The organism is Tersicoccus phoenicis, from assembly GCF_001968835.1.
Lineage (GTDB): Bacteria > Actinomycetota > Actinomycetes > Actinomycetales > Micrococcaceae > Tersicoccus > Tersicoccus phoenicis.
Window position 1 is genome coordinate 1 of the sequence record NZ_MRDE01000006.1, and the last position, 112,966, is coordinate 112,966.

Annotated in this window: 110 protein-coding genes, 3 tRNA genes and 1 pseudogene (1 of these 114 cut by a window edge); 44 read left to right on the forward strand and 70 right to left on the reverse strand. The window is 71.5% G+C overall.

All coding sequences use genetic code 11. The features are described 5' to 3' along the window. The 7 genes and pseudogenes from BKD30_RS16975 to BKD30_RS00705 form a co-directional block, all read left to right on the forward strand. On the forward strand, positions 1-449 hold a 449-nt coding region (locus BKD30_RS16975; protein WP_218189231.1), incomplete at its 5' end, for an integrase core domain-containing protein. Positions 450-483: 34 nt separating this feature from the next. Next, positions 484-811: pseudogene (locus tag BKD30_RS00680) on the forward strand (transposase); the annotation flags it as partial. A gap of 88 nt (positions 812-899) precedes the next feature. Next, positions 900-1,718, forward strand: coding sequence for a thymidylate synthase (locus BKD30_RS00685; protein WP_076700645.1), 819 nt, complete (start codon positions 900-902; stop codon positions 1,716-1,718). Positions 1,719-1,777: 59 nt separating this feature from the next. Beyond that, the gene (locus BKD30_RS00690) at positions 1,778-2,101 is read left to right on the forward strand and encodes a GNAT family N-acetyltransferase (RefSeq protein ID WP_076700647.1); all 324 of its coding nucleotides are present in this window, start codon (positions 1,778-1,780) and stop codon (positions 2,099-2,101) included. Between the two features lie 41 nt (positions 2,102-2,142). Further along, complete coding sequence (locus BKD30_RS00695; protein WP_076700879.1) at positions 2,143-2,706, forward strand: dihydrofolate reductase; 564 nt, start codon at positions 2,143-2,145, stop codon at positions 2,704-2,706. A gap of 58 nt (positions 2,707-2,764) precedes the next feature. Continuing rightward, positions 2,765-3,955 (forward strand): aspartate-semialdehyde dehydrogenase, encoded by a 1,191-nt coding sequence (asd, locus tag BKD30_RS00700; protein ID WP_076700650.1) that lies wholly within the window; start codon positions 2,765-2,767, stop codon positions 3,953-3,955. 79 nt (positions 3,956-4,034) lie between these two features. Beyond that, positions 4,035-4,457, forward strand: coding sequence for a hypothetical protein (locus tag BKD30_RS00705; RefSeq protein WP_076700652.1), 423 nt, complete (start codon positions 4,035-4,037; stop codon positions 4,455-4,457). 103 nt (positions 4,458-4,560) lie between these two features. Here the strand turns inward: BKD30_RS00705 and BKD30_RS00710 are convergent, their stop codons facing one another. The 6 genes from BKD30_RS00710 to BKD30_RS00735 all read right to left on the reverse strand — a co-directional run bounded on the left by BKD30_RS00710 (position 4,561) and on the right by BKD30_RS00735 (position 8,833). Further along, a complete protein-coding gene (locus BKD30_RS00710; RefSeq protein WP_076700655.1) occupies positions 4,561-5,634 on the reverse strand; it encodes a UDP-N-acetylmuramate dehydrogenase in 1,074 nt (357 codons plus the stop codon). Then, positions 5,631-6,062 (reverse strand): MaoC/PaaZ C-terminal domain-containing protein, encoded by a 432-nt coding sequence (locus tag BKD30_RS00715; protein ID WP_076700660.1) that lies wholly within the window; start codon positions 6,060-6,062, stop codon positions 5,631-5,633. The genes BKD30_RS00710 and BKD30_RS00715 overlap by 4 nt, the downstream gene beginning before the upstream one ends. Then, the gene (locus BKD30_RS00720; protein WP_076700663.1) at positions 6,059-6,508 is read right to left on the reverse strand and encodes an FAS1-like dehydratase domain-containing protein; all 450 of its coding nucleotides are present in this window, start codon (positions 6,506-6,508) and stop codon (positions 6,059-6,061) included. Before BKD30_RS00720 ends, BKD30_RS00715 begins: the two co-directional genes overlap by 4 nt. A gap of 132 nt (positions 6,509-6,640) precedes the next feature. Beyond that, positions 6,641-6,714 (reverse strand) — tRNA-Met (locus BKD30_RS00725). 59 nt (positions 6,715-6,773) lie between these two features. Further along, positions 6,774-6,845, reverse strand: a tRNA-Thr gene (locus tag BKD30_RS00730). A gap of 101 nt (positions 6,846-6,946) precedes the next feature. Further along, positions 6,947-8,833 (reverse strand): DEAD/DEAH box helicase, encoded by a 1,887-nt coding sequence (locus BKD30_RS00735; protein WP_076700666.1) that lies wholly within the window; start codon positions 8,831-8,833, stop codon positions 6,947-6,949. Positions 8,834-9,290: 457 nt separating this feature from the next. On the opposite strand from BKD30_RS00735, the gene BKD30_RS00740 reads away from it, so the two are divergent. Both BKD30_RS00740 and BKD30_RS00745 read left to right on the forward strand, forming a co-directional pair. Beyond that, positions 9,291-10,454, forward strand: coding sequence for an SLC13 family permease (locus BKD30_RS00740; RefSeq protein ID WP_173892984.1), 1,164 nt, complete (start codon positions 9,291-9,293; stop codon positions 10,452-10,454). Between the two features lie 50 nt (positions 10,455-10,504). Continuing rightward, a complete protein-coding gene (locus tag BKD30_RS00745) occupies positions 10,505-11,575 on the forward strand; it encodes a DNA-3-methyladenine glycosylase family protein (RefSeq protein WP_235861221.1) in 1,071 nt (356 codons plus the stop codon). Positions 11,576-11,714: 139 nt separating this feature from the next. Here the strand turns inward: BKD30_RS00745 and trxA are convergent, their stop codons facing one another. The 5 genes from trxA to BKD30_RS00770 all read right to left on the reverse strand — a co-directional run bounded on the left by trxA (position 11,715) and on the right by BKD30_RS00770 (position 14,541). Beyond that, positions 11,715-12,176 carry a thioredoxin gene (trxA, locus tag BKD30_RS00750; protein ID WP_076700668.1) on the reverse strand — a complete coding sequence of 154 codons (462 nt, stop codon included), beginning with the start codon at positions 12,174-12,176 and terminating at the stop codon, positions 11,715-11,717. A gap of 61 nt (positions 12,177-12,237) precedes the next feature. Beyond that, positions 12,238-13,461, reverse strand: coding sequence for an MFS transporter (locus BKD30_RS00755; RefSeq protein WP_076700886.1), 1,224 nt, complete (start codon positions 13,459-13,461; stop codon positions 12,238-12,240). Positions 13,462-13,577: 116 nt separating this feature from the next. Next, a complete protein-coding gene (locus BKD30_RS00760) occupies positions 13,578-14,072 on the reverse strand; it encodes a MarR family winged helix-turn-helix transcriptional regulator (RefSeq protein WP_083955876.1) in 495 nt (164 codons plus the stop codon). Positions 14,073-14,171: 99 nt separating this feature from the next. Then, a tRNA-Tyr gene (locus tag BKD30_RS00765) sits at positions 14,172-14,256 on the reverse strand. 93 nt (positions 14,257-14,349) lie between these two features. Further along, positions 14,350-14,541 carry a hypothetical protein gene (locus BKD30_RS00770; RefSeq protein ID WP_076700671.1) on the reverse strand — a complete coding sequence of 64 codons (192 nt, stop codon included), beginning with the start codon at positions 14,539-14,541 and terminating at the stop codon, positions 14,350-14,352. 133 nt (positions 14,542-14,674) lie between these two features. Here BKD30_RS00770 and BKD30_RS00775 point away from each other — a divergent pair, with 133 nt between their 5' ends. Next, a complete protein-coding gene (locus tag BKD30_RS00775) occupies positions 14,675-15,166 on the forward strand; it encodes a YajQ family cyclic di-GMP-binding protein (protein ID WP_076700674.1) in 492 nt (163 codons plus the stop codon). Here BKD30_RS00775 and BKD30_RS00780 read toward each other — a convergent pair. From BKD30_RS00780 to BKD30_RS00790, 3 genes are all read right to left on the reverse strand, one after another. Then, the gene (locus tag BKD30_RS00780; RefSeq protein ID WP_076700678.1) at positions 15,153-16,265 is read right to left on the reverse strand and encodes an ABC transporter ATP-binding protein; all 1,113 of its coding nucleotides are present in this window, start codon (positions 16,263-16,265) and stop codon (positions 15,153-15,155) included. The genes BKD30_RS00775 and BKD30_RS00780 overlap by 14 nt on opposite strands. Then, positions 16,262-17,890, reverse strand: a complete 1,629-nt coding sequence (locus BKD30_RS00785) for an ABC transporter permease (protein ID WP_408033343.1) — start codon at positions 17,888-17,890, stop codon at positions 16,262-16,264. Before BKD30_RS00785 ends, BKD30_RS00780 begins: the two co-directional genes overlap by 4 nt. Before the next feature lie 83 nt (positions 17,891-17,973). Further along, positions 17,974-19,020, reverse strand: coding sequence for an iron ABC transporter substrate-binding protein (locus BKD30_RS00790; protein WP_076700680.1), 1,047 nt, complete (start codon positions 19,018-19,020; stop codon positions 17,974-17,976). A gap of 221 nt (positions 19,021-19,241) precedes the next feature. Here BKD30_RS00790 and BKD30_RS00795 point away from each other — a divergent pair, with 221 nt between their 5' ends. Beyond that, positions 19,242-20,744, forward strand: a complete 1,503-nt coding sequence (locus BKD30_RS00795; protein WP_076700683.1) for an APC family permease — start codon at positions 19,242-19,244, stop codon at positions 20,742-20,744. Between the two features lie 4 nt (positions 20,745-20,748). Here BKD30_RS00795 and htpX read toward each other — a convergent pair whose 3' ends face one another. After that, entirely contained in the window at positions 20,749-21,618 is an 870-nt protein-coding gene (gene htpX, locus BKD30_RS00800; RefSeq protein ID WP_076700687.1) for a zinc metalloprotease HtpX, read from the reverse strand. A gap of 139 nt (positions 21,619-21,757) precedes the next feature. Next, entirely contained in the window at positions 21,758-23,029 is a 1,272-nt protein-coding gene (locus BKD30_RS00805; protein WP_076700691.1) for an MFS transporter, read from the reverse strand. A gap of 99 nt (positions 23,030-23,128) precedes the next feature. On the opposite strand from BKD30_RS00805, the gene BKD30_RS00810 reads away from it, so the two are divergent. Together BKD30_RS00810 and BKD30_RS00815 are read left to right on the forward strand one after the other, a co-directional pair. Next, entirely contained in the window at positions 23,129-23,617 is a 489-nt protein-coding gene (locus tag BKD30_RS00810; protein ID WP_076700695.1) for a Fur family transcriptional regulator, read from the forward strand. 2 nt (positions 23,618-23,619) lie between these two features. Beyond that, positions 23,620-25,125, forward strand: coding sequence for a catalase (locus BKD30_RS00815; protein ID WP_076700699.1), 1,506 nt, complete (start codon positions 23,620-23,622; stop codon positions 25,123-25,125). Between the two features lie 307 nt (positions 25,126-25,432). On the opposite strand, the gene BKD30_RS00820 is transcribed toward BKD30_RS00815, so the two are convergent. Together BKD30_RS00820 and BKD30_RS16980 are read right to left on the reverse strand one after the other, a co-directional pair. Next, positions 25,433-27,403 (reverse strand): sigma-70 family RNA polymerase sigma factor, encoded by a 1,971-nt coding sequence (locus BKD30_RS00820; RefSeq protein WP_076700702.1) that lies wholly within the window; start codon positions 27,401-27,403, stop codon positions 25,433-25,435. Continuing rightward, complete coding sequence (locus BKD30_RS16980) at positions 27,373-27,723, reverse strand: RNA polymerase sigma factor (RefSeq protein WP_076700704.1); 351 nt, start codon at positions 27,721-27,723, stop codon at positions 27,373-27,375. Before BKD30_RS16980 ends, BKD30_RS00820 begins: the two co-directional genes overlap by 31 nt. A 363-nt stretch (positions 27,724-28,086) precedes the next feature. Here BKD30_RS16980 and BKD30_RS00830 point away from each other — a divergent pair, with 363 nt between their 5' ends. Both BKD30_RS00830 and rarD read left to right on the forward strand, forming a co-directional pair. Continuing rightward, positions 28,087-29,208, forward strand: coding sequence for a DUF6882 domain-containing protein (locus tag BKD30_RS00830; RefSeq protein ID WP_076700707.1), 1,122 nt, complete (start codon positions 28,087-28,089; stop codon positions 29,206-29,208). Positions 29,209-29,267: 59 nt separating this feature from the next. Beyond that, complete coding sequence (rarD, locus tag BKD30_RS00835) at positions 29,268-30,275, forward strand: EamA family transporter RarD (protein ID WP_173892987.1); 1,008 nt, start codon at positions 29,268-29,270, stop codon at positions 30,273-30,275. Between the two features lie 48 nt (positions 30,276-30,323). Here rarD and BKD30_RS00840 read toward each other — a convergent pair whose 3' ends face one another. Next, positions 30,324-31,676: a PTS transporter subunit EIIC gene (locus BKD30_RS00840; protein WP_083955879.1), complete on the reverse strand. Its 1,353-nt coding sequence runs from the start codon at positions 31,674-31,676 to the stop codon at positions 30,324-30,326. Positions 31,677-31,839: 163 nt separating this feature from the next. Between BKD30_RS00840 and BKD30_RS00845 the strand changes: the two genes are divergently transcribed. Then, a complete protein-coding gene (locus BKD30_RS00845) occupies positions 31,840-32,070 on the forward strand; it encodes a glucose PTS transporter subunit EIIB (protein ID WP_076700709.1) in 231 nt (76 codons plus the stop codon). Beyond that, complete coding sequence (locus BKD30_RS00850; protein ID WP_076700712.1) at positions 32,067-32,522, forward strand: PTS sugar transporter subunit IIA; 456 nt, start codon at positions 32,067-32,069, stop codon at positions 32,520-32,522. The genes BKD30_RS00845 and BKD30_RS00850 overlap by 4 nt, the downstream gene beginning before the upstream one ends. Here the strand turns inward: BKD30_RS00850 and BKD30_RS00855 are convergent. Further along, complete coding sequence (locus BKD30_RS00855; protein ID WP_076700714.1) at positions 32,507-33,424, reverse strand: universal stress protein; 918 nt, start codon at positions 33,422-33,424, stop codon at positions 32,507-32,509. The two genes, BKD30_RS00850 and BKD30_RS00855, sit on opposite strands and share 16 nt — an antisense overlap. A gap of 199 nt (positions 33,425-33,623) precedes the next feature. Next, complete coding sequence (gene gabT / locus BKD30_RS00860) at positions 33,624-34,985, reverse strand: 4-aminobutyrate--2-oxoglutarate transaminase (protein ID WP_076700717.1); 1,362 nt, start codon at positions 34,983-34,985, stop codon at positions 33,624-33,626. 164 nt (positions 34,986-35,149) lie between these two features. Here gabT and BKD30_RS00865 point away from each other — a divergent pair, with 164 nt between their 5' ends. Continuing rightward, on the forward strand, positions 35,150-36,595 hold the full coding sequence (locus BKD30_RS00865) for a PucR family transcriptional regulator (RefSeq protein WP_076700719.1): 1,446 nt from the start codon (positions 35,150-35,152) through the stop codon (positions 36,593-36,595). 184 nt (positions 36,596-36,779) lie between these two features. On the opposite strand, the gene BKD30_RS00870 is transcribed toward BKD30_RS00865, so the two are convergent. Together BKD30_RS00870 and BKD30_RS00875 are read right to left on the reverse strand one after the other, a co-directional pair. Then, positions 36,780-38,288 carry an FAD-dependent oxidoreductase gene (locus tag BKD30_RS00870; RefSeq protein ID WP_076700722.1) on the reverse strand — a complete coding sequence of 503 codons (1,509 nt, stop codon included), beginning with the start codon at positions 38,286-38,288 and terminating at the stop codon, positions 36,780-36,782. 39 nt (positions 38,289-38,327) lie between these two features. Next, complete coding sequence (locus tag BKD30_RS00875; RefSeq protein ID WP_218189228.1) at positions 38,328-38,849, reverse strand: VOC family protein; 522 nt, start codon at positions 38,847-38,849, stop codon at positions 38,328-38,330. Between BKD30_RS00875 and BKD30_RS16195 the strand changes: the two genes are divergently transcribed. Beyond that, entirely contained in the window at positions 38,832-39,020 is a 189-nt protein-coding gene (locus BKD30_RS16195) for a hypothetical protein (protein ID WP_162493835.1), read from the forward strand. The two genes, BKD30_RS00875 and BKD30_RS16195, sit on opposite strands and share 18 nt — an antisense overlap. A gap of 89 nt (positions 39,021-39,109) precedes the next feature. On the opposite strand, the gene BKD30_RS00880 is transcribed toward BKD30_RS16195, so the two are convergent. Further along, complete coding sequence (locus tag BKD30_RS00880; protein ID WP_076700725.1) at positions 39,110-39,304, reverse strand: DUF2795 domain-containing protein; 195 nt, start codon at positions 39,302-39,304, stop codon at positions 39,110-39,112. A 159-nt stretch (positions 39,305-39,463) separates the two neighbouring features. On the opposite strand from BKD30_RS00880, the gene BKD30_RS00885 reads away from it, so the two are divergent. Next, complete coding sequence (locus BKD30_RS00885; RefSeq protein ID WP_408033344.1) at positions 39,464-40,099, forward strand: trimeric intracellular cation channel family protein; 636 nt, start codon at positions 39,464-39,466, stop codon at positions 40,097-40,099. 44 nt (positions 40,100-40,143) lie between these two features. Here BKD30_RS00885 and BKD30_RS00890 read toward each other — a convergent pair whose 3' ends face one another. The 3 genes from BKD30_RS00890 to BKD30_RS00900 all read right to left on the reverse strand — a co-directional run bounded on the left by BKD30_RS00890 (position 40,144) and on the right by BKD30_RS00900 (position 43,342). Further along, entirely contained in the window at positions 40,144-41,151 is a 1,008-nt protein-coding gene (locus BKD30_RS00890) for a polyprenyl synthetase family protein (RefSeq protein WP_235861237.1), read from the reverse strand. 101 nt (positions 41,152-41,252) lie between these two features. Beyond that, positions 41,253-42,584 carry a geranylgeranyl reductase family protein gene (locus BKD30_RS00895; RefSeq protein WP_076700728.1) on the reverse strand — a complete coding sequence of 444 codons (1,332 nt, stop codon included), beginning with the start codon at positions 42,582-42,584 and terminating at the stop codon, positions 41,253-41,255. Continuing rightward, entirely contained in the window at positions 42,581-43,342 is a 762-nt protein-coding gene (locus BKD30_RS00900; RefSeq protein ID WP_076700731.1) for a demethylmenaquinone methyltransferase, read from the reverse strand. The genes BKD30_RS00895 and BKD30_RS00900 overlap by 4 nt, the downstream gene beginning before the upstream one ends. Positions 43,343-43,461: 119 nt before the next feature. Between BKD30_RS00900 and BKD30_RS00905 the strand changes: the two genes are divergently transcribed. Next, positions 43,462-44,892: an isochorismate synthase gene (locus tag BKD30_RS00905; protein ID WP_083955881.1), complete on the forward strand. Its 1,431-nt coding sequence runs from the start codon at positions 43,462-43,464 to the stop codon at positions 44,890-44,892. A 9-nt stretch (positions 44,893-44,901) separates the two neighbouring features. On the opposite strand, the gene BKD30_RS00910 is transcribed toward BKD30_RS00905, so the two are convergent. Both BKD30_RS00910 and BKD30_RS16805 read right to left on the reverse strand, forming a co-directional pair. Continuing rightward, on the reverse strand, positions 44,902-45,783 hold the full coding sequence (locus tag BKD30_RS00910; protein WP_076700734.1) for a manganese catalase family protein: 882 nt from the start codon (positions 45,781-45,783) through the stop codon (positions 44,902-44,904). A 104-nt stretch (positions 45,784-45,887) separates the two neighbouring features. Beyond that, positions 45,888-46,166 (reverse strand): chorismate-binding protein, encoded by a 279-nt coding sequence (locus BKD30_RS16805; RefSeq protein ID WP_083955882.1) that lies wholly within the window; start codon positions 46,164-46,166, stop codon positions 45,888-45,890. A 342-nt stretch (positions 46,167-46,508) separates the two neighbouring features. Between BKD30_RS16805 and BKD30_RS00920 the strand changes: the two genes are divergently transcribed. Beyond that, complete coding sequence (locus BKD30_RS00920) at positions 46,509-48,197, forward strand: HNH endonuclease signature motif containing protein (protein WP_076700736.1); 1,689 nt, start codon at positions 46,509-46,511, stop codon at positions 48,195-48,197. A 21-nt stretch (positions 48,198-48,218) separates the two neighbouring features. On the opposite strand, the gene BKD30_RS00925 is transcribed toward BKD30_RS00920, so the two are convergent. Next, positions 48,219-50,609: a DEAD/DEAH box helicase gene (locus tag BKD30_RS00925; protein WP_076700740.1), complete on the reverse strand. Its 2,391-nt coding sequence runs from the start codon at positions 50,607-50,609 to the stop codon at positions 48,219-48,221. Between the two features lie 43 nt (positions 50,610-50,652). Further along, positions 50,653-52,317 (reverse strand): site-specific DNA-methyltransferase, encoded by a 1,665-nt coding sequence (locus BKD30_RS00930; protein WP_218189229.1) that lies wholly within the window; start codon positions 52,315-52,317, stop codon positions 50,653-50,655. Between the two features lie 140 nt (positions 52,318-52,457). Here BKD30_RS00930 and BKD30_RS00935 point away from each other — a divergent pair, with 140 nt between their 5' ends. Genes BKD30_RS00935 through BKD30_RS00945 form a run of 3 tightly spaced genes read left to right on the forward strand, consistent with a single transcriptional unit; the run spans position 52,458 to position 55,206 of the window. Continuing rightward, positions 52,458-53,381: an ABC transporter substrate-binding protein gene (locus BKD30_RS00935; protein WP_083955884.1), complete on the forward strand. Its 924-nt coding sequence runs from the start codon at positions 52,458-52,460 to the stop codon at positions 53,379-53,381. After that, the gene (locus BKD30_RS00940; RefSeq protein ID WP_083955885.1) at positions 53,378-54,400 is read left to right on the forward strand and encodes an amino acid ABC transporter permease; all 1,023 of its coding nucleotides are present in this window, start codon (positions 53,378-53,380) and stop codon (positions 54,398-54,400) included. Before BKD30_RS00935 ends, BKD30_RS00940 begins: the two co-directional genes overlap by 4 nt. Further along, a complete protein-coding gene (locus tag BKD30_RS00945; protein WP_076700746.1) occupies positions 54,397-55,206 on the forward strand; it encodes an amino acid ABC transporter ATP-binding protein in 810 nt (269 codons plus the stop codon). Before BKD30_RS00940 ends, BKD30_RS00945 begins: the two co-directional genes overlap by 4 nt. A gap of 27 nt (positions 55,207-55,233) precedes the next feature. Here BKD30_RS00945 and menD read toward each other — a convergent pair whose 3' ends face one another. The 3 genes from menD to BKD30_RS00965 form a co-directional block, all read right to left on the reverse strand. Then, positions 55,234-57,039 carry a 2-succinyl-5-enolpyruvyl-6-hydroxy-3-cyclohexene-1-carboxylic-acid synthase gene (gene menD, locus BKD30_RS00950; RefSeq protein ID WP_076700749.1) on the reverse strand — a complete coding sequence of 602 codons (1,806 nt, stop codon included), beginning with the start codon at positions 57,037-57,039 and terminating at the stop codon, positions 55,234-55,236. 214 nt (positions 57,040-57,253) lie between these two features. Continuing rightward, positions 57,254-57,787, reverse strand: coding sequence for a type IV toxin-antitoxin system AbiEi family antitoxin domain-containing protein (locus tag BKD30_RS00960; RefSeq protein ID WP_076700754.1), 534 nt, complete (start codon positions 57,785-57,787; stop codon positions 57,254-57,256). Between the two features lie 144 nt (positions 57,788-57,931). Next, a complete protein-coding gene (locus BKD30_RS00965) occupies positions 57,932-58,867 on the reverse strand; it encodes an o-succinylbenzoate synthase (RefSeq protein ID WP_235861241.1) in 936 nt (311 codons plus the stop codon). 198 nt (positions 58,868-59,065) lie between these two features. On the opposite strand from BKD30_RS00965, the gene BKD30_RS00970 reads away from it, so the two are divergent. Further along, positions 59,066-59,995 (forward strand): phosphatase PAP2 family protein, encoded by a 930-nt coding sequence (locus BKD30_RS00970; RefSeq protein WP_159440525.1) that lies wholly within the window; start codon positions 59,066-59,068, stop codon positions 59,993-59,995. 65 nt (positions 59,996-60,060) lie between these two features. Next, positions 60,061-60,780 carry an amidohydrolase family protein gene (locus tag BKD30_RS00975; protein ID WP_235861222.1) on the forward strand — a complete coding sequence of 240 codons (720 nt, stop codon included), beginning with the start codon at positions 60,061-60,063 and terminating at the stop codon, positions 60,778-60,780. On the opposite strand, the gene BKD30_RS00980 is transcribed toward BKD30_RS00975, so the two are convergent. From BKD30_RS00980 to BKD30_RS00990, 3 genes are all read right to left on the reverse strand, one after another. Continuing rightward, positions 60,761-61,990, reverse strand: coding sequence for an MFS transporter (locus BKD30_RS00980; protein ID WP_076700759.1), 1,230 nt, complete (start codon positions 61,988-61,990; stop codon positions 60,761-60,763). The genes BKD30_RS00975 and BKD30_RS00980 overlap by 20 nt on opposite strands. A gap of 184 nt (positions 61,991-62,174) precedes the next feature. Further along, positions 62,175-62,864 carry an SDR family oxidoreductase gene (locus BKD30_RS00985; protein ID WP_076700761.1) on the reverse strand — a complete coding sequence of 230 codons (690 nt, stop codon included), beginning with the start codon at positions 62,862-62,864 and terminating at the stop codon, positions 62,175-62,177. A gap of 137 nt (positions 62,865-63,001) precedes the next feature. Further along, a complete protein-coding gene (locus BKD30_RS00990) occupies positions 63,002-63,535 on the reverse strand; it encodes an AMIN-like domain-containing (lipo)protein (RefSeq protein WP_076700764.1) in 534 nt (177 codons plus the stop codon). A 168-nt stretch (positions 63,536-63,703) separates the two neighbouring features. Between BKD30_RS00990 and gluQRS the strand changes: the two genes are divergently transcribed. Continuing rightward, complete coding sequence (gluQRS, locus tag BKD30_RS00995; protein ID WP_076700766.1) at positions 63,704-64,636, forward strand: tRNA glutamyl-Q(34) synthetase GluQRS; 933 nt, start codon at positions 63,704-63,706, stop codon at positions 64,634-64,636. Here the strand turns inward: gluQRS and BKD30_RS01000 are convergent. The 6 genes from BKD30_RS01000 to BKD30_RS01025 form a co-directional block, all read right to left on the reverse strand. After that, positions 64,612-65,214 (reverse strand): TetR/AcrR family transcriptional regulator, encoded by a 603-nt coding sequence (locus tag BKD30_RS01000; protein ID WP_076700769.1) that lies wholly within the window; start codon positions 65,212-65,214, stop codon positions 64,612-64,614. The genes gluQRS and BKD30_RS01000 overlap by 25 nt on opposite strands. Continuing rightward, the gene (locus BKD30_RS01005; protein ID WP_076700771.1) at positions 65,211-66,521 is read right to left on the reverse strand and encodes an FAD-dependent oxidoreductase; all 1,311 of its coding nucleotides are present in this window, start codon (positions 66,519-66,521) and stop codon (positions 65,211-65,213) included. Before BKD30_RS01005 ends, BKD30_RS01000 begins: the two co-directional genes overlap by 4 nt. Before the next feature lie 207 nt (positions 66,522-66,728). Further along, complete coding sequence (locus BKD30_RS01010; RefSeq protein WP_076700774.1) at positions 66,729-67,400, reverse strand: DUF3618 domain-containing protein; 672 nt, start codon at positions 67,398-67,400, stop codon at positions 66,729-66,731. Beyond that, positions 67,397-67,843: a phage holin family protein gene (locus BKD30_RS01015; protein WP_076700776.1), complete on the reverse strand. Its 447-nt coding sequence runs from the start codon at positions 67,841-67,843 to the stop codon at positions 67,397-67,399. The genes BKD30_RS01010 and BKD30_RS01015 overlap by 4 nt, the downstream gene beginning before the upstream one ends. Before the next feature lie 35 nt (positions 67,844-67,878). Then, positions 67,879-68,547: a hypothetical protein gene (locus tag BKD30_RS01020; RefSeq protein ID WP_076700779.1), complete on the reverse strand. Its 669-nt coding sequence runs from the start codon at positions 68,545-68,547 to the stop codon at positions 67,879-67,881. 104 nt (positions 68,548-68,651) lie between these two features. Continuing rightward, positions 68,652-69,104, reverse strand: coding sequence for an OsmC family protein (locus tag BKD30_RS01025; RefSeq protein ID WP_076700782.1), 453 nt, complete (start codon positions 69,102-69,104; stop codon positions 68,652-68,654). 51 nt (positions 69,105-69,155) lie between these two features. Here BKD30_RS01025 and BKD30_RS01030 point away from each other — a divergent pair, with 51 nt between their 5' ends. Then, positions 69,156-70,532, forward strand: a complete 1,377-nt coding sequence (locus BKD30_RS01030) for an APC family permease (RefSeq protein WP_076700784.1) — start codon at positions 69,156-69,158, stop codon at positions 70,530-70,532. Positions 70,533-70,680: 148 nt separating this feature from the next. Here the strand turns inward: BKD30_RS01030 and BKD30_RS01035 are convergent, their stop codons facing one another. From BKD30_RS01035 to pdhA, 3 genes are read right to left on the reverse strand one after another with little or no spacing between them, the layout of a single operon-like run. Next, complete coding sequence (locus BKD30_RS01035) at positions 70,681-72,318, reverse strand: dihydrolipoamide acetyltransferase family protein (RefSeq protein ID WP_076700787.1); 1,638 nt, start codon at positions 72,316-72,318, stop codon at positions 70,681-70,683. Continuing rightward, positions 72,315-73,463, reverse strand: coding sequence for an alpha-ketoacid dehydrogenase subunit beta (locus tag BKD30_RS01040; RefSeq protein ID WP_076700789.1), 1,149 nt, complete (start codon positions 73,461-73,463; stop codon positions 72,315-72,317). The genes BKD30_RS01035 and BKD30_RS01040 overlap by 4 nt, the downstream gene beginning before the upstream one ends. After that, the gene (pdhA, locus tag BKD30_RS01045; RefSeq protein WP_076700792.1) at positions 73,460-74,671 is read right to left on the reverse strand and encodes a pyruvate dehydrogenase (acetyl-transferring) E1 component subunit alpha; all 1,212 of its coding nucleotides are present in this window, start codon (positions 74,669-74,671) and stop codon (positions 73,460-73,462) included. Before pdhA ends, BKD30_RS01040 begins: the two co-directional genes overlap by 4 nt. Before the next feature lie 334 nt (positions 74,672-75,005). Between pdhA and BKD30_RS01050 the strand changes: the two genes are divergently transcribed. From BKD30_RS01050 to BKD30_RS01085, 8 genes are all read left to right on the forward strand, one after another. Beyond that, complete coding sequence (locus BKD30_RS01050; protein WP_076700794.1) at positions 75,006-75,446, forward strand: Lrp/AsnC family transcriptional regulator; 441 nt, start codon at positions 75,006-75,008, stop codon at positions 75,444-75,446. Positions 75,447-75,670: 224 nt separating this feature from the next. Continuing rightward, the gene (locus BKD30_RS01055; protein ID WP_076700797.1) at positions 75,671-75,982 is read left to right on the forward strand and encodes a hypothetical protein; all 312 of its coding nucleotides are present in this window, start codon (positions 75,671-75,673) and stop codon (positions 75,980-75,982) included. A gap of 140 nt (positions 75,983-76,122) precedes the next feature. After that, entirely contained in the window at positions 76,123-76,413 is a 291-nt protein-coding gene (locus BKD30_RS01060) for a hypothetical protein (RefSeq protein ID WP_076700799.1), read from the forward strand. Further along, a complete protein-coding gene (locus tag BKD30_RS01065; protein WP_076700802.1) occupies positions 76,410-77,105 on the forward strand; it encodes a GAF domain-containing protein in 696 nt (231 codons plus the stop codon). Before BKD30_RS01060 ends, BKD30_RS01065 begins: the two co-directional genes overlap by 4 nt. After that, positions 77,051-78,805, forward strand: a complete 1,755-nt coding sequence (locus BKD30_RS01070; protein ID WP_083955888.1) for a RecQ family ATP-dependent DNA helicase — start codon at positions 77,051-77,053, stop codon at positions 78,803-78,805. Before BKD30_RS01065 ends, BKD30_RS01070 begins: the two co-directional genes overlap by 55 nt. Positions 78,806-79,045: 240 nt before the next feature. After that, positions 79,046-80,362, forward strand: a complete 1,317-nt coding sequence (locus BKD30_RS01075) for a cytochrome P450 (protein ID WP_076700805.1) — start codon at positions 79,046-79,048, stop codon at positions 80,360-80,362. After that, positions 80,359-81,273 (forward strand): glycosyltransferase family 2 protein, encoded by a 915-nt coding sequence (locus BKD30_RS01080; protein ID WP_076700807.1) that lies wholly within the window; start codon positions 80,359-80,361, stop codon positions 81,271-81,273. The genes BKD30_RS01075 and BKD30_RS01080 overlap by 4 nt, the downstream gene beginning before the upstream one ends. Then, positions 81,270-82,190 carry a glycosyltransferase family 2 protein gene (locus BKD30_RS01085; RefSeq protein WP_076700810.1) on the forward strand — a complete coding sequence of 307 codons (921 nt, stop codon included), beginning with the start codon at positions 81,270-81,272 and terminating at the stop codon, positions 82,188-82,190. The genes BKD30_RS01080 and BKD30_RS01085 overlap by 4 nt, the downstream gene beginning before the upstream one ends. 26 nt (positions 82,191-82,216) lie before the next feature. Here the strand turns inward: BKD30_RS01085 and BKD30_RS01090 are convergent, their stop codons facing one another. Further along, positions 82,217-82,858 carry an RES family NAD+ phosphorylase gene (locus BKD30_RS01090; RefSeq protein WP_159440526.1) on the reverse strand — a complete coding sequence of 214 codons (642 nt, stop codon included), beginning with the start codon at positions 82,856-82,858 and terminating at the stop codon, positions 82,217-82,219. After that, positions 82,846-83,400 (reverse strand): hypothetical protein, encoded by a 555-nt coding sequence (locus BKD30_RS16035; RefSeq protein ID WP_159440527.1) that lies wholly within the window; start codon positions 83,398-83,400, stop codon positions 82,846-82,848. The genes BKD30_RS01090 and BKD30_RS16035 overlap by 13 nt, the downstream gene beginning before the upstream one ends. A 105-nt stretch (positions 83,401-83,505) precedes the next feature. Here BKD30_RS16035 and BKD30_RS16810 point away from each other — a divergent pair, with 105 nt between their 5' ends. The 4 genes from BKD30_RS16810 to BKD30_RS16815 all read left to right on the forward strand — a co-directional run bounded on the left by BKD30_RS16810 (position 83,506) and on the right by BKD30_RS16815 (position 84,574). Next, entirely contained in the window at positions 83,506-83,628 is a 123-nt protein-coding gene (locus BKD30_RS16810) for a hypothetical protein (RefSeq protein ID WP_268874360.1), read from the forward strand. A gap of 42 nt (positions 83,629-83,670) precedes the next feature. Next, positions 83,671-83,937, forward strand: coding sequence for a nucleotidyltransferase domain-containing protein (locus BKD30_RS15485; RefSeq protein WP_159440528.1), 267 nt, complete (start codon positions 83,671-83,673; stop codon positions 83,935-83,937). A gap of 170 nt (positions 83,938-84,107) precedes the next feature. Beyond that, positions 84,108-84,308, forward strand: coding sequence for a hypothetical protein (locus BKD30_RS01105; RefSeq protein WP_076700815.1), 201 nt, complete (start codon positions 84,108-84,110; stop codon positions 84,306-84,308). Positions 84,309-84,442: 134 nt separating this feature from the next. Then, a complete protein-coding gene (locus BKD30_RS16815; protein WP_268874361.1) occupies positions 84,443-84,574 on the forward strand; it encodes a hypothetical protein in 132 nt (43 codons plus the stop codon). A 168-nt stretch (positions 84,575-84,742) separates the two neighbouring features. Here BKD30_RS16815 and BKD30_RS01110 read toward each other — a convergent pair whose 3' ends face one another. From BKD30_RS01110 to paaA, 18 genes are all read right to left on the reverse strand, one after another. After that, on the reverse strand, positions 84,743-85,669 hold the full coding sequence (locus BKD30_RS01110) for an aminoglycoside phosphotransferase family protein (protein WP_076700818.1): 927 nt from the start codon (positions 85,667-85,669) through the stop codon (positions 84,743-84,745). A gap of 348 nt (positions 85,670-86,017) precedes the next feature. Further along, the gene (locus tag BKD30_RS01115) at positions 86,018-86,641 is read right to left on the reverse strand and encodes an RES family NAD+ phosphorylase (RefSeq protein WP_076700820.1); all 624 of its coding nucleotides are present in this window, start codon (positions 86,639-86,641) and stop codon (positions 86,018-86,020) included. Beyond that, the gene (locus BKD30_RS01120) at positions 86,629-87,276 is read right to left on the reverse strand and encodes a hypothetical protein (protein ID WP_076700823.1); all 648 of its coding nucleotides are present in this window, start codon (positions 87,274-87,276) and stop codon (positions 86,629-86,631) included. The genes BKD30_RS01115 and BKD30_RS01120 overlap by 13 nt, the downstream gene beginning before the upstream one ends. A gap of 65 nt (positions 87,277-87,341) precedes the next feature. After that, the gene (locus BKD30_RS01125; RefSeq protein WP_083955891.1) at positions 87,342-88,376 is read right to left on the reverse strand and encodes an NAD-dependent epimerase/dehydratase family protein; all 1,035 of its coding nucleotides are present in this window, start codon (positions 88,374-88,376) and stop codon (positions 87,342-87,344) included. Further along, on the reverse strand, positions 88,373-89,554 hold the full coding sequence (locus BKD30_RS01130; protein WP_083955899.1) for a glycosyltransferase family 9 protein: 1,182 nt from the start codon (positions 89,552-89,554) through the stop codon (positions 88,373-88,375). The genes BKD30_RS01125 and BKD30_RS01130 overlap by 4 nt, the downstream gene beginning before the upstream one ends. Positions 89,555-89,556: 2 nt before the next feature. Beyond that, the gene (locus tag BKD30_RS01135; protein WP_076700829.1) at positions 89,557-91,077 is read right to left on the reverse strand and encodes a PfkB family carbohydrate kinase; all 1,521 of its coding nucleotides are present in this window, start codon (positions 91,075-91,077) and stop codon (positions 89,557-89,559) included. Continuing rightward, the gene (locus tag BKD30_RS16895) at positions 91,074-93,020 is read right to left on the reverse strand and encodes a glycosyltransferase (protein WP_076700831.1); all 1,947 of its coding nucleotides are present in this window, start codon (positions 93,018-93,020) and stop codon (positions 91,074-91,076) included. Before BKD30_RS16895 ends, BKD30_RS01135 begins: the two co-directional genes overlap by 4 nt. Next, the gene (locus BKD30_RS01145) at positions 93,017-93,976 is read right to left on the reverse strand and encodes a glycosyltransferase (protein ID WP_076700834.1); all 960 of its coding nucleotides are present in this window, start codon (positions 93,974-93,976) and stop codon (positions 93,017-93,019) included. Before BKD30_RS01145 ends, BKD30_RS16895 begins: the two co-directional genes overlap by 4 nt. Continuing rightward, positions 93,964-95,247 (reverse strand): glycosyltransferase family 9 protein, encoded by a 1,284-nt coding sequence (locus tag BKD30_RS01150; RefSeq protein ID WP_076700837.1) that lies wholly within the window; start codon positions 95,245-95,247, stop codon positions 93,964-93,966. The genes BKD30_RS01145 and BKD30_RS01150 overlap by 13 nt, the downstream gene beginning before the upstream one ends. 2 nt (positions 95,248-95,249) lie before the next feature. Next, positions 95,250-97,052 (reverse strand): HAD-IIIA family hydrolase, encoded by a 1,803-nt coding sequence (locus BKD30_RS01155; RefSeq protein ID WP_083955892.1) that lies wholly within the window; start codon positions 97,050-97,052, stop codon positions 95,250-95,252. Beyond that, the gene (locus BKD30_RS01160) at positions 97,049-98,686 is read right to left on the reverse strand and encodes a carbamoyltransferase family protein (RefSeq protein WP_076700839.1); all 1,638 of its coding nucleotides are present in this window, start codon (positions 98,684-98,686) and stop codon (positions 97,049-97,051) included. The genes BKD30_RS01155 and BKD30_RS01160 overlap by 4 nt, the downstream gene beginning before the upstream one ends. Before the next feature lie 216 nt (positions 98,687-98,902). Then, the gene (locus tag BKD30_RS01165; RefSeq protein WP_076700842.1) at positions 98,903-99,799 is read right to left on the reverse strand and encodes a polysaccharide pyruvyl transferase family protein; all 897 of its coding nucleotides are present in this window, start codon (positions 99,797-99,799) and stop codon (positions 98,903-98,905) included. 86 nt (positions 99,800-99,885) lie between these two features. Beyond that, positions 99,886-100,653 carry an enoyl-CoA hydratase/isomerase family protein gene (locus tag BKD30_RS01170; protein WP_076700844.1) on the reverse strand — a complete coding sequence of 256 codons (768 nt, stop codon included), beginning with the start codon at positions 100,651-100,653 and terminating at the stop codon, positions 99,886-99,888. 54 nt (positions 100,654-100,707) lie between these two features. Further along, complete coding sequence (gene paaE / locus BKD30_RS01175) at positions 100,708-101,901, reverse strand: 1,2-phenylacetyl-CoA epoxidase subunit PaaE (protein WP_076700847.1); 1,194 nt, start codon at positions 101,899-101,901, stop codon at positions 100,708-100,710. Continuing rightward, the gene (gene paaD / locus BKD30_RS01180) at positions 101,902-102,447 is read right to left on the reverse strand and encodes a 1,2-phenylacetyl-CoA epoxidase subunit PaaD (protein ID WP_083955893.1); all 546 of its coding nucleotides are present in this window, start codon (positions 102,445-102,447) and stop codon (positions 101,902-101,904) included. It lies immediately after the preceding gene. Further along, positions 102,444-103,262: a 1,2-phenylacetyl-CoA epoxidase subunit PaaC gene (gene paaC / locus BKD30_RS01185; RefSeq protein WP_076700849.1), complete on the reverse strand. Its 819-nt coding sequence runs from the start codon at positions 103,260-103,262 to the stop codon at positions 102,444-102,446. Before paaC ends, paaD begins: the two co-directional genes overlap by 4 nt. 65 nt (positions 103,263-103,327) lie before the next feature. Continuing rightward, positions 103,328-103,660 carry a 1,2-phenylacetyl-CoA epoxidase subunit PaaB gene (paaB, locus tag BKD30_RS01190; RefSeq protein ID WP_076700852.1) on the reverse strand — a complete coding sequence of 111 codons (333 nt, stop codon included), beginning with the start codon at positions 103,658-103,660 and terminating at the stop codon, positions 103,328-103,330. Between the two features lie 2 nt (positions 103,661-103,662). Next, positions 103,663-104,664: a 1,2-phenylacetyl-CoA epoxidase subunit PaaA gene (gene paaA / locus BKD30_RS01195; protein ID WP_076700922.1), complete on the reverse strand. Its 1,002-nt coding sequence runs from the start codon at positions 104,662-104,664 to the stop codon at positions 103,663-103,665. A 226-nt stretch (positions 104,665-104,890) separates the two neighbouring features. Between paaA and ptsP the strand changes: the two genes are divergently transcribed. Continuing rightward, the gene (gene ptsP / locus BKD30_RS01200; protein ID WP_076700854.1) at positions 104,891-106,630 is read left to right on the forward strand and encodes a phosphoenolpyruvate--protein phosphotransferase; all 1,740 of its coding nucleotides are present in this window, start codon (positions 104,891-104,893) and stop codon (positions 106,628-106,630) included. Positions 106,631-106,833: 203 nt separating this feature from the next. Here the strand turns inward: ptsP and BKD30_RS01205 are convergent, their stop codons facing one another. From BKD30_RS01205 to BKD30_RS01220, 4 genes are all read right to left on the reverse strand, one after another. Next, the gene (locus tag BKD30_RS01205; protein ID WP_076700857.1) at positions 106,834-107,103 is read right to left on the reverse strand and encodes an HPr family phosphocarrier protein; all 270 of its coding nucleotides are present in this window, start codon (positions 107,101-107,103) and stop codon (positions 106,834-106,836) included. Between the two features lie 34 nt (positions 107,104-107,137). After that, positions 107,138-108,277 carry a mannitol-1-phosphate 5-dehydrogenase gene (locus BKD30_RS01210; RefSeq protein ID WP_076700859.1) on the reverse strand — a complete coding sequence of 380 codons (1,140 nt, stop codon included), beginning with the start codon at positions 108,275-108,277 and terminating at the stop codon, positions 107,138-107,140. Beyond that, positions 108,274-110,343 (reverse strand): PTS mannitol transporter subunit IICBA, encoded by a 2,070-nt coding sequence (locus BKD30_RS01215; RefSeq protein WP_076700862.1) that lies wholly within the window; start codon positions 110,341-110,343, stop codon positions 108,274-108,276. The genes BKD30_RS01210 and BKD30_RS01215 overlap by 4 nt, the downstream gene beginning before the upstream one ends. A 112-nt stretch (positions 110,344-110,455) precedes the next feature. Then, entirely contained in the window at positions 110,456-111,190 is a 735-nt protein-coding gene (locus BKD30_RS01220) for a TetR/AcrR family transcriptional regulator (protein ID WP_076700864.1), read from the reverse strand. 154 nt (positions 111,191-111,344) lie between these two features. Here BKD30_RS01220 and BKD30_RS01225 point away from each other — a divergent pair, with 154 nt between their 5' ends. Together BKD30_RS01225 and paaK are read left to right on the forward strand one after the other, a co-directional pair. After that, complete coding sequence (locus BKD30_RS01225; protein WP_076700867.1) at positions 111,345-111,824, forward strand: hotdog fold thioesterase; 480 nt, start codon at positions 111,345-111,347, stop codon at positions 111,822-111,824. Positions 111,825-111,876: 52 nt separating this feature from the next. After that, a protein-coding gene (paaK, locus tag BKD30_RS01230) for a phenylacetate--CoA ligase PaaK (RefSeq protein WP_076700869.1) crosses the window boundary here: on the forward strand, positions 111,877-112,966 show its 5' portion. The gene runs 239 nt beyond the window's last position; 1,090 of the gene's 1,329 nt are visible here — the first part of the coding sequence; its start codon is at positions 111,877-111,879; its stop codon lies off the right edge, out of view.

A 112,966-nucleotide genomic window follows, 5' to 3' on the forward strand; every position in this document is an offset into this window, starting at 1 on the left:
ATCGCGCGGCCATCATTCACAACCAAATCTACCGCGTTGGCCTTGTACTCGTCAGTGAAGCTACGTCTCGTCGATCCCATAGCCGGTTCCCTTCATTTCTCGGGAACCCGCCCATCAAACCCTGTGTCCACCAGAGTGGGAACGGTCCAAAGTACGCCCCGGTCTTCCCCGTCAACTTCGGCTCCCTGGCCGACGCCCGCGCGTTCGGCGAGACGTTCTTCGGCTACTACAACCACGAGCACCGCCACTCCGGGATCGGACTGCACACCCCGGCCAGCGTCCACTTCGGCACCGCGGGACAAGTCCGCGCCCAGCGGCAGGTCACCCTCGACGCTGCCTACACCGCCCATCCGGAACGCTTCGGCCACCGCCGACCCGCAGCACCCACACTGCCCGCCACAGCCTGGATCAACCAACCCTCACAGGAGGCCCTCATACAGACCGCCTGACGGAAACTGTCTCACCAGACTTGACACCTTCCGGCGTTCCGAGGCCGCGTTCGCGCACCTGTGCGGCGTGGCCCCCATCCCGGCCTCCTCCGGACGCCGGGACCGACACCGTCTCAACCGCGGCGGCGACCGCGCCGCCAACCACGCCCTGCACACCATCGCGCTGTCCCGCATGCGCTGGGACGCGCGCACCCGCGCCTACGTCGGAACGCCGCACCGAGCAAGGCCTCTCGAAGAAGGACATCATGCGCTGCCTCAAACGCCACATCGCCCGCGAGATCTACCGGGCCCTCATCAACGACCTCAGGACCCGAGACACCCACGTCCCGACTTCAACCGCCGACCTCGCGAAAGCGGCTTGACATCCATAGGAGCATCGACGGGCTCGTGACGGCCCCCGCGACGAGCCGGTACGGAGCGCGGCGACACCGCGCGCCTAGACTGGTCGTCGTGAGCATCCCGACGCCGTACGAAGACCTGCTGCGCGATGTGCTCGCGCAGGGCAGCCCGAAGCCGGACCGGACGGGTACCGGCACCCGCAGTGTGTTCGGCCGGCAACTGCGCTTCGACCTGGCCGACTCCTTCCCGCTGGTCACCACCAAGCGGGTGCACTTCAAGTCCGTGGCCCTGGAGCTGTTGTGGTTCCTGCGCGGTGAATCGAACGTCCGTTGGCTGCAGGAGCGCGGCGTGCGGATCTGGAACGAGTGGGCCGACCAGGACGGCGAACTCGGCCCCGTCTACGGGGTGCAGTGGCGCTCCTGGCCGACCCCCGACGGCCGGCACATCGACCAGATCAGCCAGGTCGTCGAGTCCCTGCGCACGAAGCCGGACTCGCGACGGCACATCGTGTCCGCCTGGAACGTGGCCGAGATCGAGAACATGGCGCTGCCCCCGTGTCACGCGTTCTTCCAGTTCTACGTCCAGCCGCAGCCGGACGGCCCGGGCCGGCTCTCCTGCCAGCTCTACCAGCGCAGCGCTGACCTGTTCCTCGGCGTGCCGTTCAACATCGCGTCCTACGCCCTGCTGACCCGGATGGTCGCGCAGCAGACCGACCTGCTGCCGGGTGAGTTCATCTGGACCGGCGGGGACTGCCACATCTACGAGGACCACCTGGAGCAGGTGGCCGAGCAGTTGACCCGGGACCCGTACCCCTACCCCCGGTTGCAGCTGACCCGCCGGCCCGAGAGCATCCTCGACTACGCGTACGAGGATTTCTCGGTCCTCGACTACCAGCACCACCCGACCATCAAGGCGCCGATCGCCGTCTGACGCCGGACCTGGTCCGCCGACCCACCCCGCAACGGACCCACCCCACGGAAGGTACGACCATGACGACGACGCCGGCACCGCCCCTGCACGCCGACTGGGCGGACCTGACCCTGGACGAGGACCCGGACCGCGGCCGGTTCAACCTGCTGATGGGTCCCACGTACCTCGGTTTCCTCGGCTTCACCGAGCGGGAGGACGGGGCGATGGTGCTCCAGCACACCATCATTGCCGAGCAGTACGGGCGGCAGGGGTACGCGCGAGCGCTGGTGACGCTCGTCCTCGACCGGCTGCGGGAGCGCGGTAAGCAGGTTGTGCCCGAGTGCAGCTACGTGCAGGACTATCTGCGCCGCTTCCCGCAGTACGGCGACCTGGTCCGCTCGTGACGGGCCACGGCGCCGACGACGCCGGGCCGGACGCCGTTGCGGTGTCCGCCGCCGCGTCCTCGTCCTCCACCGCACCGAACCGCCCGTCGGTGGGCCTGATCTGGGCGCAGGCGCGCGGTGGTGTGATCGGCAAGGACGGCACGATGCCGTGGCACGTGCCGGAGGACCTCCGGCACTTCACCGCCCGCACCACGGGCCACCCGGTGATCATGGGCCGGACCACCTGGGAGTCCTTCCCGGACCGCTACCGGCCCCTGCCGGACCGCACCAACATCGTCCTGACCCGCAACCCCGACGTGGCCCCGGAGGGCGCCGTCGTCGCCGGCGACCTGACCGCGGCACTCGCGGACGCCGCTCGGGCCCCGGGCGCGGACCTGGTGTGGGTGCTCGGCGGGAACGCCGTGTTCACGGAGGCCGTGCCGCTGGCCGACGTCGCCGTCGTCACCGACCTGGATCTGACCGTCGACGGGGACACCTTCGCCCCGCGACTCGACCCCGCCTGGTCGGTCGACCGGCGCGAACCGGCGGACGGCTCGTGGCTGACATCGGCCGGGGGGACCCGCTACCGCTTCACCTGGTACCGGAGGGACGCAGCGTCCAGCTGAGCGCTCCCGTGACGCAGCGCGCAGACGCCGTCGGACGCGTTTCCCTACACTGGAGGACATGACCTTCCCCGCCGTCACCGCCGCACGCCCCGCTCCCGACACCGCGACCACGACCGTCGGTTTTGTCGGTTGGCGCGGCATGGTCGGTTCGGTCCTGATGCAGCGGATGCGCGAGGAGGGCGACTTCGCCGGCATCGACCCGGTCTTCTTCTCCACCTCCGACGCCGGCGGTCCCGCCCCGGCGTTCGCCGAGGGCGCTCCAGTCCTGCAGGACGCGCGCGACCTGCAGGCGTTGGCGAAGCTGCCGATCATCGTGACCGCCCAGGGCGGGGACTACACCGCCGACGTGCACCCGCGGCTGCGGGCCGCCGGCTGGGACGGGCTGTGGATCGACGCGGCCTCGACGCTGCGTCAGGCGGAGGACTCCGTCATCGTCCTGGACCCGGTGAACCGGTCCGTGATCGACGCCGCGCTCGCCGGCGGGGTGAGGGACTTCATCGGCGGCAACTGCACCGTCTCCTGCATGCTGATGGGCCTGGGCGGCCTGTTCAAGGCCGGCCTGGTCGAGTGGGGCACCGCGATGACCTACCAGGCGGCGTCCGGTGGCGGCGCCCGGCACATGCGGGAGCTGCTCAACCAGTTCGGGGCCCTCCACGGGGCGGTCGCCGATCAACTCGCCGACCCCGCCTCGGCGATCCTCGACGTCGACCGCCGCGTCCTCGCCGCCCAGCAGGATCCGGGCCTGGACTCCTCCCGCTTCGGGGTGCCGTTGGCCGGTTCGCTGATCCCCTGGATCGACGCGGACCTGGGTGACGGGATGTCCCGGGAGGAGTGGAAGGCCGGCGCGGAGACCAACAAGATCCTCGGTTTCGGGCAGAGCGGGCCGGGGGGCGCGCCCGGGCGCAGCGCCATCCCCTTCGACAGCCTGTGCGTGCGGGTCGGCACCCTGCGCTGCCACGCGCAGGCCATCACCCTCAAGCTCACCGAGGACCTGCCGATCGAACAGATCGAACGGATCATCGAGGCGGACAATCCCTGGGCGCACGTGGTGCCCAACACCCAGGAGGACACCGTGCGCGGCCTCACCCCGGTCGCCGTGACCGGCACGATGGACATCCCCGTCGGCCGGATCCGCAAGCTCGCCATGGGCGGCGAGTACATCAGCGCGTTCACCGTCGGTGACCAGTTGCTGTGGGGCGCCGCGGAGCCGCTGCGCCGGATGCTGCAGATCGCGCTCGGCACCCTCTGACGTCACCGTCCGCGGCCCGGACCACCCGAGCGTCGGGGCTGACCGCAGTTCTGTCAGTGGCGGCGTCCATGCTGGCGGGATGGAGTACCGCACCATCGACGACGCGCTGCACGGCTTCGTCGTCTCCTGCCTCGGCGGCCGGAGCCTGCCCGCGGCCCGGCGGATCGTGGCCGTCGACGCTGCGCTGCGCCGCTACCTCGACGACGACGGCGCCGGCGCGCTGCCGCCCGACGAACGCGTGCTCGTGGAGCTCGAACGGGATCTCGGGACCAGCGATCCACTGGCACGGCTGGTGCCGGCGGACCGGCTGCTCGGCCTGCTGCCCGGCTTCATCGCCGCTACCCCGTCCCCGACGGCGGTGCGCCGCGCCCGGCTGACCCAGGTGTGGCGGCTGGTCCAGTGGCTACGCAGCCGCGGCCTGGTCGACGCCGCCGCACACGCCGGGGACATCGCCCGGATCCGGGAGGCGCTGGCCTCCGTCCGCACCTCCCGGTACCACTGACGGGGCCGGCAGTGAGCGGTGCCCGGGACGACAGTGAGCGGGGCCGGGGCCGGGGCCGGGGCCGGGGCCGGGACGACCGTGGCGGAACGGCACGCCCTCCGCTCTAGAGGCTCGTGCCGATCAGCAGCGGCTCGGGGTGCAGGTCGATGCCGAACCGGTCCCGCACGCCGTCGCGCACCGCCCGGGCCACGGCAAGGACGTCGCCCGTGCTCGCCCCGCCCCGGTTGGTCACCGCGAGGGTGTGCTTGGTGGACAGGCCGGCCCGCCCGGCGGCGAGTTCCTCCCCCGCCGTGCCGGGGAGTCCGAAGCCCTTGCCGAAACCGGCCCGGTCGATCAGCCAGGCCGCGCTGAGTTTGACCATCCCGTCGGCGGCCGGGTAGCGCGGCGCGTCATCGGGCAGTGCCGCCGCCTTCTCCGCGCTCACGATCGGGTTGGTGAAGAAGGACCCGGTGCTGAACGTGTCGCGGTCCTCGCGGTCGAGCACCATGCCCTTGCCGGCCCGCAGGCGCAGCACCGCCCGCCGGACGTCGGTGGCGTACGCCTTCGCGCCGACCGCCGCGTCCAGGGTGCGGGCCAGCTCGGCGTAGCGGATCGGCACGCTCATCCGGCCGATCGCGAGCTGGAAGTCGACGGTGAGCACCACGTAGCGGGGCGACCCGTCCACGGTGGTGCGCTTGAGCAGGGAGTCCCGGTAGCCGAAAGCGAGGTCGTGGTTGAAGAGGGTGCGGACGGCGTTCGTCTCCCGGTCCCAGCAGCGCACGCTCGCGATCGTGGCGGAGACGTCCGTGCCGTACGCGCCGACGTTCTGCACGGGGGTCGCACCGGTGGAGCCGGGGATGCCCGAGAGCGCCTCCAGCCCGGAGTAGGCGTGCAGCACGGTGAACTCCACCAGATCGTCCCACGGGTGTCCGGCGGCGACCCGGACGAACACACCGCCGCAGGTGTCCTCGGAGTCCACCCGGTGCCCGGTGCTGGCGATCCGCAGGACCGTGCCGTCGAACCCGGCGTCGTCGATCACGAGGTTCGACCCGCCGCCGACGATCAGCAGTCGCTCCCCGGCCGCATCCGCCTCCCGAACGGTCCCGATGATCTCCTCCTCGGTGCGGGCCGTGACGAGCCGCCGCGCGGGCCCACCGGTGCCCAGGGTAGTCAACTCGGCGAGCCGCGTCCCGGTCACCAGACCTTGACCTGCGCCTGGGACTTGGCGAGCACGCGGGTGCCGTCGAGACTGACCGTCAGGTCGATCCTGGCAATCTGGTTGTCCTCGTCCAGGCTGCCGACGACGCCGCTGACCTGCAACACCGCACCCGGCCCGTCCGCCGCACCGGGCACCGGCACCGGCTTGGTGAACCGCACCTGGTAGTCGACGACGGCGGCGGGGTTGCCGATCCAGTCGACGACCAGCTGCACGGCGGTCCCCATGGTGAACATGCCGTGCGCGATGACGCCGGGCAGCTCGACCGACCGCGCCACGTCCTCGTTCCAGTGGATGGGGTTGAAATCGCCCGAGGCGCCCGCGTACCGGACCAGGTCCGCCCGGGTGATCTCGACGGACCGCTCCCCGATGCTCGTGCCGACCGCCAGGTCGGTCCAGGTCACGCTCACGCGTCGTCCCCCCGCACGATCAGGGTGGAGACCGCCGTGGCGACCCGCTCCCCCTCGACGGTGGCGAGCTCGGCGCGGGTGGTGATCATCGCGCCGGCGGCCGTGGACCGCAGGGTGTCGACGTGCAGCTCGGCGGTGAGCTCGTCGCCGGCCTGGATCGGCTGGTGGTGGGTGAAGCGCTGCTCGGCGTGGACGACGCGGGAGAAGTCGATGCCCGCCTCCTCGTCCCCGACCAGCTGCGCCTCGGCGCGCTGGGAAACGATGATGGCGAACGTCGGCGGGGCGACCACGTCGCGGTAGCCGAGCTCCTGGGCGGCCTCCAGTTCGAAGTGTGCCGGGTGCGTGGCCTTGACCGCGCGGGCGAACTCGCCGATCTTCTCCCGACCGACGGCGTACGGGCGGGTGGCCGGATACACCTTCCCCTGCAGGTCCTGGTTCACTGGCACGTCGCGGTCCTCACGTCAGTCGGTCACGGGCACCATCGAGCATAGTTCAGGGGATCCGCCGGACGAGCGATCGCGGACCCTGCTCGGAACGGCGACGGGCCCCCGGCTGACGCCGGGGGCCCGTCGAAGCAGTAGCGGTGCCGGGGCTCGATCCCGGGACCTCACGATTATGAGTCGTGCGCTCTGACCAACTGAGCTACACCGCCCTTCACGGAGATGCCCGCGCCGCGTCTGCTGACGAACATGCGCGGGCGTGAACCGTGAGAGCCCCGACCGGGAATCGATCCCGGGACCTCCATCTTACCAAGATGGCGCTCTACCACTGAGCTATCGGGGCAACGATCGACTACTTTACCAGCGCAGATGCACCGGACGAAATCGATGTCCGGCCCGGTCGAGCCGGGCCGTCGGGCACGTCATTCCGGGGAAGTAGGGCCTTCAGCCCTTGCGGTTCCAGGCCTTCTCGCGGCCTTTCCAGCCACCGCCGTCGGGGCCGCCGCCGCGTTTGCGGTCGGCACGGTCCTCGCGGCGCCGGAAGCCGTCCGCCTGCGCCGCATGACCGGCGCCGCGTGGTCCGCGCCGCGGCCCGCGGTCCAGCTCCAGCTGGATCAGCTGTCCGCCGATGCGGGTGCGGGAGAGCGCGCGCACGGTCTGGTCGGGCAGTTCCGCCGGCAGCTCCACCAGGGAGTGATCGGAGCGGATGTCGATGCCGCCGATGTCGGAGGAGTCGATGCCGCCTTCGTTGGCGATGGCGCCGACGATCGAACCCGGCATCACCCGCTGTCGGCGTCCGACGGCGATCCGGTAGGTGGCCTTCCCGGCCCCGGGTCCGCGACCGGAGCTACGTCCCCGGTCCTTGCCGCCGCGGGGAGCCTTCGCCGGCAGCGGCGGCGGCTCCTCCATCAGCAGCGGCCGGCCCCCCTGCGCCATCACGGCGAGTGCCGCCGCGACCTCGACCGCGTCGACGTCCTGCTCGCGCACGTACTCCTCGACCAGGTCGCGGAACACGCTCAGGTCCTCGGACTGCCGGGTCCGGGTGATCTGCTCGGCGAACCTGCCGATCCGGGTGCTGTTGACCGCCTCGACCGAGGGCAGCGTCATCTGCTCGACCGGCTGGCGAGTGGCCCGCTCGATCGCGCGCAGCAGGTACTTCTCCCGCGGGGTCATGAACAGGATCGCGTCACCCGCCCGGCCGGCACGACCGGTGCGGCCGATCCGGTGCACGTAGGACTCGGTGTCGTGCGGGATGTCGTAGTTGATCACCAGGCTGATCCGTTCGACGTCCAGGCCTCGGGCGGCGACGTCGGTGGCGACCAGGATGTCGACGGAGCCGGCGCGCAGCGCGTCGACGGTCCGCTCCCGCTGGGTCTGCGGGATGTCGCCGTTGATGGCGGCGGCGGTGAAGCCGCGGGCGGTCAGCTTGTCCGCCAGTTCCTCGGTGGCGAGCTTGGTGCGCACGAAGACGATGACGCCGTCGTACTGCTCCACCTCGAGCAGCCGGGTGATGGCGTCCAGCTTGTGCGGGTTCATCACCTGCACGTACCGCTGGCGGGTGTTGGCGCGGGTGGTGGTCTTCGCCGCGACGGTGATCTCGGCCGGGTCGTCCAAGTACTGGGCGGCGATCTTGCGGATGGCCGGCGGCATGGTGGCCGAGAAGAGGGCGACCTGCTTCTCCGCCGGGGTGGCCCCGAGAATCTTCTCGACGTCCTCCGCGAAACCCATCCGCAGCATCTCGTCGGCTTCGTCCAGGACCACGTACTGCAGTCCGGACAGGTCCAGGGAACCCTTGCTGATGTGGTCGATCACACGACCGGGTGTGCCGACGACGACCTGGGCGCCGCGACGCAGGCCGGCCAGCTGCGGGCCGTACGGGGAGCCGCCGTAGACCGGCAGCACGGTGAAGCCGTCCAGGTGGGCGGCGTAGGTGGAGAACGCCTCCGCGACCTGCAGGGCCAGCTCGCGGGTCGGCGCGAGGACCAGGACCTGCGGGGAGGAGGCGGGCCCGTGGACGTCGGCCAGCTGGGCCAGCGTCGACAGGGCGGGAACCGCGAACGCGGCGGTCTTGCCGGTGCCGGTCTGGGCGAGCCCGACGACGTCGCGGCCCGACAACAGCACGGGGATGGTGGCCGCCTGGATGGGCGAGGGATTCTCGTAGCCGATGTCGGTCAGCGCAGCCAGCACGCGACCGTCGATGCCCAGGTCGGTGAACCTGACCTGATTCTCGTCGGCGCGGCTCTCGTCGGCGTGGTTCGCGTCGGTGTGCGCGGCGTCGATCTGAGCGGCGTCGGGGGTCGTGGCGGTCTCGATCGTGGTGTCCTCGGACATGGTCCTCATTCGTGTGCGCGGGAGATCACCGACCCGTCGCGGGCGGCGTCGTCATCGGTGGTGGCGTTGACCCGGCTTGGGGCTCGGGAGCCAGTGCAGAACCGGCTGCTGCCGGTGCCGATCGGCCTGCGCATGTCCGGGCCACGTCGGGCCGGACGAACGGACATATCCGCGATCGTGCCGGATCGCAGAACGGAACGGCACACGGGGACACGAGAAACGGGCGAACCGCCACGGGAAACATGTCCAGTCTACAGGACGTGCTCGCCTCGCGGCCGTGAGATGGCTCTCCCCCGCAAGCTCACCGACTCACGAAGACGTGTCCACGGCGGTCGCCGGATCGCGGCCGCAGCGAGGTCCGGCCCGGTGGTGCACCGGTCGTGCCCGTCCGTCGTCCGCTGACCGCCGGTCCGCGGTCGTATGCTGCCCGAGTGCACTCACCTCGGCAGGACCGCCCGTGACTGCCGGCCGGGTCCTGACCGGGTCGGTGGTGCTGGCCGCCGTCCTCCTGCTGGTGACCGGGGCGCTCCCGATCCGCGCCGCCCTGCAACTGGCCGACCGCACCATTCCCGTGCTCGTGTTCGTGGCCGCCATGACGGTGGTGACGGAACTGCTCGAGGCGGCCGGTCTGTTCCAGCGGGTGGCCCACGGTGTCGCCCGGCTCGCTCGCGGCCGCACGCTCGTCCTGTGGGGCCTGGCCGCAGCGCTCTGTGTCGTGACGACGGCCCTGTTCTCTCTCGACACCACCGCCGTGCTGCTCACCCCGGTGCTGGTGGTGGTGGCTCGCGCGTCCGGATTGCCGGTGCGGCCGTTCGCGCTGCTGTGCATCATGCTGGCGAACACGGCATCTCTCTTCCTGCCCGTCTCCAATCTGACCAACCTGCTGGCGCAGCACCGGCTCGCGTGGTCTCCCTCGGCCTTCTTCCTCGCCGCCGGCCTGCCGGCGGTGGTGGCCTGCGTGGTGCCCGTCGCGGTGCTGACCGTCCTGCACCGGCGGCAGCTGGTCGGGCGTTATCGCCCGCCCACGCTCCGACCCCTGGCCGATCCGGTGCTGCTGCGGATCAGCCAGGTCACGGTGACGGTCCTGATGGTGGCCCTGGTCAGCGGCATACCGGTGTGGATTCCTGCCGTCGTGGCCGCGGCCGTGCTGCTGGTGGCCACCTCACGCCGGACCCGGATGATCCCGTCCCCACGACTGGTGCCCTGGCGGATCCTGCTGTTCACCGGTGCGTTGTTCGTCGCGGTGGAGACGGTGCGCGCCCGTGGCCTGGACGCCGCGCTGCAGGCGGCGGCTGCGGGCGGGCGGGACACCGGATCGCTGGCGATGCTCGCCGGGGTCGGCGCGGTCTCCGCGAACGTGGCGAACAATCTCCCGGCGTACCTGCTGCTCGAACCGGCCGCCGGCACGGACCCCGCCCGGCTGCTCGCCCTCCTCATCGGCGTGAACGTCGGCCCGCTGGTCACCCCGTGGGCCTCCCTCGCCACGATGCTGTGGCACCGACGGCTCTCGACCCTCGGCGAGCCGGTGGGCTGGGCCCGGTTCGCGGTCGTCGGAGCGCTGATCGCGGTGCTCACGGTGGCCGCCAGCACGGCCGCGCTGGTACTCGTGCGCCCGGCCTGACGCCGACCGCGTGCGCGGTCCTGTCGGTCGCCGGTGACACAATCGGAGGCATGGTCCTGGCACTTCCCACTACCCCCGGCGCCGCACCGACGCCGGACGCGGGCAACACCGGAGACCGCCTCATCACGGACCGTCTCCGCACGACCGGCCCGGACGCCGCCGCCGTCTTCCGCCTGCCCGGCGGCTACGACCTGCGGTCCAGTCTGAGCATCCTCCAGCACGGGATCCAGGATCCGAGCATGCAGTTCGATCCCGGACGCGCAGCGGGCTGCTGGATGGCCTTCACCACCGACGACGGGCCGGTGTCGCTGCGGCTCGACGCGCGCCGCCGGATCAGCGGGGAAGGGAACGACAGCGGCCCGGACGAGGGCCTGGTGCAGGTGCGAGCCTACGGTCCCGGTGCGGCGGACGCCCTGGCGGCGGTCCCCGGCCTGCTCGGGCTGCACGACGACTGGACCGGCCTGGACGATGCCGACCTGACCGATCGTCTGCCACGGTTCATCCTCCGGGCCCGCCGGTCCCACCGCGACGTCCGCCTGCCGGCCGCGGGCCGGGTCCTCGACTTCGCCGTCATCGCCGTCCTGGGACAGAAGATCACCGGTCTGGAAGCGAAGCGGGCCTGGCACTACCTGGTGTCACGGTTCGGCACCCCCGCGCCCGGGCCGGCACCGGCGGGACTGACCGTCCCCCCGACCGGCGAGCAGTGGCGCCGGGTTCCGTCGTGGCACTGGCACCGCGCCGGTGTCGATCACAGCCGGTCCACGACCATCCTGCGCCTGGCCCAGCGCGCGAGTGCCCTACGGCGGCTGGCTGCCCTGCCCTGCGGTGACGACCTCACGTCCCGGCTGATGTCCGTGCCCGGCATCGGGCCCTGGACCGCGGCGGAGACCACACAGCGAACGCACGGCGACCCGGATGCGATCAGCGTCGGGGACTTCCACCTGGCCAAGGACGTCGGCTGGGCCTTCACCGGTGAGGCCGTCGACGACGCCGGCATGGTCCGCATCCTCGAGCCCTGGGCGGGGCACCGGCAGCGCGTGGTCCGCTTGATGTATCTGTCCGGGTTCCGGCGTCCCCGATTCGCGCCACGGCTCGCACCGGCAGACCACCGCTTCCACTGAGCCCGCCTCCACCGATCGGTCGGGCCGAAGCCCGCCATGCTGGGGGCGCCGACGCCGAGTCGGGCGAGGTCCGGGGACGGCGAACGGCCCGGACGCGGGTTGCGTGCGGGCCGTTCTCGTGCGGAGACGACGGAGTGAGTCAGGCGAGCGGGCCGAGGTTATCCGGGTCCTCCGAGGTGCCGGTCCGCTGTGCGGTGCCGGACGCCGACGGGTCGGCCTGCTGCGCCTGCTGCTGAGCCTGTGCCTGCTGCTGGGCGACGGCGGCGTGGACCTCGTTCATGTCCAGGCCCTTGACGGCCGCGATCAGCTGGTCCAGGGAGTTCTTGTCCAGCGCGCCGGCCTCGTTGAAGACCATGACCTTCTCCCGGAACGCCATCAGGGTCGGGATCGAGGTGATCCCGGCTCCCGCGGCCAACTGCTGCTCCGCCTCGGTGTCGACCTTGCCGAAGACGATGTCCTCGTTCTCGGCGGAGGCGGCGTCGAAGACGGGGGCGAACTGCCGGCACGGGCCGCACCAGTCGGCCCAGAAGTCCAGCAGCACGATGTCGTTGCCCTCGATGGTCTCGGCGAGCGTGTCATTGGTGACGGTGACGGTAGCCATGGGTTTCACGCTAGCCGCCGTGGCCCGGTGCGACCAAGGATGTTCGCTGACCGGAAACCGCTCACACGTGCTCCGGTTCGTGGCCGTTCAGCAGCCGGCGACCGCCGAGGACCACCGCCGCACTGACCAGCACCAGGACGCCGGCGCTGAGGAAAGGAACGCGCGGCCCGAACTGCTCGGCGAGTGTGGTGGCCACGAACGGAGCGAGCGCACCGCCCAGCCAACGAACCCCGTTGTACGCGGCCGAGGCGACGGGCCGCGGGGAGTCGGAGACCTCCATGGCCAGCTCGGTGAAGAGCGTGTTGTTCACCCCGAGCAGCGCACCGGAGAGGATGGTGAGCACCACGACAGCGGGGACGACACCGACGGCGAACACGGCCAGCAGCCCGAGCGCGACGGCCAGACCGACGAGCGACCCGACCAACACGGTGCTCGTCCCGAACCGGTTCTGCAGCACGGGTGCGAGGAACACCGAGCACACCGCGAGCAGCACGCCCCAGCCGAAGAACACCGCCCCGATGCCGTAGGCGGTCATCCCCAGGATGAAGGGGACGTACGCCAGCACCGTGAAGAAGCCGAAGTTGTAGAAGAACGCGGCGATGGCCGTGGTCCGCAGCCCGCCGTGACCGAGGGCGATCAGCGGGTCGCGCAGCCGGGTCCTGGTGTCGGGCGCGGGAAGCTTCGGCAGCAGCACGACCAGCGCGATGAACGCCGCGGCCATCAGGACCGCCGTCCCGAAGAACGGAGCCCGCCACTGCCAGCCGCCCAACAGCGCACCGACCAGCGGCCCGAGGGAGATGCCGAGACCGAGCGCGGCCTCGTAGAGCACGATCGCGACGCCGGACCCGCCGCTGGCCACGCCGACGATGACGGCGAGCGCGGTCGCGACGAAAAGGGCGTTGCCCAGCCCCCAGCCGGCGCGGAAGCCGACGAGCTGAGCGACGCCATTGCTCAATCCGGAGAGGGAGGCGAAGACGACGATGAGCGCCAGCCCGATGAGCAGCGTCTTCTTGCCACCGATCCGGGAGGAGATGACGCCGGTGATGAGCATCGCCAGCGCCGTGATCAGGAAGTAGCTGGTGAACAGCAGCGACACCTCGGCCTGACTGGCTCGGAGGTTGGTCGCGATCGCCGGCAGGATCGGGTCGACCAGGCCGATCCCCATGAAGGCGAACACGGACGCCAGCGCCGTCGCCCACAGCGTCTTGGGCTGGTGCAGCAGGCTGGTGGTCTCGCGCTCCAGGGTGGCGACCGTGTCCCCGGCTCCGTGCTGGTCGTGGCCCAGGCTACCGGGGACCGGGACTTGTGCCTGCGGGTACTGGTCGACGTCGTGGACGCTCACGTGTCCGCGCTCCTCTCGCTGGTTCATCGGACCCGGCGCACCGTGCGCCGGCCGGGGAATCAGCGGGAGTCGTCCTGCAGGGCGACGAGGCGCTCCAGGACGGGGACCGCGCGTCGCAGGGCCTGCCGTTCGTCGGCGTCGAGCTGGGCCAGACGTCGCGCCAGGTAGGAGTTGCGGCGTGCGTTCACCCCGCCGAGCGTCTGCCGACCGTGCGCGGTCAACCGGACGAGCACCGCCCGGGCATCGTACGGGTCCGGGAATCGCTGCACGAGTCCGGCCTTCTCGAGCCGGTTGACCAGGTCGGTGGCGCTGGGCACTCGGATCCCGGAACGGGCGGCGATGCCGCTGATCCGCAGTGGCGATTCCGCCAGCATGTTCAGCAGACCGACCTGCGCCGTGGACCAATCACCGTCGGCGTCGAGCCCGCGCATCAGATAGACCGCGTGTCGTAGTCCCTGCCGCAGATCGTCAGCCAGTGCCAGCTGATCGGCATCCTCGTGGTCGGCGTCCGGGCATCCGCGCGCGGAACCTCTCGGCTCCCCTGATTCCACCATTGTTTAGCCTACCTAACTATCTGGGTGAGGGCAACGCGCGGGCGGGTGATTCCGGATACACGACGACCCCCGATCGTGTCGATCGGGGGTCGTGGACGCTGGTGGCAGGTGAGGGATTCGAACCCCCGTAGGCAATGCCAGCTGATTTACAGTCAGCCCCCTTTGGCCGCTCGGGTAACCTGCCCCGCCCACCGTGGTGGGCCGCTTCCCGGGGAAGCACTAGCACCATACTAGGCGGAGCCACCTTTGGCCGAATCGGCAGGGCCGGAAGCGGTGCTCAGGCCCGTGACGTCCCGAGGCGAGCGAGTTGCCGCTCGAACCGGTCGGCCTGTTCCTGCGTCACCTGCCCGAACCGGACGGCCCGGCTGAGGTCCTCGTGCACGCCGGTGCCGGTGGGAATCTGTCGTACCGGCCGCCCGTCCCGATCGTCGGGGTCGGGGTCGGGCGAGAGCAGTTCGTCGTTCATCATCACTCCATCGTGTTGATCGCGCGTGAACAGGCTATGAATCGCGGCTTGGGGAGATCTGGGAATCCAGGCACGAACCGGTAACGACGGCACTACGCTGGACTGCGGACCAGCCCCCCGATCCCAGGAGTACCTCATGGCTTCCGAGTCCTCGTTCGACGTCGTCAGCAAGGTGGACAGGCAGGAGGTCGCCAACGCGCTGAACCAGGCGCAGAAGGAGATCGCCCAGCGGTACGACTTCAAGGGCGTCGGCGCGAGCGTGGACTTCTCCGGGGAGTCGGTGCTGATGAAGGCCAACTCGGAGGAGCGGGTCAAGGCGGTGCTGGACGTGTTCCAGTCCAAGCTGGTCAAGCGCGGGATCTCCTTGAAATCCCTGGACGCCGGGGACCCGTTCGCCTCCGGCAAGGAGTACCGGATCGAGGCCTCGATCAAGGAGGGCATCGCCCAGGACGCGGCGAAGAAGATCACCAAGCTGATCCGCGACGACGGGCCCAAGGGCACGAAGGCGCAGATCCAGGGTGACGAGCTGCGGGTCAGTTCCAAGTCCCGTGACGACCTGCAGGCCGTGATCACCCTGCTCAAGGGCGCCGACCTCGACGTCGACCTCCAGTTCGTCAATTACCGCTGACGGCGGCGCTGTCCGGCGCGAAGGCGACCCCCTCGCCGAGCACCCGCAGCCGCAACTCGGTGCCGGGGCGTGCGATCGAGGCGTTCCAGTGCCGGATGCTGATCGTCTCCCCACCGGCCTGCCCGGCGGACCCGGTGCCCGGGCCCGGCAGGAGCCGGATCCGCACCGTGGCGTCCGGCCCGAAGTAGTCGACGTCGACGACGACCCCGTGGATCGGACCGTCGGGCGCGATCCGCACCTGCTCGGGCCGCAACATCACCTGCACCGACCCCTGCCGAGCGGGCCGGCGGATCGGGATGTCGCCGAGCGCGCAGGAGGCCAGGGAGCCCTGCAACCAGGCGTCCAGGACGATGGCCTCGCCGAGGAACTCCGCGGTCTCCCGGTCGGCCGGTCGGGTGTAGACCACGAACGGGCTGCCCACCTGGGCCAGCTCGCCGCGGCGGATCACGGCCACCTGATCGGCGAAGGACAACGCCTCGGCCTGATCGTGCGTGACCAGGACGCTGGTGACGCCGGCCTGGGCGAGGGTGCGCCCCACGGCCTTGCGGGTCGCCACCCGCAGCCCGGCGTCGAGGGCGGAGAACGGCTCGTCGAGCAGCATCAACTGCGGCTCCCGGGCCAGGGCGCGGGCCAGGGCCACGCGCTGCTGCTGACCGCCGGAGAGCTCATGCGGACGGCGGCCGACGTACTCCGGCCCCATCGACACCATCTCGAGCAGCTCGCGCACGCGCGCCCGCGCGGCGGATCCACGCCGCTCGGGCAGGCCGAACGCCAGGTTCTGGCCCACCGTCAGGTGGGGGAACAGCGCGCCGTCCTGCGCGACGTAGCCGACGTTGCGGCGGTGGGCGGCCAGCATGCCGTCGGGGCCGGCCACCTGCCGGTCACCGATCGTGACCGTGCCGGCGTCGGGACGCTCGAACCCGGCGATGATCCGCAGCAGCGTGGTCTTGCCGCTGCCGCTGGCTCCCACGACGGCGGTGGACCGTCCCCGGTGGACCGCCAGGTCGATGCCGCGCAGCACCTCGGTGGCACCGAAGGACTTGTGGATCCCCTGCAGCCGCAGGTAGTCGTCGTGGTCCAGGTCGGCGGGAACGCTCATAGTCCGAGGGCTTTCTGCGATTGGCGGTAGAGCAGGTAGGTCATGGGTAAGGAGATGACGATCATGGCCAGCGCGTACGGGGCCGCGGCGGCGTAGTCCAGCTCGGCGCTCAGCGACCAGAACCGGGTGGCCAGCGTGCGGGTGCCGGTGGGGGCGAGCAGCAGCGTGGCGGTCAGTTCGTTGACGACGCCGAGGAAGGTCAGTGCTCCGGCGGCGGCAGCGGCCGGAGCGGTCAGCCGCAGGGTGACCCGGACGAACGTGCGCACCGGTCCCCCGCCCAGGGCGGCCGCGGCCTCCTCCAACTGGTGCGGGACCTGCGCGATGCCGGCCCGCAGGTTGACCAGGGCGCGGGGCAGCAGCAGCAGCACGTAGGCGGCGATCACGACCGGCAGGGTCTGGTACAGCGGGTAGAACCAGTGCACGGTGACCGTGATGAACGCCAGGCCCACCACGATGGCGGGCATCGAACTGGCGACGTAGTCGACGCTCTCGAGCAAAGCGCTGAACCGGCCCGGGAACCGGACGGTGAGCCATGCGACCGGATACGCGAGCACCGTCGTCGCCAACGCGCCGAGGACGCCGAATCCGATCGACTGGCCCAGCGCTGCGGACAGTTCCGGAAGGTCCCAAGCGGCGACGCCGCCGGCGAACAGCCACCGGCCGATGCTGTACAGCGGCACGCCGAGCGCGAGGATCAGCAGCGCGACGACGAATGCCGTCGACGGGACCGTCCAGCCGCGCAACCGGGAGATGCCGGGACCGCCGGAGGAACCGGAGCCGACCTTCGCGTACCGTGCGTTGCCCCGCGCGGATGCCTCGATCACCAGCAACACCAGGCACAGGCCGACCAGCACGGCGGCGAGCATGTTGGCCGCGCTGCTGTTGAAGGTGGACTTGTACTGATCCATGATCGCCGTGGTGAAGGTGTCGAACCGGATCATCGAGAACGCACCGAACTCGGCCAGCAGGTGCAGCGCCACGACCAGGGAGCCGCCCAGCACCGCGATCCGCAGTTGCGGCAGGACCACGCGCAGGAACACCCGCCACGGCCCCTGACCCAGGGATGCGGCGGACTGTTCGAGCGCCGGATCCAGCCGGCGCAGCATGGCCGCGGCCGGGATGTAGACGAGCGGGAAGTAGGAGAGCACGGAGATCAGCACCCCACCGGTGAGCCCCGCCAGGCGCGGCATCGTACTGATCCAGGCGTAGCTGTTGACGAAAGCCGGGATCGCGAGCGGCGCGGCGAGCAGCAGCGACCAGACCCGCGCGCCGGGCAGGTCGGTGCGTTCCACCAGCCACGCGGCGGTGACACCGAGCACCACGCACAGCGGCACGGTCAGGGCCACCAGGGCCACCGTGTTGGTCAGCAGCAGCCCGACCCGCGGTCGGAGGACCAGCCCCGCAGCGGTCTGCGGGTCGGTCGTCACCGTGCTCACCGCCACGAACCCCAGGGGGATCAGGGTCGCCGCCGCGACCGCGGCCGCGGCGACGACGACGAGCAGCGGCGGCCGTGCGACGGACCGGGGTGAACGACCGGCCCGCCGCGTCCGGCATCCCGGGCGCGGGGTCCTGTTCGCGGGGCCGTTCAGCGGGACGACGCCCTCCGCCGGCGGAGGTGCCGGCACCCCACGACCGTGTCCCGCAGCGGGGACGCCCGGTGCCGGCGTCCGCCCGGGGGCGGGGCCGGCACCGGTGGCCTGATGACTGCTCAGAGCAGACCGGCCTTCGTCATCAGGTTCACGACCTCACTGCCGTTGAGCTCACTGAGCTTCACATCCGGGTACTGCAGCTGGTCCAGGGGAACCAGACCCTTCCGGGCGGGTACACCGGGGTTCACGGTGTACTCGTTCGCGTTGTCCTGCAGCACCTTCTGCCCGTCCGGGCCGGTGAGGTACTCGAGGAACTTCTGGGCGTTCGCCTGCTTCGTGCTCGACCGGAGCACACCGCCGCCGGACACCGAGACGAAGGCTCCCGGATCCTGGTTCTTGAAATAGCCCAGGGCTACCTTGTTGCTGTTCTCGCCGGTCTTCGCCTGGTCGTTGAAGAAGTAGTAGTGGAAGATGACGCCGCCGTCGATCTCCCCGGTGTTGACGGCCTTCATCACCGCGCTGTTGCTCTTGTACGCCTTCGCACCCGACTGCAGGGCGCTCAGCCATGCGCTGGTCGCGTCCTTGCCCTTCAGCTGCAGCATGGCCGAGACGATGGCCTGGAAGTCGGCGCCCGACGGCGCGGCACCCCACCGGCCCTTCCAGCGCTGGTCCTGCAGATCCATCAAGGACTTCGGCAATCGGCCCGGGGTCAGCTTGTCCTTGTTGTAGACGAAGACGGTGGACCGGGCGGCGATGCCGGTCCAGGTGTTCGACGCGGGCCGGAACTGGGCCGGCACGTTGTCGCGAACCGCGGAGGACGTGTCAGCGAACAGTCCGGCGTTCTCCACCTGGCTCATGGCCGGCGAGTTCTCGGTGAGGAACACGTCGGCGGGCGAGTTCGCGCCCTCCTGGATGATCTGGTTGCTCAGCTCGGTGTCCGACCCGTTGCGCAGCACGACCTTGACGCCGGTGCGTCGGGTGAAATCGTCCGCCCACTGCTGGCCCAGGGTCTCGTGCTGCGCGTTGTACACAGTGATGCCGTCCCCGGCGGCCGCGGGCGAGTTCCCGGCCGCCCCGGTGTTCACCGGCCCGGAGCCGCAGGCACTCAGGGCGAGGGAGGCGCCGACCAGCAGCGCCACCGCTGCGGTGCGGGGAGTGAATCTCATCGTGGACCTTCCGTTCGGGGGATGAGCGCCGATTGCGCGCAGCGGGTAAGGGTTGCCTCACCACAGGGACACCGTAGACGAACGGACGACGATTAGCCAACATAAATGTTCGCTAATGAATGAGCGGGCCCGGTGGACGCCGTCGACCGTTACGGTGGCGCGTCCCGGCACCGTAACGTTGGACGCAGCCACCTTCGCACCGAACCGGCACGGGAGCAGCCATGAGCCTCATGCGGACCAAATCGATCGAGCAGTCGATCCGGGACTCCGACGAGCCCGGGCACGACCTCAAGCGGTCGCTCAACGCCTGGGACCTGGCCATCATGGGCGTGGCCGTCGCGGTGGGCGCGGGAATCTTCTCGGTCGGCGCGAACGCCGCAGCCAACTACGCCGGTCCGGCGGTCACCCTCTCCTTCGTGCTCGCCGCTGTCACCTGCGGACTGGCGATCATGTGCTACGCCGAGTTCGCGTCCACCATCCCGGTCGCGGGCAGCGCCTACACCTACACCTACGCGACGCTCGGCGAGCTGCTGGCCTGGATCATCGGCTGGGACCTGATCCTGGAGCTGCTGGCCGCAGGGGCGGTGATCGCCAAGTACTGGGGGGTATACCTCTCCAACGTGTTCAGCCTGTTCCAGGTCGACGTGCCGACCACCCTGCGCCTCGGGCCGGTGGCGTTCGACTGGGGCCCGTTCGTCATCGTCGCCGTCTTCACGGTGCTGCTGATCCTGGGCACCAGGCTCTCGACGATGGTCAACAACGTGTTCACCATCATCAAGGTCGGCATCGTCGTCTTCGTCATCGTCGTCGGCTTCACCTTCGTCAAGGCGGAGAACTTCACGCCGTTCGTCCCGCCCGCGCAGACACCGGCCGGTGGCGGCAGCGTGCTGACCCAGTCGCTCCTCTCGTTCCTCACCGGGTCCGCGCCGGCCCAGTACGGGATCTTCGGCATCTTCTCGGGTGCGGCCCTGGTGTTCTTCGCCTTCATCGGGTTCGACGTCGTCGCGACCTCGGCGGAGGAGGTCAAGAACCCGCAGAAGAACCTTCCCCGCGGCATCTTCGGCGGCCTGATCCTGGTCAGCGTGCTGTACATCCTCACCACCCTGGCGCTCACCGGCATGTCCTCCTACCAGGACCTGGCGAAGGCTGAGAACCCGTCGCTGGCGACGGCGTTCGTCCAGGTCGGTGCGCCGTGGGCCGCCCAGGTGATCTCCGTGGGCATCCTGATCGGCCTGACCACGGTGATCATGGTGCTGCTGATGGGTCTGGCGCGCGTGCTGCTCGCCCTCAGTCGCGACGGGCTGCTGCCCCGTTGGCTCTCCGCGACCTCCGCCAGGCACAAGACACCCGTGCGGCTACAGCTGATCTGCGGCGCCGCGGTGGCGCTGATCGCGGCGTTGACCGACGTGGCCTGGCTCGAGGAGATGATCAACATCGGCACGCTCTCGGCGTTCGTGCTGGTCAGCATCGGCGTGGTGGTGCTGCGGCGCAAGCGCCCGGACCTGCCGCGCGGCTACCGGGTGCCGCTCTCCCCCGGGTTGCCGATCCTCTCGGCCGTGCTGTGCTTCTACTTGATGCTCAACCTGGCCGTCGAGTCCTGGCTCCGGTTCGTCGTCTGGTTGGTGATCGGCTTCGTCATCTACTTCGCCTACGGCCGCCGGCACGCCCGGGTGGGCCTGATGAACGACCCGGTGCGCACGCGCCTGGCCGACACCGGGCGCTGACCGGTCAGCGACGGCCGGCCATCCGCTCGAGCCGCTCCACCCGGGCGTCCATCGGCGGGTGCGAGGCGAAGAGGGCGGCGACGCCGCCACCCCGGCGGAAGGGGTTGGCGATCATCAGGTGCGAGGTGTTGACCAGTTTCTGATCCTGCGGCAGCGGGGCACGCTGGGTGCCCCGCTGCAGCTTGCGCAGCGCCGAGGCGAGAGCGAGTGGGTCGTTCGTCAGGGTCGAGCCGTCCTCGTCCGCGTCGAACTCCCGCGTGCGGCTGATCGCGGACTGCACCACCATCGCCGCGATCGGGGCGAGCAGCGAGGTGGCCAGGACCGCGAGAATGTTGCCGCCGTTACGGTCCCGTCCACCGCCGAAGAAGAGCGCGAACTGTGCGAGGGACGTGATCACCCCGGCGACGGCGGCGGCCACCGACGACGTCAGGATGTCCCGGTTGTACACGTGCATCAACTCGTGGCCGAGCACTCCGCGCAGCTCCCGCTCGTCCAGCAACGAGAGGATGCCCTCGGTGCAGCACACGGCCGCGTGCTGCGGATCCCGGCCGGTGGCGAACGCGTTGGGCGCCGCGGTCGGCGACACGTACAGCCGGGGCACCGGCTGGTTCGCGCGGGCGGACAGTTCCCGCACGATGCGGTACATTCCCGGCTGCTGCGCCTCGGTGACCGGGTACGCCTGCATCGAACGCAGCGCGATCTTGTCACTGTTCCAGTACCCGTACGCCGTCGTGCCGAGCCCGATCAGCAGGAACAGCCAGAGGAAAGCGCTGTTCCTGGTACCGACCGCCAGGGCGGCGCCCACCAGGAGCAGCAGCCCCATCATGCCGCCGAGCAGCAGGGTCGTCTTCAGGCCATTGTGATGTCGGTGCACGGTCCGTCCTGGGTCGGTGGTGGTCAACGAGGGTCTCATGGGGAACAACGCCCGGCAAGCGGGCCGTGTTCCGATTCGAAGGCGACTCCGGGGCAGCGTCCAGGCTGGCTCCACGCGGGAACGTTCTGCCCGCCGCGACTCACGGCGTCGGGTGCCGCGCGTCGTACTGGCGGAAACCGGGCTGGGTCCAGGCCATCACGGCGGTCAGTGCCACGCACAGGATGCCGCCCAGGAGCAGGACGGCGCCCTCGGGGAACACCGTCGTCGTGCCCCCGGCCACCGCGTCACCGATCCGGGGACCGCCGGCCACCACGACGACGAAGACGCCGGAGAGCCGGCCGCGCAGGTGATCCGGTGCCGCGCTCTGCAGCATGGTGGACCGGAACACGGAGCTGATCGAGTCCGCCACCCCGGCCGCGGTGCAGGCCAGCAGCGCGGGCACCACCCACACCGAGACGCTGCCCGGACGATCGCGGCCCGCGGCCAGCACCGTCAGCCCCAGCGCGCCGATGCACAGGCCCCAGGCGACGACGGACCAGAGCACGGCGAGCCCCTGCCGGCGGACCGCTCCGAGCGGACCGGAGAAGAGGCCCGCGAGGAAGGATCCCAGGGCGATGGCGGCCAGCAGGGCACCGGCCGTCGCCTCTCCTCCCCCGAGGGACAACGCCGCGATGGCCGGAATGAGCGCGCGTGGTGCCGCGGTGATCATGGCGATCAGGTCGACGACGAAGGTGCCGCGCACGTTGGGCCGGGTGGCCAGGAACGCGAAGCCCTCCAGCACCGAACGCAGTCCCGGCGACCCCGTCGCCCCCGTCGGGGTGAGCGAGGGCAGCGTCGCCAGTCCCCACCAGGCGAACGCGAACGAGAGCACGTCGAGCGTGTAGGTCCAGCCGTACCCGACGCTGGCCACCAGGAAGCCGCCGACCACGGGGCCGACCATGGCCGCCATCGTGAAAGTGATCATGCTCAGCGCGTTGGCGGCCGGGAGCAGGTCCGTGCCCACCAGCTGCGGGACGATCGCACTGCGCGTGGGCTGATTGACGGCGGTGCCCGCACTGTTGAGCGCGACCAGCAGGTAGAGCACCCAGAGGTTCTCCGCACCGACCCAGGCCTGGATCGCCATCCCGGCACTGGAGGCCCACATGATGCCGGCCGAGAGGAGCGCGACCCGGCGCCGGTCGTGCACATCGGCGATCGAGCCGCCGTACAGGCCGAACACCACGAGCGGCACGAGGGCGAAGACGCCGAGGATGCCGACGTACAGGCTCTGCCCGGTGATGGCGAAGACCTGGAGGCTGACCGCGACGAGCGCGATGTTGCTGCCCATCGCGGAGAGGGACATCCCCGTCCACATCCGCCGGTAGGCCGGGCTGCGGCGCAACGGGGTGAGGTCGGCGAGGAGGCGGGGCACCGGATCAGGGTACGGGGAACCGGCGGATGACGTCGCAGGTCGCGACGCCATCCGCGTCGCTTTTGTGAATAGTTCAGAAGAAGTGGTTCACTGGGGGTGATGGAGACGACAGCAGGGCCGCACGCCGAACCGGACTGGCCGACGCAGTTGCGGGCGCACGCGCTGCGAGTCACGCGGCCCCGCACCCAGGTGCTGGGAGCGGTCCGGGAGCATCCGCACGCCAGTGCGGACGAGGTGCACCGGGCGGTGCGCGTCGGGTTGCCGGAGATCAGCCTGCAGTCGGTCTACGTCGTCCTCGCGGATCTCGAACGGCACGGTCTGATCCGACGGATCGACGTCCCCGCGTCGCCGGCCCGGTACGAGACTCGGACCGGCGACAACCATCATCACGCGCAGTGCGTTCGATGCCACCGCATCGTCGACGTCGACTGCGTCGTCGGGTCCGCCCCCTGCCTGGCGCCGGGCAGCGCGACCGGCATGACCGTACTTTCCGCCGATGTCCTGTTCCGGGTCATCTGTGCGGACTGCCGGGAGAACGGCCCGGACAGCACCACCCGAGCACCGTTGCACGTATCGACCAAGGAGTGAGCATGTCGACCACCCCCCGTCCGACCGGACCCTTCACCACGACCAACAGCGGCGCGCCCGTCGCCAGCGACAACGAGTCGCTGACCGTCGGCGCCGACGGCCCGGTCGTCCTGCACGACCACTACCTCGTCGAGAAGCTCGCCCAGTTCAACCGGGAACGGGTGCCCGAGCGCGTCGTCCACGCCAAGGGTGGAGGCGCGTTCGGTGTTCTGGAGACCACTGAGGACGTCTCGCAATACACCCGGGCAGCTCTCTTCCAGCCGGGAGTCCGGACCGAGATGTTGGCGCGGTTCTCCACCGTGGCCGGTGAGCAGGGCTCGCCCGACACCTGGCGTGACCCGCGCGGCTTCGCCCTGAAGTTCTACACCACCGAGGGCAACTACGACCTGGTGGGCAACAACACCCCGGTGTTCTTCATCAAGGACGGGATCAAGTTCCCCGACTTCATCCACTCCCAGAAGCGCCTGCCCGGCTCCTCGCTGCGGGACAACGACATGCAGTGGGACTTCTGGTCGCTGCGTCCCGAGTCCTCCCACCAGGTGACCTGGGTGATGGGCGACCGCGGCATCCCGAAGACCTGGCGCCACATGGACGGCTTCGGTTCCCACACCTACCAGTGGATCAACGCGGCCGGCGAGCGGTTCTGGGTGAAGTACCACTTCAAGACCGACCAGGGCAACGAATACCTGACCGGGGACGAGGCCGAACGCCTGGCCGGCGTGGACGCGGACCACCACCGCCGTGACCTGTTCGACGCGATCGAGGGGGGCGATTTCCCGTCCTGGACCCTGTACGTGCAGGTGATGCCGTACGAGGACGCGAAGACCTACCGGTTCAACCCGTTCGACCTGACCAAGGTCTGGCCGCACGGCGACTACCCGCTGATCAAGGTCGGCAGGATGACCCTGAACCGGAACCCGGAGAACTTCCACGCACAGATCGAACAGGCCTCGTTCGAGCCGTCCAACTTCGTGCCCGGCATCGCGACCAGTCCGGACAAGATGCTGCTGGCCCGCATCTTCTCGTACGCGGACGCCCACCGGTACCGGATCGGCGCGAACTACCAGGACCTGCCGGTGAACTACCCGAAGAACGCCGTGGTCAGCTCCTACTCCAAGGAGGGGCCGATGCGGTACACCTTCAACGCGCCGGACGTTCCGGTCTACGCGCCGAACAGCTTCGGCGGCCCGCACGCCGATGCGGGGAGGGCGGCCGAGTCCGCCGGCTGGGACGCCGACGGTGAGTTGGTGCGCGCCGCAGCGACCCTGCACCCGGAGGACGACGACGTCGTCCAGCCCCGCACGATGTACCGCGAGGTGCTCGACGCGGCCGCGCGGGAACGCCTGGTGGGCAACATCGCCGGTCACATCTCCGGTGTCCGCACCGACGACATCCGCGAACGGGCGTTCCGGTACTGGGACAACATCGACACCGAGCTCGGTTCCCGTGTCCGGGACGCGTACGCGCGGGCGCAGGCCGAGCAGGATCAGCCGGTCGCGACCGTCTGACCGCTGGTTCGGGCAGCACGCCGAATTTCCCCCTGCAGGGGTTTGTGATCCGGTCGGCGTGCTGCCATACTGATGGTGAGGCGGCTCGTGGAGATTTCCCCCAATCGTTCACTGAGAGCCTCCCTAGCCGGCCGGACTGGTCACCTATCCCCCCACTGGTAATCAGCCCGGCTGGCGCCTCACTTCGGCGAATGCCCGGTGGCGCGACGACGGTCCGCCCCGGGCATTCGTCGTCTCCGGCCGGCGAATCGGCCGCAGCCGTTGCGCCTGGGCTCCCGCTCCCGGACCGGAGTACCAGATCGGGGGATCAGAACGGGCTGCGGAGCGACGCCGTGATCGTTGGTCCGGTCGAGATGCTGATCGTGCCCTCGGGCGCCGGGTCGGTCGAGGGTCTCGCGGTGGGCGAGTCCGACGCCGACGCCGGCTTCCACGGGGGCAGTTCGCCCTCGACGCTGGCGCCGTCGCGCGGATCGGTCAGTTTCCAGGCGATGGCCGGAACCGCCGGACCGGGCGACGGCAAGGAAGCGCGCACCGCCACGATCTTGATCGACTTCGTGCTCTGGCCCGCGGGGAGGTCGACGCGCAGGGAAACCACCACGGGGCGCGCGCCCCGAGTGGGCGTGCCCAGCAGGGTTGTCATGCCGTCGGTGGTCGGCGAGTCGCTCTCGGTGGGGATCGTCCCCGTCGGATCGTCCACCGGCATCGTGGTCGGGGCCGCCGCGTCCGGCATCGTGGTCGGGGCCGCCGCGTCCGACGACGTGGTCGGGGCCGCCGCGTCCGATGGTGCTGCCGTACTGCTCCCTGACGTCGGTGCCGGGCTTGCCGGTCGAAGGATCCCCTGCCAGCCGCCCTCCACCTCCAGCCGCAGGGTCAGTCGACGATCCATGTCCGCCACCGGGGCGGTGACCGTGACCCGGCCCGTGTACACCGCGACGGGTCCCGGCTGCCAGAACTGACCGTTGACGCCGATCTCGACGGTCAGCCCCAGGACGGGACCAGTGGGGGACGGATTGTCGGTCGGGGTTCCAGACGGCGAGGGGGTGGACGAGGTCGGGGTCGCACCCGGCCCCGACGTGGTGGGCACTGCGGTGGGTGACGATGTCCCGCCCCCGGTCGGATTCGGCGCGGGTGGATTCGGGCCCGGCGGGTTCGGTGCGGGCGGCGGTAGCACGGCACCGCCCGTCGGACCTCCGGGCGCGGGAGGAACACCCGGCGGCTGGGCGGTGGCCGCGCCGGGGCCGCCCCCGCCCGGCAGCAACGATCCCGGCCCGGGCGGCAGCGGATCCGTGGCACCGGCCACCGCGCCGATACCGCCGCCCCCGGCGGCTCCGAGACCCGGACCGAGGAAGGTGGAGATGTCCGCCGCGGACCCCGGGAAGCCGGGAACACCGCCGGCCTGCGGCAGCTGACCCGGGTTCCCGAGCGCCTGACCGCCCGGGTTCCCGGGGGCCCAGACACCGCCCCCGGGAACGGATCCGCCAGCACCGAACGCGTTCGGAGTGGCGCCCACCCCGGATCCGCCCGGGCCGACTCCGCTCGCCCCACTGGGACCCCCGGCCAGGTAGTTCGGCGCGCCGGTACTCGTGGTACCGCCCGGAAGCTGGCCGGCTCCGGTCGTGAGCGGATTCTGCACGGCACCCGCTAGGGTCTGGGCCGGTGCCGGATCGGCGGTCACCAGTCGGGCGGTGCCGATGCCGACCGCCACTCCGATGACGACCACGGCCGACGTCACGGCCGCCGCACCGGAGGTCCCGCCGTGCCCCGCCGCCACGCCCCACCCCGCTGCCCGCGCCGAGGGCGGCGCCGAGGCGCCGAGGCCGAGCGCCGCCAGCAGACCGCCTGCCATCGGCGCCGTGGCAGCCAGTGGCAGGTACGCGGCACGCAGTCCGCGATTGACGTCACGCAGGTGCAGCACCGCCGCTGAGCAGGTCAGGCAGTTCTCGACGTGGAACCGCGTGCGGGCCAGCTCCGCTCCGCGCAGCCGGCCCGCCGCATAGGCCGCCAGGGACGGACCGGTGAGGCGGCACTCTCCGTCCTGGACGGCGCGGACATGGCACTGCAGGTACGCCTGAGCGAGCCGTTCGCGCGCACGCTTCAGGGCCGCCGAGGCGGCGTTGGGACTCAGCCCGAGCAGCCGGCCGAAGGCCGCAGGTTTGAGGTCCTCGACAGCGGCGTACCACAGGACGGCACGCGTCCGTTCGGGCAGCGTCAGGAAGGCTCGCCGGATGGTCTCCGCATCGAAACTCTTCAGTATCGGGTCCTCGAAGGTCTGCGGCACCTCGGCGAGCTCGATCGCCTCCGTGCTGTACTGACCGCGGTGGCGCGCGCCGCGCGACCGGCCTCGTGGGTGACGACGGTCAAGAGGTAGGCGCGAACGTTCTCTCGCGGACCCGCGCCACGCCGGACGGCGGCCAGTAGGTTGGCGAAGGACTCGGCGACGAGATCGTCCGCCTGCGCAGCCCCGTTCGCGCACCGGCGCGCGACTCTCCACGCGGCACCTCGGTGTCGCTCGTACAGGATTCCGAACGCACGCCGATCGCCGGCGCGTACCGCGTCGATGAGTTCCCGGTCGCTCGCGTCATCGTCCGCGACCGGCATCGCAGATGCGTTCACTGCCTACCGCCCGTGCTTCGCAGGCCCCCACCGCCATGGTAGCGCCGGCGGCCGACCGGCAGAATGGTGAAGTGCCGGTGCCCGCCTCTCCCCCGAGCGCGGGCACCGGCGCCCCGTCAGTGCGTTCACCGCACTGGTCATACCGCCTCACCCCCGCGTGACGGCACCCGGCCCCCTCCGACGACGAGCCGCAGGCCCTGCACTGCACTCACGTTCTCGTCGTTACTCACGTTCTCGTCGTTGCTCCCATCAAGAGTCGGAAGCGGCCGAGGCATGACGCGGCGATATCGAACTGTTATACGGCTGGTCTGCTTCCGGGCGGGCGAGGGCGATCGTAGGGTGGGACTTATGGCCACCGCTCTGCAGACGCTCGTCGACCGTGGACTGTTCCTCTCCGTCGAGCATCAGCGCGCATTCGAGGAGTATCTGGTTCCCGACGCCGCCCGGGTCGACTTCGCCGGCCCACGGATCTCCCTCCCCGGCGTCGACGCTCCCGCGACCCCGTACCTGCTCGGCAGTTCCTCTCCTCGCCGCGGCACCTGGATCTGGTCGTGGCAGGAGCCCGAGCACTTCCTTCCGGCCGTGCTCGCCGCCGCCGAGTCGACCCGACGCTACGGCGTCGAGCACGACATCCCGGAACTCGCCGACGACGAGACCCCGTTGGTTGTCGGCCTGGATGAGCGGCTGGTGATCGCCGCCAAGGCCGTCACCGGTGTCCACGCCCACTACACCGCCGGGGCCGGCGCGGGCGCCCGCGTGTGGATGCTGGTCCGGTCCGACGCGCTCACCCTGCAGCCGCCGACGGTCCTCGCCGTCGGTCGCACCATCGCCGAGGGCCTGCACACGGGGCTCGCCGCGGATCACCGTGTCGCCGTGGAGGGATATGCGCGGCGGCGGGGGCTGCATCTGAGTGTCGACGCCGACGGTCGGGTCGTGCTCAGCGCGGACGACGGCGGGGTCGAGTTGACGTTCGACGGGTCGACGATCAGCGGGATCGACGTCGTCGAGAGTCGTCGGCCGGCCGGTTACGCCCCGGAGCCGGTACCGGTGACGCTGATCGAACCGCGGCCCGTCGGTGAGGTGCCTGTCGGTGATATTCCTGTCGGTGAGACTCCCGACGGTGCGGTGCCCGTCCGGGAGCGGGCCGCGGGGGAGGAAGCCGACCGCGGACCGTCGCAGCCCTATCCGACACGCACCGAGCGGGCACCGGTCGGGTGGGTGCCCGAACGCGCGGTGCGTGACGAGGCACGGCCGCCGGCCGCGCCCGTGCGGCAGGAGGAGCCGGTCGAGCCCGTTCGCGAGCCGGCCCCGCGGCCGACCGAGCCGACACCCGAGAATGAGCCCGAAACCCCGCGCGACGAGCAGCTCGAGCCGGCGCCCGAGGCCGCCCCACAGCCGGCCGAGGAGGAATCGGCGGAGGAAGCCGAGCCACGGCGGCGTGGGCTGTTCGGCCGTTTGTTCGGTCGCTGAGACGCCGGCGCGCCGTCGGGGCGGAATAGTCCGCGGTGCGCGGGACTTGGAGAACGGATGTGACCACCACGCGCAGCGCCACGACGCCACCCGGTTCCTCCATCGAGGTGAGGCGGGAGCCCGGAGGACGGCTGGGACGTACCGGTGTCGGGCTGCTCAACGGAGTCGCCGCCTACGGTCTGTGGGGTCTGCTCCCGTTGTACTTCGCGCTGCTGGGCGCGGCGGGACCGGTCGAGATCGTCGCGAACCGGGTGGCCTGGTCCGTGTTGTTCTGTGCCCTGCTGCTCACGGTGATGCGCGGCTGGTCCGCCCTGTGGGCCGCTCTGACCGATCGGCGGATCGTCGGCACCCTCACGGTGGCCGCCCTGCTCATTGCGGTGAACTGGCTCGCGTTCGCGTATGCCGTCACCACGCGGCAGGCCATCGAGGGCGCCCTGGGCTATTTCATCAACCCGCTCGTGTCCGTGGTGCTCGGGGTGCTGGTGCTGCACGAGTCGCTCCGTCGTACCCAGTGGGTGGCCGTCGGTGTCGGTGCGCTCGCCGTCGTCGTGCTCACCATCGCCTACGGCAGACTGCCGTGGATCGCTCTGGTGCTCGCCGGATCGTTCGGGTTCTACGGCCTGGTCAAGAACCGCGTCGGGGGCCGCGTCGACGCCCTCACCAGTCTGACCGTCGAGACCGTGGTGCTGCTTCCGCTCGGGCTGGCCGTCATGGTGTGGCTCACGCTCGCCGGTCAGGCCACCCTGACCGCGGACGGTCCCGCCCATTTCTGGCTGATGGCCGCCAGCGGTGTCATCACGGCGCTGCCGCTGCTGTGCTTCGGTGGGGCGGCCCGGCGGCTTCCGCTGTCCACGGTCGGGCTGCTCCAGTACCTCGCCCCGGTACTCCAGTTCATCCTCGCGGTACTCGTCCTGCGCGAACAGATGCCGGTCGATCGGTGGGTCGGTTTCTCCCTGGTCTGGGTCGCTCTGCTGCTGCTCATCGTCGACGCCGCACGGCAGATCCGGCGGCGGCGATCACGACCGCGGCCGACCATCGAGGCGGGGCCCCGCGTCGTCACCTCCTGACGACGCCGGCTCGACCCGGCCCCGCAGAGACCGAGCCGGCAGCGACGCTCACCCCGCCGGGTGGTCTCCCCGCGCACGCGGGGCAGCCTCCCCGGCGCGCGTGGTGGTGGGAGCCGCCGAAGCCTCGTCGGCAGCGGTGCGGGAGCCTGCCGTCCCCTCGTCGGCCGGAACACCGGCTGTCGCGAGCGCGCCGTCGTCGAGCGTGTCCTCCCGGCCCGGCGTGCGCAGGTTCCAGCGCCGGATCACGAACCGGAAGACGACGTAGTAGATGACGGCGTACCCCAGCCCGATCGGGATCAGCCAGATGCCGCCGGTCGACTTGCCGAAGTTCAGCAGGAAGTCGATGGCGCCGGCGGAGAACGAGAACCCGTGGTGGATGCCGAGGGCGTTGACCAGGGCGATCGAGGTGCCCGTCAGGACGGCGTGGATGACGTACAGCGGCCAGGCGACGAACATGAACGAGAACTCGAGCGGCTCGGTGATGCCCGTGATGAACGAGGTCAGGCCGGTCGAGAGCATGACGCCGCCGATGATCTTCCGCTGTGACGGACGCGCTTCGTGCCAGATGGCCAGGGCGGCCGCGGGCAGGGCGAACATCATGATCGGGAAGAAGCCGGTCATGAACAGGCCCGCGTTCGGGTCGCCCGCGAAGAAGCGGTTGAGATCGCCGTGAACACCGTTGTAGTCACCGATCAGGAACCAGACCACCGAGTTGATGATGTGGTGCAGGCCGAGCGGGATGAGCAGCCGGTTGAGCACGCCGTAGATGCCGCCGCCGATGACGGCGTTGTCCTGCACGGCGTTGCCCACCGCGGTCAGACCGGTGTTGAACAGGGGATACACGAGGGACAGCACCACGCCGATGACCAGGGTGGCCACCGCGGTGAGGATCGGCACGAGGCGCCGACCACCGAAGAAGCCGATGTAGTCCGGCAGCTTCGTCCGGTAGAACCGCTGCCACAGCGTGGCCGCGACGAGTCCGACGACGATGCCGCCCAGCACGCCGAAGTTGATCACCGCCTGGGTGCCGTCGGTGGCCTTCTGACCGGCGAGCACGATCGGTGACATCACCTTGAACACCCCGGCCAGCACAAGGTAACCGACGACGGCGGCGAGCGCGGTCGACCCGTCGGCCTTGCGGGCCCAGCCGATCGCGATACCGACCGCGAAGAGCAGCGGCAGGTTGTCGAACAGGGCGCCACCCGCGGCGGAGATCACCGACCCAACCGTCTCTAGGCCCGGTACCGCTCCGATCAGGTCGGGGGCGCCGAGCCGGAGCAGCAGTCCCGCCGCCGGCAGCGCGGCGATCGGTAGCATCAGCGACCGGCCGAACCGTTGCAGGTTGGCCATGCCTCGCCGTTCCCTGCGCGGGGTCGACGCCCCCGTCGCACTGGTGGTCATGGGTCCTCGTTTCCTCTCGCTCCCGGTCGCCGGGTGCCGGTGACCAGCTGACGATCGGCCACGCGGTGCGCGCATGACCCAGGTCACCCTGAACGCTCGTAGTATTGATCCCGGTTGTCAACGAGGCACGCTGGCGCAGGCCGGCTTGATGAAGGAGCCAGACATGGCGAAGGCGGACGACATCGTGGCGGCGCTCGGCGGAGCCGGGAACATCGTCGAGGTGGAGGGATGCATCACGCGGTTGCGGACCGAGGTGTCGGACGCTTCCGTGGTGGACGAGGCGGCGCTGCGGGCCGCCGGAGCACACGGCGTCGTGGTCTCCGGGCGCGCCGTCCAGGTCGTCGTGGGACCCGAGGCGGACACGCTGGCCGAGGATATCCAGGACCTGCTGTGAGCATTCCGGTGGGCGCCCCGGTCGCCGGCACGGTGACGACGCTCGCCGAGGTGCCGGACGAGGTGTTCGCCGCCCAGCTGGTGGGACCGGGCGTCTCCGTCTCCCCGGCGGCCGCGGGCACGGTCCGGGTCGTCGCTCCGGTCGCCGGGACCGTCGTCAAGCTGCACCCGCACGCGTTCGTCACCACCGTGCCCGACGGGCCGAGCGTGCTGGTGCACGTGGGCATCGACACGGTCGAACTGAAGGGCCGGCACTTCACGCTGCACATCGAGCAGGGCGAACAGGTGGCCGCGGGCGACGCCGTGGTGACCGTCGACCTGGCCGCCGTGCAGGACGCCGGCTACAGCGCGGCCTGCCCCGTCGTCGTGCTGGGCGCGACCCCCGACAGCGTGATCAGCGACGTCGTCGGGCGCACGGTGGAGGCCGGGGACCGGCTCTACGACCTGCCCTGACCGGCGGCACCGGGGCCGTCGGCGTCGCCGGTGCCGCCCCGGTCACCGGCATCCACGCTCGCCGCCGTCGCGCTCTTGGGCACCACCACCATCGGCACCGGAAGCGTGCGCAGCATCTTCGACGCCGTGCTGCCCATGAACAACCGGTTGCCGTGGGCCAGCCGGCTGGAGCCGACCAGCACGACGTCCCCGGGCTCCCAGGTCATCCGGTCGATCGCGTTCTCGATCGTCTTGCCCGTGGCGATCGCGGTGTCGACGCGGGCCGTGGTGGGCAGGGTGCGGGCGGCTTCGTCGAGCATTCGCTGCGTATGCCGGCGGGCCTCCGGCCGGTCCTTGACGTTGCCGAGCGCCAGCAGGGAGATCAGGCGGAGCCGCACCCGGCGGCGGGCCGCCGCGGCGAGACCGGTGTCCAGCACGGCCTGGGCCCCGGGCCGGGAACCGATCGCGGCGCTGATCCGGGTGATCCGCGGTGCGTCGTAGCCGCGCGGCGCCAGGGCCACCGGGACGGCGGAACTGTGCAGCAGATGGTTGGCGACGGTGCCGACGCTGAACCGGGACCACAGCCCCGAGCTGGACGCGCCCACGACGATCAGTTCCGCGTTCAGCTGCTGGGCCGTCGCCATCAAGCCCTCCGCGAAGGAGCTCGCGGCGCGGATGTGTGTGCGGGCCTCCACGTCCTCGGGCACCAGCGCGCGCGCCCGGTCGAGCAGAGTTCGCGGGGAGGGCCGACCACCCCGGTCGGCGCCCGGGTCCTGCTCGGGGTAGCTGGGGTTGAACGGCTCGGACCGGCGGCGCACGTGCACGATGTCGAGTGCGGCGGACTGCGCGCGAGCGATCGCCACGGCGAGGGCGAGGGCGTCCCCGCCGGTGTCCGGAGCGCCGAATCCGACGACGTACCTCATGCTTCTCCGTTCCGCCGCGTCCGCGCACGCCCCCGCAGCTACGCGCTGACCCGTGCCGATGTGCGTCACCGGCGTCCGCGACTGTCGAACTCATTGTCGCAGCAGCCACCGGCGGCCGCGGTCGACCGGAGTCATGAACCCGCCGGGAAGCCGGGGCACCACCGGCTTCGTCGCCCCCGGGTGCCCGCAACCGGGCCGGTCAGGCCGCCAGGACGGCGGCCTCCAGCACGTCCAGCGCGTCCGCGAGCAGTTCGTCGCTGATCACCAGCGGCGGTAGCAGCCGGATCACGTTGCCGTACGTGCCGCAGGTCAGCAGGATGACGCCCTCGGCGAGGGCGGCCTGCACGATCGACTTGGCGGCTTCCGGGTTCGGCTCCTTGGTGGTACCGGCGGTGCCGGGCTTGACCAGTTCGATCGCCATCATGGCCCCACGGCCCCGGACGTCGCCGATGATGTCGGTCTTCTCCGCCAGCGCCCGCAGCCGGGGCGCGATGATGTCCCCGATGTGGCCGGCGCGGGCGGGCAGGTCCTGGTCCTTCATGGTCTGGATCGCCGCGAGGGCGGCGGCGCAGGCCACCGGGTTGCCGCCGTAGGTGCCTCCGAGGCCGCCGCCGTGCACGGCGTCCATCAGCTCGGCGCGACCGGTGACCGCGGAGAGCGGCAGTCCCCCGGCGATGCCTTTGGCCATGGTGACCAGGTCCGGCACGACGTGCTCGTGCTCGGAGGCGAACCAGGCGCCCGTGCGGCAGAACCCGGACTGCACCTCGTCGGCGATGAAGACGACGCCGGTCTCCTTCGCCCAGGCGGCGAGGGTCGGCAGGAATCCCTCGGCCGGGACGATGAAGCCGCCCTCGCCCTGCACGGGCTCGATCAGGATCGCGGCGACCTGGTCTGCCCCGATCTGCTTCTCGATCATGCCGATGGCGCGCCGGGCGGCCTCCTCACCTGTCATCTTCCCGGCGATGCCGGCTTCCTCGCGGTACGGGTAGCTCATCGGCACCCGGTAGACCTCCGGGGCGAACGGGCCGAACCCGTGCTTGTAGGGCATGGACTTGGCGGTCAGCGCCATCGTCAGGTTGGTGCGGCCGTGGTAGGCGTGGTCGAAGACGACGACGGCGTTCCGCCCGGTAGCAAGGCGCGCGACCTTGACCGCGTTCTCCACGGCTTCGGCGCCGGAGTTGAACAGCACGGTGCGCTTCTCGTGGTCACCCGGGGTGAGCTCGTTCAACTGCTCGGCGACGGCCACGTAGCCCTCGTACGGGGTGACCATGAAGCAGGTGTGCGTGAAGTGCTCCACGGCGTCCCGCACGGCCGCGACGACCGCCCGGTCGGAAGCGCCGACCGAGGTGACCGCGATGCCGGAGCCGAGGTCGATGAACTGGTTGCCGTCGACATCGCGGACGATGGCGCCGTCGGCGTCGGCGGCGTAGACGGGCACGCTGGAGGCCACGCCGGCGGCGACGACGGCGGACCGCCGCCGCGCCAGTTCCTGCGACCGTGGCCCCGGGAACGACCCGGTGATGCGGCGTGCCTGTTCCAGTCGGGTGGCGATGGCGGTCATCGGAGATCCTCTCGATCGCGGCACGGCCCCTGCCGTGTCGGTGCCGTCGGTGGCGTTGTCCGCGCTCAGCGTAGCCAGCGTGGGCCAGGTCTCTCCATGGCCAGACGCACAGTCGGGCAGGGGATCGCTGCGACATCCGACAGGTCCGGCGGTAGCGTGAACACATGCCGATCACCGTCCGCGACCTGCTCGCCGATCCGGGCCTCGGGTTGCGTGCCGTCACCGACGGGGTTGACCTGGACGCCCCGATCTCCTGGACCGCGTCCACGGAGCTGGAGGACCCGTCGCCGTTCCTCTCCGGCGCCGAGGTGGTGCTGACCGTGGGGTTGCGCCAGCGGACGACGGCGGCGCAACGCCGGTTCGTGGCGAGTCTGGCGTCAGCCGGGGCGGTCGGGCTCGGCTTCGGCACGGGTCTGGGCCACGACGCCGTGCCGGCTGCGACCCGGGCCGAGGCGGAGCGGACCGGGCTGACCGTGTTCGAGGTGCCGTACGCGGTCCCGTTCCTGGCGATCACCCGCCGGGTGGCGCAGGCCCACGCGGACCAGGCCTCCGCCCGGCTCGAAGGGCTGCTGCGCGACCACCAGGTGCTCGCACACGCGCTGCTGACCGGCCGCGGCCTGCCGGGACTGCTGACGGCCCTGGCCGGGATGCTCGGCACCGACGTCGCCCTGACCCAGTACGGCTCCGTCCTGCACACCGCCCCCAGGTCCCGGCTGCCCGACGAGTCCTGGACGCCGGTGGCGATCTCGACCGGCAGCGCCGACGCGTCGACTCTGGCGGTGCGGGCCCTGCCCGCCGACGCGGACATCCTCGCGTACGCCCAGGGCCTGGTGAGCCTGGAGTTGAGCAGCCAGTCCCGGCACCGGGCCTCGTTGCGGCAGGTCCGCGGCCAGGTCCTGGGCGACATCGTGCGCGGCACCGTCACCGGCGCCGAGGCGGCGTCCCGGATCGAGTCCGTCGGACTGCAGCCGCGGCGGCGGCACCGGGTGCTGGCGCTGAGCCTGCCCCAGGGGCGCGGCCACGGCCACGACCGGCTGTTGGCGGCGCTACCCCTCCCGGGTCCGGCGGCGGACCTGGTCACCGCCGTGCTGCAGGAGACGCTGCTGATCATCGTGCCGGAAGGGGGGGCGCGATCCGGGCGGGACGTGGCGGAACTGATCGCCGCGCACGTCGAGGCGGCGGGTCTATCCGGCCGGATCGGCGTCGGCGGCGCCTACCCGCACCCGGAGGGGTTGCGGTGGAGCTGGTTCGAGGCGCGGCAGGCCCTGTCCCGCGGCGGCCGGATCAACGACGTGGAGAAACTCAGCCTCACCGGACTGCTGCTGGCCAGTGACGACGTTCCGCTCGGGGCGATGAGCGACGAGGTGCTGGCGCCGGTGCGAGCCAGTGACGCGGAGCACGGCACCCAGTTGATGATCACCCTCGCCCGGTACCTCGACCTGAACGGGTCGACGTCGGCAGTCGCCGCGGACCTGGTCCTGCACCGGAACACGGTCCGTTACCGGCTGGCGCAGATCGAGACGCTCACCGGTCTGGACCCGGGGGTGACGGCGGACCGGGTGCAGTTGTGGCTGGCGTTGACCGTCGATCGGCTCCGGCGCGGGGAGTGAAGTGCTCAGTGCCGGCGACTTCGGCGTCCCGCCTCAGCCGCCGAATGTACGGACAACGCACCCATTCGGCACGTTTGACGACGTCAAACGCACACTCGGCGCGAAGGAGAGGCGACCGCCGGCGCGAAGGAGAGGCGACCGCCGGCGCGAAGGAGAGGCGACCGACACCGATACCGGGCGAGCGTCAGGCGCCGGTGAGATCCCGGATCGCCCGGCTGATGTCGACCATGTCGCCGCGCGGGACGACCTTGACTCGCTCCCGCTCGACGGGGCCGGCGGTGGTGGCGGTGTTACCGAGTTCCCGCTCGTGGGCGTCCAGGGCGAGCCAGCCCTCCCACGAGGTCCACTCGATGCCGCGGGCGTCCAGCAATTCGACGATGGCCGACTCGTCCGGGTGCTCGGGCGCCGGCAACTGGTCGCGGTCCGCCAGCAGCATGCCGATGGTCTCTAGGGCGTCACCCTTCGTGTGGCCGATCAGTCCGACCGGGCCGCGCTTGATCCACCCGGTGGCGTAGACGCCCGGCACCGGCTCGCCTTCGGCGTCGAGCACGTGACCGCCGTCGTTGGGCAGCACCCCCCGGCGGTGGTCGAAGTCCAGATCCGGCAGCGCCGACCCGAAGTAGCCGATCGCCCGGTACACGGCCTGCACCGGGTACTCGAGCATCTCCCCGGTGCCGCGGACCCCGCCCGTGCCGTCGAGCTCGTTGCGCTCGAACCGGATGGCGGCGACGTGGCCCGGGGTGTCCGCCGAGTCGAGGATCTCCACCGGGTTGTGCAGGAAGTGCAGGTGCAGCCGGCGCTTGCCGGTCAACTCCGACAGGTCGTCCGGCTGGGCGGCGATCCAGTTCGTCAGCGTGCCCATCATGGTCTTGGTCTGGTTGTTCGTCTGCATCTGCCGCTCGGATTCCTCGTCGAACTCGAAGTCCTCCGGGTAGAGCACGATGTCCACGTCCGGCGACTGGGACAGCTCGCGCAGCTCCAGTGGGGTGAACTTGATCTGCGCGGGGCCGCGGCGGCCGAAGATGTGCACGTCCGTGGCGGGCGAACGCTTGAGCGCCCGGTACACGTTGTCCGGGATCTCGGTGCTGAGCAGGTCATCGGCCTGCTTGGCGAGGATGCGCGCGACGTCGAGCGCGACGTTGCCGTTGCCGATGACGGCGATCTCCTTCGCGTCCAGCGGCCAGTCCCGGTCCACGTCGGGGTGCCCGTCGTACCAGGAGACGAAGTCGGCAGCGCCGCAGGAGCCCTCCAGCTCGACGCCGGGGATGTTCAGGTCGGCGTCCTTGATCGCGCCCGTGGCGAAGATGACGGCGTCGTAGTGAGCCTGCAGGTCGGCCAGGCTGAGATCGGCGCCGATGGCGACGTTGCCGAAGAAGCGGATGTCGCCGCGGTCGAGCACCTTGTGCAGGGCGGCGATGATGCCCTTGATCCGCGGGTGGTCGGGCGCGACGCCGTACCGGATCAGGCCGAACGGCGCCGGGTATCGGTCGAAGAGGTCGATGCTCAGGGTCAGCGCGCCGCTCTTCGCCGCCTCGGACTTGGTCAGCAGGTCGGAGGCGTAGACCCCGGCCGGGCCGGCACCGACGACGGCGACGCGGAGGGCACGGGCGTCATGGGTGTCTGCAGCGTTCGTGGTGTCGGCGACGCCGGTCTTCTCGGCCGCGGCGGTGGCGTTGGGGCTGTGGTCGGGCACGATCGAATCAGTCTCCTTCAAATCCACACCATTCTAGTTTCATATTCGGAGCGGACCGCGGTGACGTGGGCAAGCACACAAACACCGCGGCCGTGGGCGGGGGTACGGGTCAGTCTGCCGTGGCCGGACCGGTTCCCGGCAGGAAGTGGACGACCTCCCACAGGTGGCCGTCCAGGTCGCGGAAGTAGCCGGAGTAGACGCCCCAGGGACGTTCGTGCGCGACGCCGAGGACGGTGGCCCCGGCGCCGTTCGGCCTCCCGCAGCACGGCGTCGACGTCGGCCCGCTCGCGCACGACGTGACCCCGGGGCCACGCTCGTGCCACCGATCGCGTCCGCGGACAGGCCGGCATCCTTGGCCAGCTCTCCCACCGGGTAGAGGGACAGGATGAGGCCGCCGTCGAGGTGGAACATGGCGGTCTCCCCGCCGGGGGTGTCCGGGGTCGACGGGTATTCGGTACCGATGATCCCGTCCGTGGCCAGACCGAGGCCGTCCCGGTAGAACGTCACCGCCCGTTGCAGGTCGGCGACGGCGAGCGTGACGACATGGAGTCGGCTCCTCATGACCGGTGGTCCTTCCCTGCCGCGGGAACGCTGATCGGCTCATCGGGCAGGGACGTCACCGGCCCGGCCGGCGGCTCAGGAATCGTCGTCGTCGGCCGCACCCTCGGCCGGCTCCTCGGCGTGCTGCCGGGGCTGGGCCTGCTCCGACGTGGGCTCACCCTCCGCGGGTGACTCCCCGTGGGCGCGGTCGCGATCGTCGTCGGGTTGGTTGCTGACCATCGTGGTCCTCCTGCTTCCTGATCATCCCGTCGACCGGGCGGTCACTTGCTGGTGGCGGCCTCGCTGACGGCGGCCGGCGAGTCGAAGGTCCGATCGGGCAGCCCCCGCAGCGCCGTCAGCACGGTGTCGTCGGCGCCGGACTTCTCCGCCTTCGCCACCAGGTCGTCCCGGCTGGCGGGGTAGTCGACGCCGGCCAGGTGCTTCTGCAGGTCGATGGGGTTCGGTTTCTCACTCATGGGTCTCGCCCTCTCACTCCGGTGTGCCGCTGATCGGACCGGCACACGATGTGCGCCACGGCTGCTCGAGCGCGTCGCTCCAGCCAAGCAGAGGACCCGAGCCGGGGCAATGGGGACCGGGTGGCAGACCGACCAGCCCGGCCACCCGGCTCTACGCTGGTGCCCGTGGACGCCTCGCTGACGCTGTTGATCCTGGACCTCGTGGGGGTCTACTTCTTCGCCGTGTCCGGGTCATTGCTGGCCGCCCGGCAGCGGTTCGACCTGGTGGGTTCCCTGCTGCTCGCGTGCGTCGCGGGTCTCGGCGGTGGGGTGGTGCGGGATCTCGTGCTCGGTGCCGGGCCGCCGGTCGTGTTCACCCAACCGCTGTACCTGGTGCCGCCCGTCGTCGCCGTCGTCACCGTGTACTTCATCTCCGCGTCGGTCCGGCGCTACAACCGGTTGCTCGTCGTGTTCGACGCCGCCGGGCTGGCCCTGTTCTGCGTTTCGGGCACGCTGATCGGCCTGAACGCCCACCAGCACCCGGTGGCCGCCGCACTGCTCGGGGTGACGACGGCGGTGGGTGGAGGACTGCTGCGCGACGTGATCGCCAACGTCACCCCGACCCTGTTCGACCAGCGTGAGTTCTACGCCATTCCCGCGTTCGTGGGCGCGGCGCTCACCGTCGCCGCCGAATCCGCCGGCCTGCTGCAGGGCGTGGCCGCGATCGTCATCGCCGCACTCGTCTTCGGTCTGCGGGTGGCGGGGCGCCGACTGCGCTGGAGCATCCCGCTGGCCAGCCGCAACGTCGTGGACTGAGACACCGCGGGGCCCGGCCCCGCGGGCCGTCGCCGCGACCCCGGTCAGGCGGAGCGGTCGACGACGGCGCGGGCGAACCCGATCAGGGCGTCCTTGACCACGCCGTCGGGCAGCGCGGCCAGGGCGTCGACTGCGTCGTCCGCCCATTGCCGGGCGACGGCCCAGGACTCCTCCGTGGCCGGGTGTTCCGCGACGGCGGCGACGGCGCCGCGCAGCGCCTCGTCCGAGCCGAGGTCCCCGTCGACCAGTCGAAGCACCCGGACGGCGGAGGCGTCCCCGCCGGCGGCCGCACGGCGCAGCAGCAGCACCGGGAGCGTGGGCACGTGCTCACGCAGGTCCGTCCCGGGGGTCTTGCCGGAGACGGCGCGGGCACCGGTGACGTCGATGACGTCATCGGCGAGCTGGAAGGCGACGCCGATCCTCTCGCCGTACTTGACCATCGTCTGGACGTAGGTCTCCTCCGCGCCCGCGAAGATGGCGCCGAGCTGACCGCTGGCCGCCACCAGGGAACCGGTCTTGTCCGCGATCACGGACAGGTAGTGGGCCACCGGGTCCTCGTCCTCGGCGGGGCCGACCGTCTCGTGCAACTGGCCCAGGCACAGCCGCTCAAAGGTGCTGGCCTGGATGGCGAGCGCCCGGCCACCGAGATCGGAGACCAGCCGGGACGCGCGGGCGAACAACAGGTCCCCGGCCAGGATGGCGACGGAATTCCCCCAGATCTGGTGCGCGGAGGGAGCGCCCCGGCGGAACTGCGCGGAGTCCATCACGTCGTCGTGGTAGAGCGTGGCCAGGTGGGTCAGCTCGACGACGACGGCGGCCTGCTCCACCTCGTCCCGGTCGGGCCGGCCGAGGTGGGCGGCGAGGATGGTCAGCAGGGGGCGGATCCGCTTGCCCCCGGCGTCGAACAGGTGCCGGCTGATGGTGTCGGCGAGGGGATCCGCGTGGGCGATGGACGTGCGCAGCCGCTCCTCGACGCGGCCGAGGGAGGCGACGACGGCGGGGCCCAGCTCGGCGTGCTCGGCGACGAGGGAGAACACGGCGGGCAACACCATCCCGGCGGTGGGGAGCCGACCGGTGCCAGCGCTACCGACGGACCCACCGGCCGGGCCCTCGACAGACTCGAGCGTCATCGGCTCGGCGTTCGCGGATTCCTTCACGCCTCAACCCTAGCTTTCCGCGGAAGTGGGGCCGGACGCCGTCGGGCAGGTCCGTGGCCGGCCGGCTGGTTGGACGCCGGGGGCGTGAGCCGCTCCAGCAGGTGGATGGCCCGGTCCTCGACACCGCCCGGATGGTCGGTGAGATTCGCGAGCATCCGGACGACGAGGCGCAGCAGAGGTGGCGCGCTCATCCCGGTGCGCAGGGCGGCGTTCATCACCTGCGGATGGCCGATCAGCCGAGCGAAGAGCCCGCCGAGCTGGAAGTGGGAGCCCCACTGGCCGCGGACGACGTCCGGGTAGGCGGCCAGGGCCGCATCGCGCCGGTGCGCGTCCGGGGCGGCGAGCGCGGCGACGACGCACTCGGCGGCGAACCGCGCCGATTCCATGGCGTACGAGACGCCCTCCCCGTTGAACGGGGAGACCATGCCGCCGGCGTCGCCGAGCAGCAGCATGCCCGGCACCGCGTGCGGCGTGCGGTTGAATCCCATGGGCAGGGCGGCGCCCCGGATCGGGCCCACCTGGTTCTCGGGTCGGTACCCCCACTCGGCGGGCATCGCGGCGGTCCACTCCCGCAGCACCTGCCGGTAGTCGATCTTCCCGAACTGCTTCGAGGAGTTGAGGATGCCCAAGCCCACATTGGAGGTGCCGTCCCCGACCCCGAAGATCCAGCCGTAGCCGGGCAGCGGCCGACCGGCGGCGTCGGGCAGCTGCAGCCAGCCCTCCATCCAGTCGTCGTCGTGCCGCGGGGAGGTGTAGTAGGTGCGGACGGCGACACCGAGCGGGCGGTCCTCGCGTCGTTCGAGCCCGACGGAGAGGGCGGTACGGGCGGAGTTGCCGTCCGCGGCGAGCACGACGTCGGCGTCGAAGACCCGCTCCTGCCCGGCGCGCCGGCCGTCGGCGTCGAGCACGGCGGCCCGCACCCCGGTCACCCGGCCGGCGTCGTCCCGCTCGGCCCCGAGCACGTTGTGGCCGGTCAGCACGGTGGCGCCGACGGCCTCGGCGTGCCGGGCGAGGGCCTCGTCGAAGCCGAGTCGGGTGCGCACCAACCCGTAGTCGGGGAAGTCGGTGAGCTCGGGCCAGGGCACCTCGACGGTGCGGCCCGCGGCGATCAGGCGCAGCCCCTTCATCCGGCGCCACCCGGCGTCGACCTCGTGGGGCAACCCGATGCGCTGGATCTCGCGGACCGCGCGGGGGGTGAGCCCGTCCCCGCACACTTTCTCCCGAGGGAAATGGGTCTTCTCGAGCACGACGGTCTCGATGCCGGCCTGCGCCAGGTGCCAGGCCGCGGTGGAGCCGGCCGGGCCGGCGCCGACGATGACGACGGTCATGACGACGGGGTCGTGACGCTACCGGTGTCAACGGCGCTGGTGTCCACGGTGCCGGCAGCGGTCACGGTGGGCCTGATCGCGCGGTGCACGGCGACGATGCCGCCGGTGAGGTTGCGGTACTGCACGTCGGTCCAGCCCGCCTCGACCAGCCAGCCGGCGAGCTGGTCCTGGTCCGGCCACGCCCGGATCGACTCGGCGAGGTAGACGTACGAGTCGGGGTTGGAGGCCACCGCGCGGGCGATCGGCGGGATGGCCCGCATCAGGTACTCCGTGTACACGGTACGGAACGGCGCGAACGTGGGCCGGGAGAACTCGGCGACGACCAGACGTCCGCCGGGCTTCGTCACGCGCAGCATCTCCCGCAGCGCCTGCCGCGGGTCGTTCACGTTGCGCAGCCCGTACGAGATGGTCGTCGCGTCGAACTCGTCGTCGCCGAACGGCAGGGCCGTCGCGTCGGCCTGGACGAAGGTGATGTCGGGGCGGCGTCGGCGGCCGACCTCCAGCATGCCGGGCGAGAAGTCGGCGGCGACCACGTCCACCCCCGCGTCGGCGTAGGGCTCGCTGGACGTGCCGGTCCCGGCGGCGAGGTCGAGCACGCGTTGGCCGCGGTGCGCGTCGACGGCAGCGACGACGATGCGGCGCCAGTACCGTACCTGGCCGGCGGACAACACGTCGTTGACCAGGTCGTAGCGGGCGGCGACGTCGTCGAACATCCGCGCGACGTCGTCGGGACGTTTCTCCAGGGACGCGCGATTCACCCGCTCATTCTGGCACGCCGGTGAGGGCGCGGGCCGGGCCGGGTAGGTGGCTTCGCCCGGAGCGGAAGCGGTTCCCGGCGAACCGGTGGGCCGGGGTGTCCGAGTAGATTGGGTGAACCATGGCCTCCGTTCCCGCACGGCTGGCCGGGGATGCGTCCCCGGCCACTGACACCGACACCGCAGCTGCGCCGCCGGCGACCATCACGGTCCCGCTGGATCCGAGCCGGTTGCCGAACGGACTGGTGGGTCTGGTCGAGGCGACACGGGGTACGGGTGTTCCGGCGGTGTGGCTGCGTCGCGGCGACGGCCTCGTCGGCATCGGCACGGCCGCGCGGTACACGGTCTCCGGCCCCGAGCGCTTCGGCCGTGCCCGGCAGTGGTGGCGCGAGGTCACCGCGACCGCCCGACGCGAGAACCGAGTCGGCGGGCCCGGCACCGGTCCGCTCGCGTTCGGTTCCTTCGCCTTCGCCGGGGACTCCGCCTTCGCCTCCCGGCTGATCGTGCCCGAACTCGTCGTCGGGACGTCGGACGACGGCCGGTGCTGGTTGACGCAACAGACCACCGCGGACGAGGCGCCGACCGCGCGGACGGCCTTCGCGGCTCTCGATGCCCTGCTCGCCGCCGCGCCCGCCGCTGACGTTGCTGGTGGTGCGGCGGGCGGCGCCCCTGCTGGTGCTGCTTCTGCTGGTGTCGTGCGCGGCCGGGTCCGGGACGGGTCCCTGACCGGGCAACAGTGGATGGACGCCGTCGCCGCGGGCGTGCGACGGATCAACGCCGGTGAACTGCACAAGCTGGTCCTGGCGCGCGACGTCGTCGTCGAACTCGACTCCCCCAGGGAACCCGCCGTCGTCCTCGCCGACCTCGCCGAACGGTACCGGGACTGCTGGACCTACTCGGTGGAGGGACTGGTCGGTTCCACCCCCGAGATGCTGATCAAGGTCGAGGACAACGTGGCGCGTGCCCGGGTGCTGGCGGGCACGCTTGACCGGGCGAGCGCCCCGGCCGACGATCCCGATTACGCCCAGCGGGTGCTGTGGGGGTCGGACAAGCAGCGGCAGGAGCACGACTTCGCGATCACCTCCCTACTGGACCGGCTCACCAGCTACACCGACGCCATGACCGTCTCCAGCGAACCGTTCGTGCTGGAGCTGCCCAACGTGTGGCACCTGGCCTCGGACGTGACGGCCGTGCTCAACGACGCCCCTTCCCCCACCGGCAAGCACCGCACGCCCGGGGCCCTGGCGCTGGCCGAGGCCCTGCACCCCACGGCGGCGGTGTGCGGCACCCCGACGGCGACCGCCGCCGGGGTGATCAGCGAACTCGAGCACCTGGACCGGGGCCCGTACGCGGGTCCGGTCGGCTGGGTGGACGCGACCGGCAACGGCGAGTGGGGTATCGCCCTGCGCGGCGCGGTGCTGGAGAGCCCCACGACGGCCCGGTTGTTCGCCGGCTGTGGCATCGTCGAGGCCTCGGACCCGGCGGCCGAGCTGCGCGAGACGTGGGCGAAGTTCCGGCCGATGCTGCAGGCCCTCGGCGTCCAGGCGCCCTGATTGGTCGGCTCACTCCCGCTTCAGCTTGTCCTGCACCGTGCCCGCCATCTTCTCGGCCACGTTGAGTAGCTCCGTGGTCCCGTAGAAGCGCGCGTCGGGATGTGTGACCGGTGGCATCGGGACGCCGGCCATGGGCTCGGGCTGATAGCCGAACTCCGCCTTGCTGTCCGGGGTGGGGCCGGAGGCCCACGCGCCCTCGGACAGGTGCTCCCCGTCCGAGAACTGGTAGGTGGTGTAGGAGAACTCCGAGGCCTCCTTGGACTGGGGGAAGTTGCTGGGCACCGGCATCTGCTCGAGGCCGTCCGCCTTCAGTTCCTCCACGGCCGCCGCCCACTGGTTCTGGTGCATGGTGTCCCGGGCGAGCAGGAAGGACAGCAGATCCCGCACGCCGGAGTCGTCGGTCATGTGGTACAGCCGGGCGACCTGGGCCCGGCCCTGCATCTCGGCGTTCAGGTTGGAGGTCATGTCGGCCAGGAGGTTGCCGCTGGCGGTCACGTAGCCGCCGGTCCACGGGTTGCCCATGCTGTCCACCGGCCGAGCTCCCGCCCCGGCCACGATGGCGTGCTGCAGGTCGGTCCCGCCGACGACGGCGGCGACCGTCGGATCGTCCTGTACGGCGTCACCGGTGATGCCGAGTGGCGCCTTCTCGAGCAACTGCGCCACCATCGTGGCGAGCATCTCGACGTGCCCGAACTCCTCGGCGGCCGTACTGAAGAGCAGGTCGCGGTACTTGCCGGGGATGTGCGCGTTCCAGGCCTGGAAGCTGTACTGCATGGCGACGGTGATCTCGCCGTACTGGCCGCCGATCACTTCCTGGAGCTTGCGGGCGTACACGGCGTCGGGTTCGTTGGGCTTGGCGCGGTACTGCAGGGTCTGGCGGTGGAAGAACATGAGAGGCCTCGTCTTCGTCGTCCTGTGCCCGACCTCGGCCGGATGCGTCGGCCGGGCCGCACCCGGCCGGGCGCGTGGTCCTAAGCCTACTGATCAGTGCGGGATCAGCAATAGACCACAAAGGCGCGGAACCGCTTCCGAGAGCGAGGCCGACACCGTGGTGCGTGGCCGGTGCTGGCGGGCACGCTGGACCGGGCGAGGGAAGAAGGGGCGTCATTGAGCACGGCCGTCACGTCCGAGGCCAGGTGCCACACGTTGGGCAGCTCCAGCACGAACGGTTCGCTGGAGACGGTCATGGCGTCGGTGTAGCTGGTGAGCCGGTCCAGTAGGGAGGTGATCGCGAAGTCGTGCTCCTGCCGCTGTTTGTCCGACCCCCACAGCACCCGCTGGGCGTAATCGGGATCGTCGGCCGAGGCGCTCCGCCCTGCGGGGCGCGGTGCTGGAGTGCCCCACGACGGCGCGGCTGTTCGCCGGCTGTGGCATAGTCGAGGCCTCGGGCCCGGCGGCGGAGCTGCGGGAGATGTGGGCGAAGTTCCGGCCGATGCTGCAGGCGCTGGGCGTCCAAGCGCCCTGAACTCTTCACCCCCGACCTCGGCACGGCGCCGCCGGTCGAGCGTTCCAGTGACTCCGGTGACTCCGGTGGCACCGGACCGGAGACCGCGACGTCCACCAAGCCGGTGCCCGAACCCGCGAGTTCTGTCAGTGGCAACGGGTTGACTCATGACATGGAGGAACTCTTCACCCTCGACCTAGGCACGGCGCCGACGGTCGAGCGTGCCGGTGACCCCGGGGACGACGCCGCGCAAGAGCCGCTCGGCCGGGTGAACGCCGTCCCGCTCACGGTCGACGACATCGTCGGCCGTGTCCGCACGGTCGGCAAGGCGGGAGGCACCGCCGGGACCGACGAGCTCATCGGGGCGCTCGAGCAGATGAGACAGGTCGAGTCATGGCTGGCCGCGCGCAAGCACGCTCTCGTCCTCACCGCCGCGCGCTCCGCCGAACGTGACCACGAGGCGTGGATCGCCGCGCAGCCGACGTGGGATGAATCGCTGCCCGAGAGCACTTCGACGGTACCGGCCCGCAGTGGACTGGCACGCGCCGAACGACTCGCGATCGCCGAGCGCAGCGCCGTGGCGGAGATCGCCTGCGCGCTGCGCATCGCGGAAGGCGCGGCGTCCACGCTCCTCACGCAAGCCGAGCTCTTCGACGCGCGCCTGCCGGGGACCGCTGCCGCGCTGGAGGCGGGAACGATCACGGCCGCGGCCGCAGGGGTGATCCTCGAGAGCGCCGAGGAGTATCTCGGCCTGTCGATCACGGACGCGCAGACCGAAGCCCGCGTGCTGACAGCGGTCGCCCAGACCGAGCGGTTCCTCCTGGACAAGGCGCTCACCGGCACCAAGGGGGAGGTGGCCGCCCGAGCACGCCGGTTGCGGGACCGGTTCCATCCCTTCTCCCCCCGGCGACGCCAGGAGCTTGCCCGAGCGGACCGGTGCGTGCGGGTGGGACCGGGCCGCGACGGCATGGCGCATCTGACGGCCTGGCTGCCGGCGGTGGACGCCCACGCGATCGACCGCCAATTGTCGGCTTTGGCCCGCGCCGCCCTGGGGCCCCAGCTCGAGGACGCCCACGACCCCCGCCCGCAGGCTGATCCGCACTACGGCGGTGCCCCGGACGACCGTACCGTCGGTCAAGCGCGGGCCGACGTGCTCACGGACCTGCTCACCGGGCCAGCCGCAGCAACGAGGGCTGGAGTCGATGCCGGTGCAGGCTTCGATGCCAGTACCGGAGCCCGCGTCACGAGCGGCAAGGGTACGAGCTCGACCGCGCAGGCCATCGACGCCGGCACCCCACCCGCCATCAGCGGCCCGGTGAACGCACCGCCGTCGCTGGTGCTGACCATGCCGGCGTCCGTGCTGCTCGGCGGCGACGGTCCTGCGGTCTTCGGAGCGTTCGGGTGCGTCCCGGTGGAGGATGCCCGCCGGCTCGCGACGACGGCTACGTCCTTCACCCTGGCAGTCACGGTCCAGGACGACGACTCACCGACCGGCAGTCGGCTGGTCACGGCCGGTCGGCAGTACCGGATTCCCGCGGAGCTGCGTCGCCGGCTGCAGCTACGGGACGGCACCTGCCGGTTTCCCGGCTGTCGACGCGACGTCCTGCGCTGCGATCTGGACCACCGGATCGCCTGGGCCGACGGCGGCACCACCGACGAGGCCAACCTGGAACACCTGTGCCGACGCCACCACGTGCTCAAGCACCATTCCGCCTGGCAGGTGACCGGCCCACCCGGCGAAGACCGGGCCGACGTCGACTCCGCTCCCCCGACCTCGGCATCGTCATCTCCATCGGCGCTGCACTGGGTGTCGCCCACGGGCCGGCGCTACCGGAGCGATCCGGACGATCCACCCTTCTGACGGCTGCCCCGGAGCCGGGACTCATGCGGCGCCGGCCGCCACCAGCAAGCTGTCCCAACCACCGTGACTGTTACGTAGTGCTTCCTCCGAGCAGAACAGGTAACGCCACGTGCCGAAGCTTCCGTCGTCGTTGACGAACCGTGCCCACTCCTGAGCGGCCTCTCGCTTCGCTTCGACGTCCCGCCGCTGCACGTCGTGGTCCGCTTTGCCCTCGATCAGCCAATGGATTCCCACGCTGTCCACAGCGACGAAGTCCGGGAAGTAGCGGCCACCGGTGTCGAGTTCGATGAAAGCCGGGTCATTGGGCTGGAGGCGCAACCACCAAGCAATGTTCGGCGAGCCGTCGAGGATCTCGGCGAGGCGGCGTTCGGTGGTCTTCGCATCGAACGAGGCCACGGGCAGCACCGACTTGCGCCAGCCGCTGTACCAACGTCCGCGCTCGAAGTCGGCGTAGCGATCGCGGACGTCGGTGGGCATAGGGCGCGGCTCGACAGGAAGAGTGACGGGTCTGAACGCATATTGCGGCTGCAGCCGGCGCGCGTTGTACTTCTGCCGGATCAGTACGTCGATGCCCCGAACGGCATGGTGGGCACGTTCTGCGCCCCAATGGATTTCGCTGTCCGCTTCCGCGCCAGCTCCGGCGACGAACGCACGAACGACGCGCCGAGCCGCATTGAACTCGGCCAAGGACTCCTCTACCAGCCCGAGGCCGAGGACCCGCGTCTCCAGTTCGGTCGTCACCTGATCGAGGGAGATCCACGCCTGGCGGGCTTCTCCGGGGTCCTGCGCCTCCCGGCGGATCTCGACATCGCCGCGACGCGTCCGTCTGGCGGCAAGCGCCTCGCGGATGAGCGGGATGCGGATCTCGTGCGCGAATGCGGCTCCGGCGGCTCGAGCGTCGGCGTCGTCGATCAGCGACAGGCTGAAGCGGACCGGGAGTACTTCCCGCTCACGACGCGGGAACCGGATCACCGGCGCACCACTGACACGGTGAAGTGTGCGGTACTCGACAGCGTCTCGTCGCCCTTCGGCCTCGGCCACCTCGTACTCCTTCAGGATCAAGGCGGCCGCGCCGTCGACCTGCTCGCCGTCGATCACCCGCGGAGGCGCCACCAGGCGGAGTGTCCCCTGTTCCTGCACCAGGTCGACCTGACCGGCTGCGTGCTGCCGTGCCCGCAGCTCAGCCTCGACATCGGTCGGTTCGCCCGTCGCAGCGCTTTCGCCGGGCGCCACGATCCGCTCGATGAGCGCGTCCTTCTGCTCCAGGAGTTTCCGGTAGGAGTCGTGTGCGACCAGATCCACGGTGTCAATCATGGGCACGCCGACGCGACGCCCGTAGGGAAGCCGCAAGCCACGACCGAGGATCTGCTCGGTTAAAGCTTCGGAGGCAAGCCGGCGTCGAGCGACGATGACGCCGATGTTCTTGACGTCCCAGCCCTCCTTGAGTTTGTCGACGCTGACGACAGCACGGATCGGCGAGTCCGGCGCCTCGACCGAGGCCAGAGCCTGCAGCGCCGTGTCCGAGGACTGCGAGGTGACTTCCAGCACCGCCGCCGGGTCACCGATGTACGCCTCGCCGGCCAGCAGGTCGGCCGTCTCGCGGGCATGTTGAACGGTCTGGCACACCACGAACAGCACCGGGTTGATCGCCCGTTCTCCGGTGGCGTCCGCCCACGTTCGGTAGGCGGCGGCCTTCACCGTCCGCAGATGACAAGCGTCGGCGAGCTGGGTAGCGAGGTCGTGATGCCCGTCCTGCCGGTACACAATGACGGGAATCTTCACGAGCCCGTCGGCGATCGCCTCGGCGAGACTGTATCGGTAGATCACCTTGGACTCGTCAGCTGGGTCGGGCGTCGCGGTGAGCCCGATCAGGGCGCGTGGATTCAGGTCCCGGATCGCGGACGAGAACGCCTTCGCCTGGGAACGATAGACATGGTGCTCGTCGGCGATCACGACCAGGTCGTCCGCTGACTGGAGGTGGGAGTAGAGGTCCCCACCGATGAACTCGTCCAGCTCGCGCACCCGGCGGGAGGTGTTCGCCGCCGGGCGGATCAACTGCTGAACCGTGAACACAAACAGCTTCAGGGTGCCCGAGTCGTGCAGGGCATCGCCGACCTGTCCCCGGGAGAAGTTCTCGGCCGTGATCAGGAGCGGTTGGTGGTCGGCACCGGGAACGTGCTTGGGGCTTCCCGGACTGAAGTTGGCGATCGTCTTGTCCTGGATCGTCCTGCCCGGAGTCACCACCAGGATGTTGCGAATGCCCTGGGCGGCCAGGTATTCGACGACGGCGGCGGCCAAGTAGGTCTTCCCGACGCCCGTTGCCAGATCGCACACGACCTCGTGGAACCCGTCGTCGTGGATCTCTCCCACGATGCGTGACAGGGCCGCCTTGTTCGGTGTGCGCAGATCCATCCGGCGATCTCATCGATCAGTCCGGGATCGTACTGAAGCCAGGTCATCGCACGACACCACGGTGCAGCAGGTCCCGCGGCGCCTTCCGCAACCGAGAGCCGGGGCTCAACTCCTCGAGCAACACCCCAGCCTCCGGTGTGGCGGCCTTGCCGACCACCACGGTGCGTTCTCCGTCACCCAGCCGTGCCACCACGGCACGGACCACCGCATCGTCGACCACCCCGTCGATGACCGCCAGCCGTTCACGCCCCCTGGCGCCGGCGAAGGGCGGATCGCACTCGGTGGTGAAGCCGAGCTGCGCCGCGATAGCCCGGGAAAGGGCGCTGCCGGTGGCCCACGCGGCCAGGAAGACGTGCCCGTCCGCAATGTCATACAGCGACGGGCCCACCTCCACGTGCCGGAAGCCGCCGCCACCGCTCCAGGCCGTGGCTTCGGTGACACCGCCCGGGTCTGCACCGTTGACGACCTTCTCCAGGCGCGGCCGGGTGAAGGTTTCGACGGTTTCGGGCGACAGTTCGACCGTCACCCACCGGCGCCCCATCTTGTGCGCCACGGCAGCCGTCGTTCCGGAGCCGCCGAAGCAGTCGAGGACGATGTCACCGGGATTGGTAGCGATATGGATCACGCGCTGGAGCAGTCGCTCGGGCTTGGGGGTGGAGAAGGGAATCATCCCTTTGAACAGAGCCTGAATCTCGTTCTTGCCACTTTGATTGTGTCCGACTTCGGCGTAAGGCCAGAGAGTCTGAGGCACTCGCCCACGAACCTCCGACAGAAATCGCTTCAGAGCTGGGATGTTGTCGGATCGTTCACCCCACCAGATCCGTCCGTCCTGATCCAGCTCTCGGAGACGCCCTTCGGAGACGCGCCAATATCTTCCCGGGGGCGGACCAGGGATGACTCGACCGCTTGGCGTCGTCACCGGGTAGACGCCCAATCTGTAGGACTTGTTGGCTACAAGGTCACCGGGCTTCCAGACACCACGCACGTCTTCGTCGGGATTCCGGTATGCAGCGTCCATCTCGGGTGTGCGCGGAAGTGGCTGCGGCCGCCACACCTCGGCGTCGCGCGCGTATACGAGAACGTAGTCGTGATCCACAGACAAGTGACGCGCCGAGTTCTTTGGGCTGTAGACCTTCTCCCAGATGACCGTGGCGATGAAGTTCGCTCTTCCGAACACTTCGTCCATGAGCACCGGGCAGTACGCCATCTCGGCGTCGTCGAGGTGGACCCACACCGAGCCGTCGGGGGCGAGGAGATCGCGGATGAGCAGCAGCCGGTCCCGCATCATCGTCAGCCACACCGAGTGCTCCAGGGCATCGTCGTAGTGGTCGAACGCCTGGCCCGTGTTGAACGGCGGGTCGATGTACACCAGCTTGACCCTGCCCCGATACTCCGAGGCGTACTCGGGAATGCGCGTGAGCGCGTGCAGAGCGTCGTACGAGTCCCCGGTGATGAGCTGGTTGTCAGTGGTGGGAGCAGACGTATCACCGACCTCGCCCACGCTGGACCGCTCCTGGAGGAGACGCACCTCGGTGACCCGCGGATCGTCCCGGGGCACCCAGGCATAGCCGCCGTCCGGCGTCCCGATCAGCGCCCGGTCCTTCCCAACCCAGGACAGCGTCAGACACCCCACGGTAGACCGTCCCGACGTCGCCGCCATCGCATCAGCCGTCGGTGAGGCCGACGTGGTCGTGTCCGGGGAAATCACAGCTCCACCCTAGAGCTTCGCCCCTCCCACTCGGCGCGCGAAACAGCGCAGACACATCAGGTGGTGCATACTCGTCAGAACATACGCAATGGCAGTGAGCCGTTGCCTGCTTGTTGCCTGCCCGTTCACAGGAGGACGTTATGCGTTCACGACTGCTCGTCTCTGCCCTGGCCCTGACGGTTCTGGGGACCGTCGCCGGCTGCGCCAACAGCGACACCCCCGCTGGGGCTCCGGCCACCGACGCCTCGGGGTCCTCCGTCGCCAGCTTCGACCCGACCACGGTCGCCAAGGACGACGCCCTGGCCGGGCAGGTGCCGGCGGCCCTGAAGTCGAAGGGGACGCTGACCGTCGGGTCGGACACGTCGTACGCCCCGGCCGAGTTCCTCAAGGCGGACGGCCAGACCGCGCAGGGCTACGACGTCGACCTCGCGAAGGCCATCGCCGCCACGCTCGGGCTGAAGGCCAGCGTGCAGACCGCCAAGTTCCCGTCGATCCTCCCGGGCCTCGGCTCCAAGTACGACGTCGGCATCTCCTCGTTCACCATCAACGCCGAACGGCTCAAGGCCGTCAACATGGTGTCCTACTTCCAGGCCGGCACGCAGTGGGCGGTGAAGAAGGGCAACCCCAACAACGTGTCCGTCGACGACGTCTGCGGCAAGACCGTCGGCGTGCAGACCGGCACCGTCCAGGAGACTCCCGATCTGACCGACCGCAACGCCAAGTGCAAGGCGGCCGGCAAGCCGGCCATCACCGTGGTCTCCCTGGAGAACCAGACCGACGTCACCACCCGCCTGGTCAACGGCAGCATCGACGCGATGGCCGCGGACTCCCCGATCATCAGCTACGCGATCACGCAGACCAACGGCCAGATCGACAAGCTCGGCAGTGTGTACGACGCCGCCCCGCAGGCGATCACCGTGGCGAAGAAGGACACCGCCCTCGCGAGCCTGATGCAGAAAACGGTGCAGAAGCTCATCGACGACGGCAGCTACGGCAAGATCCTGGCGTCCTGGAACAACAGCGACGGCGCCGTCAAGACGTCAGAGTTGAACCCGCAGCCGTGAGCCACGGCGTCACCACCCGGCAGGACCCGGGCACCGGCGGCAGCGCCCGGCCCGACCTGATCCGCGCCGTTCCCGTTCGGCACCCCTGGCGCTGGGTGGGCGCTGCGGTGCTCCTCGTGCTCGTCGCCCTGCTCGCCCAGAGCCTGGTGACGAACGAGAACTACCGCTGGGACACCGTTGCCAAGTACCTGCTCGACGCGCGGGTCATCGCCGGTGTCGGTTGGACGCTGCTGCTGACCGTGCTGTCGATGGTGATCGCGATCATCCTGGCGATCACGCTGGCGTTGATGCGGCAGTCGGACAACCCGCTGTTCCGGTGGGTCAGCTGGGTGTGGGTGTGGTTCTTCCGCGGCACCCCGGTCTACACGCAGCTGGTGTTCTGGGGCCTGGTAGCCACGCTGTACCCCACGATCGCCCTGGGCGTCCCCTTCGGTCCGGACCTGTTCGCCGTCAACACCTCCGACCTGGTGGGCAACTACTTCTGGCCGGCCACGATCGGCCTCGCGCTGAACGAGTCGGCGTACCTGGCCGAGATCTTCCGGGCCGGCCTGAAATCCGTCGACTCGGGTCAGGCGGAGGCAGCCGAGGCGCTGGGCATGCGCAAGTCCGCCATCATGCGGCGCATCATCCTGCCGCAGGCCATGCGGGTGATCGTCCCCCCGACGGGCAACGAGACCATCGGCATGCTCAAGACCACGTCGCTGGTGCTGGCCGTGCCGTTCACCCTGGACCTGACGTTCTCCACGAACGCCATCGCCAACCGGATCTACCTGCCCATCCCGCTGCTGATCGTCGCCGCCCTCTGGTATCTGCTGATCACGAGCATCCTGATGGTGGGCCAGTACTACATCGAACGGCACTACGGTCGTGGGGTCGACGCGGACTCCCCGGCTCCGGTCCGGGTGCAGCCGGCGGGCCACCGGACGCCCGCCGACGACGCGGAGACCACCGACGCGCGCACCCTGTCGGGCGAGGGCAACCTCCCCGGCAACCGTGGCGCAGGAGGGGACGGACGATGACGAGCGAGACCACGCGGGCCACCACCCCCGCCGCGGACCGCCACCCGGACCCGCTGGTGCGGATCGAGGGTCTGCACAAGTTCTTCGGCGACCACCACGTGCTGCGCGGTATCGACCTGACCGTCGGCCGCGGCGAGGTGTGCGTCGTCGTCGGGCCGTCCGGGTCCGGCAAGTCGACCGTGCTGCGGTGCGTCAACCAGCTGGAGACCATCAGCGCCGGGCGCATCCTCATCGACGACGAACTGATCGGCTACCGCGAACAGGACGGCCGGCTGCACGACCTGACCCCCCGGCAGATCGCGGCCCAGCGCCGCGAGGTGGGCATGGTGTTCCAGCGGTTCAACCTGTTCCCGCACATGACCGCCCTGCAGAACGTGATCGAGGCGCCCATGCAGGTCAAAGGCCTCAAAAGGCCGGACGCCGTCAGGCGTGCCCACGAGCTGTTGGAACGGGTCGGCCTGGCCGACCGGGCCGGGCACTACCCCTCGCAGCTCTCCGGTGGCCAGCAGCAGCGGGTGGCGATCGCCCGGGCCCTGGCCATGGACCCGGAGCTGATGCTGTTCGACGAGCCGACCTCGGCGCTGGACCCGGAACTGGTCGGCGACGTGCTCGAGGTGATGAAGGACCTGGCCCGTTCGGGCATGACGATGATGGTCGTCACCCACGAGATGGGCTTCGCCCGCGAGGTCGGCGACACGCTGATCTTCATGGACCAGGGCGCCGTCGTCGAGTCCGGTCACCCGCGCGACGTGTTGAGCAACCCGCAGAACCCACGCACCCAGGAGTTCCTCTCCAAGGTGCTGTGAGGCTGCCGCGCGTCTGGCTTGGGATCGTCAGCGGTCGGGTCGGCCGTTCACAATTTCGGCGGCCGCCTCCGTGAACCGCGCATGCAGGCCGGCCAGACGGGTGCGGTCCGCGACGACCTCGACGACGCTGCGACCGCGGATCGGCGCCGCGAGCGCAGCGTCGAGGGCATCGACGTCGGACACCCGCTGGTGGCGGATCCCGTAGGCGGCGGCGAGGGCGGACAGGTCGACGCGTTGCGGGGTGCCGAAAAGGCGTTCGATGGCGTTCGTCCAGCCGGGTCGCCCGGCGACCCGACCGTGTTCGAGCAGGCCGAAAATGGCCCCGCCGGCGTCGTTGAGGACAACCGCCTGCAGATCCGGCTCCCGCTCCCCCGCCCCGAGATACCAGCCGGTGGCGTCGTGCAGGTACGTGATGTCCCCGAGGAGCACGCGGACGGGACGGCCGGTACCGAGCGCGACACCGGACGCGGTCGAGATGGTGCCGTCGATGCCGGCGACGCCGCGGTTGGCGATCACCCGGTCGGGCCCAGCGCCGTCGACGCCGGCCATCAGGTCCAGGTCCCGGATGGGGTTGGAGGACCCGGCGACGAGGATGCCGGTGGTTGCCCGCCACAGCCGTGCGGCCAGCAGCGGACCGTTGACCCCGGTGGTCTCCCGGTTCTCGGCCTCCCGCGCGTCGGCCTCCGCCAGGTCACGCAGCCGGGCAGCCAGGTGTGCCCCGCGTTCCTGCCAGTCAGCCGCCCAGCCGGCCGGACCGGCCCCGGCGAAGTCGGCGAGCTCGCCGGGGTCACTGATCAGCCGTTCCCGTCGTCGGCCGGGGTCGAACCAGGCGACGGGCGTGGGGGCGTACAGCGCGGTATCGACCTCCCGCCTGGCCAGCAGCGCGGCGACCGGCCGGCTCAGGGTGGGCCGACCGAACAGCACCGCCCGCTCGACCGTCTCGAGCAGGTGCGGCAGGAGCAACCGGTAGGCGGCGACCGCCGTGGCTCCGTGCCGGGCGTTCGAGGAGGGCTCGGCCAGCAGCGGGAGGCCGAGCCCGGCGGCGAAGAGGGCTGCCTCCCGGCCCGCACCGTCCCCGGCGACGACCACGGTGCGGCGGGTCGCGGTGGCGGAGGCCGCGGAGCGGGACGACTGGCCCGCCCCGGCGTCCTCATTCGGTGGGGTCACGAGGGTGGAGACGTCCACCGGCGACGGATCGAACGGGTCGTCCGCGGGTTCCTCCGCGGGCACGAGCGGGTCCCGAAAGGCGAGGTTGAGCTGGACCGGCCCCGGTGCGGCGACGCGGAGCAGGGCGGCATCCTGGCGTGCCGGCTCCCCGGACTCCCCCGGCGCATCGAGGCCCTTCGCCGCGGCCAGCACGCGGGCCGCGGCGTCGAGCGCGGCGGCGGGATCGTCGGCGGGTACGTCGAGCGCGGCCCGCACGTGCACCCCGAACAACCCGAACTGCCGGGTGGTCTGGTTCGCGCCGGTACCGCGCAGTTCCTCGGGCCGGTCCGCGCTGAGCACGAGCAGCGGCACGGCGCTGTGATTCGCCTCCATCACCGCGGGCATCAGGTTGCCGACGGCGGTGCCGCTGGTCGTGACCACGGCCGCGGGCAGGCCGCTACCGCGGGCGAGCCCCAGCGCCGTGAACCCGGCCGCACGCTCGTCGATCCGCACGTGCAGCCGCACCCGGCCGGGCGGGACGTCCACCGCGTCCGGCGGCACCGCCACCTCGGCCAGCGCGTACGCCAGTGGGGCGCTGCGGGAGCCGGGGCAGACCACGACGTCGCGCACCCCGCCGTCGATCAACAGCCGGACCACGGCGCGGGCCACGGTCATCGCATCAGTCACCCGTCCATCATCCCGCCCGGAGCGTCAGCCTCCGCACTCGATACAACAGGCACCTGCTCCATCGAACACGTCACTTCGTGCGCTGCCCGCGTGACCTCGTCCACCCTCGCCCGGAGCCAAGAAGTCGCACCGATGCGTTGATCGGGCTCGGTCTTCGTTCTGGGGGCGGTGGCGAACTGGAGTGCCTTCAGGCGGCTCACCGCGGAGTCCGGCTTCATCGGTCTCCTGCAGCAGGGTGATCCGGCTTCACGAGGTTGCGTTCACGCTCGGCTACGGCATTGAGAATCTCGGCGGACTCTGCCCCGGTGAGCAGGTCGCGACGTTCACCGTCCGCGACCGCATCGCGAACGCGCCCCGGCAACAGATGGTCGACGCTGTCGAGGAGAGCCCGGCGCACGGTGGTGGCCCGGAGCCCGTGATACGTGGCGAGGTCCGCGTCGGGCACCCTCCGTCGGGAGACGACGACGTCGGCGGGTGGCCTGCCACGGTACCGGTGGCTGGCACCCACACGTGCTTTGGACGGGTTCACCAGTGCGAGATCGAACAGGGCAAGCACGGTGTCACCTTCGAGGTAGGTGTTTTCCCCGACAACGCCGAGAGCACCGGCCAGTGCGGTCCAGTCGTCGGCAGAGACGGCCTTGTGTCGGTAGGTGCCGTAGCCCACGCGCTCCAGCGCACCGCGCGCGGCCAACTTGCGAACCTCCACGGCCGGAACACCGACGTCCTCGGCTTGCCGGGTGGTCAGCACTCAATGATGGTCGGCGGCAACCGCCCAGAGATCCTCTCGATAGCTCACGCCGCTCCCTCCCGTCACAACCGCACCTATTTCGGTACTGTTGTGCCACTGGTCTGCACTGCACGCAGCTGTTCACGCGGGCGCTCCCACGGTTCCTCAGGTGCGCTCGGCCAGCACCGCGTGCACCCGGGCCAGCCGGTCCCGCCACCAGCGTTCCCGGTCCGCGGGCGCGGCGAGCGCATCCAACCGGGCCGGGTCGGGGACGACGTCGCGCACGTCGAGGTGCCCGTCGACGGGTCGCAGCGGGTCGGCGACGACGTCGTCGGCCATCAGGGCCACCGTGCCGAGGCCGCAGGCGAACGGCAGGTCGGGCAGCGCGGCGGCGAGCGCGATCCCCCCGCGGATGCCGATGCTGGTGTCCAGGGCGCTGGAGACCACGGCCGGCAGGGCCGCTGCCGCGACGACGGCGAGCGCCCGGCGGACGCCGCCGAGCGGGGCCGCCTTGACCACGATCAGGTCCGCGGCCCCGGCGCGCGCGACCCGCAGCGGGTCGTCGGCGCGGCGCACACTCTCGTCCGCGGCGATCGGGGTGCCGATCCCCCGGGCACGCAGCGTGTCCCGCAGCCGGGCGAGACCGTCGATGCCGGCGACGGGCTGCTCGGCGTACTGCAGGTCGACGGGCCTGAGTGCGGTCAGCGCCTCCACGGCCTCCTCATGCGTCCACCCGGCGTTGGCGTCGACCCGCAGGGCCGCGTCCGGCAGTGCCCGGCGCACCGCGGCGACGCGGGCGACGTCGTCCTCGAGGCGCTGCCCGTGCTCGGCGACCTTGATCTTGACCGTGCTCACCGGCCCGAAACCGGCGAGCACGTCGGGCACCCGGTCGGCGGTCACGGCCGGCACGGTGGCGTTGACGGGGATCCGGGTGCGCAGGGCTGTCGGGTAACCGGTCCAGGCGGCCTCGATGCCGGCGGCCAGCCAGGCCGCGGCCTCCGCGTCGTCGTACTCGAGGAACGGGGCGAACTCGCCCCAGCCGGCCGGGCCGTGCAGCAACAGCGCCTCCCGGGTCTCGGTGGAGCGGAACCGCACCCGCATCGGCACGCTGACCACGCGAGCGGCGTCCTGCAGGTCGGCCGACGACGGCAGGACAACGGGTCCCACGGCGGGGATCGTCCCGCCGATCGAGGGGACCGGTCCGGGTCGCGGCGCATTCATCACCGGGTCAGCGTACCCACCGGGAACGCGCAGCGGCCGACGCCCGGAGGAAACAGCGCGGATGGAACAATGGAGCCGATGAGCCTGCCCGACCAGACCCGCAGCCGCGGCCGCACCGGCGGTGGCCGACAGCCCGGTGCCCGGACCCTGCCGGTGGCCGCCCTGTGGACGGGGGCGGTCGTGTGTGCCACCGCCGTCTTCGCGGTGTACGCGTTCTTCGTCCGTACGGTTCTCGGCCAGCAGCTGGACGAGGCTCCGCTGACCAGTGCGCAGAGGCTGCACACCGCCGAGGCCCCGGCGGCCGTGTGGTTGCAGACCCTGCCGTGGTTTCTCATCGCGGGTGTGCTGATCGGCCTGGCCGTGCTGATAGCCCTGGTGCGGCGTCGCTGGGCGGTGCTGATCGCGGTCGGCGTGACCGTCGCGGGCGCGACCCTGAGCACCCAGTTCCTCAAGTACGCCGTGTTCTCCCGGCCGGATCTCGGGGTGGACACCCTCACCCTGAACTCGCTGCCCTCCGGGCACACGACGGCCGGTGGGGCCGCCGCGGTGGCGCTGCTGCTCGCGGTGCCCCGGCGGTGGCGGCCCGTGTTCGGTGTCGCCGGCGCCGCGTTCACCACGCTCGTCGCGGGATCCACGCTGGTCAGCTACTGGCACCGGCCGGCGGACGTCGTCGCGGCGCTGGGCGTGGTGGGCGCCTGGGCCTTGGCGGCCGCAGCGTTGACCGACCCGCGGTCCGATCCACGGCCCCGACGACGCAGCCGCGGCGCGGGCTGGGCCGCGATGGACCGTGCGGTGGTCGACCAGGCGCGGGTGGCCGGCCTGACGCTGCTCGGGGTCGCCACCGTCGCCGTGTGCGTCGCGGCACTGCTCTACACCGGCGTCATCCCGGCGTCTCTCGCCGGCACCGGCGGCAACCTGTGGGCGGGCCTGCTGCTCGAGGCGTCCGCGGCCTCGGCCGTGTTCGCCGGTCTGACGCTCGCCTTCGGCCGGCGGTCGGTGCTGCCCTGAGTGCGCCGGAGCCGGCGGGCCCGATCTTCGACGCCCACCTGCACATCGTCGATCCCCGGTTCCCGTTGATTCCCAACGACGGGTACCTGCCCGACCCGTTCCCGGTGGCGGCATACCGGCAGCGGGTTGCCGGGCTGGACGTGCGCGGCGGCGCCGTCGTGTCCGGCTCCTTCCAGGGCTTCGACCAGACGTACCTCCTCGACGCGCTGGCCCGGCTGGGACCCGGGTTCGTCGGGGTCACCCAGGTTCCGGAGACGGTCAGCGACGCGGAGATCGCCCGGCTCGACGCGGCAGGGGTGCGGGCCGTGCGGTTCAACCTCCGCCGCGGCGGGTCGGCGGCCCTGCACGCCCTGGAACCGCTCGCCCGCCGGGTGCACGACCTCGCCGGCTGGCACGCCGAGCTGTACGTCGACGCGCGGGACCTGCCCGAACTGCTGCCCGTGCTGCGGCGCCTGCCTGCCGTCAGCATCGACCATCTCGGCCTGCACCGGGACGGGCTGACCCACCTGCTGACCGCCGTCGAGCAGGGTGCTCGCGTTAAGGCGACCGGGTTCGGCCGGGTGGCCCTGGATCCGGCGGAAACGATCGCCGCGATCATGGCCGTCGATCCCACGGCCCTGATGGCCGGCACCGACCTGCCCTCCACCCGCGCGCGCCGGCCGTTCGCCGACGCGGACCTGGACCTGCTCGCCGATGCCGTGGACGGGCGACACCAGGCTGCGGTGCGGTGGGCCAACGCGGCCGCGTTCTACCGGATCGGGGCTCTCACGCATTGGCCGGTCTGATCCGCGGCAGCAGGATCAGGAACAGCGTCGCGGCGATCAGGCCCAGCACGCCGGTGGCGCCGACACCGGCGGCCAGGGAGACGGCGTCGGTCACGGCGGAGAGCACGAGCGGACCGGCCGTCGACCCGGCATCGGCCATGAACCGCCACACGCCCAGGAACTGGGCCCGCCCGTCGGGCGGGGAGTAGTCGGCGCCCAGGGTCATCACGAGGCCGGATCCGATGCCGTTGCCGAACCCCAGCAGCACCGCGACCAACAGGAACGGAACGGTCGCCGTCGTGAGCGGGCAGAGCAGCAGCGCCACACCCATCACCAGCATGCTCGGACCCGCCACCGCGAGCCGCCCACGGGTGTCCATCAGCCTGCCGGCCGGGTAGAAGACCAGCATGTCGACGGCACCCGAGATGCCGTAGACCACCGATATGGTGGACGGGTCGAGACCGAGGTGATCCGCCCACAACGGGATGACGACCTGACGCGCCTGCCGCACGGCGGCGACGAACACCACGCACGTGCCGATGGTCGCGTAGACGCGGCGGTGGCTGCGCAGCACCGAGCGAATGGTCACCGGCAGGACCGGTGACTGGTCCGCCTCCCGGTCGCCGGTGAGCACGGGCAGCGCGCGGGTGGGCAGGGGCGGGTCCGGCATGGACAGGGCGATGGCACCGGCCGCGACGAGCGCGACGATGCCGACGACGTAGGCGCCCCCGAGGCCGACCAGCTGGATGGCCGCCGCCCCGACGAACGGACCGATGAACAGGCCGATCCGCATGGAGCCGCCGAGGCTGGACAGGGCACGGGCTCGGTACCGGGGCTCGACCATGACGGTCAGGTACAGCTGGCGAGCGAGGTTGAAGACGGCGGCGGAGACCCCGATCAGCAGCACCGCGACGGCGAGCATGGCGAGATCGGACGCGAGCAACGCCACCAGCATGGCCACCGCGCACAGCACGGCGGCCGCGACGATGGCCCACCGTTCCCCGATCCGGGCGGTGAGGATGGAGGCGGGGATGTTGCTCAGCAACGATCCGATCCCGATCAGGGTGACGATGAGCGCGGCGACCGCCACGGATCCGCCCAGGTCGCGCGCGGTGAGGGGCACGACCGGCAGGATGGCGCCCTCACCGACGGCGAAGAGCACCGAGGGGCCGAACACGGGGACGACGAATCTGCGGAGGGAGAAGTCGTCGCGGCCGGCCATCGATGTCACTGTACGCGCGCCGCCGTCGTTCGATGGCGCCGCGTCACCGCGTCGTCAGGCTCGCACTCTGGCCCGGACAAGGGCCTCACTGATCGGGCCAGAGCACCCCAACCCGAACAACGGCCTCATGGTGCGGGCCAGAGTGCGAGACGCGGAGCGAAACCAGGACGCGAGGCCCGGGACGGACCCGCCGCTACGGGGTCATCGGGCGGACACTGAGCGACTCGATCTGGGCCTCCGGGGTGGCCGCGAGCGCGAACGCCACGGCGCGCGCCACCGACGCCGACGTCAGGTACGCCCCGGCGTCGTAGTCCCCGCCCTGGTGGTCGACGATCTGGCGTTGCATGTCGGTGTCCACCTTGCCGGGGTGGATGGAGGTGACCCGCACGCCGTGCGCTCGCTCCTCCTCGCGCAGCGTGTCGGCCAGCGCGCGGAGGGCGAACTTACTGGCGCTGTAGACGCTGTTGCCCGGACTGGTGACGAACCCGGAGCCGGAGTTGATCAGCACGATCTGGCCGCTCGTCCGGCGCAGGGCCGGCAGCAGCCGACGGGTCAAGTCCGCGACGGCGACGACGTTGACCTCGAGCACCTCGCGCCACGCCTGCCGGGTGAGATCCTCAACGGCGCCCAGCACCGTGATCCCCGCCGAGTGGACCAGCGCGTCGAGGCGGCCGACGCGCTCCGCGGCGTGCGCGACGTCGGACTCGGACGTCAGATCCGCGACGAAGGGTTCAGCGGACGGGAAACCGGCGGCGACGGCGGCGACCCGCTCGGGGTCCCGGCCCCCGATCAGCAGGTGATGGGTGGCGGCGAGTTCCTCCGCGACGGCGTAGCCGATGCCGCGGGTGCCGCCGGTGATGAGTACGTGAGGGCGGTTGTCCATCCGTTCAGCGTAGGCCCGACGACGTCGTTTCCGTCCCGTCCGGCTACACCCCGAACACGCACGAGTGCCGCGGGTCTTCACCCGCGGCACTCGCGTTCATCCTTTCTTGCGTGCGGGCCGCTCACCTGCGGGGCGGGTCACCACCGGTGCGCGATGTCGACGACGAGTCGGCTGGTGGCGCCGTCGCGCAGCACGAAGGCCCGCATGGGCAGCCGGGCGCGAACGCCGACCCCCACGGTCGACTGACCTTCGAAGCTGCCGCCCCAGGCCACCTGGCGCAGCGTCTGATAACCGGCCACCGGCACCATCTCGGACCGGTTCAGGGCGGCACTGGTGCCGGCCGCACGGATGATGACCTCCAGGGAGGCGCCGCCACGCAGGGGCAGCGGCGTGCCGACTCCCTCGCGGTACACCGTGGTCACGTACCGCACGCTGTAGCCCACGGTGGAGCCGCGCACGTCGAAGACCAGCCGGTCGTAGCACGGGTGCTGGCCGGCGCGGACGCCGGTCAGCGTGGCCACGGTCATCCGCTGGTCGGCTTTCGGCGTAGAGCCCCAGGTGATGCCGCACCAGGGTCCCGCCGTCGTGGTGGCTGCCGTCGCAGTCGACGGAGCCACGAGCAACGAACCGGCCAGCGCGAGTGTCGCGACAGCCGTTCGCAGGGTTTTCATGACGACCTCCTCCGGCGGTCCGTCGGACCGCCGACTCCGGCGCCACACCCGGTGCGTGGCGCACTCGGTGATCCGATGGTAGGAGCGTCGCGTACCGCCCGATAGAGGGATTCTCCTGAATCGGCGCACCATCCCTCGGCCCGGTGCCGGCATCAGTAGGGTGAACGGGTGAGTGCAGCCGGCCGTTACGCCCCTTCTCCCAGTGGCGACCTGCACATCGGCAATCTGCGGACCGCGCTGCTGGCGTGGATGTTCGCGCGCGGCACCGGCCGGGACTTCCGGATGCGGGTGGAGGACCTGGACCGGGCTCGGTCCGGCTCCGCCGAGCGGCAGTTGGAGGACCTGGCCGCGATCGGGATCGACTGGGACGGCGACGTCGTCGTCCAGTCGGCTCGCCGGTCCCGCTATGCCGACGCGCTGGCGTCGTTGCGGAACCGCGGTCTGGTGTACGAGTGCTGGTGCACCCGCCGCGAGATCGCCGAGGCGGCGTCCGCCCCGCATGCGGCGCCGGGAGCCTATCCGGGCACCTGCCGGAACCTCGATGACGCCGAACGAGCGGCACGGCGGGCCAGAGGACGGCCGCCGGCGTTGCGACTGCGCGCCGCGGTCGACACCTTCACCGTGCACGACGTCCTCGCCGGGGACTGGACCGGGCTGGTCGACGACGTCGTGCTGGTGCGCAACGACGGGACGGTCGCCTACAACTTCGCCGTCGTGCTGGACGACGGTGACCTGGGCGTCGACCAGGTGGTCCGCGGTGACGACCTGCTGTCCTCGGCCCCGCGGCAGGCCTACCTGGCGACCGTGCTGGGCCTCCAGCCGCCGACGTACGCTCACGTGCCCCTGGTGCTCGGCCCCACGAGTGCGCGGCTGGCCAAGCGCGACGGTGCGGTGACGCTGCGGGAGCTGACCGCGGCCGGGTTCACCGTCGCCGACGTCGTCGGGATGATCGCCGACTCGCTGGACCTGCCGGGGGTGCGCACCGCCGCCGGTCTGCTTGCCGCGTTCGACCCGGCCTCCCTTCCCCGCGACCCGTGGACGTTCACCCCCACCCCTCCCCGCAGTTCGAGCTGCGGTCAGGGGAGGGTGCCGGTGAGGTAGCGCTGCAGGTTCGGGGCGATCAGGGCGACGACCTGGTCGTGCGGCGCGGAGGCGAGCGGTTCGAGCCGCAGCACGTACCGCGTCAGGATCAGTCCGGTGATCTGGCTGGCCACCAGCGATGCCCGTAGCGCCCGCTCGTCGTCGTCGCCCGGCAGATGTTCGACGATGACGGCGAGCGCCCGACGCTGGATGAACTGACGCAGCAGGGACACCCCCCAGTCACGGTGCAGGCCCGACCGGAACAGGCCGACCGCGGCCGCACCGGCCGGCGAGTCCCACACGGGCAGCAGGGTCCCGAGCAGCCGGGCGGCGAGGCCTTCGATCTGCTCGGGGCGCACGGAGCGGACGTACTGGCCGGGGTCGAACGGCGCCTCGACGGCGGCGAGGAAGAGGGCCTCCTTGCCGCCGAAATGGTGGTTGATCATGGCGGCGTCGACGCCGGCGTCGGCGGCGATGCCCCGGACCGTGGCGCCGTCGAACCCGTCGGACGCGAACCGGCGGCGCGCCGCCACCAGCAGTTGGGTGCGGGTGTCGTGCCCGGCACCGCGCCGGCCGCGCCGGGAACCCGGGGCCGTCACCTGGCGGGTGCGGCCGGCCGAGCCGGGCGCCGCGCGAAGGCCGGGGCATGCTCGGGCCGCGGCCCGAGCGCGATCAGCCGCGCCGGCAGACCGGAGAAGCCGGGCACGTGGCGGGCGAGAAACAGCAGCCCGGCCGGTGGCGTGGCGCGCTCGCCCTGGACGGCGGGGCCGAAGATCAGCGCCTGGAGGACTCGTTGCACGGCCTGGACGATCACCGTGGGCGGATAGCGGCGTCGCTGCACCGCGGCCAGATCACGTGCGGTCACCGTGCCGGACCGCAATGGAGCCGCGAGCCGGGCAGCGGCAGCCACGGCGTCCTGCACGGCCAGGTTGATGCCGACGCCGCCGGCCGGGGACATGGCGTGGGCGGCGTCGCCGATCAGCAGCAGGCCGGGGCGGTACCAGCGGCGCAGCCGGTTGAGCTTGACGTCGAGCAGGTGCACGTCGTCCATCGACCCGATCGCGTCCACCCGGTCCGCCAGGTCCGGCCGCATCCGGGCGACCCGGTCCCGGAACCGTTCGATGCCCTCGTCCCGCAGCCGCGCGTCGGCGCCCTTCTCCCGGAAGTAGGCGATCTGGAAGAACCTGTTCCGGACCAGCGAGAGCATGATCTCGCCCTGCCCGAACACCGGCATCAGGGACGAACGCTGCCGTTCGCCCTCGTGCCGCGGCAACCGGAACCACCAGGTGTCGAACGGGACGAAGAACTCCTTCGGGACCAGCCCGGCCTGCTGACGGGCCAGCGAACCGCGTCCGTCGCAGGCCACGGTCAGCGGCGCCGTCAGCCGTCGTCGCGCCCCGGTGGCGTGGTCGACGTACTCGACGCCGGTGCAGGTGCCGCGGTCCGTGAGCAGGCGCGTCATCTCGGCCTGCATCCGGATCTCGAACGTGGGCTCCGCCCTGGCCTGGTCGACGAGGAAGTCGAGCAGGTCCCACTGCGGGATCATCGCGATGTAGTCGTACGGCGGTCGCAGCCGACCGAAGTCGGCCAAGGTCACCGTCGTCCCCCTGCCCAGCGGGAGTTCGACGTTGCCGAGCCGGTCCTGTGGCAGCGCGGCGAAGGCGGCGCCGAGACCGAGCTCGTCCATCAGCCGGATGGTCGAGGCGTGCACGGTGTCCCCGCGGAAGTCCCGCAGGAAGTCGCGGTGCTTCTCCAACACGGTGACCTTCACGCCGGCGCGGGCCAGGATCAGGGCGAGCATGACGCCGGCCGGTCCCCCGCCGACGATGACGCAGTCGCGCTGCTCGGTGGGGACCGTGTCGGTCTCGGCACCGACGCCGGTACCCGCTGTGTCGTGGGTGGACATGACGGCTCCTCGTCGCGGCAATTCAACGCTTGTTGAATTGAGGTTACGCCGCGGTGGCCACCGTGAAAAGGTGCCCCAGCCGTCCGAGTGAGCAGACCCGTCCGAATAGACAGACCCGGACGCACAGACCCCGGCCGCACCGATCGCCCGGAAGCCGGCGGCTTCCGGGCGATCGGTGTGCGTTCGTCCGCATGGCGGACGGGTTGCTCAGCTCCGGGCGGAGTTCTTGACCTGCTGGGCTGCCTGCTGGGACTCGCCCTTGAGGTCCTGCGCGTGGTCCTGGCCCTCGCTCTTGACGTGTTCGGCGCCGGACGTGACGGAGTCCTTGACGGAACTGGCGGCGTCCTGCGCGTCGGACTTCAGGTTCTCGCCCATCTCGCCGGCCGCGTTCTTGGCCTGGTCGAGAACGGGTCCCGCGTGGTCCTTGAGTGAGGTCGCGGCCTGCTGTTCCGCCCGACTGGTGGAGATCAGGGACCCGACCAGCCAGCCGGCGCCCAGCGCGATCAGGCCGACCGCGAGTGGGTTGCCCTGGGCGCTGCGCCGGACCTGAGCCGGGGCTCCGCGAACCGCGTCACCGGCCTCGCGGACCCTGTCCCCGGCCTCGTCGGTGAAGTCCGAGATGCGGCCGCCCACCTGGTGGGCGGCATCTCCGGCCCTGTCCTTCGCGCCACCCAGGCCGCCCTGGCTGTGACCCCTCGCGTCGGGGGTGCCCATCACCGAGTGGCGGACGCCGGTCAGCCGATCCCGGATCCGATCGGTCTGCCGACCGACGGCCTTGGTAGGGCTGACCTTCTCGGCCAGCGCGTCGACGTCCTGCCCCAGTTCGACCTGGGTGCGCTCGATGTCGGCGCGGATCTCGTCGGGATTACTGCTGCTCATCGGGTCTCCTTGTGGGGGTGCAGGTTCTCAGGGATCTCCTGAACGGTCTCCTGGGTCTGCGGCAGACCCTTGATCTTGTCGAGTTGCTTCTTGCCCTGCTGGGCGAGGATGGCGGCGATGATGGCCCAGATCACCGCGACGATCAGGGCGGCCCATCCCAGGTCCATCACCTCTCCCAGGGCCCACATCAGGGCCATGGACAGGAACATCAACAGGAAGAAGCCGCCGACCGCCGCTCCGGCGAGGAAGCCGATGCCGCGGCCCGCCTGCTTGGCGGAGGCGGTGGCCTCCACCTTGGCGAGCTGGATCTCCTGACGGACGAGCGTGGACAGGTTGCCGGCGAGGTGGCTGAACATCTCGCCCACGGACTCGGTCCGAGCTCGTTGCTCCGCTTCCGGTTCCGGTGCGGCCGACGATCCTCCTGCCGAGGGTGGCTGGTGCATTACTCCGGACCGATTCCAGTCCTCGGGTGTCGAGCTCATGCTCGGGCCTCCGGCACGGTGATACCGGCACCATCCTCGGGGTAGGCCGTTCCGGGGACCCGGTCGACACGCGTCGGATCGGGCGCATAGGTCGGCGGGGCGGGCGGGCGCTGGACACCGGACACCGGTCGCTGGAGGTCCGTCGACCGCGTGGGGCCGCCGTCGGAGTGGTCCTTCAACCCGCGGGTCAGTCGACCGGCGACGAGCCCGACGCCGGCGGCGATGGCGAGGAAGGCCCCGGGACGCCGAGCCGCGAAGCGACGCACGTCCTGGAGCAGATCCGCCGGCTCCTTGTTCTCCAGCTGGGTCGTGAAGTGTTCGGCACGATCGGCCATCGAGGACAGCGCACGCGTGACCATGTCCGACTCCGGCTTCTCTCCCCGGGACAACCGGCGGAGGTCTTCGGTGACGGTCCGGGACTGCTGGGCCAGCCGCTGCTGTTGCGTGGCGGCCTGGGAGCTCGCTTGCTCCTTCGCGGACGAGACGAGCCCCTTCGCCTGGTCGACGGCTTCGTCCTTGACGTTGCCGACCTCCTCCCGCGCGGTACCGGCAACGTCCTTCGCGGCCTGGCGCGCGTCGTTCTTCACCTGCTGCGCCTGGTGCTGCGCCGTCTCTCGAGCACTGTCCGTCCGATCGGAGGACGTGCGATTCGGGTTCTCTGTCATGAGGATCCTTCCGGTTCCAGCCGGCACCGACGTGTGCCGGCGAGGCCTTAGATCCTCAATGGTAAGCGAACTGACGATCGGCGGGCAACACGATGACGTGGGGGTCAGTTCCCGCTGTCCCCCACCCGGACCTCGACGTCGTTCGCGACGGGGGTGCCGTGCTCCACCGTCCGGGAGACGGTGCAGTTCTTGTCGTGGGAGAGGGCGACCAGTCGGTCCACCATCCCCGCGGCCTGCCGCCCGGCGTCGTCGTCGTCGAAGGCGAGACGGAAGGACAGCCGCAGATCCTCCACGCGGCTGGCGCCGTCCTCGACCACTTTCCGGCCGGTGGCCTCGACCCGGAACTCCGTCGGCTCGGTGCGGCGGGAGGTGACGGTGTCGACGTCGATGGCGGAGCAGCCGGCGATGGCCGCGAGCAGCAGTTCCACCGGGGACAGCAGGTCCTCGGCGCGACCGAAAGTGACGGCCGCGCCGGTGGCGTTGCGCGCGGTGTAGCGGCCGGTGGCGTCGCGGGTGAGGTCGATGGAGCGCAGGGCGGGGTCTGGGGTCTCGGTCATGGCCCCATCATGGCACCGGAGCACAATGGCTGTAGTCGACGGAGGAGCATCATGGACACGCACGGAGCGACCACCACCGCGGGGCCGGGCTCGCTCAAGCGTTCCCTCACCCTCGGCCAGCTCGTCTTCTTCGGTCTGGTGTTCATCGGGCCGGCCGCGGCGGTCGGCATCTTCGGCACCCTCGACGCGCGCTCCGGGGGCGCCGTGGCCAGTGTCTACCTGATCGCGACGCTGGTGATGGCGTTCACCGCGGCGAGTTACATGCGGATGTCCCGCGAGATCCCGCGAGCCGGGTCCGTCTTCGCCTACGCCACCGCCGGGATCGGACCACGCGCGGGGTACGTCGCCGGCTGGATGATCCTGCTCGACTATCTGCTCATCCCGTCCGTGGCGTACATGTTCACCGGCATCGCGCTGAACTCCTTGTTTCCCACCGTCCCGGTGTGGGTGTTCGTCGTCGTCGCCGTCCTCGGCACGACCGCGGTGAACCTGGCCGGGGTGCGGGTCGCTTCCCGCGTCTCGACCGTCGTCGTGCTGCTCGAACTCGCCGTGCTCGCCGTCGTACTGATCTACGGCGTCGCGGTGCTCGCCGCCCAGGGCCCCACCCGTCCGTGGTTGAGCCCCTTCACCGGCGTCGACGGTTTTGCGCTGGCCGCCGTGATGGGCGCCGTCTCGGTCGCGGTGCTGTCCTTCCTCGGCTTCGACGCCCTGGCGACCTTCGCCGAGGAGACGCGCGGCTCGTCGCGGTTGGTCGGTCGGGCAACCCTGCTGTGCCTGGTCGTCGCGGGCGTCCTGTTCGTGGCCCAGACGTGGGTCGGGGCGCTGCTCTCGCCGACGACTCCGGCGGAGCTCGCCGCCGATCCGGCGCAGCAGGGTGCCGCCTACTACACGGCGGTCGAGACCGGTATCGGCGCCTGGCTGCAGTGGCTGCTGGCCCTGGCGAAGGCGGCCGGCGCCGCGTTCGCCGCCATGGTCGGGCAGAGCGCGGGCAGCCGCATCATCATGGACATGGCCCGCGACCGGCGACTGCCGCACGGCCTGGCCGTGATCTCCGGGCGCACCGGAGCGCCCGTGCGGTCCATCCTGCTCGCGGCGGTGGGCAACGTGATCGTCGCGGTGTGGGCGGCCACCCGCGCCGACGGACTGGACATCCTCAGCTCCACGGTCAACGTCGGAGCGCTCACGGCGTTCATCCTGCTGCACCTGGCCGTGATCGGGTACTGGCTCATCCGGCGGCGTGCGTCCGAGCCCGGCCGCTGGGTCGCCCACGGCGTGATCCCCGCGGTGGGCGCCGTCCTGCTCGTCCTCGTGCTGGTCTCCGCGAGCGGACCGGCGCTGATCGTCGGGGCGATCTGGCTCGTCATCGGGATCGTTCTCGCCGTCGTCACCCACCGGCGGCGGACCGTTGATACCGGCACCACCGGCTGACCGCGGCGACCCGGCGAACCGGCCGTGGCCGTGACGACGACCAACACCGACCGCGATGGGGACAGCTACCACCGCTGCGGTAGTACCCTGCACCGCCTCAGCGTCAGTACCTGTCCCCATCGCGCGGGCCGGAAGGTGCGGGGAGCCCCTACAGCTCGGTGATCGCCGTCGCCGGGTCCTCGATGGCACGAGCGACGAAGCCGAGGAACGCCGAGGCGGTGCCCCCGTCGCACACGCGGTGGTCGAACGAGAGGGTCAACTGGGTCACCCGGCGCACCCGGAGCTTGCCCTTGACCACCCACGGCTTCTCGATGATCCGCCCGACGCCGAGGATGCCGACCTCCGGGTGGTTGATGATCGCGGCCGACCCGTCCACCCCGAACACGCCGTAGTTGTTCAACGTGAACGTGCCGCGGCGCAGCTCCGCCGGGGTGCACTTGCCGTCCCGGGCGCGGGCGGTCAGCGTCGTCAGCTCGGCGTCGAGCTCGCGGGCGGTCAGCCGGTGGGCGTTCGGCACGGAGGGGACGACGAGGCCGCGGTCGGTCTGGGCGGCGAAGCCGAGGTTGACGCCGTCGACGGTGACGATGTCGTCGCCCTCGACCCGGGCGTTCAGCTCCGGGTAACGCATCAGGGCCGCCGTCGTGAACCGGCCAATCAGCGCCAGCAGGCCCGGCGCCCCCGCGGGGTCGGCCGCCTTGAGCCGCGCACGGAGCGTGAGCAACCGGGTGGCGTCCACGTCGACCCACACGGTGGCCTCCGGGATCTCCCGGCGACTGCGGGTCATCGCCTCGGCGGTCACCTTCCGCACGCCGCGCATGGTCGTGCGGGCCGTGACGGTCAGCCCGGTGCGCCGGTCCAGCTCCCCCGCAATAGACACGCCGGCCCGCGTTTCTGCCCCGGCGAGCGCTTCGGGCATCCGGTGCTCACCGGTTCCGGCCACGAAACCGAAACTCGAGGCGTCAGCCGACGCCGGCGACGACGCAGCCGCCTCGACGTCGCGGCGCAGGATCAGCCCGTCCGGCCCGGTGCCGGTGACCGCGTCCAGGGCGACGCCGAGGTCCCGGGCCAGGCGGCGCACGATCGGGGAGATCACCGCGGGGACGCGCCGGCCGCCGGAGGCCACCGCGGGCGCCGCCGCGGGGGCGCTGGGGGCCGACACCGGCGCGGACTGGACCGCAGGCGCGGACGCGGGAGCAGTCGCAGGCGCAACGGCCCCGCGCGGTCGCCGGGTACGCCCCCGGGTGGCCGTGCCACTGGTGCCGTAGCCGATCAGGACGTTGCCGGAACCACCGGCGCTGGACTCAGCCGCGTCACCGCCGGCGGTGTCCGGCGTGACCTCCGCGGGCGGCGTCGCCCCGGCACGTTCCTCCTCGCGGTAGCTCAGGGCACGCTCGGCGCCCGCCGGGGCGGTACCGGGAGCAGCGCCCCGAGAGGCGTCGCCGGAAGAGGCGTCGCCGGAAGAGGCGTCGCCGGAAGCGGCGTCGCCGGAACCGGGCTCCGCAGGAGCGGACGAGCCCGCACCGGCGACGCTGCCCTCGTCAACGCTGATCAGCGGCGTGCCGACCTCGATCACGGCGCCCGCGTCCCCGTGCAGGGTCGCGACGGTGCCGGCGAACGGGGAGGGCACCTCGACGACGGACTTGGCGGTCTCGACCTCGGCGACGGGCTGGTCGACGACGATCTGCTCACCGACCGTCACCAGCCAGCGCACCAGCTCGGCCTCGGTCAGTCCCTCGCCCAGGTCCGGCAGGAGGAAGGTGCGGACGGTGCTCGTGGCGGTGCTCATCGGTCCTCCCACTGCAGGTCGTCCAGCGCGTCCAGGATCCGGTCGACGCTGGGCAGATGATGGTGTTCGAGCTTGGGCGCCGGGTAGGGGATGTCGAACCCGGTCACGCGGCGCACGGGCGCGGCCAGCCGGTGAAAGCAGCGTTCCTGGATCCGGGCGACGAGTTCGGAGGCCACGGAGACGAAGCCCTGGGACTCGGCGACGACGACGGCGCGGCCCGTGGCGCTCACGGCCTCGGTGATCGCGTCGTCGTCCAGCGGCACCAGGGTGCGCAGGTCGAGGACGGCGACCGACCGGCCCTCCGCCTCGGCGGCAGCGGCCGCGGCGAGTGCGGTCGGCACGGACGGCCCGTACGTGACGATCGTGGCGTCGGTGCCGGACCGGGCGAGCACCGCCCTGCCCTCGGCCCGGTCCTCCGCCCGCGCCTGGGGACCGGCCGCGTCCTGCAGGGCGGCGAGGTCCAGGCTCTCCTTCGACCAGTAGAGCTTCTTGGGCTCGAAGAAGATGACCGGGTCGTCGGAGGAGATCGCCTCCCGCAGCATCCGGTAGGCGTCCGCGACGGTGGCCGGGGTGTAGATCTTCAGGCCCGGTGTGTGCGCGTAGTACGCCTCGGAGGAGTCACAGTGATGTTCCACCCCGCCGATGCCACCGCCGTAGGGGATGCGGATGACCATCGGCAGGGAGACGGCACCCCTGGTGCGGTTGTGCATCTTGGCGACGTGACTGAAGATCTGCTCGAGCGCCGGGTAGGCGAACGCGTCGAACTGCATCTCGACCACGGGCCGCAGGCCGTTCATGGCCATGCCCACGGCCATGCCGACGATGCCGGACTCGGCCAGCGGGGTGTCGAAGCAGCGGTCCGTCCCGAAGCGGGCGGTGAGCCCGTCCGTGATGCGGAAGACGCCGCCGAGGGTGCCGACGTCCTCGCCGAAGACGACGACGGTCGGGTCCTCGGTCATCGCATCCGCGAGCGCCGTGTTCAGTGCCTTGGCGAAGGTGACCGGGGCGGGGCCCACGCCGCGGGCCTGCCCTGCCGCCTCGGCCGTGCCCGCCGTCGCCGCGGCATGGGCGGTTGCGGTACTGATGTTGCCGTTCGCGTTCGACGACGTGGGCACGGTCGCCGGGCTGACGGTCGTCTGACTCATGACGCGGCCTCCTCCTGCTCCGACTCGCGGGACAGTTCGTCCGCCAGCAGCGCGGATTGCTCGCGCAGCTGGGGGGTGGGTTCGGTGTAGACGTGAGCGAACAACTCCAACGGGTCCAGGTCGCTGTCGGCGTTCAGTGCCGCACGCAGTTCGGCGGCAACGGACTCGGCCTCCGCCGCGATCTCCTTCTCGGCGGCGTCGTCGAGCACGCCCGCGCCGGTCAGGTAGGAGCGCAGTCGGCTGACCGGGTCCTTGGCCGCCCACGCCGCGACCTCGTCGTCCTGGCGGTACCGGGTGGCGTCGTCGGCGTTGGTGTGCGCCTGCATCCGGTAGGTGTGCGCCTCGACGAGTACGGGCCCGCTGCCGTCGCGGACGATCTCCACTCCCCGGCCGAGGACCGCCAGCAACGCCGCGAGGTCGTTCCCGTCGACCCGCTCGCCCGGCAGGCCGTAGCCGACGGCCTTGTGCGCCAGTGACGGCGCCGCGCTCTGGTGCGCCAGCGGGACGGAGATGGCGTACTGGTTGTTCTGGATGAAGAAGATGACCGGCAGGTGGAACACGGCGGCGAAGTTCAGCGCCTCGTGGAAGTCACCCTCGCTGGTGGCGCCGTCCCCGCACATGGCCAGGACGACGGAGTCCTCGCCGCGCAGCTTGGCGGCATGAGCGACGCCGACGGCGTGCAGCAGCTGGGTGGTCAACGGGGTGCACTGAGTGGCCACCCGTTCGGCCACCGGGTCGTACCCGGTGTGCCAGTCGCCGCGGAAGGAGACCATCACCTTCGCGGGGTCCACGCCACGGCTCATGACGGCGACGCTGTCCCGGTACGTGGGCATCAGCCAGTCCTGCGTGCCCAGACAGAAGGCGGCGGCCACCTGGCAGGCCTCCTGTCCGTGGCTGGAGGGGTACACCGCCATCCGACCCTGTCGGACCAGGGCGGAGTTCTGGTCGTTGACGCGGCGGCCGACGACCAGCTTGCGGTACGCGGCCAGCAGGGTCTCGTCAGCGGGAAAAGGATACTCGTGGCCGGGCTGCAGGCGTCCCTCACCCGGGGCGTGGCGCGTCCCGGTCTCGTCCACCATCTGGATCGGCGCGGCGGCGGGCAGCATGTAGTCCTCGAGGCTGATGCCGAAGGGCGGCGTGCCCGGACGTGGCCAGCGCCCATCGGCGTCCTCGGCCGTGCCGGTGACATCGGTCGTGGTCTCGCTCATCGTTCTCCCCTTTCCGGACCGCCCTCCTTGCTCGCGGAGCGCGCGAAGCCTGACCGCGACCTGTGACCGAGGGCACAGTGCGGTCCTGTCGCACCAGTATGCGACGAACGCGGCATTTCGTATCCCGGCTCCGCCGGATCAGGAGACGTCCTGCTCTGCACGGGCATTCTGCTGGACGATATGCTCGGCATGGCGCTCTGGCGACGGACCGGCTGGACATTTCGCCGGGCGCTCGGCACAGGTCGCTCGGGACCGGACCGGGATCGAACCGGTGACGGTCCCGTACCCGGAGCCGGACCGGACACGACCGGACACGACCGACAGGAGCACGGGCATGGAGCTGGACGAGGTCGATCGGGCGATCATCGTCGAACTGCGCCGCGACGCCCGGCTGCCGGTCGCCACGGTCGCCTCCCGGGTGCACATCTCCCGGGCCAGTTGCTACACGCGGCTGAACCGACTGACCACCGAGGGAGTGATCAGCGGCTTCACGGCCGTCGTCGATCCCGTCAAGCTCGGGCTGAGCGCCTCGGCCTATGTCACCCTGCGGTTGCGCCAGCACTCGTGGCGCGAACTGCGGGCCCGCCTCGAGGCGGTCGAGGAGATCGCGCACATCGCCCTCGTCGGTGGCAGCTTCGACGTCATCCTGCTCGTCCGGGCCAAGGACAACGCCGACCTGCGCCGCGTGGTGTTCGACCACCTGCAGACCATGCCGGGCGTGCTGGACACCCAGACCTTCCTGATCTTCGAGGACACCGATACTCGCACCGGCTGACGCCCGGGGTCCGTCCCCGCACTGGGCAAAGGTGCGCCCCACGCGATTTACGTCGTAAGCTCTGGATACTGATCATCGGTCAAGGAGCGGCCTGCCCTTCAGTGTCGCCCGTGAATGGAGTTTCCCGCCGTGACCGCATCACCTGTCCGTCTGCCCACGTCCCGGCTACCGTGGACCGCGACCCCGCGCGGGGTACACCGCTGGACCGAGGGCCCGGTGGCTGCGTGAGCGACGACGTCATCGCCGCGAGCCCGGATGCGCTCGGGGCCGCTTCTGGTTCAGCGGATCTGCCCGTGGTCCGCGACATCTTCTCCGCCTCACGTCCCCGGTCGGCTGGCAGCACCTTTCTGGCTCCCCTCGATGTGCTGCCGGAACTCGGCACTCTTCCCCTGCGCGACCTGCAGGTTCTGCACAGCCGCGTGGCTCGCCAGCGCGAGCGGGAGTACATGACCCTCGACGGACCCCATCCCGTCACCCTCGACCGGCTGGACGAACTGACCCGGGCGCTCGACGCTCGCGAGCAGCGGGAAGGCTGACCCGCGATCATCCATTTCTCTCGATTCCCGAGACAGCAGGGACTTCGTCCCGGAAGCGGGATACCGTGGAGAACGTCGGTCGAACAGTGGCCGTGAGGGATCGCCACTGTCCATGGCGGTCATGACGAAAGGCCACTGTGATGTCGGATCAGCCGGTTGCCACTTTCCCCGACTCCTCCCACGGGACGAACCGTGAAGCGTCCGAACCCGAGACCAGCACCTACCTCTGCCCGGAGGACCGCTTCCCCGAACTCGGGGGCCTGAGCCTGGTCACGGTGCAGGCCCTGCACAGTCGCGTGTGCCGCCAGATCGATCGGGAATACCTGTACGAGCTGGACGGGCCCAGCCTGGACACCTTGGACTGCCAGCAGGAACTCTGCGAGGAACTGGACCGCCGCGAACGGTCTCGGTCGGCCGGAACGACGCGATGACGACGGGGGCCAGAGCCGACGGGGTCGATCTCTACAGCGACGACTTCAAGGCCCAGGCCGTGCGGATGGTCCGCGACCACCGCCCGGCTCCCGACTCGGCCTCGTCACCGACGCACTCGGTGGCACGGTTGCTCGGTCTCGATGCGGACCTGCTGACCGCGTGGCTCACCGAGACCAGTACCCCCGCACCGGCAGGGATGAGCACCGTGGGAACTCGAAACGACGCCGCTGTCGGCCGCACCGGCTTGCTGGACTTCCTCGCCAACCTGACCGATACCGTGGCCGACGGCCTGCGCGCCGCCGATCCGTATGTGCGCTGTACCGTCGCGCTCGAAGCCGAGGACGGATCCCGGACACTGGCCGCCAGCGCCGACAGCGCCCGGGACGTCGACGCCGTGCAGTTCGAGGCCGGCGACGGGCCGTCGCTGCACGCCGCGCGCACCCAGAGCCTCGTCCTCGTCGGTGACGTCACGATGGAGCCGCGTTGGCCCACCTTCACCTGGGCGGCCGCCCGCCACGGCGTCCTGTCGGTGGTGGCCGTCCCGCTCGTGATTCCCGGTTCGGGGGTCGCCGCGTTGAGCGCGTACGCCCCCCGAGCGCACGCCTTCCACAGTTCGGCGATCCAGCAGGCCCGTGAATGGGTCGAGGGCGCATCGCATCTGCTGCGGACGACCGACCGGTTCGCCGACTGAGCGGCACCCCAGCGGCGAAGCGGACGGCGCCCGGGACCGGCGCGTCCGTCGCCGAACGTTCCGCGACCGAGCAGCTGGGCCGGATCGCCCGGGATCTGTTCGGTTTCGATGACTGGCGTGAGGGCCAGCTGGAGGCGGTGTCAGCGGCCGTCGCCGGCCGGGACGTGCTCGCCGTGATGCCCACCGGGCACGGCAAGTCGGCCATCTATCAAGTCGCCGGTGCCGCGCTGACGGGCCTCACCGTCGTCGTCAGTCCCCTGATCGCCTTGCAGCAGGACCAGGTGAGCGCGATCAACGAGCACCTCGGTGAGCCCGCCGCCGTCGCCGTGAACTCCTCGGCCGGCGCCAGAGCACAGGAAGCGGTCTGGGCCCGGACCGAGACGGGCGCCGTGCAGTATCTCTTTCTCGCGCCCGAACAGCTGGCCCGCGAGGAGACCCTCGACCGGCTCGTCGACGCGGGTCCGGACTTGCTCGTCGTGGACGAGGCTCACTGCATCTCATCCTGGGGTTTCGACTTCCGGCCCGACTACCTGGCACTCGGCGACGTCGTGCGGCGCCTGGGCCATCCTCCGGTCATCGCCCTCACCGCCACCGCCACGCCCCACACCCGGGACGAGATCGTCGATCGGCTCGGCCTGACGGATCCGGTCACGGTGGTGCAGAGCTTCGACCGGCCGAACATCGACCTGCGCGTCGAGCGGCACGTGGAGGACCGCGACAAGCGGCACGCCGTGCTCGACCAGGTGGTGAGCTTGACCGGGCCCGGACTCGTGTACGTGGCCACCCGGCGCGACGCCGAGGAGTACGCCGAGGCCCTGGGGGCGCGGGGCCTGCGGGCGTTGGCGTACCACGGCGCCCTCCGGGCGGCCGTACGCGCCGAGGTGCACCAGCGCTTCCACGCCGATGACCTCGACGTCGTCGTGGCGACCAACGCGTTCGGTATGGGCATCGACAAACCGAACGTCCGCTTCGTCATCCACGCCGATATCCCCGACTGTCTGGACACCTACTACCAGGAGATCGGCCGGGCCGGGCGCGACGGGGACGCGGCGCTTGCCGTTCTGCACTATCGGACCGAGGACCTGGGCCTGCAGCGCTTCTTCGCCGGTGGTTCGGTTCCCGAGGAACACCTGATGACCGTGTTCTCCGCCGTCCGCGCGCACGGTCCGATCCGGCCGGCGGCCCTGCGGTCACACACCGGCCTGAGCGCTCGGGCGCAGGCCCGTGTGCTCAACCTGCTCGAGCACAGTGGTTCCGTGGTCGCCGGTCGGCGTGGCGCACGCGCCGCGGCGGGCCGCTCCGCCCCCGATGCCGTCGCCCGAGCGCAGGCGGAGGAGGAGACCCGTCGCCGCATTGACGAGTCGCGCGTGGAGATGATGCGTGGTTACGCGGAGACCGACAGCTGCCGTCGGCAGTGGCTGCTCAACTACTTCGGTGAGGACGCGCCGGTGTGGTGCGGGGCGTGTGACGTCTGCGAGCGTGCCGGTTCTCGGGAAGAGGCCAGCGCGCGGCAGACGGCGACGCCGTCGGACTGGCCCATTCAGTCCTCGGTACAACACCGCACCTGGGGCCCGGGTACGGTGATGGCCGTCGAACCGGACCGCGTCACCGTCCTGTTCGAGTCGGTCGGGTACAAGGAGCTCTCCCTCGGACTGGTATCGGAACAAGACGGGCTGTTGGTCCGGGAACCGTCGGGGTGATCGGTGCCGGTCGTCCGACGGCGATGCTCAACAAGGGGGGCCTGCCGCTGCCCTTGTCCCCGATCAGGCCGATCCGCTTGACGGCGTTGACGGTGAGCGTCACGTCGGTGAATATCCAATGGTCGGGGCGCCCGCGCACGGCCACTGCCGGACGACCAACCGTCAGCATGCTGACCGTAGGATGAAGGGAGCGATCGTTGACACACCAGCGAACCGCATCCCCACGCGAACGGAGTTCCCGTGACCACTACCTCCTCCGCCACTCGCCCGTCCGGTCACACGTCCGCCGGCACCCTGGATCTGCTCCGGGCCGGTTACCGCTTCATGGACGAGGCCCGCGCCCGCTGGGGTGATCCGGCGGCCCGGGCGGCGCCGGTGCGTATCCTCGGTCGCCGGGCCCTGCTGATCCGCGGCACGGACGCGGTGCGCTTCTTCTACGACACGACCCGATTCCGCCGTCGGGGGGCCATGCCGTGGTTCATCAAGGCTCCGCTGTTCGGTGCGGGAGCGGTCCACGGCCTCGACGACGAGACCCACCGGCACCGCAAGCAGGGCTTCTTCCTCACCGCCACCACACCCGATCGGGTGGACGCCCTGGTCGACGTCGTCGACCGCGGCTGGTCCCGCGCACTGCATGACGCCCTGGACAGCACCCGACGGATCAACGTCTACCGTACCGCGATCGACGTCTACGGCCTCGCGTTGCTGCGCTGGGCGGGAGTCACCGGCACGGACGACGAGCTCGTGGCGCGCGCGCGGCGGCTGGCCGGCATCGTCGACGGGTTCGGGGTGCCGGCACTGCCGTGGCTCCGCGCAATGGCCTACCGGCGGGACTGCGACGCCTGGTTCACCGAGCAGATCGACCGGGTGCGATCGGCCCCGGACTGGCCCGAATGCGAGCGCCACAACCCGGCAGACCTCTCGATCGTGGAGCTCGCGGCGGCTCACCGGGACGAGCACGGGCAGCTCCTGGACGCGGGCACCGCCGCCGTGGAACTGCAGAACGTGGTGCGCCCGACCATCGCGGTCTGCCGATTCGCGGCCTTCGCCGCGCTGGCGCTGGCCGAGCACCCGGAGCTGGTGGGCCGGGTGCGGGCCGAGACGGCGGAGCGGGGAACGACCGTCGGCGGTCCCCTGGCCCGTGCCGTCGCCCACGAGGTGCGCCGCGTCTACCCGTTCGTGCCGATGCTGCCGGCCAAGGCCCGCTGCCCGCTCCACTTCGGTGGGCACCGGATCCGGCGGGGTCAGCGGGTGCTCATCGACATCCTCGGCACCAACAACGACCCGGCGGAGTGGGACCGGCCCGACGTGTTCGACCCGGATCGCTTCGTCGGGGTCGCGGCCGGTGAGATCGAGAACTTCGTCCCCCAGGGCGGCGGCACCCGGGACCGTGGCCACCGCTGCCCGGGCGAGGGGATCACGGTCAACCTGCTGGCCGTGACGGTCGCACAGCTGGCGCAGCACGACTGGACGATGAACTCACGGGGTCACCGGTTCCCGACGGGACGTATGCCCACCCGCCCCGTCGGCGGTCCGACCCTGCGGCTGGTCCGATGACGGGGATTCCCCCAGAGCACGACACCCGCGCCCGGGTGACGGTGGTCGTCGCCACCCGCAACCGGCGCGACGAGCTGCTGGCGCACCTCCAACGGCACGAAGGGCCCGTGATCGTGCTCGACAACGCCTCCACCGACGGCAGCGCCGAAGCGGTGGCAGCGGCGTACCCGGACCTGACGGTGGTCCCCCTGCCGGTCAATGTCGGGGCCCGAGCGCGCACCCTCGGCGCCGAGCGCGCGTCGACTCCCTACATCGCGTTCGCGGACGACGACTCGTGGTGGGCGCCCGGTGCACTGGACCTGGCGGCCGACGTGTTCGACGCCCATCCCCGGCTCGGTGCCCTCGCCGGGTCCCTCGTCGTCGGGCCCGAGGCGGAGCCGGACCCGATCAACGCGGTACTGGCGGATTCACCGCTCGGTACACCGGCCGGTTGGCCCGGGCCGGCGCTGCTCGGCTTCGTCGCCTGTGGCACCGTCGTGCGGCGCCGGGCGTTCCTCGCCGTGGGCGGCTTCGACGACGTCGTGCGCTTTCCCGGCGAGGAGGAGCGGCTCGCGCTGGACCTGGTGGACGCCGGTTGGCAGGTCGCGCACGTGCCCGCCGTGGTGGCGCACCACCATCCCTCGCCGCACCGCGACCCCGACACCCGGCGGCAGAGCGACCTGATCCGCTCCCGCATCCTCACCGCGCTGCTGCGCCGCGGCTGGCCCGTGGTCGCCCGGGAGGCCGGAAGTGCCGTGTTGACCGCCGGCGGCCGACGTGCCCTGGTGGGCGCGCTACCCCGGGTACCGGCCGCGTTGCGGGCCCGACGACGACTCGCGCCCGCCACCGAGGCAGCGATCGCCGTCGTCGAGTCCGGCGGTGCCGACTCCCCCACCTCCCAGGAACCCGCCCACGCGGGCGGCGACCGATGAGCGGCACCGAGCCGGGGATCACGCCGGACCCGCGCGTCGCCGTCGTGATGATCACCCACAACCGGCGCGACGAGGCGCTCCGCTCTCTGGCGCGGCTGCGGGCGCTGCCCGAGCGCCCCCACGTGGTGGTGGTCGACAACGGATCCAGTGACGGGACGGCCGACGCCGTCCGCGAGCGCCACCCGTGGGCGGAATTGATCGCCAGCACAGAGAACCTCGGCGCGGTGGGTCGCAACGTCGGGGTCGAGCGCGTGGACAGCCCGTACGTCGGGTTCTGCGACGACGACACGTGGTGGGAGCCCGGGTCCCTGCGCCGAGCGGCCGACGCGCTGGACGCGCACCGGACCCTCGGGGTGGTCACCGGGAAGATCCTGGTGGAGCCGGGCGGCACCGAGGACCCGATCAACGACGAGTTGCTGCACTCCCCCGTCGAAACATCCGGCTCGATGCCGGGGCCGGCGCTGGGCAGCTTCCTCGCCGGCGCCTCGGTGCTCCGCCGCACGGCGTTCACCGAGGTCGGCGGCTTCCACGAGCGACTGTGGCTCGGTGGCGAGGAGGAGTTGATGGCCGCTGACCTGGCCACCGCCGGCTGGGAGCTGTGCCACCTGCCCGACGTGGTCGTGCACCACCAGGCGTCCACCCTGCGGGACCCCCACCTGCGTCGCCGACACGGATTGCGCAACACCCTGTGGTTCACCTGGTTGCGCCGGCCGCTCCCGGCCGCGGTGCGGCGCACGGGGCAGGTGCTGGCCGGCGCCCCGCGGGACCGGGTGACGGCGGCCGCGGTTCTCGACGCCGTGCGCGGCCTGCCCTGGGTGCTGCGGGACCGACGGCCGCTGCCCAAGCACGTGGAACGGCGGTTCCAGGCATTGGAGCACTCGCAACGCACCAGCGCGGCCCGCCGCTACGTCAGCTGACGTCAGTTGTCGGAAGGATCGGCCGATCACCTCTCGGCCTGGACGAGGTCGTAGCCGGACTTCTCCCCGGGACTGACCACGTCGACGCCGGACAGGGCACAGGCGGCGACCCCATCTATCGCCTGCAGCTCCGGCACCGGGAGAGTGTCGTCGGCGCCCGCAGCACCGAACAGCGCCCAACTGTTGGCTGGGAGGGACGTCGATCTGGCGCCGTAGCGGACACCGTTGATACCCGCGTCGTCGAAAGCCCGGGCCCACGCTTGAGGCACGGCGTACGGGCGCATGGCAGCGAGCTCGTTCGTCGCGCCGAACTCGTCGGCGGTCGGATCGTTCAGGTCGGCGAAGTGCGCCGCCGGCGGTAGCACCAGTGTCGAGACGGCGAACGCCTGAGCGTGCTTCAGCAGCACCTTCCGCCCGTGGTCGAGCATCTTCGCCAGCCGCTCACGGGTTGCCGTCTTCACGTTCCCCGCGGCGTAGAGCGTGCCTCGTGGAACCGGCAGGTCGAACCTTCCCCCGCCATCGGAGGAGAACCATCGCGGATCCCGCTCGATGCTGTGAGCTCGGTACACCACCTCGGAGGCACACTCCACGGTGGGGAAGGCCGACAGGTCGAGCCCTGGATCGGGTTCGTCCTGGAAGGAGGTCTGGTCGCGTCTCAGTTCCGCCACAGCGCCCCAGCCTGGCGGGCAAGGTCGATGACCTCGCTCTCGCGCCCGACGCGCAGGGCCTGCGCTGGGGTCAGTCCGTCGAGGTCGTCGCCGTCGCTGTTGAGCCAGAGAGCGGCCTGCCAGGCGTCGGTCCGGTCCTTCTCGGCGAGCAGGTCGAGCACGTCGGCCAACCGGGGCAGCCCTGTCCTGGTCTCATCGAACTGGAACGCCGGGTACAGCAGATGGTTGTCCGCGGTCTTCACGCACAGGAGGCTCCCGTTCTGGACCCGTTTGCCGAGCGCCTGGCGGGTGATACCGAGCCATCTCGTCAAGGCGGGGGTGTCGAAGAACGGCCCGACCTCTGCGTTCAGCGGCCCCGCCCCGGGCAGGGTGGAGACCATGCGCGCCGCAAGAGAGTCAGCTGACCCGGCGCTGGTGACGGCGGATTCAACATCGATCGAGTCGAGTCGGGTCAGCAGGGCACGCACGAGGTCGTCCCGCGCGCGGGCTGCCCGGGCAGCCGTCCGCGGCGTTGGTCGGGGCGTGTTCTGTGTCCTCGTCATGGTGGCTCCTCCTCTCCTTCATCATCCTGCGTTGCAGTCAACCGCGTCAACCAAACTTTATCAATACGGTTGTTGGCCAATCCGTAGAAAAGTCGGAGGTGCGTGATGCGAGTTCAGACGCCGCTGGCCGTGGTGACTCCCACCGTGGACGGAGACGTCCTGGCCGTGCTCGCGCGCGCCGACTCCTGGTTCACCGTCAGCGGCCTCCATCGGCTCGCGGTCTTCTGAGGGCATCCGGCGGACCTGTCCCGCCTGGTGGAGGAAGGCATCGTGTTGGTTCAGCCGGCCGGTCGCGCCTCGCTGTACCGGTTGAACCGGGAGCACCTGGCCGCACCGGCCATCATCGAGCTCGCCCGTCTCGGTGACACGCTGCGGGAACGCATCGCCGAGCGGATCGAAGGATGGGCCGAGCAGCCGGTGTACGCGGCACTGTTCGGATCCGGCGCCCGCGGCGAGATGACCGCGGCGAGCGACCTCGACCTCTTCATCCTCCGGTCCGGTGGAGCGTCCGAGGCCCGGTACGGCCCAGATCGATGACCTGACGCGCGACGTGCACGCCTGGACGGCAACGACCCTCGGGTTCTCGAATACACCCTCGACGAGGTGCGCGGTACGGCCGTCGACGAGCCGGTTCTGCAGTCCGTCGCCGACGAAGGCGTTCCCCTGACCGGCGATCACCGCCGGTTCCGGCGCCTGGTCGGCGCCCGGTGACCCCGGATCGGGCCGCCACCGCAGCGGACGCTCAGGGCCGGATGCGAAAAGCAGAGCAGTTCGCCGACGCAGCCTCCCTGCTGAGGGTGAAGACGAAGGCCGGGTACTCTGCCGGGCCGGTGTCCGCCAACGACGTCGGTGTCGCGCAGCGGGCTCACGTCGCCTTGTTGGAACTGGCCCGCAGCGCCGGGGGCTGAGGACGTAATCGCCGCCGGCACGGACTGCGCAACACCCTGTGGTTCACGTGGCTGCGACGGCCGCTCCCGGCCGCGTTGCGACGCACTGCGCACGTGCTGGCCGGCGCCCCGCGGGACGGGGTCCCGATGCGGCCGTGCTCGACGCCGTGCGCGGCCTGCCCTGGGCGCTGCGGCAGCGGCGGCCGCTGCCGAAGTACGTGGAACGCCGGTTCCGGGTGCTGGAGCACTCGGAACGGTCCAGCGCGGCCAGCCGCTGTGTGAGCTGACGCCGGCAGCCGATCCGTGTTTCTCAGGCGGCGCCATGTCATCGGCGTTGTTGAGCAGCGTTGTGCACCGCAGGATGGACGCAGCGCGGACCGACGCGAGTGTCGACGATCAGGCGACGGCGGAGCCGACGCCGCCGGCCTGACACCTTCGTCTGCCGCCCGATCTCGTCAGCCCGAGACCGGGTCGGCGAGCACTGCGCGAACCGCCCGCTCCTGGATTCCCCGGTGATACCGGCCGACGACAGTATCCGGTGGCGGTCCCGTCACGGTGACGAGTGCCTTCCACAAGGCCCAGGCCCGGGCGAGGCGCCATGTCGGGGGCGGCAGGCCGACGGCGTCGGCGAACAGCCGGCGCTCCGCCGCGTCGAAGCAGGTCCAGGCGATCACAAGGTCGCACGCCGGGTCCCCGACGCCACAGGTGCCGAAGTCGATGACGGCGGACAGTCGGCCGCCGGTGGTCAGGAGGTTGCCGACGCCGACGTCGCCGTGGAACCACACCGGGGATCCCTCCCGATCGGTCGCGAGCGCCTCCTCCCATACGGCCGCGCACGCATCGACGTCGAGGCCGTCGTCACCGGACCGAGAACGGCGTAGCGTCTCGAGCGCGGCGCGGACCTCGCCGTCGTAGACCCGCGGGTGGGTGCCGCGGAAGAAGCTGTGCTCCCCCGCCGCCGGCCCACCGTCGGCCGGGAGCCGCTGAAACGCGACGAGGAACGCGGCGAGGTCCCGGGCCAGGGACATCCGGTCGAGGGCGGGGTCTGCGTCGACGGTGACGCCCGGCAGCCAGCGCCGCACCGACCACGGAAACGGGTAGCCCTCGCCCGGCACCCCGGTCGCCACCGGAACCGGGACGGCGACGGGCAGAGCGCCGGCAAGGGCGGGCAGGACTCGGTCCTCCTTCTCGACCGCTTCGACGTAACCGGCGGCGCTCGGCAGCCGGACCACCAGCACCTCGCCGAGGCGGAAGGTGCGGTTGTCGTTGCCCTGCGCAGGGACGGGCCGGACCGGCAGCGACGCCCACGCCGGGAACTGCGCGGCGACGAGCCGGGCAACGAGGTCCGCGTCGATGGCCGGTCGGCGCTCGGCGGTGGTCATCGCGCCACGGTACCGCCTCACGTGCCGGCGGGTGCGCGGCGGCGAGCGAACCCTTCCCCTGGCTGGCGATCAGCGCCGGTTCCGACGTCTGGTCGGCGTTCGGTGACCCCGGACCGGGCCGCCACCGCAGCGGATGCTCAGGGTCGGATGTGAAAGGCCGAATAGTTCGCCGACGCAGCGTCCCTGTTGGTGGACGACGCCGGCCCGTCCACTGATCTGGCCGATGCGTACGTCACGCTGGCCGTGCACGCCGGCGTCGCTGCGGCCCAGCGGGCTCACATCGCCCTCCTCGAACTGGCCCGCAGCGCCGGGGTCTGCCACCCACCCTCTCAAATCGGTCGGGGCGGGTCAGAACCGATACCCCACGGACTTCGCCGCGTTCTCGATGGTTGCGGCGACCGTGGGGTGGGTCAGCGGCAGGGAGAGATCCGGGTAGGTCGGGAAGGCGTCCTGCCGATGGCGCCACACGACGACCGTGGGACGGTTCGTCATCGTCGAGTTCAGGTAGAGACCCTCCGCATCGATCTGCTGGTGGATGCTCCGCGCCCAGTTCCGGCACACGTCCTTCCTGCCGTGGGCGAGCGAGAAGGACGCCCCGTTGCGGATCAGCCAGTCATCGGTCAGGTCGAGCAGGGACAGGAACGCCGGTCGCCAGATCGTCAGGTGGGGTGTTCCCGTGGTCCAGTCGACACGACGGGTGCGTTGGAAGACTTCGGCCACGGCGGTGGTGATGTCCCCGGCGGCGTACATGACCCCGATGCCTGGATGCACCTGCTGGGGCGGGGGGTGCGGGTCCCAGCGGGAGTTGGTCGGTCCGAACTCTCGCAGTGCCGACCAGGGCATGACGTTCAGGCCGGTGGTTCGGTGGATGCGGACCAGCGGCTGGCCCTCGGGCCAATCCCGGAAGTCGGCCTCCTGGGCGACCAGCGGCTGCGGCGGCGTACGGGGGTTCTTGGGGGCTACGGCAGCCACGCCAGCTCACGGACGAGTGCGACAACGGGGCCCGCCGGCCCTCCGGAGGCCAACCAGCTCAACGGAGACCGTCCGTCGGTCTCCTCGGCGGGCTCGGTCATCAAGGCCCCAACGGTCAGGGGGTGCACGTCCGCGGGAATGGCCTCGATGACCTCCTGCAGCCACGCCGCAGACGGAACGGTGGAGATCGCGCCTGCCTCGTCGGTACCTGCTTCCTGCTCGTCCATGACGGTCGCCAGGTGGAACTGCCACGCCGGGTACCGCAGTCCGATCGGGGTGGTGATGGCGTACAGCTGGTGGGCCTTGCGCCGTCGGTCCACCGTGGTCCGGTCCACGCCGAGCAGGTGGGCCGTGGCCTGAGGGCTCAGAGTGCTGTGCAGTGTCTGGGCGGCGAGGTTAGCGGCGATCCGGTCACTGTACCGCTGGGTGGCGTCCGGATCGTCCAGAACCCGCACCAATTCGTCGTGGGCGGCACCGTCAAGACCCGACAGTGCCTTGAGAAGGTCGACCTCGGACTGGCTGGGAGGTTGGGCTTTCACCCGGGACGGCAATGTCGCCTGCAACACCAAGGCCACGTCCTGCTCGGTCAAGGAGGAATGTGCCTCGGTGAGGACTTGGCGCACGGTCAACGACATACTGCCATCCTACCTGCGGGTGCCCACATCTGCACTGAGTGTGCGGATGAGGGCGAGACGGTGTGTCAGCGGACGCCGACGTCCACGCCCTCCACCGTCGCCTGTTCCCCGACGCCGTCGACGTCGACGTCGACCGCGTCCCGGAACCAGGCGACGGTCCGCGCGAGGCCGACCTCCCACGCCACCTCCGGCGCCCAGCCGAGCACCTCGGTGGCCAGCGTCGTGTCGGGACGGCGCACCATCGGGTCGTCCACCGGGCGACCGATGAACCGGATCCCGGAGGAGGAACCGGTCGCCTCGATGACGTCCCGGGCGATCTGCAGCACCGACAACTCGTGCGGATTGCCGATGTTCATCGGGCCCGGGTGCCCGCTCGCGGCCAGGCCGAGGATGCCACGGACCAGGTCCGAGACGAAGCACACCGACCGGGTCTGCTGCCCGTCTCCGGCCACGGTCACCGGCTCCCCGGCGAGCGCTTGCCGGATGAAGGTGGGGATGGCCCGGCCGTCGTGCGGGCGCATCCGCGGGCCGAACGTGTTGAAGATCCGCACGATCGCGGTGTCCACGCCGTGCGTCTGCCGGTACGCCATGGTCAGGGCCTCGGCGTACCGCTTGGCCTCGTCGTACACTCCGCGCGGGCCGACCGGGTTGACGTGCCCCCAGTAGCTCTCCAGCTGCGGATGCACCTGGGGGTCGCCGTACACCTCGGACGTGGAGGCGAGCAGGAACCGGGCGCCCTTCTCCATGGCCAGCCCCAGCGCGTGGTTCGTACCGATCGAACCGACCTTGAGCGTGTGGATCGGCAGCTTCAGGTAGTCGACCGGGGACGCCGGAGAGGCGAAGTGCAGCACGAGGTCGACGTCGCCGGGCACGTGCACGTAGTCGGTGACGTCGCAGTGCACCAGCCGGAAGCCCGGATCGTCCGCCAGGTGCGCCACGTTGCCGGCGTTGCCGGTGAGCAGGTTGTCCAGGGCGACCACCTCCACCCCGCGGCGGCGCAGCTCCGTGCACAGGTGGCTGCCGAGGAAACCGGCGCCACCGGTGACGACGGCGCGCCGCACCGGGCGGGATCCGGTCGGGGTCTCGAGGAGATCGGTCATGGTCGTCCTTCCGTGGAGGGAACGGGAACGGTGATGGCACCGACTCCCGCGTTGATCGCCGACGACGGCGACGTGGTCGGCGGCGTGACCGGGGCGCGCAGTTGCGCGTCGACGGCCGCGGTCACCTCGGTGACGGTGACCGCGGCGAGCCGATCGTCGAGCGTGTCCCCGTGCGGGTCTCCCCACGTCCGCGCGGCGGCGGCGCCGTGCCAGAGCACGGTGTGCAGGTGGGCGTCCACGGCCGGGCCCCACCGGGCCGGGGGCGTCGGGCCGAACAGGACGACGGACCGGACGGCGAGCGCGGTGGCCAGGTGGGCGATGCCGGTGTCGCCGCTGAGCACGAGCGCGGCGCCGTCGACCACCGCGCTCAGCCCGGTCAACCCGAGTGCACCCCCGAGGTCCCGCACACCGGCCAGGCCGGCGCTCACCACGGCGGTCAGCTCACGTTCGGCGGTCGAGCCGGTGACCAGTACCCGGTGCCCGGCGGTGGCCAGGTCCGCGGCGACGGCGCGCCACCGGTCGGCGGGCCACCGGCGTGAGCCGAACGCTGCCCCCGGGTGCAGCACGACGGGCGCGTCGGCCGGGGCGGGGCGGTGGTAGCGCAGCAGCAGGTCGGCGGGTCCACACGGGCCGCCCGCCTCGGCGACCAGTCGGCACCAGCGCTCCACCTCGTGCTCGTCGGAGCGCCAGACCGGGCCGGTGTGACCGACCTCGGGGCAGGAATAGGCGATCAGCCGCGACGGCTCGCCGCTTCCGGGCCGGGCGGCGGCGAGCAGCCGCTGGCTGGCCGGGCCCCGGCCGTGCAGGTCGACGGCGACGTGCCCGCCCGCCATCGGCGGCAGGTCCACCAGCCCAGGCGTGGGCAGCACCCCGTCGACGACGCCGAGATCGGCCAGCCACGCGCCGACCGGACCGGGCGCAGCCAAAATCAGCCGGTGATCCGGGAAGAGGCGACGCAGGCCCCGCAACGGGGCGATCCCGGTGAGGGCATCGCCGAGGCCCAGCGCCCGCAGCACGAGCACGTCGCCGACCCCGATGCCGGCCGGGTTCACCGCGTGCGGGATCGGTGGGCCGGACACGGCGCCGTCGCCGTGCGCCTGCTCGCGCCCGGCGGCGGCGAGCGCGGCGGCCGTGTAGGGCGCCGGCCGAGCTCTCCGGTCGCCGAGGTCGTCGGTCATCGTCACTCCCCCCGTCCGGCTCGGGCGAGGATCGCGCTGGTCGAACGGCCGGACAGGTACGGCAGCACGGTGACCGTGCCACCGCCGGCCTCCACCACGCCGGCCTCGGGCAACTGGTCGGGCAGGTAGTCGCCGCCCTTGACCCAGACGTCCGGCCGCAGGGCCGCGAGCGCCGTCCGCGGGTCGTCCTCGCCGAAGACGACGACGGCGTCCACGCTGCGCAGCGCAGCGAGCACGCGCGCCCGGTCGGCGACACCCACCACCGGCCTGCCGGGCCCCTTGAGCCGGCGCACCGAGTCGTCGGAGTTGAGCAGCACCACCAGGGCGTCCCCGAGGCGGCGGGCGGCGTCCAGGCAGGCGATGTGCCCGGCGTGCAGGACGTCGAAGCAGCCGCCGGTGGCGACGACGGTGCCCCCGCCCGCGTGCACCCGGTCGAGCAGGGCGCGGACCTGCGGCGGCAGGGCGGGGTCGGCGGAGCGCGCGCGCTCCTGCGCGGTCAGCCCGGCGCGGAAGGATGCGGCACCGCCGGCGGCCACCCACTGGCCGGCCGCCTCGACCGCCGCCTCCACCGCGGCCTCGATCGTGCCGCCGGCGGCCAGGGTGAGCGCAGCGGTCGCGGCGAACCGGTCCCCCGCGCCACACGGGTCGGAACCGGTGACCGGGGCGGCGGGCACGTGTGCGACGCCGGCGGTGCCGGCCAGGTGAGCGCCATCGGCGCCCACCGTCACGGCCACGGCGCGTGCCTGCCAACGGCGGCGCAACACGCGGGCGAGGGTGGCGGCGTCATCGGTCTCAGCGGCGTCGGCGGTCTCGTGCCCGGCGTCGTCGTCGGTGGTCGTCTGCGCGGCATCGGCCGGCAGGGCCGCCGCCGCCGAGTGCGCCTCGACGGCGTTCGGCGTGACGAGCGTGCATCCGGGCACCGGCCGTCCGCCGCGCGGGTGCGGGTCCCAGACCACGGTGCCGTGGACGGCGTGGGCGGTCAGCGCGGTGCGCACGGCCCGGTCGCGGGTGACGCCACCCCCGTAGTCGGAGACGAGGACGACGTCGGCGCCCGCGAGCACCGCGGTGAGGGCATCCTGGTCCACGCCGACCGGCTCGCCGGGCCCACCGTCGTCGACGCGCAGCATGGCCTGGCCGGAGGCGCGGATGCGCGTCTTCGTCCGGGTGGGCCCGGCGTGGCCGAGCCGGTGCACCGTGATACCGGCCAGCCCGTCGGTCAGTTCCCGGCCCGCGTCGTCGTCCGCGACGGGTGCCACCAGGATCACCTCGACACCGCTGCGGCCCGCCGCGCCGTCGGGCACCCCACCTCCCGACCCGGCGCCGCTGGTGCCCGCGGCCCTGGTGCCCGCGGTGCTGGTATCCGCGGCGCAGAGCAGCGCGGTCAGCCCCGCACCTCCGGGGCTGACCAGGATGTGATCAACGTCGACGACGGGTACCGGGGCGTCGGGGCTGAGCCGGGTACTGGTGCCGACGACGTCCCGATCGAGTACGACGTCGCCGATCACCACGATGCGCGGCCTCATCCGGCCTCCACCCCGAGCAGCAGGCCCGCCTCGGTGCGCTCCCGCCCATCCATGACCCGCCCGGCCACGGGGACCGCTGCCGGCCCGGGCACCGGTGTCGCGGCGTGCCGGGCGTCGACCGCCGCGCACACGGCGTGGAGCAGCATCAGGTGCATCTCCTGCACCACGGAGGTGCTGCCGGCGTCCACGGTCAGGGCCTCGTCGGCGGCCTCGGCCAGCGGGTTCGGGGCGGGTCCGGTGAGCGCCCACACGTGCATCCCGCCCGTCCGCGCCCGTTCGGCCGCGACGAGGACGTTGGCACTGCGGCCGCTGGTGGACAGCAGCACGACGACGTCGCCGGGCCGCCCGTGGGCCTGGACCTGGCGGGCGAACACCTCGGCGCCCCCGTAGTCGTTGCCGATCGCGGTGAGGCTGGACGTCTCGGCGGACAGGCAGAGGGCCGACAGCGGGGTGCGCTCGTCCTCGAACCGGCCGACCAGTTCCGCGGTGAAGTGCTGCGCCTCGGCCGCGCTGCCGCCGTTGCCGGCCACGAGCACCCGGCCGCCGGCCCCGAGCAGGGTGGCCAGTTGGGCGCCCCACCGGTCGACGACGTCGGCGTGCGCGGCGGCGTCCCGCGCGGCATGCTGCAGCTCGCTCAGGTGAGTGGAGAACCACGCACGGGCGTCGGACCGCGGCTTCTGCTGCCGGGCGCGGTGTCGGCGGAGCACGCGACGGTAGACGGTCTCGGTTCGGTCGGCCACCCGGTCCCAGCCGAACAGACGCTCGACCCGGTCGCGCCCGGCCCGGCCCATCCGGGCGGCGAGATCCGGATCCGTGAGCAACCGGGCCAGAGCGGCGGTCGTGCTGTCGACGTCGTGCGGCGGCACGAGCAGGCCGGTGACGCCGTCGTCGACGCTGTCCAGCAGCCCGCCCACGGCGGAGCCCACCACGGGCCGGCCGCAGGCCATGGCCTCCAGCGGCACCATGCCGAACGGTTCGTACCACGGAGTGCAGGCGACGACGTCGGCGGTGGCCAGCAGCGCCGCGGCACCAGCCCGATCGACGCGGCCGTGCAGGACCACGCGGTCCTCGACGCCGAGGTCACGGGCGAGCGCGGTGAGGCGGACGGCCTCCGGATCCTCGTCCAACTCGGCCGCGTCGGGGCCGCCGGCGATGTGCAGGACGGCACCGTTCAGAGCAGAGGTGTTCGGCACAGCGCTGTCCGGCGCGGAAGCGGGCAGCGCCGCCAGGGCGGCTATGACGGTGTCGACGCCCTTCCGTTCGACCAACCGGCCCAGCGCCACGATGCGGACCGGTTCGACCGTCCGGTCGGAGGCCTCCTGCCCGCGCGGTGCCGGCGGAGTGAACGCGGCCAGGTCCACGCCGCACGGCACGATCGCCACCCGTTCGGGGTCGGCCCCGAGCGCGACCAGTTCCCGCTTCTCGTCCCCGCAGGTGGCCAGGACGGCGTCGGCGCCGCCGAGCAGTGCCGTCTCGGCGGCGAGCCGGCGGGCGGGACTGGTGTCGGCGAGTCCCTGGTGCCGGCGCTTGACCGCACCGAGTGCATGGAACGTCTGCACAAGGGGAATCTGCAGGGCGTCGGCGGCGTGCCGCGCGGCCAGCCCGGACATCCAGAAGTGCGCGTGCACCAGATCCGGGGCGCCGTCCGCGATCCAGGACCGCGCCAGCCAGCGCCCGAACTCGGCCATGAACGGCGCAAGATCGTCCTTCGGCAGGGCTCGGGGTGGCCCGGCGGGGACGTGGACGACCCGTACCCCGGGGGCCAGTGCCACCACGTCGGGCGCCTCGGCGTCGTCCCGGCGGGTGTAGACCGTGACCGTGTGACCCCGGGCGGCCAGGGCACCGGCCAACTGGGCGACGTGCACGTTCTGCCCGCCCGCGTCCACGCCGTCGAGGGCGGCCAGCGGGCTGGCGTGTTCGGACACCATGGCAATGTTCATCATCTGCTCACCTTCTCCAGCAGGTCGTCCCAGTCGGTCAGGAAGCGGTCGATGCCGTAGTGGGCCAGGGCGTGTCCGCGCGCGGCGACGCCGGCGGTCCGCGCCTCGTCCGGGTCGGTCAGCCACCGGCGCGCTCGGTCCGCGAGCGCCGGCAGGTCGTTGCTCAGCAGGCCGGCGGCGGGGGGAACCGCGCGGGGACCTTCCGTGGTCGAGAGCCCGAGGACGGGCAGCCCGAGGGTCATCGCCTCGATCAGCGCGAGGCCCAGGCTGGTCCACCGGTACGGGTGCAGGTAGGCGCGGTGGGCGCCGAGGGCCGCGTGCAGCCGCTGCTGCGGGTAGTCCTCGTGCAGCCGCCAGTTCCGACCGGGCGCATGCGCAGCCAGCGCGCCCACGCCCATCCCGTACACGTCGACCGGCAGGTCGGCGGCGAACCCGGCGACGATGTCGGTGCCGGCCACCCGGCCGCGGCGGACCGGCTCGTTGACGACGACGGCCAGGGACGCGATATCGCCGGTGTACCGGTGCCCCGGGTCGATCACGCCGTGCTCGACCACGGCGGTCGGGGCGGTACCGCTGTCCCACATCACCCGATTGAAGTGAGTGACATGAACGATGGGGATGGCACTCTGATCCGCCAGGGGATGGCGGGAGGTGGCGGCGTGGCCGCGGGGGGCGTCGTGCTCGACGTAGACGGCGGGCAGGCCGCGGCCGGGTCGACGGCCGGTCCACCGCTCGGCCAGGTCGAGCTCTGCGGGCCGCTGCAGCACCACGAGATCGATCTCGGTGCCGGCGAGCTCCTCCGGGCTCATCTCGACGGCGGACGCCGGCCAGTCCCAGGTCCGCGCGCGGCCGAGACCGTCCCGCCCGCGGTCGGGCAGCACCGGCAGCAGGTACGCGTGCCGGCCCGCCACGAACGCGGTGGTCCAAGACCCGTGCACGTGCCAGATCAGGATGCGCACGATGTCCGCACCTCCCTCTCGTTCGCCGTTCCGAGCTTCGTGGTCGGGGAATTCGTCGTCGGGGAATTCGTCGTCGGGGAATTCGTCGTCGGGGGATTCACGGCCCCGGCATGCGCAGTCCGCGGGTTCGCGGTCAGGGAGCGCACCGCGGCCACCACCTCGGCAGCACCCACCCCACTCAGACACGGGTGGCCGGGCACCGGGCAGTCGCGGGCGCGGGTGTCGCGGCAGGCGGCGTGCTGGTCGCCGAGCACGATCGTCGGGACACCGTACGGCGCCCAGCGCTGCGTCGGCACCACCGGGGAGAAGATGCTGACGACGGGGGTGCCGACGGCGGCCGCCAGGTGAGCGGGGCCGGTGTTGCCGACGACGACGCAGGTCGCGGCGTCGAGCACGGCGGCCAGTTCGGCCAGGGACGTGCGCCCGGCCGCGTCGACGATCCGTCCCTGACCGGGCGGGTCTGACCGACCGGTACCGCGGTGGTCGGCGAGGCTCTCCCGGCAGGCCGCGACCGTCCTGGCCGCCAGGGCCCGCTCGCCCGGACCACCGGTGACGACGACGTCGTAGCCGGCGGTGGCCAGACCGGCCGCCAGGGTCGCGGCGTGCGCGGCGGTCAACGCTCTCGCGTCCACGGAGGCACCCGGGTGCAACACGACGAAACCGCCCGGATCACGGGCCGTACTCTCCGGGGGTGCGGGTGCGGGTCGGGGGGCAGCGGGCTGCTCGCCGGTTCGCCCCTCCGGAAGCAGCCCGAGCGGAACGGCGGGCAGCGGCCGGCGCACCGCGAGCACCGACCCGTCGGGCCCCGGGTCCGGTGCGCCCGCAGCCACGGCCAGCGCGACGGCGGCCTCGGCCTCATGGCCGCCCCCGGGCGGGGCGTCCCGGCGGTGCCGGACGTCGAGCAGCGCGCCGGGGTAGTCCTCGCTCGTCGCGGCGATCCGGCCGATGCCGGCCAACCGGGCGAGCAGCGCCATCGGCAGCGGGCTCTGGTGGAAGGACGTGAAGATGACGGCGAGGTCGTACCGGCGGGCGGCAAGGTCCCTGACCAGCGCGCGGGTGGCGTCGACGTCGACCGGTGGCGGAGCGAAACCGGACCACGGGGCGTCGAAGACCAGCACGTCGGCGACGTCGGGCAGCAATCGACCGGCGGCCGCCCCGGATGGGGAGGCGAGCAGGTCGACGTCGCCGAGGGCGGCGAGGGCGCGGATGCCCGGACCGGTCAGGAGCACGTCGCCGTCCGAGTCGAGGCGGACCGCCAGGATGCGTGGCACGGCTAAGCGACCCCGCCGGTCGTAGCCGTCCGGTCGGCGACGACCCGCTCGACGGCGTCGAGCAGGGTTCGCTCGACGGCGGGCGCACCGGCGACCTCATCGGACCGCGTCACCTCGGTGGGCACGAGGACGCTGGCAGCACCGGCACGCTGCGCCGCCTCCACGTCGGCGCAGATGTCCCCGATGACGACGCACACCGCGGGGTCCACGCCGAGCGCGGCCGCCGCGGCCCGGACCAGCCCCGGCCGGGGCTTGCGGCACGCGCAGTCGTCGTCCGGCCCGTGCGGGCACACCGCAACGGTGTCGAAGGAGCCGACGAGCTCGGCGAGCCGGGTGTTGACGGCCTCCACCTGGCGGGCGGTCACCAGTCCGCGGGCGATGCCGGACTGGTTGCTGACCAGCCCGACCTTCAGCCCGGCCGCCCGGGCGCGTCCCACGGCCTCGGCCGCGCCGGGCATCAGCGTGACGCGTTCCGGGTCGCCGTTGTAGGGCACGTCGACCACGAGGGTGCCGTCGCGGTCGAACAGCACGGCCTCCACCCGCGACGGCCAGGCACCGGTGCGGCGGTGCCGGAGGACGCCGCGCACGCGGTGGACGACGGCGGCCACGGGGATGGTGGCACTGGTCGCGGCCATCCGGCCCAGCTCCTCGCGGTGGCCCGGCTCCCCGGGCCGCGGGCCGGGGGCCATCCGCAGCCGCAGGAAGCGAGCGGTCAGCCCGAGCCAGGCCAGCGCCCCGGCCCCCGTGGTGACCAGGCCGGCCCGGAGCACGCGGGCGCGTGCAGCGGTGGTGGCGTCGACGGCGGCCTTCGCCGGGGTCCACCCGGCGGCGGTGGCGTCGACGGAACGGACGCGCGACGTCGTCGGCACACGGGCGGCCGACCGGGCGAACAGACCCCCGGCGAGACCGTCGAGCGCGACGGCGGCACCGAGCAAGCCGGTCGCCGCGGCGGCGACCGTCGCGACGTGCCAGCGGAACCCACCGGCGGGTGCCTGGGCGCGGTCGCGCCAGTGCCGGCCGTGCAGCCGCCGCATCAGGGCGTCGTCGGCGTTGCCGGCCTGCACCCGGTGGCTGACCCAGGCGTCAGCGGGACGGACCGGGTGGACGATGGTGCGCTCACCCCGGCGCAGCGCCCACCCGGCGTCGCGGACCCGCAGGGCGAGATCGGCGTCCTCCCGGAAGGCGCGCGGGAACCGCTCGTCGAAGCCGCCGACCTGCTTCAGCGCCGCAACCCGGTAGGCCATGTCCGCGGTCGCCCAGTCCGCGCCCATCAGCGCGGCCGTGTTGCGCTCCCAGTCGGTGGGCCGCCGATCTCCCGGCAGCGGCACGTGGATCCGGCCCTGCGTGGCAGCGTCGCCCGGTCCGCAGGCGGCGAGGTCGGCGACGAGGCCCTCCGCCCAGCCGTCGGGCATTTCGACGTCGTCGTCGAGGAAGGCGATCCAGTCGACCCCGGTCCGGGCGGCGACTCGCCACCCCCGGTTCCGGGCCGCTGCCGGGCCCCGACCGTGGCCGCGCACCACCGTCAAGCCCTCGTGCGCCGCGCCGATGCCCCGCCGGCTCCCCGGATCGTGCCGGACACCCGGGACCGCGTCACCGATGGTCTCCCTCGGCGCGAACACGGGCGTCAGCTCCGGGCCGTCCCCGGCCCGGTCGTCGACGACCACGACGGCGCCCGGTGCCGGCCCGGTCTGCGCGGCGAGCGTGTCCAGCAGGCGCTGCAGGCTCGGTCGGCCCACCGAGGGCACGACGACGGCGTACCGCAGAGCCGGGAGCGGGCCGGCCGCCGGCGACGTTCCGGCCTTCATCGGGCCGCTCCGAACAGGTCGGCGCGGCGGACCAGGTGCGGTCCGAGCACGAGGGCGGCCACCGGGGCGGAACCGAACAGTTCGAGCGCGTCCCGGGGGTCGTCGACCATGGGCCGGCCGGCGGTGTTCAGGGACGTGTTGACGACGACGGGGACGCCGGTGCGCTGGTCGAAGGCGCGCAGCAGCGCGGCGATGCCGGCGTTGTCCTCGTCGCTGACGGTCTGGATGCGGGCGGTGCCGTCCACGTGGGTGACGGTGGGGATCTTCGGTCGCCACGCCTCGGCGACGTCGTGCACGAACAGCATGTAGGGGCTCGGCAGGGGTCCGCCGCTGAAGATCTCGCTCGCCCGGTCGGCCAGCACCATCGGTGCCACCGGGCGGAACTGCTCCCGACCCTTGACGTCGTTGATGTGCTCCAGGTTCTCGGCGTGCATCGGGTTGGCGATCAAGGAACGCCGCCCGAGCGCGCGAGGCCCGAACTCGCTGCGCCCGTCGAACCAGGCGACGACCCCGTTGCCCGCGAGCACATCCGCTACCTCACCGGCCAGGTCGTCCGGTGTCGTGAACGGCACCTGGGCGGTGGTCAGCCAGCTCGCCAGCTCGTCGTCGGTCCAGCTCCGGCCGAGCGCCACCGTCGGGACGGGCGTGATCGTTTCTCCGCCCCCGGCCGCCAGGTGCAGCGCGGCGCCGAGCGCGGTGCCGGAGTCCCCGGCCGCGGGCTGGACCCACACGTCGTCGAACGGTGACTCCCGCCAGATCCGCGAGTTCGCCACACAGTTCAACGCGGTACCGCCGGCCATGGTCAGGTGGCGATCGCCCGTCTGCCCGTGCAGCCAGGTGGCCAGGTCCACGAGAACCTCCTCGACGACGGCCTGCACGGAGGCCGCCAGGTCGGCGTGGTCGCCGCCCCAGGTGCCGTCGTCGACGCGGGCCGGCGCGAACCGGGTCCAGTCCGGTGCCTGGGCGCGGAAGCCGCCGTCGCCGGTGGCGTGCACGATCTCCCGCAGCTCGTCCAGGAATCGCGGTCGTCCGTAGGACGCCAGCGCCATCACCTTGAACTCGTCGCTGGACCGCTCGAAGCCGAGGTGCCCGGTCAGCGACTCGTAGAGCAGGCCGAGGGAGTCCGGCAGCTCCTGCCGGTACCGGATGTCGAGCTTGCCGTCCTCGTACCGGCCGGCCAGGTGCGAGTGCGCCTCCCCGCGACCGTCGACGACGAGCACACTGCCCGTGGGGTACGGGCCGGCCAGGCCGGCGGACGCGGCGTGGGCGACGTGGTGCTGGACGAAGTGGACCGTGCCCGGGTCCAGACCGGGCAGCGCCTCGGCGAGGAAGCCGGGGGCACGCCGGGCGTAGTCGAGCCGGATCGGGTCGTAGGGATCATCGGGCATGTGCGCGGCGATCGACGGGTCGAACGAGTAGCCGACCGCGTCCAGGTCCTTCGGGCGCAGACCGGCTTCGGCCAGCACCCACCGCATGGATTGTTCGGGCAGCTCCCAGGCCGAGAACGGGACCGGCCGTTTGCCGTGTTTGCGGCGCGAGAACCGCTCCTCCTCGGCAGCGGCGACCACCCGCCCGTCGACGACCAGTGCGGCCGCCGGGTCGTGGAAGATCGCGTTGACGCCGAGCACCTTCATATTTCGCAGTGTACTGACGATCGGCCTGCTGCATAACCGCTTCCCGAAGCGTTTGTCCGATTGGACAAGTGCTCGCCGGCCTGCGCAGCGCAGCGATGGCGTTCCCGTGCGCATTCGGTCACGACGCGCGGAAGCGCTCTCGGCGTTGACTATCGAATTTCGGGGCTCGATCGACCTCCGGAAGCCCAGAAATTCGATAGTCGACGCGGAAGTGGGTCAGCGCAGGGCAGCGAGCAGCCGATCCAGCTGGTCCTGGCCGCTCGGCGGCCAGTCGCGCCGCTCGGCCGCGGCGTCCCGGCCCGCCGAGGAGAGGCACCACGTCAGCCGGGACTGCAGCGTCCCGGGGCTGACGTCGTCGGCATCGATCAGGGCGGCCCAGTCCCAGGCCCGGGCCTGCGCGGTGACCTTGCCGCCCCCGGCCACGGGGTCGACGGCGAGCACGGGCACCCCCTGCCGCAGGGCGAGTGCCAGCCCGTGCATCCGCATCGTCACGACGACGTCGACCCGAGCCATCACGGCGTCGACCTGCGCCGCGGTGGACGGCATCCGCCAGTCCCGCGGGTCGAGCCGGGTGTCCAGCGGCAGCACCGCCGCATCGAGACGGTTCAGCCAATCCGTCAGGGCGCCGGTGACGGCGTCGTGGCGCCTGCTGGCCCCGTACTCGCCCTGCTCGCCCGTCAGGTAGACGCCGAGTACCGGGGTGCGCTCCGGGCCGGCGCCAGCCGCCTGGATGCGCGCGGAGAGGTCCCGGTGGGGCGTCGCCCCGGGCTCGTCGCGGGCGATGACGGTGTGGAAGCCGGCGGTGACGGGGTCGTCGTGATCGAGGACGCTGACGCCGACGGCGATGCGGGTGGCGTGGGCGTATGCCTCGTGCAGGTCCGCGATCGGGGCGCCGGTGGCGGGCCCGCAGCAGAACACCAGGTGGGAGTAGGCGTGCGGGTCGGCGTCGACCAGCGCCAGGCCGCCCGCCGGCCGCATCACGGCACTCCAGGCCACGTCGTGGGCGATGCCGGCGGCCGTCAGGGTGTCGGTGACCGCGCGCATCGCCAGCACGTCCCCGGCGGTCGCCTCACCGTGTTCCACGCTGGACCAGCCCACCACGAGTGCCCGCATCCGATGAGCGTATCGATCCGCGCGGTACCGCGGAGTCCCGGGTGGCCGACCTCACGCCGGACGGGAGCGGGACCCGTCCCTCGCGCTCAGCCCCGGAAGACCGGCCGGCGCTTCTGCTGGAAGGCGGCAAAGCCCTCGGCGTAGTCAGCGGTGCCGCAGAGGTCACCCTGAACCCGATTCTCGGCGGTGATGGAGTCCCACAGGCCCAGCCGCTCGTCGCGGATCTGCGCAACCAGTGACTTGGACGCCCGGAACGCGCCGGTGGCCCCGGTCGCCACCTTCGCCACGGTCGCCCGCGTCGTCGGGAGCAGGTCGCCCGCGGGCAGGGCGCGACTGAACAGGCCGGAGGCGACCGCGTCGGCGCCGCTGATCAGCTCGGCCGTGTAGATCAGATCCAGTGTCCGGTGCGCACCGAGCCGCTCGGTGAACAGCCAGTGACCGCCGGAGTCCAGGGTGGCCCCGAGGTTGGCGAACGGGGAGCCGATCTTCGCCGTCTCCGCCACGTAGACGACATCCGTGGCGACCAGCAGGCCGAGCCCGACGCCGAGCGCCGCCCCCTGCACGGCCGCGAACGTCGGGGCGGGGAAGGCGCTCATCTCCCGCAGCACCGGCGTGACGACGTCGGCGAGGTAGCCGTGCGCGTCGTCGCTGGCCGGATCGACACCGGAGATGTCCCGGCCCGCGCAGAAGCCACGCCCCTCCCCGCGCAGCAGCAGCGCCCGCACGTTCGCGGCGGCCGCGTCGGCGTAGGCCTGCCGGAGCTCCTCGAGCGCCGCCGCGTCGAGGGCGTTCATCTTCTGCGGTGCATTCAGCACCACCTCGGCGACGTCGTTCTCGATGCTCAGCTCGATCACGGGCACACTCCTGCGGGTCGAAGGGACGGCGGCGGGATAGGGCGCCGGGGTGGGTCAGGCGTCGTAGTCGACGGTCACCGCGTCCGACGTCGGCCGGGACTGGCAGGTGAGGACGTAACCGCGTTCCACCTCGTCCGCCTCCAGCGCGTAGTTCTCGTCCATGTCCACGGTGCCGGAGACCACTTTCGCCCGGCACGTGCCGCAGACCCCGCCCGCACAGGCGAACGGCACGTCGCCGCGCACCCGCAGCGCCGCGTTGAGGATGGTCTCCCGGGCCGAACGCGGACTCGTGACCGACCCGTGCAGCCCGTCGAGGTTGAACTCGATCTCGTAGTTCTCCCCCTCGGGATCCTCGACCACCGGCCGCCCCGCGTTGCCCTCCGGCCCGCTCTCCGGGCGTCCCGTGGTGAACAGCTCGAACCGGACCTTCGAGGCGGGTACGCCACGCTCGGCGAGGGTGTCGCGGGCCAGCTGGACGAGGTCGAACGGCCCGCACAGGAACCACTCGTCGACGAGCGGGGTCCGGACCACCGAGTCGACGATCGTGGTCAGCTTCTCGGCGTCGATCCGGCCCGTCAGCAGCGGCGAGATCCGCTGCTCGCGGGAGAGCACGTGATGCAGGGCCAGCCGGGACGGGTACCGATCCTTCAGGTCGGCCAGTTCTTCGAGGAACATCACGTCCTGAGCGGCCCGGTTGGCGTACACCAGGTCGAAACTCGCCTGCGGGTTGCGCTGCAGGACCGCACGCGCGATCGCGATGACGGGCGTGATCCCGGAGCCGGCGGCGATCCCGACGTAGCTGGCCCGCCCGACCGCGGCGACCTCCGCGCCGATCGCCTCGGGATCGTTGAGTCCGGTCAGGGCGTGCTGGGAGATGAACGCGCCCTGCGGGCTCATCACCTCGACGGTGTCCCCGACCGCGAGTTCGCTCGTCGCCCAGGTGGAGAACACCCCGCCGAGGTCCCGTTTGATGCCGACCGCGATCCGGGAACTGCCGTCCTCGAACGTGACCGGCTCCGCGCAGATGGAGTAGCTGCGGCGCACCTCGCGGCCGTCGACGTCGGCCCGCAGGGCCACGTACTGGCCGGGCACGTAGTCGTACTGGGGCGCCAGCTCGGCCGGGACCGCGAAGGTCACCTCGACGGCGTCCGCCGTCAGGGGCCGGACGGCGCTGACGGTGAGCGGGTGGAACGACGCGCGCTTCCGGCTGTTTCCCCCGCTGGTGGCGGTGTCGGTCGTCGCGGTCATCTACAGCACCTTGAAGTAGTCGAAGGGTTCCTGGCAGTCACCGCACACGTAGAGGGCCTTGCAGGACGTGGAACCGAAGCGGGTGATTTCCCGGGTCCGCAGGGAGGAGCAGCGGGGGCACTTCACGCTCAGCGCGACCCGGATCGGACCGGACACCGCGGCGCTGCCGGTCGGCGGGGCGATGCCATACGCGCTCAGCCTGGCCTTGCCGGCCTCGCTCATCCAGTCCGTCGTCCAGGCGGGGCTCAGCGAGAAGTGGACCTGCACGTGCCGGTAGCCGTGGGCGGTCAGGGCCGCGACGATGTCCTCGCGGATGGCGTCCATCGCGGGGCAGCCCGAGTAGGTCGGCGTGATGGTGACCCGGGCCGTGTCGTCGCCCCCCTCCGCCCCCGGCACAAGGGCGGCGTCACGCAGGATCCCGAGGTCGGCGATGGTCAGCACGGGGATCTCAGGGTCGCACACGGTCGCGGCGATGTCCCAGACCCGGCGGTCGGCGGCCCCAGCGGGCGGCCGCCCACTGCCCGCTTCGATCGTCGCGGCGCTCACCAGGTCGCTCCCGGATGCTTGCGGGCCAGGGACTGCATCTCGGCCAGGATGTAGCCCAGCTGCTCGTGCGGCTCCCCGCGCCGGCCGCCGGTGCTGCTGGGCTGGACGTCGGGCGTCGTGAGGTCCGCTTCGACGAACACGGCGGCGACGTCGGCGTCGAAGCCGGCCCGCAGCTCCGAGGGGCGCACGGCGACGCCGTCCAGCTGGTCGATCAGCTCGTCGTCCTCGAAGAGTTCGTCGACGTAGGGCCAGACGACGGCGAGCCCGTGCTCGAGCCGGCACCGGGATTCCTCGGTGCCGAGCGCCAGCCGCAGCACCCACTGCGCCGCGTGGTCGCGGTGGTAGTCGACCTCCTTGAGCGCCTTCGCCGCGATGGCGGCGAGCGTGGGATCGGTGGAGGCGGCGAGCCGCTCGTAGAGACCGTGCTGGTAGCAGGCGACGACGAGCTGCCGGGCGATCGTCTGCCCGAAGTCGCCGTTCTCCAGGGCGACGATCCAGGCGGCCCGGAACTCGTCCTCGTCGCGGAAGTAGGCGAGGTCGTCCTCGGTCTTTCCCCAGGCGGTGCCCGCGTACGTGAGGAAGGACCGGGCGTGCCCGATCTGGTCGAGCGCGATGTTGGCCAGCGCCATGTCCTCCTCCAGTTCGGGGGCGCGGGAGATCCACGCGCCGAGCCGTTGGGCGAGGATCAGCGCGTCGTCCCCGAGGCGCAGCGCGTACTGCGCGACGGGTTCGGATGCGGTGGTCCCGGAGGTGGCGATGTCCTCGGGCGTGAGGGCGTCTCCGACGGAGATCCGGGTGGCGGAGTCGTGGGACATGCGGGTTCCTCGAGAGTCGGCGGGCAGGGCGAGGGTTCTCGACGGCGCGGCGTACGTCGCCGCCGTCAGAGGTGTTTCACGCCCTCGCTGCGGGTGTAGTAGGTGGCGTGTCGGTAGGCCTTGCCGGCGGCGGACTCGAAGAAGGCGCCCTTGGCGTCCGGGTCCGACGCGGTGATGGCATCGGCGGGCACGACCCACACGGAGGTTCCCTCGTTGCGGCGGGTGTAGAGGTCTCGACCGTTCCGGACCGCCATGGTCGCGTCCGGAGCGTGCAGGGAGCCGGCGTGAACGTGGGACAGGCCGCGGGAGGGCCGGACGAAGACCTCCCAGAGTGGCCATTCGCGGGTGTCCTGCAGGTCCCCGCCCGGTACCCGACCCGCGTCGTCGTGCTCCGTCATGCTCAGGCTCCGATCAGCTCGGTCGACTGGCGGCCGGCGGTCCGGGCGGCGTAGGCGCGGGCAGCCTCCCGCACCCAGGCGCCGTCCTCGTGGGCGGCGCGACGGCGCTCGAGGCGTTGCGTGTTGCATGGCCCGCGGCCGGCGAGGACTTCCTTGAACTCGTCCCAGTCGAGTTCGCCGAAATCGTAGTGGCCGCGCTCCTCGTTCCAGACCAGGTCCGGGTCCGGCAGGGTCAGGCCCAGCACCTCGGCCTGCGGGACGATCATGTCGACGAACCGCTGCCGCAGTTCGTCGTTGCTGAACCGCTTGATGTTCCACTGCATGGACTGCACGGAGTTCGGGGAGTCACCGTCCGGGGGCCCGAACATCATCAGGGCCGGCGCGTAGAACCGGTTCACGGCGTCCTGCGCCATCTGCTTCTGGGCGGGCGTGCCCTGGGAGAGTTCGAGCAGGATCTCGAAGCCCTGCCGCTGGTGGAAGGACTCCTCCTTGCAGATCCTTACCATCGCCCGGCCGTAGGGGCCGTAGGAGGCGCGGCACAGGGGCACCTGGTTGCAGATCGCGGCGCCGTCGACGAGCCAGCCGATGGCGCCCATGTCGGCCCAGGACCGGGCCGGGTAGTTGAAGATGGACGAGTACCGGGCCTTGCCGTCGATGAGTTGCTGCATCATCTCGTCGCGGGTGGTGCCCAGCGTCTCGGCGGCCGAGTAGAGGTAGAGCCCGTGGCCGGCCTCGTCCTGGACCTTCGCCATCAGGATGGCCTTGCGCTTCAGCGAGGGAGCGCGCGTGATCCAGTTGCCCTCCGGCTGCATCCCGATGATCTCCGAGTGCGCGTGCTGGGAGATCTGCCGGGTCAGGCTCTTGCGGTACTTCTCCGGCATCCAGTCCCGAGGTTCGATCCGGGAGTCCTGCTCGATGATCCGGTCGAACGCCGCCTGGCCTTCGACGTCGGCAGCTCCGTCGCCGGGGACGGCGTGGAGCGTCTGATCTGCCGTGGCAGCCATGTACATCACCTCGTGGTTGCAGTGTCGACCCGGGACGGGCTCAGGGGCTCGCGGGTGGCCGACGCGAATTACCGACCGTTCGTTCAGGATATGCGTGACGTACGGCACCGTCAAGGCCGGTGATCCTCTCCGGGGCCGCGTTCTCCGTGCCGCCCTCGCAGGTCCGGAGGCGTCGGCCACACGTCTAGGATGAACGGACCATGCACCCCAGCGCGGAGGGACTCTCATGAATCAGGTGTCCGGAGTCGGAGTCAGTGCCGGACGAGTCGTCGGGACCGTGCTGCGGATGGCTCCGCCCGTGGCCGCACCGCCCGAGGGCGAGCGCCTGGCCGACGGCACCGACGCCGCCGCCGAGGCCGCGCGGATCAAGGACGCGGCCGCCGTCGTCAAGACGAGCCTGCAGGAACGCGCCGCGACCGCCACCGGGGACTCGAGGAAGGTGCTCGAGGCGACGGCGATGATGGCGGCCGATCCCGCGCTGACCAAGGACGCCGCCAAGCGCGTCACCGACTCCGGCGTCAGCGCCGCCCGCGCCGTCTGGGACGCCGCGGAGAAGGTCGCCGCGATGCTCAAGAGCCTCGGCGGGTACATGGCCGAGCGTGCCAACGACATCTACGACGTTCGCAGCCGGATCGTCGCCGAACTGCGCGGGGAGCAGCCCCCGGGGGTCCCGACGTCGAGCACGCCGTTCGTCCTCGTCGCCGTCGATCTCGCCCCTGCGGACACCGCGACCCTGGACCCGGCGCTCGTGCAAGCGCTGGTGACCAGTGAGGGCGGCCCGCAGTCGCACACCGCGATCCTCGCCCGCCAGCTCGGCCTGCCCGCCATCGTCGCCGCCCACGGCGCGGATGCGATCGCCGAGGGTACCGAGGTGTTCGTCGACGGCGCCGCCGGCACCGTCTCGCTGGAGGTCGGCGACACGGAGCGCCAGTACGCGGCAACCTGGGCCGAGCGCGCCGCGAACCCGAGCGTCTTCAACGGCGTCGGTGCGTTGTCCGACGGGTTCTCCGTGCCGCTGCTGGCGAACATCGGCAACGCGAAGGACGCGAAGAAGGCCGCCGCCGCGAACGCCGAGGGTGTGGGCCTGTTCCGCACGGAGTTCCTCTTCCTCGACCGGGCGGACGAGCCGCCCGTCGACGAGCAGGAGAAGCAGTACGCCGAGGTCTTCGCCGAGTTCCCCGGCAAGAAGGTCGTCATCCGGACGCTCGACGCCGGCGCGGACAAGCCGCTGCCGTTCGTCACCGACGACACCGAGCCGAACCCGGCGCTCGGCGTGCGCGGCTACCGGACGTCGTGGCGCTCCCCCGAGGTGCTGACCAACCAGCTGACGGCGATCGCCCGCGCCGCGGACGCGAGCGAGGCTGACGTGTGGGTGATGGCGCCGATGATCGCCACCGCCGCCGAGTCCGCCGACTTCGCGCAGCAGTGCACCGAGGCCGGCATCAAGCGGCCCGGCATCATGATCGAGATCCCCGCCGCGGCCCTGACCGCGGACAAACTGCTCACGGACGCCACGTTTGCCAGTATCGGCACCAACGACCTGACGCAGTACACGATGGCGGCGGACCGGCAGCTCGGTTCCCTGGCGGAACTGAACGACCCGTGGCAGCCCGGTCTGCTGGCCCTGGTGAAGGCCTCGGTCGACGGCGCCACCACGGCGGGCGAGCAGCTCGCCGGCGGCGCCACCACGTCCGACGACGAGCACCACGGCGACCCGATCCGCCCGGTCGGCGTGTGCGGGGAGGCCGCGGGCGACCCGGCCCTCGCCGTCGTCCTCGTCGGCCTCGGGGTGAGCACCCTGTCGATGACGCCGCGCAGCCTCGCCAACGTCGCGGAGATCTTGGCCTCGGTCAGCCGGGAGGACGCACGGCGCATCGCCCGGATCGCGCTCGACGCCCCCTCCGCCGCCGACGCCAAGGCCGGCGTGCGGGCGGAGATCCCGCTGCTGGAGGAACTGGGCCTGTAGAGCGAGTGTTGCGGCGTCGGCGACTCGCACTCCGGCCCACTCGGGCCCCGGCTTGTTCGGGCCGGAGCACCCTGGCCCGAACAGTGCCGCCGATGTTCGGGCCAGAGTGCGAAGCCGATAGGGGGGCGAAGTGGCCGGTAGGCCGAACAACGCCGCATGGCCGGCACCCCCGAGGGGTACCGGCCATGCGAGCGCGTGACGAACTACTCGGCGTCGAGGTCCCGGCTCAGCAGCGCGACCAGGGCATCGAGTGACTCCTCGGCCCCGTCACCCTCGGCCCGGAGGGTGACCTCCTCGCCGTGCTCGGCCCCGAGGGTCATCAGGGAGAGGATGCTGGCGGCCGGCACCGCTTCGACGCCGGCCTTCTCGATGGTCACTTCCGCGGGCTGCTCACCGGCGGCCTGGGCGAAGATCGCGGCGGGACGCGCGTGCAGTCCGGACGAGCTGGCGATCTTGACGGAACGCTCGGGCATGGGTCTACCTCCGTTGTGTGGGTCCTGTTCGAAACTATCGGGCCTGACGGTCCCGGACAAGCGAGGCGACCCGCTCGTACAGGGCGTCCTCGGGCGTCAGCCCGGTGACCTGCTCGACGACGTCCTCGGTCTTCGTCGATGCGAGCAGCTGCTGCAGCTCCACGGCCTCGGCGTCCTCCGGGACGTCGAACCGCAGGGCCGCGGCCATGGCCGCCTCCAACGCCGCCGTCGGCAGGCCACGTTCGGCCGCCTCGGCCGCCGGGCCGACGAACCGCTCGTGCCGGCTCAGCTTGCGCATCGGCGCACGGCCGACCCGCTCCACCGTGTCCGGCAGGTGCGGGTTGGCGAACCGGCTCAGGATCTTCTCGACGTAGGCCTGCTGCTGGTCGTCGCTGAAGCCGTGCTTGGCCACCAGCAGGGCCTTGGTCTCCTGCAGGACTGCGTTCACGGAGTCCCGGATCGCGGGGTCCGCCAGGGCGTCGGAGATCGTACGCACGCCCGCGGCGAACCCGAAGTAGGCGCTCGTCGCGTGCCCGGTGTTGACCGTGAACAGCTTCCGCTCGATGTAGGGCGCGAGGTCGTCCACCCACGTCACTCCGGGGATGTCCGGCTCCTCACCGCCGAACGGGGTGCGGTCGATGGCCCACTCGAAGAAGGTCTCCACCGTCACGTCCAGGCCGGCGTCGGGGTCCTGGGCGGGCACGATCCGGTCCACCGCGGTGTTCGCGAAGACGGCGCGGGCGGCCAGGTCGTCGCCGGTGTAGTGCTCGCGGACCCGCTCGGCCAGGAGGTCGGTCGCGTTGATCGCGTTCTCGCACGCCATCACCGCCACCCGCGGCGCGTCGGCGCTGCGGGCGGCGATGCCGGCGGCGATCACCGGGGCCACGAACTTCAGGATCGACGGGCCCACCGCGGTGGTGACGACGTCGGCCCCGGCGATCTGCTCGACCACGGCCGCCTCCGCGGTCCCCGAGTTGAGGGCGGTGTAACCGTCGACCGTGTGGGTCGCCGACTCCTCCCCCACCTCGTGCACCCGGTAGCTCGGCGTCGAGTCGAGCGCGTCGATCAGCGGCGCGGCGACGTCGGCGAACACGAGCTCGTACCCCGCGTTGTGCAGCAGCAGCCCGACGAAGCCGCGGCCGATGTTGCCCGCCCCGAAGTGGACAGCCCTCATGCGTTGTTCACCCGGTCGAAAATGTCCAGGACGTCCCGCGCGGAGCGTGCCTGCTCCAGCCTGGCCACCTGCTCCTGGTCCGAGAACACCTTGGCGATCGAGGACAGGATGTTCAGGTGCTCGTTGTTCCGGCCGGCGATGCCGACGACGAACTTGACCGGCTTGCCGTTCCAGTCGATGCCCTCCGGGTAGCGGACGAAGGAGATGGCCGACCGGGAGATGAAGTCCTTCGCCTCGTTGGTGCCGTGGGGGATGGCCAGGAAGTTGCCCATGTAGGTCGGGACGGACCGTTCCCGCTCGTGCATGGCGGCCACGTAGTCGCCGGTGACGGCGCCCGAGTCGACGAGCAGCTTGCCGGACTCCTCGATGGCGGCGGCCTGGCTGGACGCGGAGCCGTCGAGCACGATGCTGCGCTCGGCGAGGATGCCGTCACCGTTGCCGGCCGCGGTGTGCGGCGCGTCGTCCGGGGCGACCCAGGTGCCGGCGCCCGCGGCGGCCCCGGTCGCGGCGGTGCCGGCGCCCGTGGTGCCCGCGCCCGCGCTCGGCGCCTCACCGGCGGCCTCGGCCGACGCGGCGCCGCCCTCACGGTTGGTCTGCTCCAGCAGCTCGACGATCTCGTCGTACCGGGGGCTGCCCATGAAGTTGTCGACGGTCACGTGCTGGGCCGACGGCGTCTTGGGTTCGGCCCGGGCGGCGAGGTCCTGGTGCACGACGACGAGGTCGTACGTGTCGGTCAGGCTGGCGATGGAGGCGTTGGTGACCTTGACGTCGGAGAAGCCCGCCGCCTTGATCTTGTTCCGCAGCACCGAGGCACCCATGGCGGAGGAGCCCATACCGGCGTCGCAGGCGAAGACGATGGTGTTGATGGTGCCCTGCGCGGTGGCGACGCCGCCACCGGTCAGCGTGGAGGCGACCGAACTCTTCTTGCCCTTCATCCCTTCCATCTGCGACGTCGCGGCGCTCAGATCGCCCTCACCCTTGTCCTTGCTGGTGCGCAGGATGACCGAGGCGATCAGGAACGACACGGTGGCCGCGAGGATCACCGAGAGGGTGACACCGATGAAGCTGTCCGGCGGCGTCTGCAACCAGACGGCGATGATCGAACCCGGCGCGGCCGGGGCACGCAGGCCGGAGTTGAAGATGACGTTGGTCAGGATGCCGGTCGCACCACCGCAGATGGTGGCGACGATCAGGACCGGCTTCATCAGCACGTACGGGAAGTAGATCTCGTGGATGCCACCGACGAACTGGATCAACGCGGCACCGCCGGCGGACGCCTTCGCCGCACCCCGGCCGAAGAACACGTAGGCCAGCAGCAGACCCAGACCGGGACCGGGGTTCGCCTCGAGCAGGAAGAGGATCGACTTGCCCGCCTGCACCGACTGCTCGGTGCCCAGCGGGGTGAGGATGCCGTGGTTGATGGCGTTGTTCAGGAACAGCACCTTGGCCGGCTCGATCAGGATCGAGGTCAGCGGGAGGATCTGGGCGTTCACCAGGAACTGGACCACGTTGGCGGCGATACCGCTGAGGAACTCGACGACCGGCCCGACCACCAGAAAGGCGATCAACGCCATGATGGCACCCAGGATGCCCGCCGAGAAGTTGTTCACGAGCATCTCGAAGCCGGGCTTGATCTTGCCGTCCCAAATGGAGTCGATCTTCTTCATCAGCCATGCGGTCAGCGGACCCATGATCATGGCACCGATGAACATCGGGATGTTGGTGCCGACGATCACGCCCATGGTGGCGATAGCGCCGACCACGCCGCCGCGGACGTCGTAGATCATCCGGCCGCCGGTGTAGGCGATCAGCAACGGCAGCAGATAGGTGATCATCGGGCTGACGAGGCCGGTCCACGGCACCTCCGCCCCGTTGACGGTGTGCGTCCCGAAGCCGCCGAGCTGCGGGACCGGGGTGAAACCCTTCTCGATGAAGAAGGCGGTGATGAGGCCCCAGGCGATGAACGCGCCGATGTTCGGCATGATCATGCCCGAGAGGAAGGTGCCGAATCTCTGGACGTGCGCGCGTGCGTTCGAGCCGCGCGACCTCTCCACTGTCGTTGCCATGGTGTCCTCTCAACGGTCGGCCCGCTGCGTCGCGGGGTGACGGTTCGTCGTGGTGCTGGTGTTCGTCTGGGTGCTGCTACTGGTCGATGCGGTGGTGTTCAGGTGGTGGTGCTCAGGTGGTGGTGGGGTGCGTGATGCGCTGGAGCCATTCGAGGAACAAGCGCATCTCGCTGCTGGAGAGCTGCTCCGGATGCGACGCCTGCAGCGTCGCGTTCAGAGCGATGGCCGCCACCACGTAGGACGGCTGCTCGGGATTGTCGGGATCGAGTCGGGCGCCGGCGGCGGCCGCGAGAACGGCGGAGATGGCGCCTTCTCGGCTCAGGTCGCTCAGACCCATCGAGCGTCGCCGCGCCGGCTCGGCGATGAGCATCAGCGTCACTCCCACGTTCGCTGCGAGAATGCTCCGCGCCGCCTGCCGCGGGGGCACCACCAGCAGACCCTGACGCGCGGCGTTCTGCAGGATGCCCTCCAGGACCGCCTCGGTCTCGATGACGATGGCGGGCCGCTGCTCGGGACGGACGTTGCCGAACATCACCGAGTACACGTCGGGCTGCTCGAGCCCGAACTGCACGTGGGCGTCCCAGAACCGGCGCACGTCCTCCACCGGGTCCTCCGAGACACCCAGCCCGCGTTCCCGGGCGAGGTACTGCTCGAACCCGCGGGCGACGACGGCGTCGAGCAGGCCTTCCTTGTCACCGAAGTGGTGGTACAGGGTGGGCGCCTTGACTCCGGCCAGTTCGGTGATCTGGCGGGTGGAGACGGGCGCGCCCTGTGCCTGCATGAGCAGGGTCGTCGCAGCCTGGATCAGGCGCTCACGCGCGGGAAGGCTGTGGTCGACGCTGCTCACGGCGATACAGTAACACCTGTAGCGCCGCTATATGGCCCGGCTCACATCCGGTCGTCGAACGGGTCGCCCGTCACACGCCGTGGTCCGGTTGACATCCCCTCCTCGATCGGATTACCTCATGAACATTCGGTAGATAAATCGGGGAAGGGATCAGATGGCCGAGGGCACGCCGACGCTCGAGCAGCTGGCCGAGCACCACGAGATCCTTCGCGACGACTTCGCCTCCGAGTGGATGGGCATCCGCGTCGTCGAGATCGCCGACGGCCGCGCCGTCATCACGATGGACCTGCGGCGCGAGATGCTCAACGGCTTCGGGATGGCCCACGGCGGGATGATCTTCGCCTTCGCGGACACCGCCTTCGCCTTGGCCTGCAACGACATGGCCGGCAGCGACGAGACCATCACCGTGGCCTCCGGCGCCGACATCACCTTCCTCCGTTCGGCCCAGCAGGGTCAGACGCTCACGGCCACCGCCGTCCGGCGGGCGACGGCCGGGCGCAGTGGGCTCTATGACGTGACCATCACCGCCTCCGCGCCGAGCGGCGAGGACAGCCCCGACGGCGAGGACCTGCTCATCGCCGAGTTCCGCGGCCGCAGCCGCACCATCCCCCAGCCCTCCCGTCGCCGGCGCTGAGCACGATGACCACAGGCGCGACGGGGAACAGCGACACGCGAAGGAGCCTGCCGTGACGGCTACCGCCCCCAACCCCACCCTCGATCCCCAGGGACTCGACCACGAGGAGACCATCAGCCGCGACGAGCTCGAGGCGCTGCAGCTGACCCGCCTGCAGCAGACGATCCGCACCGCGTACGAGAAGGTGCCGCTCTACACCCGCAAGTGGGACCAGGCCGGCGTCCACCCGGATGACCTGAAGGAACTCGGCGACCTCGGGAAGTTCCCGTACACCACCAAGGCCGATCTGCGGGAGGCGTACCCGTTCGGCATGTTCGCTGTCCCGATGGACCAGGTGGTGCGGGTGCACGCCTCCTCCGGCACCACCGGCCGGCCCACCGTCGTCGGCTACACCCGGGGCGACATCGACAACTGGGCCACCCTGGTGGCGCGCTGCCTGCGCCTCTCCGGCGTCCGGCCCGGTGACCTGCTGCAGAACTCCTACGGATACGGCCTCTTCACCGGCGGCCTGGGCGCCCACTACGGGGCGGAGAAGCTCGGCTGCACGGTGGTCCCGATGTCCGGCGGCCAGACCGAGAAGCAGATCCAGCTGATCCAGGACTTCGGCCCGCGTGCGATCCTGTGCACCCCGACCTACCTGCTCACCATCATGGACGCCATGGCCGCGCGGGGGATCGACCCGCGCAGCACCTCGCTGAAGGTCGCCGTCCTCGGCGCCGAACCGTGGACGGCGGAGATGCGGCGAGAGATCGAGGCCGGAATGAACATCGACGCGTGCGACATCTACGGGCTGAGCGAGGTGATGGGGCCGGGAGTGGCCGGCGAGTCGAACGAGACGAAGGACGGTGCGCACGTCTGGGAGGATCACTTCCGTCCGGAGATCATCGACCCGTTCACGGACGCCGTACTGGACGACGGGGAACACGGTGAACTCGTCTTCACCTCGCTGACCAAGCAGGCCCTGCCGATCATCCGGTACCGCACCCGGGACCTGACCCGGCTGCTGCCGGGCACCGCCCGGCCGGCGCACCGTCGCATCGGCCGGATCACCGGACGCAGCGACGACATGATCATCCTGCGCGGCGTCAACATGTTCCCCAGCCAGATCGAGGAGATCGCGTTGCGGATCCCCGGCCTGAGCC

Coding starts and splice junctions, on each gene's coding strand:
- BKD30_RS00690 (WP_076700647.1), top strand. CDS start 1,778: ATGACGACGACGCCGGCACCGCCCCTGCACGCCGACTGGGCGGACCTG.
- paaC (WP_076700849.1), bottom strand. CDS start 103,262: ATGTCCCACGACTCCGCCACCCGGATCTCCGTCGGAGACGCCCTCACG.
- BKD30_RS01125 (WP_083955891.1), bottom strand. CDS start 88,376: ATGACCGATCTCCTCGAGACCCCGACCGGATCCCGCCCGGTGCGGCGC.
- BKD30_RS00985 (WP_076700761.1), bottom strand. CDS start 62,864: ATGGACAACCGCCCTCACGTACTCATCACCGGCGGCACCCGCGGCATC.
- BKD30_RS00925 (WP_076700740.1), bottom strand. CDS start 50,609: ATGGATCTGCGCACACCGAACAAGGCGGCCCTGTCACGCATCGTGGGA.
- BKD30_RS01050 (WP_076700794.1), top strand. CDS start 75,006: ATGGAGCTGGACGAGGTCGATCGGGCGATCATCGTCGAACTGCGCCGC.
- BKD30_RS00705 (WP_076700652.1), top strand. CDS start 4,035: ATGGAGTACCGCACCATCGACGACGCGCTGCACGGCTTCGTCGTCTCC.
- BKD30_RS01080 (WP_076700807.1), top strand. CDS start 80,359: ATGACGGGGATTCCCCCAGAGCACGACACCCGCGCCCGGGTGACGGTG.
- BKD30_RS01135 (WP_076700829.1), bottom strand. CDS start 91,077: ATGAGGCCGCGCATCGTGGTGATCGGCGACGTCGTACTCGATCGGGAC.
- BKD30_RS00840 (WP_083955879.1), bottom strand. CDS start 31,676: ATGACCACCAGTGCGACGGGGGCGTCGACCCCGCGCAGGGAACGGCGA.
- BKD30_RS00855 (WP_076700714.1), bottom strand. CDS start 33,424: ATGAGGTACGTCGTCGGATTCGGCGCTCCGGACACCGGCGGGGACGCC.
- BKD30_RS00920 (WP_076700736.1), top strand. CDS start 46,509: ATGGAGGAACTCTTCACCCTCGACCTAGGCACGGCGCCGACGGTCGAG.
- paaE (WP_076700847.1), bottom strand. CDS start 101,901: ATGACCGCGACGACCGACACCGCCACCAGCGGGGGAAACAGCCGGAAG.
- BKD30_RS00780 (WP_076700678.1), bottom strand. CDS start 16,265: ATGAGCGTTCCCGCCGACCTGGACCACGACGACTACCTGCGGCTGCAG.
- BKD30_RS01205 (WP_076700857.1), bottom strand. CDS start 107,103: ATGCCCGAGCGTTCCGTCAAGATCGCCAGCTCGTCCGGACTGCACGCG.
- BKD30_RS00880 (WP_076700725.1), bottom strand. CDS start 39,304: ATGAGTGAGAAACCGAACCCCATCGACCTGCAGAAGCACCTGGCCGGC.
- BKD30_RS01065 (WP_076700802.1), top strand. CDS start 76,410: ATGACGACGGGGGCCAGAGCCGACGGGGTCGATCTCTACAGCGACGAC.
- BKD30_RS00890 (WP_235861237.1), bottom strand. CDS start 41,151: ATGGTGTTGCCCGCCGTGTTCTCCCTCGTCGCCGAGCACGCCGAGCTG.
- BKD30_RS01030 (WP_076700784.1), top strand. CDS start 69,156: ATGGACACGCACGGAGCGACCACCACCGCGGGGCCGGGCTCGCTCAAG.
- BKD30_RS01165 (WP_076700842.1), bottom strand. CDS start 99,799: ATGCGGGCACTCGTGGTGGGCTGGTCCAGCGTGGAACACGGTGAGGCG.
- paaB (WP_076700852.1), bottom strand. CDS start 103,660: ATGACGGAGCACGACGACGCGGGTCGGGTACCGGGCGGGGACCTGCAG.
- BKD30_RS00875 (WP_218189228.1), bottom strand. CDS start 38,849: ATGAGGAGCCGACTCCATGTCGTCACGCTCGCCGTCGCCGACCTGCAA.
- trxA (WP_076700668.1), bottom strand. CDS start 12,176: ATGGCTACCGTCACCGTCACCAATGACACGCTCGCCGAGACCATCGAG.
- BKD30_RS01020 (WP_076700779.1), bottom strand. CDS start 68,547: ATGACAGAGAACCCGAATCGCACGTCCTCCGATCGGACGGACAGTGCT.
- BKD30_RS16035 (WP_159440527.1), bottom strand. CDS start 83,400: ATGACGAGGACACAGAACACGCCCCGACCAACGCCGCGGACGGCTGCC.
- BKD30_RS01160 (WP_076700839.1), bottom strand. CDS start 98,686: ATGAAGGTGCTCGGCGTCAACGCGATCTTCCACGACCCGGCGGCCGCA.
- BKD30_RS00775 (WP_076700674.1), top strand. CDS start 14,675: ATGGCTTCCGAGTCCTCGTTCGACGTCGTCAGCAAGGTGGACAGGCAG.
- BKD30_RS00935 (WP_083955884.1), top strand. CDS start 52,458: ATGCGTTCACGACTGCTCGTCTCTGCCCTGGCCCTGACGGTTCTGGGG.
- ptsP (WP_076700854.1), top strand. CDS start 104,891: ATGAATCAGGTGTCCGGAGTCGGAGTCAGTGCCGGACGAGTCGTCGGG.
- BKD30_RS01040 (WP_076700789.1), bottom strand. CDS start 73,463: ATGAGTCAGACGACCGTCAGCCCGGCGACCGTGCCCACGTCGTCGAAC.
- BKD30_RS16195 (WP_162493835.1), top strand. CDS start 38,832: ATGGAGTCGGCTCCTCATGACCGGTGGTCCTTCCCTGCCGCGGGAACG.
- BKD30_RS00970 (WP_159440525.1), top strand. CDS start 59,066: ATGAGCCTGCCCGACCAGACCCGCAGCCGCGGCCGCACCGGCGGTGGC.
- BKD30_RS00790 (WP_076700680.1), bottom strand. CDS start 19,020: ATGAGATTCACTCCCCGCACCGCAGCGGTGGCGCTGCTGGTCGGCGCC.
- BKD30_RS00830 (WP_076700707.1), top strand. CDS start 28,087: ATGGCCACCGCTCTGCAGACGCTCGTCGACCGTGGACTGTTCCTCTCC.
- paaA (WP_076700922.1), bottom strand. CDS start 104,664: ATGGCTGCCACGGCAGATCAGACGCTCCACGCCGTCCCCGGCGACGGA.
- pdhA (WP_076700792.1), bottom strand. CDS start 74,671: ATGAGCGAGACCACGACCGATGTCACCGGCACGGCCGAGGACGCCGAT.
- BKD30_RS00735 (WP_076700666.1), bottom strand. CDS start 8,833: ATGTCCGAGGACACCACGATCGAGACCGCCACGACCCCCGACGCCGCT.
- BKD30_RS00810 (WP_076700695.1), top strand. CDS start 23,129: ATGGAGACGACAGCAGGGCCGCACGCCGAACCGGACTGGCCGACGCAG.
- BKD30_RS01085 (WP_076700810.1), top strand. CDS start 81,270: ATGAGCGGCACCGAGCCGGGGATCACGCCGGACCCGCGCGTCGCCGTC.
- BKD30_RS01210 (WP_076700859.1), bottom strand. CDS start 108,277: ATGAGGGCTGTCCACTTCGGGGCGGGCAACATCGGCCGCGGCTTCGTC.
- BKD30_RS00945 (WP_076700746.1), top strand. CDS start 54,397: ATGACGAGCGAGACCACGCGGGCCACCACCCCCGCCGCGGACCGCCAC.
- BKD30_RS01130 (WP_083955899.1), bottom strand. CDS start 89,554: ATGACCGACGACCTCGGCGACCGGAGAGCTCGGCCGGCGCCCTACACG.
- BKD30_RS00760 (WP_083955876.1), bottom strand. CDS start 14,072: ATGGTGGAATCAGGGGAGCCGAGAGGTTCCGCGCGCGGATGCCCGGAC.
- BKD30_RS00845 (WP_076700709.1), top strand. CDS start 31,840: ATGGCGAAGGCGGACGACATCGTGGCGGCGCTCGGCGGAGCCGGGAAC.
- gabT (WP_076700717.1), bottom strand. CDS start 34,985: ATGACCGCCATCGCCACCCGACTGGAACAGGCACGCCGCATCACCGGG.
- asd (WP_076700650.1), top strand. CDS start 2,765: ATGACCTTCCCCGCCGTCACCGCCGCACGCCCCGCTCCCGACACCGCG.
- BKD30_RS01025 (WP_076700782.1), bottom strand. CDS start 69,104: ATGACCGAGACCCCAGACCCCGCCCTGCGCTCCATCGACCTCACCCGC.
- BKD30_RS00795 (WP_076700683.1), top strand. CDS start 19,242: ATGAGCCTCATGCGGACCAAATCGATCGAGCAGTCGATCCGGGACTCC.
- BKD30_RS01060 (WP_076700799.1), top strand. CDS start 76,123: ATGTCGGATCAGCCGGTTGCCACTTTCCCCGACTCCTCCCACGGGACG.
- BKD30_RS16895 (WP_076700831.1), bottom strand. CDS start 93,020: ATGATGAACATTGCCATGGTGTCCGAACACGCCAGCCCGCTGGCCGCC.
- BKD30_RS00910 (WP_076700734.1), bottom strand. CDS start 45,783: ATGTTCTTCCACCGCCAGACCCTGCAGTACCGCGCCAAGCCCAACGAA.
- BKD30_RS01225 (WP_076700867.1), top strand. CDS start 111,345: ATGGCCGAGGGCACGCCGACGCTCGAGCAGCTGGCCGAGCACCACGAG.
- BKD30_RS01110 (WP_076700818.1), bottom strand. CDS start 85,669: ATGACCACCGCCGAGCGCCGACCGGCCATCGACGCGGACCTCGTTGCC.
- BKD30_RS01215 (WP_076700862.1), bottom strand. CDS start 110,343: ATGGCAACGACAGTGGAGAGGTCGCGCGGCTCGAACGCACGCGCGCAC.
- BKD30_RS01015 (WP_076700776.1), bottom strand. CDS start 67,843: ATGCACCAGCCACCCTCGGCAGGAGGATCGTCGGCCGCACCGGAACCG.
- BKD30_RS01155 (WP_083955892.1), bottom strand. CDS start 97,052: ATGAAGGCCGGAACGTCGCCGGCGGCCGGCCCGCTCCCGGCTCTGCGG.
- BKD30_RS16980 (WP_076700704.1), bottom strand. CDS start 27,723: ATGCCGGTCGCGGACGATGACGCGAGCGACCGGGAACTCATCGACGCG.
- BKD30_RS01005 (WP_076700771.1), bottom strand. CDS start 66,521: ATGTCCACCCACGACACAGCGGGTACCGGCGTCGGTGCCGAGACCGAC.
- BKD30_RS01035 (WP_076700787.1), bottom strand. CDS start 72,318: ATGAGCACCGCCACGAGCACCGTCCGCACCTTCCTCCTGCCGGACCTG.
- BKD30_RS00745 (WP_235861221.1), top strand. CDS start 10,505: ATGGTCCTGGCACTTCCCACTACCCCCGGCGCCGCACCGACGCCGGAC.
- BKD30_RS00865 (WP_076700719.1), top strand. CDS start 35,150: ATGCCGATCACCGTCCGCGACCTGCTCGCCGATCCGGGCCTCGGGTTG.
- BKD30_RS00770 (WP_076700671.1), bottom strand. CDS start 14,541: ATGATGAACGACGAACTGCTCTCGCCCGACCCCGACCCCGACGATCGG.
- BKD30_RS00965 (WP_235861241.1), bottom strand. CDS start 58,867: ATGCGGGTGCGGTTCCGCTCCACCGAGACCCGGGAGGCGCTGTTGCTG.
- BKD30_RS00905 (WP_083955881.1), top strand. CDS start 43,462: ATGGCCTCCGTTCCCGCACGGCTGGCCGGGGATGCGTCCCCGGCCACT.
- BKD30_RS01120 (WP_076700823.1), bottom strand. CDS start 87,276: ATGTCGTTGACCGTGCGCCAAGTCCTCACCGAGGCACATTCCTCCTTG.
- BKD30_RS01070 (WP_083955888.1), top strand. CDS start 77,051: ATGGGTCGAGGGCGCATCGCATCTGCTGCGGACGACCGACCGGTTCGC.
- BKD30_RS00895 (WP_076700728.1), bottom strand. CDS start 42,584: ATGACCGTCGTCATCGTCGGCGCCGGCCCGGCCGGCTCCACCGCGGCC.
- BKD30_RS00815 (WP_076700699.1), top strand. CDS start 23,620: ATGTCGACCACCCCCCGTCCGACCGGACCCTTCACCACGACCAACAGC.
- BKD30_RS01010 (WP_076700774.1), bottom strand. CDS start 67,400: ATGAGCAGCAGTAATCCCGACGAGATCCGCGCCGACATCGAGCGCACC.
- BKD30_RS00990 (WP_076700764.1), bottom strand. CDS start 63,535: ATGAAAACCCTGCGAACGGCTGTCGCGACACTCGCGCTGGCCGGTTCG.
- BKD30_RS16810 (WP_268874360.1), top strand. CDS start 83,506: ATGCGAGTTCAGACGCCGCTGGCCGTGGTGACTCCCACCGTGGACGGA.